The 113,310-nt window shown below is 65.5% G+C and carries 105 protein-coding genes, 7 tRNA genes and 1 riboswitch (2 of these 113 only partly in view); of the genes, 58 read left to right on the top strand and 54 right to left on the bottom strand.

The window, feature by feature from the left end; all coding sequences use genetic code 11:
- The 3 genes in view from ppdK to HT578_RS01375 are tightly spaced (at most 52 nt apart) and all read right to left on the bottom strand, a layout consistent with a single transcriptional unit that may run on beyond the window.
- Positions 1-343, bottom strand: the start of a protein-coding gene (ppdK, locus tag HT578_RS01385) for a pyruvate, phosphate dikinase (RefSeq protein WP_213501694.1). 2,321 nt of this gene lie to the left of the window's left edge; the window shows 343 of its 2,664 coding nt (coding positions 1-343); it begins with the start codon at positions 341-343; its stop codon lies off the left edge, out of view.
- A gap of 52 nt (positions 344-395) precedes the next feature.
- The gene (glyS, locus tag HT578_RS01380; protein ID WP_213501692.1) at positions 396-2,480 is read right to left on the bottom strand and encodes a glycine--tRNA ligase subunit beta; all 2,085 of its coding nucleotides are present in this window, start codon (positions 2,478-2,480) and stop codon (positions 396-398) included.
- A gap of 1 nt (position 2,481) precedes the next feature.
- Positions 2,482-3,387, bottom strand: coding sequence for a glycine--tRNA ligase subunit alpha (locus HT578_RS01375; RefSeq protein WP_039393797.1), 906 nt, complete (start codon positions 3,385-3,387; stop codon positions 2,482-2,484).
- Between the two features lie 285 nt (positions 3,388-3,672).
- On the opposite strand from HT578_RS01375, the gene HT578_RS01370 reads away from it, so the two are divergent.
- The 5 genes from HT578_RS01370 to HT578_RS01350 all read left to right on the top strand — a co-directional run bounded on the left by HT578_RS01370 (position 3,673) and on the right by HT578_RS01350 (position 7,442).
- Entirely contained in the window at positions 3,673-4,587 is a 915-nt protein-coding gene (locus HT578_RS01370; protein ID WP_213501690.1) for a TraB/GumN family protein, read from the top strand.
- Positions 4,588-4,598: 11 nt separating this feature from the next.
- Positions 4,599-5,465 (top strand): TraB/GumN family protein, encoded by an 867-nt coding sequence (locus tag HT578_RS01365; RefSeq protein ID WP_213501688.1) that lies wholly within the window; start codon positions 4,599-4,601, stop codon positions 5,463-5,465.
- A gap of 135 nt (positions 5,466-5,600) precedes the next feature.
- Positions 5,601-6,221: a 50S ribosomal protein L25/general stress protein Ctc gene (locus tag HT578_RS01360; RefSeq protein WP_213501686.1), complete on the top strand. Its 621-nt coding sequence runs from the start codon at positions 5,601-5,603 to the stop codon at positions 6,219-6,221.
- A gap of 120 nt (positions 6,222-6,341) precedes the next feature.
- Positions 6,342-6,917 carry an aminoacyl-tRNA hydrolase gene (pth, locus tag HT578_RS01355; protein ID WP_039393803.1) on the top strand — a complete coding sequence of 192 codons (576 nt, stop codon included), beginning with the start codon at positions 6,342-6,344 and terminating at the stop codon, positions 6,915-6,917.
- 132 nt (positions 6,918-7,049) lie between these two features.
- Positions 7,050-7,442 carry a PEP-CTERM sorting domain-containing protein gene (locus tag HT578_RS01350; RefSeq protein ID WP_039393808.1) on the top strand — a complete coding sequence of 131 codons (393 nt, stop codon included), beginning with the start codon at positions 7,050-7,052 and terminating at the stop codon, positions 7,440-7,442.
- Between the two features lie 122 nt (positions 7,443-7,564).
- Here HT578_RS01350 and HT578_RS01345 read toward each other — a convergent pair whose 3' ends face one another.
- Entirely contained in the window at positions 7,565-9,091 is a 1,527-nt protein-coding gene (locus tag HT578_RS01345; protein WP_213501684.1) for a tetratricopeptide repeat protein, read from the bottom strand.
- A 152-nt stretch (positions 9,092-9,243) separates the two neighbouring features.
- Here HT578_RS01345 and ychF point away from each other — a divergent pair, with 152 nt between their 5' ends.
- From ychF to HT578_RS01330, 3 genes are all read left to right on the top strand, one after another.
- Entirely contained in the window at positions 9,244-10,344 is a 1,101-nt protein-coding gene (gene ychF / locus HT578_RS01340) for a redox-regulated ATPase YchF (protein WP_039393810.1), read from the top strand.
- 127 nt (positions 10,345-10,471) lie between these two features.
- Positions 10,472-11,278 carry a DUF1206 domain-containing protein gene (locus HT578_RS01335; RefSeq protein WP_213501682.1) on the top strand — a complete coding sequence of 269 codons (807 nt, stop codon included), beginning with the start codon at positions 10,472-10,474 and terminating at the stop codon, positions 11,276-11,278.
- Between the two features lie 6 nt (positions 11,279-11,284).
- On the top strand, positions 11,285-12,037 hold the full coding sequence (locus tag HT578_RS01330; RefSeq protein WP_213501680.1) for a MauE/DoxX family redox-associated membrane protein: 753 nt from the start codon (positions 11,285-11,287) through the stop codon (positions 12,035-12,037).
- Positions 12,038-12,044: 7 nt separating this feature from the next.
- Here HT578_RS01330 and HT578_RS01325 read toward each other — a convergent pair whose 3' ends face one another.
- Both HT578_RS01325 and mutL read right to left on the bottom strand, forming a co-directional pair.
- Positions 12,045-12,551 (bottom strand): hypothetical protein, encoded by a 507-nt coding sequence (locus HT578_RS01325; RefSeq protein ID WP_239026430.1) that lies wholly within the window; start codon positions 12,549-12,551, stop codon positions 12,045-12,047.
- A complete protein-coding gene (gene mutL, locus HT578_RS01320; RefSeq protein ID WP_213501678.1) occupies positions 12,551-14,401 on the bottom strand; it encodes a DNA mismatch repair endonuclease MutL in 1,851 nt (616 codons plus the stop codon). The genes HT578_RS01325 and mutL overlap by 1 nt, the downstream gene beginning before the upstream one ends.
- Positions 14,402-14,664: 263 nt before the next feature.
- Here mutL and HT578_RS01315 point away from each other — a divergent pair, with 263 nt between their 5' ends.
- The 8 genes from HT578_RS01315 to HT578_RS01280 all read left to right on the top strand — a co-directional run bounded on the left by HT578_RS01315 (position 14,665) and on the right by HT578_RS01280 (position 20,902).
- The gene (locus tag HT578_RS01315) at positions 14,665-15,711 is read left to right on the top strand and encodes a rod shape-determining protein (protein ID WP_039393837.1); all 1,047 of its coding nucleotides are present in this window, start codon (positions 14,665-14,667) and stop codon (positions 15,709-15,711) included.
- Positions 15,712-15,910: 199 nt separating this feature from the next.
- The gene (gene mreC, locus HT578_RS01310; RefSeq protein WP_226635567.1) at positions 15,911-16,702 is read left to right on the top strand and encodes a rod shape-determining protein MreC; all 792 of its coding nucleotides are present in this window, start codon (positions 15,911-15,913) and stop codon (positions 16,700-16,702) included.
- On the top strand, positions 16,702-17,256 hold the full coding sequence (mreD, locus tag HT578_RS01305) for a rod shape-determining protein MreD (RefSeq protein WP_239026429.1): 555 nt from the start codon (positions 16,702-16,704) through the stop codon (positions 17,254-17,256). The genes mreC and mreD overlap by 1 nt, the downstream gene beginning before the upstream one ends.
- Positions 17,253-19,358, top strand: coding sequence for a penicillin-binding protein 2 (gene mrdA, locus HT578_RS01300; RefSeq protein ID WP_213501674.1), 2,106 nt, complete (start codon positions 17,253-17,255; stop codon positions 19,356-19,358). The genes mreD and mrdA overlap by 4 nt, the downstream gene beginning before the upstream one ends.
- On the top strand, positions 19,355-20,479 hold the full coding sequence (gene rodA, locus HT578_RS01295; protein ID WP_213501672.1) for a rod shape-determining protein RodA: 1,125 nt from the start codon (positions 19,355-19,357) through the stop codon (positions 20,477-20,479). The genes mrdA and rodA overlap by 4 nt, the downstream gene beginning before the upstream one ends.
- 115 nt (positions 20,480-20,594) lie before the next feature.
- Positions 20,595-20,670: transfer RNA gene (locus HT578_RS01290), tRNA-Lys, on the top strand.
- Between the two features lie 39 nt (positions 20,671-20,709).
- A tRNA-Lys gene (locus tag HT578_RS01285) sits at positions 20,710-20,785 on the top strand.
- Positions 20,786-20,826: 41 nt separating this feature from the next.
- Positions 20,827-20,902 (top strand) — tRNA-Lys (locus HT578_RS01280).
- A gap of 23 nt (positions 20,903-20,925) precedes the next feature.
- On the opposite strand, the gene HT578_RS01275 is transcribed toward HT578_RS01280, so the two are convergent.
- The 4 genes from HT578_RS01275 to HT578_RS01260 all read right to left on the bottom strand — a co-directional run bounded on the left by HT578_RS01275 (position 20,926) and on the right by HT578_RS01260 (position 27,911).
- Complete coding sequence (locus HT578_RS01275; RefSeq protein ID WP_213501670.1) at positions 20,926-21,258, bottom strand: PilZ domain-containing protein; 333 nt, start codon at positions 21,256-21,258, stop codon at positions 20,926-20,928.
- Between the two features lie 76 nt (positions 21,259-21,334).
- Entirely contained in the window at positions 21,335-21,520 is a 186-nt protein-coding gene (locus HT578_RS01270; protein WP_239026428.1) for a hypothetical protein, read from the bottom strand.
- A gap of 20 nt (positions 21,521-21,540) precedes the next feature.
- The gene (locus HT578_RS01265) at positions 21,541-25,791 is read right to left on the bottom strand and encodes a translocation/assembly module TamB domain-containing protein (RefSeq protein ID WP_213501666.1); all 4,251 of its coding nucleotides are present in this window, start codon (positions 25,789-25,791) and stop codon (positions 21,541-21,543) included.
- Positions 25,791-27,911 carry an autotransporter assembly complex protein TamA gene (locus tag HT578_RS01260; RefSeq protein WP_239026586.1) on the bottom strand — a complete coding sequence of 707 codons (2,121 nt, stop codon included), beginning with the start codon at positions 27,909-27,911 and terminating at the stop codon, positions 25,791-25,793. The genes HT578_RS01265 and HT578_RS01260 overlap by 1 nt, the downstream gene beginning before the upstream one ends.
- Positions 27,912-28,213: 302 nt before the next feature.
- On the opposite strand from HT578_RS01260, the gene HT578_RS01255 reads away from it, so the two are divergent.
- The 5 genes from HT578_RS01255 (at position 28,214) to HT578_RS01235 (ending at position 32,377) form a co-directional block, all read left to right on the top strand.
- On the top strand, positions 28,214-29,257 hold the full coding sequence (locus HT578_RS01255; RefSeq protein ID WP_239026427.1) for a YihY/virulence factor BrkB family protein: 1,044 nt from the start codon (positions 28,214-28,216) through the stop codon (positions 29,255-29,257).
- 75 nt (positions 29,258-29,332) lie between these two features.
- On the top strand, positions 29,333-30,634 hold the full coding sequence (gene ribB, locus HT578_RS01250) for a 3,4-dihydroxy-2-butanone-4-phosphate synthase (protein WP_213501662.1): 1,302 nt from the start codon (positions 29,333-29,335) through the stop codon (positions 30,632-30,634).
- A 13-nt stretch (positions 30,635-30,647) separates the two neighbouring features.
- Entirely contained in the window at positions 30,648-31,070 is a 423-nt protein-coding gene (gene ribH, locus HT578_RS01245; protein WP_039393850.1) for a 6,7-dimethyl-8-ribityllumazine synthase, read from the top strand.
- 310 nt (positions 31,071-31,380) lie between these two features.
- Positions 31,381-31,545, top strand: a complete 165-nt coding sequence (locus HT578_RS01240; protein WP_213501660.1) for a hypothetical protein — start codon at positions 31,381-31,383, stop codon at positions 31,543-31,545.
- Between the two features lie 226 nt (positions 31,546-31,771).
- Complete coding sequence (locus tag HT578_RS01235; RefSeq protein WP_039393852.1) at positions 31,772-32,377, top strand: helix-turn-helix domain-containing protein; 606 nt, start codon at positions 31,772-31,774, stop codon at positions 32,375-32,377.
- A gap of 94 nt (positions 32,378-32,471) precedes the next feature.
- Here the strand turns inward: HT578_RS01235 and eno are convergent, their stop codons facing one another.
- On the bottom strand, positions 32,472-33,758 hold the full coding sequence (gene eno / locus HT578_RS01230; RefSeq protein WP_213501658.1) for a phosphopyruvate hydratase: 1,287 nt from the start codon (positions 33,756-33,758) through the stop codon (positions 32,472-32,474).
- Between the two features lie 197 nt (positions 33,759-33,955).
- Here eno and HT578_RS01225 point away from each other — a divergent pair, with 197 nt between their 5' ends.
- The 5 genes from HT578_RS01225 (at position 33,956) to HT578_RS01205 (ending at position 36,095) form a co-directional block, all read left to right on the top strand.
- The gene (locus tag HT578_RS01225; RefSeq protein WP_039393855.1) at positions 33,956-34,477 is read left to right on the top strand and encodes a hypothetical protein; all 522 of its coding nucleotides are present in this window, start codon (positions 33,956-33,958) and stop codon (positions 34,475-34,477) included.
- Between the two features lie 25 nt (positions 34,478-34,502).
- Complete coding sequence (locus HT578_RS01220; RefSeq protein ID WP_213501656.1) at positions 34,503-34,898, top strand: phage holin family protein; 396 nt, start codon at positions 34,503-34,505, stop codon at positions 34,896-34,898.
- Positions 34,895-35,212 (top strand): hypothetical protein, encoded by a 318-nt coding sequence (locus HT578_RS01215; protein WP_213501654.1) that lies wholly within the window; start codon positions 34,895-34,897, stop codon positions 35,210-35,212. Before HT578_RS01220 ends, HT578_RS01215 begins: the two co-directional genes overlap by 4 nt.
- Complete coding sequence (locus HT578_RS01210; protein WP_039393861.1) at positions 35,205-35,744, top strand: hypothetical protein; 540 nt, start codon at positions 35,205-35,207, stop codon at positions 35,742-35,744. The genes HT578_RS01215 and HT578_RS01210 overlap by 8 nt, the downstream gene beginning before the upstream one ends.
- 126 nt (positions 35,745-35,870) lie before the next feature.
- Positions 35,871-36,095: a DUF4170 domain-containing protein gene (locus HT578_RS01205; RefSeq protein ID WP_039393863.1), complete on the top strand. Its 225-nt coding sequence runs from the start codon at positions 35,871-35,873 to the stop codon at positions 36,093-36,095.
- Between the two features lie 109 nt (positions 36,096-36,204).
- Here HT578_RS01205 and greA read toward each other — a convergent pair whose 3' ends face one another.
- The 4 genes from greA to carA form a co-directional block, all read right to left on the bottom strand.
- The gene (gene greA, locus HT578_RS01200; RefSeq protein WP_039393865.1) at positions 36,205-36,681 is read right to left on the bottom strand and encodes a transcription elongation factor GreA; all 477 of its coding nucleotides are present in this window, start codon (positions 36,679-36,681) and stop codon (positions 36,205-36,207) included.
- 138 nt (positions 36,682-36,819) lie between these two features.
- Complete coding sequence (gene carB, locus HT578_RS01195; protein WP_213501653.1) at positions 36,820-40,143, bottom strand: carbamoyl-phosphate synthase large subunit; 3,324 nt, start codon at positions 40,141-40,143, stop codon at positions 36,820-36,822.
- Positions 40,144-40,172: 29 nt separating this feature from the next.
- Entirely contained in the window at positions 40,173-40,472 is a 300-nt protein-coding gene (locus HT578_RS01190; RefSeq protein WP_039393869.1) for a hypothetical protein, read from the bottom strand.
- The gene (gene carA, locus HT578_RS01185) at positions 40,469-41,635 is read right to left on the bottom strand and encodes a glutamine-hydrolyzing carbamoyl-phosphate synthase small subunit (RefSeq protein WP_213501651.1); all 1,167 of its coding nucleotides are present in this window, start codon (positions 41,633-41,635) and stop codon (positions 40,469-40,471) included. The genes HT578_RS01190 and carA overlap by 4 nt, the downstream gene beginning before the upstream one ends.
- Before the next feature lie 160 nt (positions 41,636-41,795).
- Here carA and HT578_RS01180 point away from each other — a divergent pair, with 160 nt between their 5' ends.
- The 4 genes from HT578_RS01180 (at position 41,796) to HT578_RS01165 (ending at position 46,947) form a co-directional block, all read left to right on the top strand.
- Positions 41,796-42,248, top strand: a complete 453-nt coding sequence (locus tag HT578_RS01180; protein ID WP_213501649.1) for a GatB/YqeY domain-containing protein — start codon at positions 41,796-41,798, stop codon at positions 42,246-42,248.
- 39 nt (positions 42,249-42,287) lie between these two features.
- Positions 42,288-44,174 carry a DNA primase gene (gene dnaG, locus HT578_RS01175; protein ID WP_213501647.1) on the top strand — a complete coding sequence of 629 codons (1,887 nt, stop codon included), beginning with the start codon at positions 42,288-42,290 and terminating at the stop codon, positions 44,172-44,174.
- 54 nt (positions 44,175-44,228) lie between these two features.
- Positions 44,229-46,238 (top strand): RNA polymerase sigma factor RpoD, encoded by a 2,010-nt coding sequence (rpoD, locus tag HT578_RS01170; protein ID WP_213501645.1) that lies wholly within the window; start codon positions 44,229-44,231, stop codon positions 46,236-46,238.
- Positions 46,239-46,356: 118 nt separating this feature from the next.
- On the top strand, positions 46,357-46,947 hold the full coding sequence (locus tag HT578_RS01165) for a hypothetical protein (protein WP_213501643.1): 591 nt from the start codon (positions 46,357-46,359) through the stop codon (positions 46,945-46,947).
- On the opposite strand, the gene HT578_RS01160 is transcribed toward HT578_RS01165, so the two are convergent.
- Positions 46,948-47,403 (bottom strand): DUF3237 domain-containing protein, encoded by a 456-nt coding sequence (locus HT578_RS01160; RefSeq protein WP_039393879.1) that lies wholly within the window; start codon positions 47,401-47,403, stop codon positions 46,948-46,950.
- A complete protein-coding gene (locus tag HT578_RS01155; protein ID WP_239026425.1) occupies positions 47,400-48,707 on the bottom strand; it encodes a flavin-dependent oxidoreductase in 1,308 nt (435 codons plus the stop codon). The genes HT578_RS01160 and HT578_RS01155 overlap by 4 nt, the downstream gene beginning before the upstream one ends.
- Positions 48,708-48,960: 253 nt before the next feature.
- Here HT578_RS01155 and rpiB point away from each other — a divergent pair, with 253 nt between their 5' ends.
- The 8 genes from rpiB to HT578_RS01115 all read left to right on the top strand — a co-directional run bounded on the left by rpiB (position 48,961) and on the right by HT578_RS01115 (position 54,614).
- Positions 48,961-49,398 (top strand): ribose 5-phosphate isomerase B, encoded by a 438-nt coding sequence (gene rpiB / locus HT578_RS01150; RefSeq protein WP_039393882.1) that lies wholly within the window; start codon positions 48,961-48,963, stop codon positions 49,396-49,398.
- A 21-nt stretch (positions 49,399-49,419) separates the two neighbouring features.
- The gene (glyA, locus tag HT578_RS01145) at positions 49,420-50,718 is read left to right on the top strand and encodes a serine hydroxymethyltransferase (RefSeq protein WP_039393884.1); all 1,299 of its coding nucleotides are present in this window, start codon (positions 49,420-49,422) and stop codon (positions 50,716-50,718) included.
- Between the two features lie 4 nt (positions 50,719-50,722).
- Positions 50,723-50,950: a hypothetical protein gene (locus HT578_RS01140; RefSeq protein WP_039393887.1), complete on the top strand. Its 228-nt coding sequence runs from the start codon at positions 50,723-50,725 to the stop codon at positions 50,948-50,950.
- A gap of 37 nt (positions 50,951-50,987) precedes the next feature.
- Positions 50,988-51,476, top strand: coding sequence for a transcriptional regulator NrdR (gene nrdR, locus HT578_RS01135; protein ID WP_039393889.1), 489 nt, complete (start codon positions 50,988-50,990; stop codon positions 51,474-51,476).
- Positions 51,469-52,245, top strand: a complete 777-nt coding sequence (locus HT578_RS01130; RefSeq protein ID WP_084592248.1) for an RNA methyltransferase — start codon at positions 51,469-51,471, stop codon at positions 52,243-52,245. Before nrdR ends, HT578_RS01130 begins: the two co-directional genes overlap by 8 nt.
- Before the next feature lie 107 nt (positions 52,246-52,352).
- Positions 52,353-52,458: riboswitch (SAM-I-IV-variant riboswitch) on the top strand.
- Positions 52,459-52,497: 39 nt separating this feature from the next.
- Complete coding sequence (locus tag HT578_RS01125) at positions 52,498-53,424, top strand: homoserine O-succinyltransferase (RefSeq protein WP_213501639.1); 927 nt, start codon at positions 52,498-52,500, stop codon at positions 53,422-53,424.
- 243 nt (positions 53,425-53,667) lie between these two features.
- Positions 53,668-54,279 (top strand): 30S ribosomal protein S4, encoded by a 612-nt coding sequence (rpsD, locus tag HT578_RS01120; RefSeq protein ID WP_213501637.1) that lies wholly within the window; start codon positions 53,668-53,670, stop codon positions 54,277-54,279.
- A 146-nt stretch (positions 54,280-54,425) separates the two neighbouring features.
- Positions 54,426-54,614 carry a hypothetical protein gene (locus HT578_RS01115; RefSeq protein ID WP_039393893.1) on the top strand — a complete coding sequence of 63 codons (189 nt, stop codon included), beginning with the start codon at positions 54,426-54,428 and terminating at the stop codon, positions 54,612-54,614.
- A gap of 13 nt (positions 54,615-54,627) precedes the next feature.
- Here the strand turns inward: HT578_RS01115 and HT578_RS01110 are convergent, their stop codons facing one another.
- The 3 genes from HT578_RS01110 to HT578_RS01100 all read right to left on the bottom strand — a co-directional run bounded on the left by HT578_RS01110 (position 54,628) and on the right by HT578_RS01100 (position 58,602).
- Entirely contained in the window at positions 54,628-56,619 is a 1,992-nt protein-coding gene (locus HT578_RS01110; protein WP_239026424.1) for a S9 family peptidase, read from the bottom strand.
- A 144-nt stretch (positions 56,620-56,763) separates the two neighbouring features.
- A complete protein-coding gene (locus HT578_RS01105; protein ID WP_213501634.1) occupies positions 56,764-57,399 on the bottom strand; it encodes a ParA family protein in 636 nt (211 codons plus the stop codon).
- Positions 57,400-57,507: 108 nt separating this feature from the next.
- Entirely contained in the window at positions 57,508-58,602 is a 1,095-nt protein-coding gene (locus tag HT578_RS01100; RefSeq protein WP_213501632.1) for a L,D-transpeptidase family protein, read from the bottom strand.
- A 147-nt stretch (positions 58,603-58,749) separates the two neighbouring features.
- Here HT578_RS01100 and HT578_RS01095 point away from each other — a divergent pair, with 147 nt between their 5' ends.
- Together HT578_RS01095 and HT578_RS01090 are read left to right on the top strand one after the other, a co-directional pair.
- The gene (locus HT578_RS01095) at positions 58,750-59,349 is read left to right on the top strand and encodes a murein L,D-transpeptidase catalytic domain family protein (protein ID WP_213501631.1); all 600 of its coding nucleotides are present in this window, start codon (positions 58,750-58,752) and stop codon (positions 59,347-59,349) included.
- Between the two features lie 131 nt (positions 59,350-59,480).
- Positions 59,481-59,807 (top strand): DMT family transporter, encoded by a 327-nt coding sequence (locus HT578_RS01090; RefSeq protein WP_213501629.1) that lies wholly within the window; start codon positions 59,481-59,483, stop codon positions 59,805-59,807.
- A gap of 4 nt (positions 59,808-59,811) precedes the next feature.
- On the opposite strand, the gene tgt is transcribed toward HT578_RS01090, so the two are convergent.
- From tgt to HT578_RS01045, 9 genes are all read right to left on the bottom strand, one after another.
- Positions 59,812-60,945 (bottom strand): tRNA guanosine(34) transglycosylase Tgt, encoded by a 1,134-nt coding sequence (tgt, locus tag HT578_RS01085; protein WP_213501627.1) that lies wholly within the window; start codon positions 60,943-60,945, stop codon positions 59,812-59,814.
- 78 nt (positions 60,946-61,023) lie between these two features.
- Positions 61,024-62,079, bottom strand: a complete 1,056-nt coding sequence (locus HT578_RS01080; protein WP_213501625.1) for a DUF481 domain-containing protein — start codon at positions 62,077-62,079, stop codon at positions 61,024-61,026.
- Positions 62,080-62,096: 17 nt separating this feature from the next.
- Positions 62,097-62,870 carry an ABC transporter permease gene (locus tag HT578_RS01075; RefSeq protein WP_213501624.1) on the bottom strand — a complete coding sequence of 258 codons (774 nt, stop codon included), beginning with the start codon at positions 62,868-62,870 and terminating at the stop codon, positions 62,097-62,099.
- The gene (locus HT578_RS01070; protein WP_422394365.1) at positions 62,867-63,829 is read right to left on the bottom strand and encodes an ABC transporter ATP-binding protein; all 963 of its coding nucleotides are present in this window, start codon (positions 63,827-63,829) and stop codon (positions 62,867-62,869) included. The genes HT578_RS01075 and HT578_RS01070 overlap by 4 nt, the downstream gene beginning before the upstream one ends.
- Positions 63,830-63,887: 58 nt before the next feature.
- Entirely contained in the window at positions 63,888-64,928 is a 1,041-nt protein-coding gene (queA, locus tag HT578_RS01065; protein ID WP_213501622.1) for a tRNA preQ1(34) S-adenosylmethionine ribosyltransferase-isomerase QueA, read from the bottom strand.
- Positions 64,929-64,989: 61 nt separating this feature from the next.
- Positions 64,990-65,679, bottom strand: coding sequence for a peptidylprolyl isomerase (locus tag HT578_RS01060; RefSeq protein ID WP_213501620.1), 690 nt, complete (start codon positions 65,677-65,679; stop codon positions 64,990-64,992).
- Between the two features lie 95 nt (positions 65,680-65,774).
- Positions 65,775-66,302, bottom strand: coding sequence for a pantetheine-phosphate adenylyltransferase (coaD, locus tag HT578_RS01055; RefSeq protein WP_039395572.1), 528 nt, complete (start codon positions 66,300-66,302; stop codon positions 65,775-65,777).
- A gap of 70 nt (positions 66,303-66,372) precedes the next feature.
- On the bottom strand, positions 66,373-67,281 hold the full coding sequence (locus HT578_RS01050; RefSeq protein ID WP_039393908.1) for a polyprenyl synthetase family protein: 909 nt from the start codon (positions 67,279-67,281) through the stop codon (positions 66,373-66,375).
- Positions 67,282-67,284: 3 nt separating this feature from the next.
- Positions 67,285-67,539, bottom strand: coding sequence for an exodeoxyribonuclease VII small subunit (locus tag HT578_RS01045; protein WP_039395575.1), 255 nt, complete (start codon positions 67,537-67,539; stop codon positions 67,285-67,287).
- Positions 67,540-67,677: 138 nt separating this feature from the next.
- Here HT578_RS01045 and purL point away from each other — a divergent pair, with 138 nt between their 5' ends.
- Positions 67,678-69,837, top strand: coding sequence for a phosphoribosylformylglycinamidine synthase subunit PurL (purL, locus tag HT578_RS01040; RefSeq protein WP_213501618.1), 2,160 nt, complete (start codon positions 67,678-67,680; stop codon positions 69,835-69,837).
- An 85-nt stretch (positions 69,838-69,922) separates the two neighbouring features.
- Here the strand turns inward: purL and HT578_RS01035 are convergent, their stop codons facing one another.
- Both HT578_RS01035 and serB read right to left on the bottom strand, forming a co-directional pair.
- Complete coding sequence (locus HT578_RS01035; protein ID WP_213501616.1) at positions 69,923-70,627, bottom strand: HD-GYP domain-containing protein; 705 nt, start codon at positions 70,625-70,627, stop codon at positions 69,923-69,925.
- A gap of 212 nt (positions 70,628-70,839) precedes the next feature.
- Entirely contained in the window at positions 70,840-71,736 is an 897-nt protein-coding gene (serB, locus tag HT578_RS01030) for a phosphoserine phosphatase SerB (RefSeq protein ID WP_239026423.1), read from the bottom strand.
- Here serB and miaA point away from each other — a divergent pair.
- From miaA to HT578_RS00995, 7 genes are all read left to right on the top strand, one after another.
- Complete coding sequence (gene miaA / locus HT578_RS01025; RefSeq protein ID WP_213501612.1) at positions 71,729-72,715, top strand: tRNA (adenosine(37)-N6)-dimethylallyltransferase MiaA; 987 nt, start codon at positions 71,729-71,731, stop codon at positions 72,713-72,715. The genes serB and miaA overlap by 8 nt on opposite strands.
- A gap of 177 nt (positions 72,716-72,892) precedes the next feature.
- Positions 72,893-74,635, top strand: coding sequence for a biosynthetic-type acetolactate synthase large subunit (gene ilvB / locus HT578_RS01020; RefSeq protein WP_213501610.1), 1,743 nt, complete (start codon positions 72,893-72,895; stop codon positions 74,633-74,635).
- Positions 74,636-74,664: 29 nt separating this feature from the next.
- On the top strand, positions 74,665-75,183 hold the full coding sequence (gene ilvN / locus HT578_RS01015) for an acetolactate synthase small subunit (RefSeq protein WP_039393920.1): 519 nt from the start codon (positions 74,665-74,667) through the stop codon (positions 75,181-75,183).
- 82 nt (positions 75,184-75,265) lie between these two features.
- Positions 75,266-76,336 carry a ketol-acid reductoisomerase gene (ilvC, locus tag HT578_RS01010; protein ID WP_277884208.1) on the top strand — a complete coding sequence of 357 codons (1,071 nt, stop codon included), beginning with the start codon at positions 75,266-75,268 and terminating at the stop codon, positions 76,334-76,336.
- Positions 76,337-76,475: 139 nt separating this feature from the next.
- On the top strand, positions 76,476-76,853 hold the full coding sequence (locus HT578_RS01005; RefSeq protein WP_213501606.1) for an I78 family peptidase inhibitor: 378 nt from the start codon (positions 76,476-76,478) through the stop codon (positions 76,851-76,853).
- Positions 76,854-77,142: 289 nt separating this feature from the next.
- Positions 77,143-78,816: a 2-isopropylmalate synthase gene (gene leuA, locus HT578_RS01000; protein WP_213501603.1), complete on the top strand. Its 1,674-nt coding sequence runs from the start codon at positions 77,143-77,145 to the stop codon at positions 78,814-78,816.
- Between the two features lie 243 nt (positions 78,817-79,059).
- Positions 79,060-79,956 carry an NAD(P)H-dependent flavin oxidoreductase gene (locus HT578_RS00995; RefSeq protein ID WP_213503909.1) on the top strand — a complete coding sequence of 299 codons (897 nt, stop codon included), beginning with the start codon at positions 79,060-79,062 and terminating at the stop codon, positions 79,954-79,956.
- Here the strand turns inward: HT578_RS00995 and HT578_RS00990 are convergent.
- The 3 genes from HT578_RS00990 to HT578_RS00980 all read right to left on the bottom strand — a co-directional run bounded on the left by HT578_RS00990 (position 79,911) and on the right by HT578_RS00980 (position 81,887).
- Positions 79,911-80,498, bottom strand: a complete 588-nt coding sequence (locus tag HT578_RS00990) for an AHH domain-containing protein (protein ID WP_084592253.1) — start codon at positions 80,496-80,498, stop codon at positions 79,911-79,913. The two genes, HT578_RS00995 and HT578_RS00990, sit on opposite strands and share 46 nt — an antisense overlap.
- A complete protein-coding gene (locus HT578_RS00985; RefSeq protein ID WP_213501601.1) occupies positions 80,495-81,271 on the bottom strand; it encodes a hypothetical protein in 777 nt (258 codons plus the stop codon). Before HT578_RS00985 ends, HT578_RS00990 begins: the two co-directional genes overlap by 4 nt.
- A gap of 121 nt (positions 81,272-81,392) precedes the next feature.
- Complete coding sequence (locus tag HT578_RS00980; RefSeq protein ID WP_213501599.1) at positions 81,393-81,887, bottom strand: flavodoxin family protein; 495 nt, start codon at positions 81,885-81,887, stop codon at positions 81,393-81,395.
- 83 nt (positions 81,888-81,970) lie between these two features.
- Here HT578_RS00980 and recJ point away from each other — a divergent pair, with 83 nt between their 5' ends.
- From recJ to HT578_RS00960, 4 genes are all read left to right on the top strand, one after another.
- Positions 81,971-83,767 (top strand): single-stranded-DNA-specific exonuclease RecJ, encoded by a 1,797-nt coding sequence (gene recJ / locus HT578_RS00975; protein WP_213501597.1) that lies wholly within the window; start codon positions 81,971-81,973, stop codon positions 83,765-83,767.
- 106 nt (positions 83,768-83,873) lie between these two features.
- A tRNA-Glu gene (locus HT578_RS00970) sits at positions 83,874-83,949 on the top strand.
- A 39-nt stretch (positions 83,950-83,988) separates the two neighbouring features.
- Positions 83,989-84,064 (top strand) — tRNA-Glu (locus HT578_RS00965).
- A 32-nt stretch (positions 84,065-84,096) separates the two neighbouring features.
- Positions 84,097-84,172, top strand: a tRNA-Glu gene (locus HT578_RS00960).
- A 72-nt stretch (positions 84,173-84,244) separates the two neighbouring features.
- Here HT578_RS00960 and HT578_RS00955 read toward each other — a convergent pair.
- From HT578_RS00955 to HT578_RS00935, 5 genes are all read right to left on the bottom strand, one after another.
- Positions 84,245-84,982, bottom strand: a complete 738-nt coding sequence (locus HT578_RS00955) for an extensin-like domain-containing protein (RefSeq protein ID WP_213501595.1) — start codon at positions 84,980-84,982, stop codon at positions 84,245-84,247.
- Between the two features lie 62 nt (positions 84,983-85,044).
- On the bottom strand, positions 85,045-85,245 hold the full coding sequence (locus HT578_RS00950; protein WP_039393932.1) for a hypothetical protein: 201 nt from the start codon (positions 85,243-85,245) through the stop codon (positions 85,045-85,047).
- 86 nt (positions 85,246-85,331) lie between these two features.
- The gene (locus HT578_RS00945; protein WP_213501593.1) at positions 85,332-88,856 is read right to left on the bottom strand and encodes an error-prone DNA polymerase; all 3,525 of its coding nucleotides are present in this window, start codon (positions 88,854-88,856) and stop codon (positions 85,332-85,334) included.
- A gap of 74 nt (positions 88,857-88,930) precedes the next feature.
- On the bottom strand, positions 88,931-90,619 hold the full coding sequence (locus HT578_RS00940) for a M20/M25/M40 family metallo-hydrolase (protein WP_239026422.1): 1,689 nt from the start codon (positions 90,617-90,619) through the stop codon (positions 88,931-88,933).
- A gap of 81 nt (positions 90,620-90,700) precedes the next feature.
- Positions 90,701-91,762, bottom strand: a complete 1,062-nt coding sequence (locus HT578_RS00935) for an SDR family oxidoreductase (RefSeq protein WP_213501591.1) — start codon at positions 91,760-91,762, stop codon at positions 90,701-90,703.
- 115 nt (positions 91,763-91,877) lie between these two features.
- Here HT578_RS00935 and HT578_RS00930 point away from each other — a divergent pair, with 115 nt between their 5' ends.
- Both HT578_RS00930 and HT578_RS00925 read left to right on the top strand, forming a co-directional pair.
- Positions 91,878-92,255 (top strand): winged helix-turn-helix transcriptional regulator, encoded by a 378-nt coding sequence (locus HT578_RS00930; RefSeq protein ID WP_213501588.1) that lies wholly within the window; start codon positions 91,878-91,880, stop codon positions 92,253-92,255.
- 35 nt (positions 92,256-92,290) lie between these two features.
- Positions 92,291-93,139, top strand: a complete 849-nt coding sequence (locus HT578_RS00925) for a pirin family protein (RefSeq protein WP_213501586.1) — start codon at positions 92,291-92,293, stop codon at positions 93,137-93,139.
- 15 nt (positions 93,140-93,154) lie between these two features.
- On the opposite strand, the gene HT578_RS00920 is transcribed toward HT578_RS00925, so the two are convergent.
- From HT578_RS00920 to HT578_RS00905, 4 genes are all read right to left on the bottom strand, one after another.
- A complete protein-coding gene (locus HT578_RS00920; RefSeq protein ID WP_213501584.1) occupies positions 93,155-93,538 on the bottom strand; it encodes a reverse transcriptase-like protein in 384 nt (127 codons plus the stop codon).
- Positions 93,539-93,811: 273 nt separating this feature from the next.
- Positions 93,812-95,386, bottom strand: a complete 1,575-nt coding sequence (locus HT578_RS00915; protein WP_213501582.1) for a DUF6504 family protein — start codon at positions 95,384-95,386, stop codon at positions 93,812-93,814.
- Positions 95,387-95,392: 6 nt separating this feature from the next.
- Positions 95,393-96,151: a hypothetical protein gene (locus HT578_RS22100; protein WP_239026421.1), complete on the bottom strand. Its 759-nt coding sequence runs from the start codon at positions 96,149-96,151 to the stop codon at positions 95,393-95,395.
- A 206-nt stretch (positions 96,152-96,357) separates the two neighbouring features.
- Positions 96,358-97,908: an amino acid permease gene (locus HT578_RS00905; RefSeq protein ID WP_148626517.1), complete on the bottom strand. Its 1,551-nt coding sequence runs from the start codon at positions 97,906-97,908 to the stop codon at positions 96,358-96,360.
- A gap of 179 nt (positions 97,909-98,087) precedes the next feature.
- Between HT578_RS00905 and panB the strand changes: the two genes are divergently transcribed.
- A complete protein-coding gene (panB, locus tag HT578_RS00900) occupies positions 98,088-98,963 on the top strand; it encodes a 3-methyl-2-oxobutanoate hydroxymethyltransferase (RefSeq protein WP_213501580.1) in 876 nt (291 codons plus the stop codon).
- Between the two features lie 12 nt (positions 98,964-98,975).
- On the opposite strand, the gene HT578_RS00895 is transcribed toward panB, so the two are convergent.
- The 4 genes from HT578_RS00895 to HT578_RS00880 all read right to left on the bottom strand — a co-directional run bounded on the left by HT578_RS00895 (position 98,976) and on the right by HT578_RS00880 (position 105,682).
- Positions 98,976-100,676, bottom strand: a complete 1,701-nt coding sequence (locus HT578_RS00895) for a tetratricopeptide repeat protein (RefSeq protein ID WP_239026420.1) — start codon at positions 100,674-100,676, stop codon at positions 98,976-98,978.
- A 109-nt stretch (positions 100,677-100,785) separates the two neighbouring features.
- Positions 100,786-102,162: a PEP-CTERM-box response regulator transcription factor gene (prsR, locus tag HT578_RS00890; protein ID WP_213501576.1), complete on the bottom strand. Its 1,377-nt coding sequence runs from the start codon at positions 102,160-102,162 to the stop codon at positions 100,786-100,788.
- A complete protein-coding gene (gene prsK, locus HT578_RS00885; RefSeq protein WP_239026419.1) occupies positions 102,162-104,300 on the bottom strand; it encodes an XrtA/PEP-CTERM system histidine kinase PrsK in 2,139 nt (712 codons plus the stop codon). The genes prsR and prsK overlap by 1 nt, the downstream gene beginning before the upstream one ends.
- Entirely contained in the window at positions 104,297-105,682 is a 1,386-nt protein-coding gene (locus tag HT578_RS00880; RefSeq protein ID WP_213501574.1) for a TIGR03013 family XrtA/PEP-CTERM system glycosyltransferase, read from the bottom strand. The genes prsK and HT578_RS00880 overlap by 4 nt, the downstream gene beginning before the upstream one ends.
- Before the next feature lie 297 nt (positions 105,683-105,979).
- On the opposite strand from HT578_RS00880, the gene HT578_RS00875 reads away from it, so the two are divergent.
- Positions 105,980-106,516 (top strand): hypothetical protein, encoded by a 537-nt coding sequence (locus HT578_RS00875; protein WP_213501572.1) that lies wholly within the window; start codon positions 105,980-105,982, stop codon positions 106,514-106,516.
- A gap of 24 nt (positions 106,517-106,540) precedes the next feature.
- On the opposite strand, the gene HT578_RS00870 is transcribed toward HT578_RS00875, so the two are convergent.
- The 6 genes from HT578_RS00870 to efp all read right to left on the bottom strand — a co-directional run bounded on the left by HT578_RS00870 (position 106,541) and on the right by efp (position 110,608).
- Complete coding sequence (locus HT578_RS00870; RefSeq protein ID WP_213501571.1) at positions 106,541-107,869, bottom strand: amidohydrolase; 1,329 nt, start codon at positions 107,867-107,869, stop codon at positions 106,541-106,543.
- A gap of 98 nt (positions 107,870-107,967) precedes the next feature.
- Positions 107,968-108,051 (bottom strand) — tRNA-Leu (locus HT578_RS00865).
- A gap of 104 nt (positions 108,052-108,155) precedes the next feature.
- Positions 108,156-108,509, bottom strand: coding sequence for a hypothetical protein (locus tag HT578_RS00860; RefSeq protein WP_213501569.1), 354 nt, complete (start codon positions 108,507-108,509; stop codon positions 108,156-108,158).
- Positions 108,510-108,752: 243 nt separating this feature from the next.
- Positions 108,753-109,589, bottom strand: coding sequence for an inositol monophosphatase family protein (locus HT578_RS00855; RefSeq protein ID WP_039393966.1), 837 nt, complete (start codon positions 109,587-109,589; stop codon positions 108,753-108,755).
- Between the two features lie 81 nt (positions 109,590-109,670).
- Entirely contained in the window at positions 109,671-110,042 is a 372-nt protein-coding gene (locus HT578_RS00850) for a hypothetical protein (RefSeq protein ID WP_239026418.1), read from the bottom strand.
- 2 nt (positions 110,043-110,044) lie between these two features.
- The gene (gene efp / locus HT578_RS00845) at positions 110,045-110,608 is read right to left on the bottom strand and encodes an elongation factor P (RefSeq protein ID WP_039393973.1); all 564 of its coding nucleotides are present in this window, start codon (positions 110,606-110,608) and stop codon (positions 110,045-110,047) included.
- Positions 110,609-110,752: 144 nt separating this feature from the next.
- Here efp and HT578_RS00840 point away from each other — a divergent pair, with 144 nt between their 5' ends.
- Together HT578_RS00840 and HT578_RS00835 are read left to right on the top strand one after the other, a co-directional pair.
- A complete protein-coding gene (locus tag HT578_RS00840) occupies positions 110,753-111,175 on the top strand; it encodes a hypothetical protein (RefSeq protein WP_039393974.1) in 423 nt (140 codons plus the stop codon).
- A gap of 137 nt (positions 111,176-111,312) precedes the next feature.
- On the top strand, positions 111,313-112,413 hold the full coding sequence (locus HT578_RS00835; RefSeq protein WP_213501567.1) for an ABC transporter substrate-binding protein: 1,101 nt from the start codon (positions 111,313-111,315) through the stop codon (positions 112,411-112,413).
- Position 112,414: 1 nt separating this feature from the next.
- On the opposite strand, the gene HT578_RS00830 is transcribed toward HT578_RS00835, so the two are convergent.
- Positions 112,415-113,310, bottom strand: partial view of a diguanylate cyclase gene (locus HT578_RS00830; protein WP_213501565.1) — the 3' portion only. Its footprint extends 361 nt past the window's final position; 896 of the gene's 1,257 nt are visible here — the last part of the coding sequence; its start codon lies off the right edge, out of view — the gene reads right to left on this strand; the stop codon is at positions 112,415-112,417.

Genomic DNA, 113,310 nt, shown 5'->3' with positions numbered 1-113,310 from the left:
GGTTCAGGACCGTGTCCATCATGCCCGGCATCGAGACCCGCGCACCCGAACGGACCGAGACGAGCAGCGGATCGGCGGTATCGCCAAAGCTCTTGCCCACCGTCTTTTCGATGTGGGTCAGCGCCTCGGCCACGTCAGCGCGCAGCGCGTCCGAAAAGTCACCACCCTCGGCAAGATACTTTACGCACTCTTCTGTCGTGATCGTAAAGCCGGGAGGAACAGGAAGACCAATTCCCGCCATCTCGGCAAGATTGGAACCCTTACCCCCCGTAATCACCTTGTCTTTTGCACGGGGGTCATCGTGTTTGGCACCGCCGCCGAAGGTGTAGACCTGCCTCGTCATTGTATTGGCTTTCCTAATTACGTCCGGCCCTCCTCCAGGCCGGGCAAAAATACTAGCCTTCGATCCGGGAGAAGTCAGCCACTTTGTGCACTGCAGCGCGGAAACGGTCGAGGAGGCCCAACCGTTCCGTGCGCTTCGCCGGATCGCTGTCGTTCACGGTTACATCGTTGAAAAATGCGTCAATCGGAGCGCGCAGCGAGGCGAGTGCCGCCATCGCGCCCGCAAAGTCCTCGGCCTCGACGCAGGCCACCGCCTTCGGCGCTGCAGCGGCAAGCGCGTCCATCAGCGCCTGCTCGGCCGGTTCGGGCGTGTAGGACAGGCGCCCGCGCTGGGCGTAGACCTCGGTCATGTCAGGATCGTCGACGTTCTCCATCGGATCCTCGTCCCCCGTACGCGCCACTTCGTTGGCCACAAACCCTTCCTTCTTGAGGATGTTGTTGGCGCGCTTGTAGCCCGCCAGCAGGTTTGCGCCATCGTCCGTTTGGACAAAGGCCTGAAGCGCATGGACGCGCGCGAGCAGGCGCACCAGATCGTCCTCGCCGCCGAGCGCGAAGACCGCGTCGATCAGGTCGTGGCGAACGCCCGCTTCCTTCTGCTGGACCTTGAGGCGGTCGGCGAAGAAATCGAGAAGGTCGCCTTCAGCAACCCCAAAACGCAGGTTGTTGTCCGTGACGAGGCGGATCACACCCAAGGCTGCGCGACGCAGCGCGAAGGGGTCCTTCGAGCCGGTCGGCTTTTCGTTGATAGCGAAGAAGCTGCGCAGCGTATCCAGCTTGTCCGCCAGCGCCACGGCCACTGAGACCGGCGCGGTCGGGACGTCATCGCCTGCGCCGACCGGCTTGTAGTGGTCGCGGATGGCGTCGGCGATTTCGTCGCCCAGGCCTTCGGCGCGGGCGTAGTAGCCACCCATCAGCCCCTGCAGTTCGGGGAACTCGCCGACCATTTCGGTGACGAGGTCGGCCTTGCACAGCTCGGCTGCCTTGCGGGCGAGCACGGGATCGCAGTTGGGCACGATACCCTCGGCCGCCAGCCATTCGGCGAGCTTGGCCACACGCTCGACCTTGTCGGCGACGGTGCCCAGCTTCTCGTGGAAGGTGATGCGGCCCAGCTTTTCAGCCTGCTTGGAAAGCGGCGTCTTGCGGTCCTGCTCCCAGAAGAAGCGCGCGTCGGACAGGCGTGCGGCGAGCACCTTGCGGTTGCCCGCAACGATGCCCTCGCCGCCGTCCACTGCGGCGATGTTCGCGGTGCACACGAAGGCGTCGGCCAGCTTGCCGTCCTTCTCGCACACGAAGTACTTCTGGTTGACGCGCGCGGTGAGCTGGATGGTTTCGGGCGGGACTTCGAGGAAGTCCTCATCGAAGCGGCCGAGCAGCGGCACCGGCCATTCGGTGAGGCCGGCGTTCTCGATCACGAGACCCTCGTCCTCGACCAGCGTGAGGCCGGCGGCGCTCGCGGCCTCGGCGGCCTTGCTGCGGATGAGGTCCTGACGCTCGGCGTGGTCGACCAGCACATAGGCCGCGCGCAGCGTCTCGACGTAGGTGTCCGCACCCGAGAGCGTGATTTCGCCCGGCGCGTGGAAACGGTGGCCCTTGGTAACACGGCCCGAGGTAATGCCCTCAACCGCGCATTCGACCAGTTCATCGCCCAGGATCGCAACGATCCCCGAAAGCGGGCGCACCCAGCGAAGGCTCTCCGGGCTCAGCGAGGCAGCGCCCCAGCGCTGCGACTTGGGCCAGGGGAAGGCGCGGATGATCGCGGGGATCGCGTCCGCCAGCACGTCCTTGACCGCGCGGCCCGGCTTCTCGACGACCGCGAAGTAGGTGTCCTTGCCCTTGATGTCGCGCACTTCCAACTGGTCCTTGGACAAGCCGGTCTTGCGCAGGAAGCCTTCCAGCGCCTGTTCGGGCGCACTGGTGGCAGGTCCCTTGGTTTCTTCGCGCACGGCCTCGGTCTGAACCGGCAGGTCCTTCGCGATCAGCGCCAGACGGCGCGGCGTCGAGTAGACGGTGATACCGCCCACCGAAACGCCCGCGTCCTTCATTTCCTTGCGGAAGAGCTTTTCCAGGTCCGCGCGGGCCCCGGCCTGCATGCGGGCGGGAATTTCCTCGGAGCGCAGTTCAAGCAGAAAATCGGTCATCTTACGCACTCCACCCCGGGAAATCCTTTTCCCAGCGTTCCGCATTCACTTCGATGTGCGAGGCGCAGGCCCCCTTGGCGAGATCGCGCACGCGGCCAATGTAGCTGGCGCGCTCCTGCACCGAAATCACGCCGCGCGCCTGCAGCAAGTTGAATAGGTGGCTGGCCTCGATCGCCTGGTCGTAGGCGGCGAGCGGGATCTTCGCCTCGATGCAGCGCTGGCTTTCCGCCTCGGCGGCCTTGAAGCCTGCGAACAGCGCGTCGGTGTCGGCGATCTCGAAGTTGTACTTCGACTGCTGCTTCTCGTTCTGCAGGAAGACGTCGCCGTAGGTCACGCCTTCGTTGTTGAACTTGAGGTCATAGACCCAGTCGACACCCTGGATGTACATCGCAAGGCGTTCCAGACCATAGGTCAGCTCGCCCGTCACCGGCTTGCAGTCGAACCCGCCGACCTGCTGGAAGTAGGTGAACTGGGTGACTTCCATGCCATCGCACCAGACTTCCCAGCCCAGACCCCAGGCGCCCAGCGTCGGGCTTTCCCAGTCGTCCTCCACGAAGCGGATGTCGTGCGCGAGCGGGTCGATCCCGATCTCGGCAAGGCTTGCAAGGTAGAGTTCCTGGAGGTTCTCCGGGTTCGGCTTCAGGACCACCTGATACTGGTAGTAGTGCTGGAGGCGGTTCGGGTTCTCACCATAGCGGCCATCGGTCGGACGGCGCGAAGGCTGCACGTAGGCCGCCTTCCAGGGCTCAGGCCCCAGCGAGCGCAGCGTCGTTGCCGGGTGGAACGTACCCGCGCCCACGCGCATGTCGTAAGGCTGAAGGATCAGGCAGCCCTGCTTGCTCCAGTAATTGTGGAGCGTGAGGATCATGTCCTGAAAGCTGAGCGGCTCTTTCGCAGGCGTCGGCATGGGTAATCCGTCTTGTTCTTTTCGTGTCGAATGTGACGGCCCGCCTTTGGCGGATGGAGCCCGGCAAATCAACTGCGCTGCGCCCATTTCCCACCCAGGTGCGGGATTTGGGGAACAACCTGCCGCAGTATCCTCACCACATCCTCACAACATCCTTGCCGCGCCGACACGATCGGAAAGACCCGCCCCTAGGCGGCGACGGCTCCAGATGCGGCCCACTTTCCCACGATTATCCGATTTTCACCCTACCCGCGCACGCTGCGGCTCCCTATTCAATACGCCACCATGCGCACACGTTTCCTATCGCTCGCCGCCAGCCTTGCCCTTTGCTCCCTTGCCTTGCCCGGCCCGGCCCGCACCAAGGAGGCAGCCCCCCTCCCCGCCGAGGCAGCGGCCGAACCGGTGCGCCCGGCGCTCTGGAAGGTCGCGGACGAGGACACCACGATCTGGCTGTTCGGCACGATCCATGTCCTGCCCGAGGCGGTGGACTGGAACAGCGGTGCGGTCGCGCAAGCGCTTGCCGCGTCGGATACGCTCGTCACCGAGGTCCCGATGGACGCACAGGCACGGACGCAGGCCATAATGATGCGCCTCAGCCAGCGCGAGGACGGGAAGAACCTGCGCGACACGCTGACGAGCGAGCACCGCACCAGCTACGAAGCCGCCCTTCGCAAGCTCGGCCTTCCGCTCGATGCGTTTGATCGCACCGACAGCTGGTTTGCGGCCCTGATGCTCTCGCTGCTCCCGCTCCAGGCCGCAGGCTATGACCTTGCGCACGGCGTCGACACCCAGGTTTCCGAGCTCGCCAAGGCGCGCGGCATGGATCACCAGGCGCTCGAAACGCCCGAATACCAGCTTGGCCAGTTCGAGAACCTCTCGCCCGAGACCCAGGAAACCTACCTCGCCGAAGTGATCGAGGGACTGCCCACCATGGAAGCCGACATCACCGAGATGGTGGGCGCCTGGAGGGCCGGAAAGGCGCAGAAGCTTGCCCAGATCCTGAACGAACAGGAAAGCGATCCCGCCATCCGCGAAGCGCTCCTGACCACGCGCAACCGCAACTGGACCGCATGGCTGGAAGAGCGCCTCGAAACACCGGGCGAGGTCTTTGTTGCAGTCGGTGCGGGACACCTGGCCGGAAAGGACAGCGTACAGGACCTGCTCGCGCGCGAAGGCATCACCGCCGAGCGAATTCAGTAAGGCCGCTGCCAATGCGCATGCTTCGCGGACTTCTAGCCACCTTGCTGCTGGGACTGGCGCTTGGTGCCTGCGGGCCCGAGCCCCTGCCCGCAACCCCGGCCTTGTGGGCCGTACGCGATGAAGCTGGCCACGAGGGCTGGCTTTTCGGCACGATCCACAGCGCGCCTGCACCGCTTGATTGGCGCAGCGACACGATCGACGGGGCATTAACGAAGGCCGGTGCGATCATGGTCGAAGTCGGAAATCTGCAGGACGACGCCGCTGTTGCAGCCACCTTCGCGCGCCTTGCACAAGGCGAGAACGAGCCTCCCCTGAGCACGCGGGTCGCCCCCGATGTCCGGCCGGCACTGAAGGCCCTCATGGACAAGGCCGGCTATGTCGACGGACAGTTTCGCGAGGTCGAGACCTGGGCTGCTGCGCTGACACTGGCGCGCAATTCGGAAGACGGCAGCGACGCCGCCAATGGCGTCGACCGCGCGGTACTGCAAGCCGCAGGCGCCCGTCCGGTGCTTGAACTGGAGGGTGCCGAGGCGCAGCTCGGGATCTTCGATACCCTTCCCGAACGCGAACAACGCGACCTTCTGGGGGCCGTTGCCCAGGAAGCCACCTCCCCGGACGGCGCGGATCTGCTCAAAGGCTGGCGTAGAGGTGACATCACGGCGCTCGAAGCCGAGACGCGCCGGGGGCTGCTGGCCGATCCGGAACTGCGCGAAGCGCTCTTCACGGCCCGCAACGCGGCGTGGGCGGACAAGATCGCCAAGACCGTGCGCGAGGACCGACGCCCGTTCGTGGCCGTGGGCGCGGCGCACATGGTCGGCCCGGACGGCCTCGTTGCCCTCCTCGAGCGCGCGGGGCTCACCGTCAAGCGTCTGCAATAGCGCTTGCCTTTGCGCGCCTTTGCGCATAAGGGCCCTGCCTTCTGTCATGGTCATCCCTGGAGGCGTGACGGAAGGTTGCGGGCCGATGGTCGGCCTCGCACCGCTACTTTATCCAGTTTTCGAAAGGCAAGTACTATGAGCGATACGCTTACCCTGCCGGCCGAGACGCGCGAACGGGCAGGCAAGGGAGCCTCCCGCGCCCTGCGTCGTGAAGGTCGTGTCCCCGCCGTGGTCTATGGCAACAACGAAGAGCCCATCGCGATCCACGTCGAGCAGAAGGAGCTGGTCCGCCAGCTCGGCACTGGCCACTTCTTCAACTCGATCGTCGAGGTCGAAGTCGCTGGCAAGAAGCTGCGTACGCTCCCCAAGGACGTTGCCTTCGATCCCGTGACCGACATTCCGCTCCACGCGGACTTCCTGCGCCTCTCGAAGAACGCCACCGTGCACGTCAACGTGCCCGTCGCGTTCGCCAACGAAGAGCTGTCGCCGGGCCTGAAGCGTGGCGGTGTGCTCAACATCGTGCGTCACGAGCTTGAGCTGGTCTGCCCCGCGGACAAGATCCCCGACGAAATCTCGATCGACGTCACCGGCTTCGACGTCGGCGAATCGATCCACGCCAGCCACGTGACGCTGCCCGCCGGCGTCGAGCAGGCGATCACGGACCGCGACTTCACCATCGCGACGATCGCGGCGCCCTCGGCTCTCAAGAGCGAAGAAGGCGACACGACCAAGGCCGAAGGCGAAACCGCCGAGTAATCGCCTCGCGACAAGTTCAGGCCCTTTCCGCCCCGGCCACCGGTGCGCGGAAAGGGCCTTTTCTTTTGGGCGCTTGCACGCCAGTAAGCGCGCGCTCAGGACAGACCGAAAGGACAGGCAATGGCCACGCAACTGTGGGTGGGACTTGGCAACCCGGGACCGCAATATGCCATGCAGCGGCACAACGTGGGCTTCATGGCCCTCGATACGATTGCCGACGTGCACCGCTTCGGCCCTGTCCAGAAGAAATTCCAGGGCTGGCTCCAGGAAGGTCGGCTCGGGAGCGACAAGATCCTGCTCCTCAAGCCCGCCACCTTCATGAACGAGAGCGGCCGCTCGGTCGGCGAGGCCATGCGCTTCTACAAGCTGGAGCCCGACGCCCTTACCGTCTTTCATGACGAGCTCGATCTCGCCCCGTTCAAGGTCAAGGTGAAGCAGGGCGGCGGCCATGCCGGGCACAATGGCCTGCGCTCCATCGGCCAGCACCTGGGCCCCGACTACCGCCGGGTTCGCCTGGGCATCGGACATCCCGGGCACAAGGATCGGGTCACCGGGTATGTGCTGGGTAACTACGCCAAGGCCGAGATCGACCCGCTCGCCGACATGCTCGGGGCGATTGCCGCCGAGGCCGGTTGGCTCGCCGAAGGCAACGACCCACGCTTCATGAGCGAGATCGCCCTGCGCCAGCAGGGCTGACTTCTGTCGAGTTAGTTTACAGTTGTGTAATGCGGTTGGTTACATTAACCACTAACTATGGCTGAAAACTGCGATTGGCACAGCCATTGCTAAGATTGGCGCACATCTCAAGTTTACAGGGGATACGTCAGGATGCTTCGCAAGACTTTCAATACTCTCGCTATTTCCACGGCACTTTCGGTCGCCTTCGCCACCCCTGCGCACGCCACCTTCTTCTGGTGGCCGACGTCCTCGGGCGGCACCCACTCGCACTACTGCGATTGTGGTCACTCGGGCGGCTCCACCATGTGCGGCGGCAGCACCTCGACGACCTCCGGTGGCACCACCACCACCTCGGGCGGTACCACGACCACTTCGGGCGGCACCACGACGACGACCTCGGGTGGCACGACCACCACTTCGGGTGGCACGTCCGGTGGCTCGTCGGGCGGCACCGATGTTCCCGAACCCGGCATGCTGGGCATGATGGGCCTGGGCCTCATTGGCCTTGCCTATGCGCGCCGCCGCAAGCGTCGGGTCGCCTGAGCCAGCGCACCATGCACCTGCCGCGCGCCCACGCCCATCACGGGCGCGCAGGCCGGACATCGGGTAAGCGCGCCGCCATTCCCGTTGGTGGATGCACGCAGCCCCGAAAGGCCGTCGAAGGTTCAGCCTTCGGCGGCCTTTGCCTTTGCGAGCGAACGGGAAATGGCCGCGTTGCCGGGATCGGCTTTCGCGGCCATGCGCAGAAGTTGCCGCGCTTTTTCCAGCTGCATCCCACCCTCCAGGCGGACAAGCCCGGCCACGTAGATGCAATCGGGGTTGTCGGGAGCCTGCGCCATCGCGCGGTCGGCATAGCCCACCGCGCTCTCGACTTCGCCCATGTGCATGTGAGCCAGGGCAAGGCGTCGCAGCACCTCGGCATCTCCTGCACCTGACAGCATGGGCTGGTAGATCGCCACCGCCTTCGCCCACTCCTGCCGCGCCATGGCCCGTGCGCCGTCCTCGATACGCGCCTGTGCGGCCTTGAGCCGCGCCGGATCGAGCCGTGCGGCCAGTGCTGCCGCTTCGGGCGCTCCCACCGCGTCGGCCGCCTGGCGCGCGGCGTTGATGGCTTGCGGCCCAGCCAGCGGGCTCATCGCAAGGGGGCGCAAGGTCTCCCAGGCATCACCGGGATTGTCGGTCTCGATCTGCGCAATTCCGAGCATGAGCCGGGAATAGGGATTGCCCGGAAGCGCCAGCGAGGCCCTCTGGAATATCACCCGCGCCTGCTCGGCATGGCCAAGACGCAGCAGCGCTTCGCCGTAACTGAGACTGAGCGGTGAGCCCGGCTCAAGCTGGGCCTCACGCGCCTGCAAGGTCGTGCGGATCGCCTCCCACTCGCCCTTTTCGGAGAGCAGCTGTATCCGCATTGCCTCGATTTCGGGCGTCGCACCCAGGTCCTTGCGGGCGGTCTCGATGGCCTTCGTAGCCGCGTCGACATCGCCCTTGATGTCGTACTGGTTGGCCAACGCCACGCGCGGTGCCGGCCGGTCGGGATAGGCCTCCACCACCTTGCGGAAAGCCGCAATGGCGGCGTCGGTCTGGCCTCGCGCCGCCGCGAGATCTCCAGCCAGCACGAGCGTTTCGTAAGCCCCCGCATCGCGCGCGACCATCCGGCGGTAGATCGCCTCGGCCGCGTCGAACTGGCCGTCCTGCAATCGGAAACGCGCATAAGCCTCGGCAAGGCGGATACCGCCGCCCTGCTCCATCCCCGCCTCGAACGCGGCAATGGCGGCCTCGCGCCGGTCGAGCGCCAGATTGGCCTCGGCGCGCACGCGGGCGGCATCTTCGCCTTCTGCGGTACCCAGACGCTCAAGCGCCTCGGCAGGTCGTCCCCGCAGCAGCGCAATCTCGGCCTTCAGGACCGAGAGGCCGCTCCCCGTTCCGCCCGCCTGTTCCAGGCGACGAAGCGCGCCTTCCGCCCCATCGGGATCACCCAGGCCCAGGTAAGCGCGCGCCAGCACTTCGAGCATGGCCGCATTGCCCGGATCCTCCTGCAAGGCTGAGGCGACCTCGACACGCGCCTGGTCGAAATCCTCCCGTGCCAGACTATCCTGCGCCTTTCCAAGGAGGGTCTCAGGACTGTCGCCACACGCGGCGAGCAAAGAAAGGGCCACGAAGGGCAGCGCGAAGCGGGGGAGGGATCGGCTCATGGCATGCTACCTAGCGACAAGCCCTGAACTTTCCGTTATGCGCACGTGCCTGATCCCCTTTGTGCATTTCCTGAACCGAAATGCACCGCTAAAACTGGCCAAGAGGGCGCTGCGGCGCTATGGGCAGCCAAATTTTCTTACCGGAGTAGATAATGGGTTTCCGTTGCGGAATCGTGGGCCTGCCCAATGTCGGCAAGTCAACCTTGTTCAATGCGCTCACCGAGACGCAGGCTGCCCAGGCTGCCAACTATCCCTTCTGCACGATCGAGCCCAACGTCGGGCAGGTCGGCGTTCCCGATCCGCGCCTCGACAAGCTGGCCGAGATCGCGGGGTCGGCCAAGATCATCCCGACCCAGCTTTCGTTCGTGGACATCGCCGGGCTCGTGCGCGGCGCCTCGAAGGGCGAAGGCCTGGGCAACCAGTTCCTCGGCAACATTCGTGAAGTCGACGCGATCATCCACGTGCTGCGCTGCTTCGAGAACGACGACATCCAGCACGTCGACAACAAGGTCGACCCGATTGCGGATGCCGACACGGTCGAGACCGAGCTCCTGCTCTCCGACCTTGAAAGCCTCGAGAAGCGCGTCCCCGCGGCGCAGAAGCGCGGCGCGAGCGGCGACAAGGAAGCCAAGATCGCCGCCTCGGTCCTGGGCCAGGCGCTCGAACTCCTGCGCGAAGGCAAGCCCGCCCGCCTGACCGAGCCCAAGGACGAGGAAGAAGAACGCGTCTTCCGCCAGGCCCAGCTCCTGACCGCAAAGCCCGTCCTCTACGTCTGCAACGTCGAGGAAGAAGCGGCTGCGGAGGGTAACGAATTCTCCCAGCGCGTCTTCGAGAAGGCCGCTGCCGAGGGCGCGACCGCGGTCATCGTCTCGGCCGCCATCGAGGCCGAACTGGTCGGCATGGACAAGGAAGACCGCGGTGTGTTCCTTGAGGAAATGGGCCTGGCCGAAGCCGGCCTCGCGCGCATCATCCGCGCGGGCTACGAGCTTCTCGAGCTGCTGACCTTCTTCACGGTCGGTCCCAAGGAAGCGCGCGCCTGGACCGTCCACAAGGGCGCCAAGGCGCCTGAGGCTGCAGGCGAGATCCACTCCGACATGCAGCGCGGCTTCATCCGCGCCGAAACCATCGCCTTCGACGATTTCGTGGCTCTCGGCGGCGAAGCGGCCGCCAAGGAACAGGGCAAGCTGCGTCAGGAAGGCAAGGAATACGTGGTGCACGACGGCGACGTCATGCACTTCAAGTTCAACGTCTGATCCAGCCCCCACTTCAGCTTGCATCCCGCCCCCTCCGACTTGAGGGGGCGGGGCAGGTTCGGCACTAAACGCAGGCCCATGCGTTGCCCTTGCAACCCCTTAACGAGTTGCGAGGAACACGCTCCCCATGATCGACCGATCCGAAAAGATCGTCTGGCTCGCCCGTCTGGGCTTCGTGGCGCGCGGCGTCGTCTACGCCCTGCTGGGCTATCTGGCCCTGTCGAGCTCCTCGACGCAGACGGTCAGCTCCGGCCAGTCCGGTGTTCTGGGTTACATCCAGCACATCCCGGGCGGCGTCCCGATCCTCTTTGCCGCCTCAGCCGGACTTCTGGGCTACGCCCTGTTCCGCTTTTCCTCCGCCTTTCTCGACATCGAGAACCGCGGAACCGATGCCAAGGGCATCGCCACACGCACAGGGCACCTTTGCAGCGGCGTGCTCCACCTCGGCCTTGCCTGGTCGGCGCTCCAGTTCGCCATCGGCAGCAAGCAGAGTGCAGGCGACCGTACGCACGACATGGTCTCGACCGCGCTCGGTTTCGAGCTCGGGCCCGTTGCCCTTGCCATCGCCGGTGTCGCGCTGGTGACCGGCGCTCTCTTCCAGGCGCGCGAGGCCTTCACGCTCGGCTTCATGAGGTGGGTCTCCCCCCGCGCCCCGACCTGGAGCTGCTGGCTCGGGCGTGCCGGTTATGCCGCCCGCGCGGTGGTCTACCTTCTCATCGGATGGTCGCTGCTGCGCTCGGCCTGGTCGGAAAACAGCTCCGAGGCCCGCTCGGTAGGCGGGGCCATTCTCGACCTGCGCGAGATGGGCGCGATCCATACAGCGGTGGCCGCAGGTCTCCTGCTGTTCGGGCTCTTCAGCCTCATCATCGCGCGCTACCGCATCATTCCCGATCCGGGCCGCAAGTTCCACGCCGCCCGCCAGGCCCTGAGTTGATCTGCCATGCCCCACCCCAACCAGAACGCCGTCCTCTACCGCATGGTGATGGACAAGCACATCTGCCCCTTCGGCCTCAAGGCAAAGCATCTGCTGGAACGCAAGGGCTATGACGTCGAAGACCACTGGCTGCAGACCCGTGAGCAGACGGACGCCTTTCAGGAAAAGCACGATGTGAAAACCACTCCGCAGATCTTCATCGCGGGGCAGCGCATCGGCGGATACACCGACCTGCGCAAGTTCCTGAAGCTCGACGTGCCGGACGCGGACCGGAAAAGCTACACGCCCGTCCTGGCCGTATTCCTCACCGCCGCAGCTCTCGCGATCGCGAGCAGCTGGGCCGTCCTCGGCAGCGCGCTGACCGTGCTGACCGCCGAGTGGTTCGTCTCGATTGCGATGATGCTGCTCGCCATGCTCAAGCTGCAGGATGTCGAGCAGTTCTCGACGATGTTCCTCGGCTACGATCTTCTGGCCCGGCGCTATGTGCCCTACGCCTATGCCTATCCGTTCCTGGAATGGACGGCCGGCGCGCTGATGACCGCGCATGTCCTGCCCATCCTCTCGATCCCCGTGGCGCTCGGTATCGGAAGCGTGGGCGCGGCCTCGGTCTTCTATGCGGTCTACATCCAGAAGCGCGAGCTCAAGTGCGCCTGCGTGGGCGGGTCGGCGAACGTGCCCCTGGGCTTCGTCTCGCTCACCGAGAACCTGTTCATGGTCGGCATGGCGCTTTGGATGCTGATAAAGACCACCACCCTGTAACGCGACGCTAGTCGGTGTCCGGCGGCGTGCAATCCATCATGCCGTCGGCCATGAAGGCGACCCGCTCCTGCGCATCGTGGAGCATGATGCGCGCGGGCCAGTTGACGGCATCCCCTCCCGTCTCATCGTCGGGCAAGCGGATGATATCCAACCAGTTTTCAAGGCCCGTGTACGTCGAATGCGCGCCGCCCGGCAGCTCGGCACTGGTCGTGCGCGCGGCATAGCGGTCAAGGTCGGGCGGCACGATCATGAAGCCCTCGTCCGGACCTGCGACGAAGATCGGGTTCTCATCGCCCTTGGCCGTGAAGCGGCAGCCGCGATGCGACAGGCCATAGCGCTCCATGTCCACATCGGCGATGGGCTGCGGGATGATCGGCTCGAACGGAGCCTTGCTCATCCGCTTGACCATGGCGACGTCCTTCGCCGCATCGGCCTTCCTTTCGGCCACGGTATCCTCGGAGCCACAGCCGGCCAGCGCCGCAACCAGCGCCAGCCCCATCCATCTTGCGTGCATCACTTTCGCCCGAACAGTTTCTCGATATCTGCGTGAGCCAGCTTAACCCACGTAGGGCGTCCATGGTTGCATTGCCCCGAGCGCGGCGTGTGCTCCATTTCACGCAGCAGCGCGTTCATCTCGGCCACCGAAAGCGTGCGACCGGCCCGGACCGAGCCATGGCAGGCCATCGTCGCCAGCACGAGATCGAGCCGCTCGCCCAGGAGCAAGGCATCGCCGTTCTTGGCCAGATCGTCGGCCACATCGCGCACCAGCGCCTCCGCGCTCGACTTGCGCAGGACAGAGGGGATTGCACGCACCAGCATCGCGCCGGGCCCGAAGCGTTCAAGCACGAGGCCGAAGCGCGCGAGATCCTCCAGTTTCTCCTCCAGCGCATCGCACGCGACTTCCTCCAGTTCGACCACCTCGGGAAGGAGGAGCGCCTGGCTGTGGTTCATCGCCTCTTCCGCGCCCGCCGCTTTGAGGCGTTCGAGCACCAGGCGTTCGTGCGCGGCGTGCTGGTCCACGATGACGAGGCCATCTTCGGCCTCGGCCACGATGTAGGTGTTCGAAATCTGGCCGCGCGCCACACCCAGGGGATAGCGCAGCGCCTCTTCCTCCGCCGCGTCGGGCTCTTCGGAAAGAGCTTCGGCCCGGCCCGAAGGCTGCGCCATGACGTCGGCCTCGTAGGCACGCCAGGCGGCGGCGCCTTCGGCCACGCGCCCTGACCCGCCGCCACTCGGGAAGGAGGTGCGCTGGGGAGCGTATTCGCGTGCAAAGAGCGAGCCGATCGAGGGCGCGGGCTCTGCGCTGCGAGCTGGCGCTGCGGGCTCGACCTGCCAGTTGCCCATGGCGTTCGCCGAGGGTGGCTGCGCGCTTTTCTGTCCGGCCGCTTCCAGCGCGTGACGCAGCGCGCCGACCAGGAAACCGCGGATGAAGGCCGGGTCCCGGAAGCGAACTTCGGTCTTCGCCGGATGGACGTTGACGTCGACCTCTTCGGGCGGGATCGAGAGGAAAAGGGCGAGCACCGCATGCCGATCACGCGCCAGCATGTCGGCATAAGCCCCGCGCACGGCACCTGTCAGGAGGCGATCCTTGACCGGACGGCCGTTGACGAAAAGGTACTGGTGATCGGCGACACCGCGGTTGTAGGTCGGCAAGCCTGCAACGCCCGTCAGGTGGGCGTTGCCCCGCTCGGAATCGATGAGGACGCCATCCTCGGCGAGTTCGCGCGCCACAAGTCGAGCGACACGTGAAGCCAGTTCTTCATCGGGTTGGACCGCGATGACGCGGCGCCCGTCGTGTTCGAGGACGAAACCGATGTCCGGCCGGGCCATCGCAAGACGGCGCACCACGTCCTGGCACGCGGCGTATTCGGAGCGCGGCGTGCGCAGGAACTTGCGGCGCGCGGGCACCTTGCCGAACAGGTCCTCGACCCGGATGCGGGTTCCGGGCGGCAGGGCCGCCGGACCATCCTCGCTCACCACGCCATGGTCGGTCACCCGCTTCCAGCCCTCGTCCGCGCCGCGCGGGCGGCTCTCGATCGTGAGGCGCGCAACCGAGCCGATCGAAGGCAGCGCCTCGCCGCGGAAGCCCAATGTCGAGACCATCTCGATATGTTCGTCGGGAAGTTTCGAGGTTGCGTGACGCTCGAGCGCGAGGGCCATTTCGTCGGGGCGCATGCCGCAGCCATCGTCGGTGACCTCGATGAGGTCCAAGCCACCCGAGGCGATGCGCACGGTGATCTGCGTGGCGCCCGCGTCCACCGCGTTTTCCACCAGCTCCTTGAGCGCCGAGGCCGGGCGCTCGACAACCTCACCGGCAGCGATGCGGTTGACGAGATGTTCGGGCAAACGGCGAATCGTGGGCATGGAATTCCTGAATTTGCGGAGAATTTACGGCACCTGCAGGCGCATAATCAGAGCATGTGCCGGCAAGCACACCCCTAGCCCTTGAAACTAACGACGAAGCGCCGCGATTTCGAGACGGATACCGGAGGAAACCCACCGGAAATCGACACAAATTTTTGGCCTTTCGCGAATCGATGGTTTAAGGGAGCCTCTCTCTTGCAAAACAGACTTTCGCAGGCACGCTTCGCGCAACGCCTCGCGACTGGAAATCATACGGATAATAGATGGCTGGCCCCTTCTCGCGATTCTTCAAACTCGGCTCTCAGGACATGGCGATCGACCTGGGTACCGCGAACACGCTCGTTTACGTGCAGGACCGCGGCATCGTTCTGAACGAGCCCTCGGTCGTCGCGATCGAGACCATGAACGGCGTGAAGAAGGTGAAGGCGGTCGGCGACGACGCCAAGCTGATGATGGGCAAGACGCCCGACAACATCGAGGCCATCCGCCCGCTTCGTGACGGCGTCATCGCGGACATCGAGATCGCCGAAGAGATGATCAAGCACTTCATCCGCAAGGTGCACGGCAAGTCCAATCTCTTCCGCTACCCCAAGATCGTGATCTGCGTGCCCTCGGGCTCGACCTCGGTCGAGCGCCGCGCCATCCGCGACGCCGCCAGCAACGCCGGCGCGCGCGAAGTCTTCCTGATCCTGGAGCCGATGGCTGCGGCAATCGGCGCCGACATGCCTGTCACCGAACCGGTCGGTTCGATGGTCGTCGACATCGGCGGCGGCACCACCGAGGTCGCCGTGCTTTCGCTGCGCGGCCTTGCCTACACCACCTCGGTGCGGGTGGGCGGCGACAAGATGGACGAGGCGATCGTCTCCTACGTGCGCCGCCACCACAACCTCCTCATCGGAGATGCCACGGCAGAGCGCATCAAGAAGGACTACGGCATTGCCGTCATGCCCGAAGATGGCGCAGGTGAGACGATCCACATCAAGGGCCGCGACCTCGTGAACGGCGTGCCCAAGGAGATCTCGATCACGCAGGCCAATGTCGCCGAAGCGCTGGCCGAGCCCATCGGGGCGATCATCGAAGGCGTGCGCATCGCGCTGGAAAACACCGCGCCCGAACTCGCCGCCGACATTGTCGACCAGGGCATCGTCCTGACCGGCGGCGGCGCGCTCATTCGCGGCCTCGACGACTATCTGCGCGAGGAAACCGGCCTTCCCGTCAGCGTCGCCGAAGATCCGTTGTCCTGCGTCGCGCTCGGCACCGGCCGTGCGATGGAAGATTCCGTGTACCAGGGCGTGCTGATGTCCGCCTGATCCACCGCCGAGGCGAAGAGCGCACCGCGCGCTCCTCGCCCGTTGATTGATGCAATACCCGGAGCCCCTCCCCTCGGGGGAGAGGTCCGGCTCGACTTGGAGTGCAGGGCGCATGGCGCCGCCGGCAAGCAAGCGCTCCGGATATTCCCGCAGAGCGCAATTTTCTTCGTTTATCAGCCATACTGCGGGCGTGGTGGGCGTGGTCATCGGGCTTGTCCTGATCGTGATCTCGGCCGTCAATCCCAGCAGTTTCCAGAGCTTGCGCGCGATTGCCGCCGACGCGACCGACCCGGCCGCCGAAGCGACCGCAAAGGGGCGCAGCTTCGGCGACAACGTGCTGAACAGCGTTACCGGCTTCTTCAAGATGGGAAGCCGCCACGCGAAGCTCGAAAAGGAGCTCGCGATCGCGAAGTCGCGCCTGGTCGAGGCTGAAGCCATCGAGGCCGAGAACGCGCGCCTCAAGGACATGCTCAAGCTCACCCGCACGCGCAAGGACGTGGTTGCGGTCGCCACCCTGACCGCGTCGACGCCGTCGAGCACGCGCCGCTTTGCAACGCTGGGCGTGGGACGCAACAAGGGCCTGGAAAAGGGCATGCCGGTTCGCTCTGCGCGCGGGCTCATCGGCCGCGTCCTCGAAGTGGGCCAGACCAGCGCGCGGGTCCTCCTCATTACCGACACCGAGAGCCTGGTTCCGATCCGCCGCACCAAGGACGGCGTCGCCGGCTTCGCACAGGGCCAGGGTGATGGCACCTTGCGGGTTCGCCTCGTGAACCTGGGCATCAATCCGCTCAAGAAGGGCGATGTCATCGTCTCCTCGGGCGCTGGCGGCCTTTACCGCCCCGGCACGCCGATGGCGGTCCTCACCGAAATCCTGCGCGACGGCGCCATTGCCCGCGTGATCAGCAACCCGACCGATGCCGACTACGTGCTCGTCGAAAGGGCCTGGGCCCCGGAGGCACCGCCGGTCGAAGCCCCTGCGGAGAAGCCCTAGTGCTCGAAGGCCCCACGACGCGCCGCGACGATGGGCCGCGTCCGCGGATCAACCGGGCCCCCTCCCCGATCCTGGCCCAGGTCGTGCCCTGGCTGTCGGTGGTGCTGGCCACGATCGTTCCGACCTGGTTCGTGATCGCCTCGGCCCCGATGTTCCCCCCGTTCGGGTTCCTGACCTTCCTTGCCTGGCGCCAGTTGCGCCCGGGGCTCTTGCCGCTGTGGGCGGGCCTGCCGCTCGGCCTCGTTGACGATCTGTTTTCGGGTCAACCCTTCGGTTCCGCGGTGCTGCTATGGTCGCTCGCGGCCATCGCCATCGACAACCTGGAAGAGCGCTTCCCCTGGCGCAATTTCGCCACCGAATGGCTGGTAGCCACCAGTCTCATCATCCTCTACATTCTGGGCAGCTATCTCCTGTCCAACCTGGTTGCCGCCAATGCCCCCATTCATGTCGTGGTGCCTCAACTCGTGATCTCGATTTTCGCCTACCCCCTCATCGGACGCCTGGTTGCCGTTCTTGACCGCCTGCGCCTGACCGCGGTGCGGATCACCCGATGAAATTCCGCTTTCGCCGCGCCAAGCCCAAGCCCCACATTTCCAACGGCATCCTGCGCAACAGCTTCGACCGGCGCACCGTCGTGCTCGGCTCGGTCCAGGGCGGGGTCGCTTGCCTTCTCGCCGCGCGCCTCGGCTACCTCGCCGTGTTCGAGAACGAGAAGTACCAGCTCGAGGCCGAGAGCAACCGCGTCAACCTCTCGCTGATCGCGCCGCGCCGGGGCTGGATCCTCGACCGGCATGGCACCCCACTTGCTTCCAACCGCGCCGACTTTCGCGTCGACGTGATCCCCGAGCGCATGCACGACAAGGCCGAGACCGTCGCGATGCTCGGCGATCTTCTCGACCTCACCCCGGTCGCGCGGCAGGACCTGCAGGACAAGCTTGAGGACGCCCGCGGCTTTGCCCCGGTACAGGTTGCAAGCGGACTCGATCTCGACCGTTTCTCGGCCGTCAGCGTGCGCCTGCCCGAACTGCCCGGCGTCGTTACCCAGCGTGGTTACTCGCGCTATTACCCCGACGGCGTGAACGTAGGCCACCTTATCGGTTATGTCGGTGCTGCCTCTGCCGAGGAGTACGAGAAGGACCGTGATCCGCTGCTCCTGACGCCGGGCTACAAGGTCGGCAAGGACGGCCTGGAAAAGGTGTTCGAGAAGGAACTGCGCGGCAAGCCGGGCGCCCGGCGCACCGAAGTCACCGCGCGCGGACGCATCATCCGCGACCTCGAGACACGCGACGACATTCCCGGCGACACCGTCAAGCTCACCATCGATGCGGGCCTGCAGTCCTATGCCGCACGGCGCATCGGCACCGAGTCCGGCTCGGTTGTCGTGATGGACTGCCACAACGGCGACATCCTCGCGATGGCTTCGATGCCCAGCTTCGATCCCAACAGCTTCTCCGACGGCATCGGCCGCCTGGAATGGAAGATGCTGTCGGATGACGACCACGTGCCTTTGCGCAACAAGGTCCTGCGCGGGCTCTACCCGCCCGGCTCCACCGTCAAGCCAATGGTCAGCCTCGCCTTCCGCGAAGCCGGCCTTGACCCGAACGAGACCGTCTATTGCGGCGGCGGCCTGCGCGTGGGCAACCGCGTGTTCCACTGCTGGAACCGGCGTGGCCACGGCCAGGTCGACATGGCCAAGGGCATCTACCAGAGCTGCGACGTCTATTTCTACGCGATGGTCCAGCGCATGGGCATGGACGTCATTGCCGCGATGGCGCGCAAGCTGGGCCTCGGGCAGGAGTTCGACCTGCCCGTCGTCGGCCAGTCCTACGGCACGGTGCCTGACCCGGCCTGGAAGCTGCGCAAGTACGAGCGCGAGTGGCAGACCTTCGATTCGGTGAACGCCACCATCGGCCAGGGCTACTTCCTCGTGAACCCGCTGCAGCAGGCGGTCATGGCCTCGCGCATCGCAAGCGGCCTTAACCTGCAGCCGCGCCTGATCCACACCGGTAAGCCGCAGCACGCCGAATCGCTGGGTATCCCGCAGGACCACCTCGACTACGTCCACAAGGCGATGTCGGACGTGGTCAACGGCCCCGGCACGGCACACCGCGCCGCGCTGCCCATGAAGGACGTGCTGCTCGCGGGCAAGACGGGTACGGCCCAGGTCGTTAGCCTCAGCATCTCGAACGGCAAGACCGGCCCCTTCAAGTACCGCGACCACGGCCACTTCATCTGCTTCGCGCCCTGGGACAAGCCCCGCTACGCCTGCGCCGTTGCCATCGAGCACGGCGGCGGCTCGGGCGCGGCCTACCCCATCGCGCGCGACGTGATGACCTACCTGTGGGACAAGGAGGCCGCGATGGAGCGTCTCACCGAATATGAGAGCCAGTGGGGCGGCACCGCGCAGGAACGCGCCGATTCGCGCTACGGCTCCTATGTTCGGCAGTACGGCGTCTCGGCTCCCAAGGTCTCGACCGAACAGGAAGCCGAAGCCGTGCGCGACGCTGAAAACACGCAGAGCCAGCCCCAACCCATCATGAGCGAAGCCCAGAGCCCCCGCCCCGAGCCGGTTGCATCGCCAAGCGCGAACGCATCGCCGGATACGTCGGACGCAGCGCCCTCCGCCACCACCAGTGCCGGGCAGTCCACGCAATGAGCCTCATGAACCTGCCCGCGGTCTTTGCACGCCAGCCCTGGATCGTGCTCATACCGCTCTTCGCGCTCGTGGGCCTGGGCGGCGCCGTGCTCTATTCGGCGGCCGGGGGCAGTCTGCACCCCTATGCACAGAGCCATGTCCTGCGTTTTGGCCTGTTCCTGGTGATGGCCTTCGTCATCTCGATGTTCAGCCGCAATTTCTTCCGGATCATGGCCTATCCGACCTACGCCCTGATCCTGATGCTGCTCGTGCTGGTCGAACTGGTCGGCGCGGTCGGCATCGGTGTCGGCAGCGGCAGCCAGCGCTGGCTGGACCTCGGCTTCATGACGCTCCAGCCCTCCGAGCTGATGAAGCCGGGTATCGTCCTCGTCCTGGCCAAGTTCTACGAGACCCTTCCCGCGCCGCTTACCCGCAGCTGGCGCGGCCTCGTGCCTGCCTGCATCCTGATTGGCATTCCCGCCGTTTTCGTGCTGATCCAGCCTGATCTGGGAACAGCGCTCGCCATCTGCTTTGGCGGCGTCGTCATCATGTTTCTCGCAGGGCTCCCGATCAGCTGGTTCTTCGGCGCGACGGTTCCGCTGATCGCCATCGTCCCCGCGGCCTTCTTCTTCGTGCTCCACGACTACCAGAGGAAGCGCGTCCTGACGCTGTTCGACCCCGAGGCTGATCCGCAAGGCGATGGCTACCACATCATCCAGTCCAAGATTGCGATCGGATCGGGCGGCGTGTTCGGCAAGGGCTTTGGCAACGGTTCGCAGAGCCACCTGCAATATCTTCCCGAGGCCCATACCGACTTCGTCTTCGCCACCATGGCCGAGGAATGGGGCATGGTGGGCGGCCTCTTCGTGATCGCGGTCTTCGCGATCATCCTGGGCTGGGGGCTGCGCGTGGCGGCCAAGGCTCCGGACCGCTTCTCGAGCCTGCTGGCCGCCGGAATGAGCACGACGATCTTCTTCTACGTCGCCATCAATCTGATGATGGTGATGGGCATGGCGCCAGTCGTTGGCATCCCGCTTCCGTGGATGAGCCATGGCGGAACCTCGATGCTCACCAACATGATCTGCCTGGGCGTTCTGCTCGCCGTAAACCGCTGGAACCGTGGACCTTCGTCATTCACCTGAAAAAATTTCAAGTTTTCTCTTCCCTTCCTCGAATGAGCCTGTATAGGAGCCACTCCGCCGCCGAATCGGCGAAGCCAAACGGCTTCACACCGGCTCACGGCAGAAGGCTAAAAGTGGACGCATAGCTCAGTTGGTAGAGCAGCTGACTCTTAATCAGCGGGTCCTTGGTTCGAGCCCAAGTGCGTCCACCAAGCCTTCATCAACCACTCTTCGGGGTGGCCCTTTCGTGGGGACGCATAGCTCAGTTGGTAGAGCAGCTGACTCTTAATCAGCGGGTCCTTGGTTCGAGCCCAAGTGCGTCCACCACCACCTTACCAACCATCCTTACAGGGATGGCCCTCTCGTGGGGACGCATAGCTCAGTTGGTAGAGCAGCTGACTCTTAATCAGCGGGTCCTTGGTTCGAGCCCAAGTGCGTCCACCACCCCCCTCTCCTGACATCGACAATCACGCCGGATCCTGTGGCACAGCCATGGACAGTCCGTAGCGGGCATTGAGATCGGTTATCGTTGCCGGCGCAAGTGCGTGCACGAATTCGATGCCGACGGCCCCTTCGCGCACCCAGCGTACGCGCGCCTTGCGCGGCTTGAGATGGGCGAATCGCAACGTGACTTCCTCGCCTTGCGCAAAGCTCTCCCGGCTCCGCAGGATCGAGCAGCCGCCAGTTCCCAGATTGCCGATCTCGACATCAAAGACCTTCCAGGGGGACTTGCGGCAGCGCGCGCTCAGCAGCACCTCATGGCGACCGGACAGCCGATCACCGGGATTTCCGGCGTACATTCCTAAACCTTTCGTGATGCGCGACCTTCTTCTGCAATCGATAGCAAAGGCAGGTAAACACCAGGTTGCCTCAAGCCTACCTGACAGGCGCCGCCGCAGCGCCACCGCCGCGCGTAGGTGCGGCCGTAGGGGCCAGCTGCGCATCGATGGCCTTGCTGCTCGCTTCGATGCGCTTCGTGGCGTCCTCGTAGCGCTCATCGAACCCGGGCTCCTGCTGGCAGGCGGCGAGCAAGCCTGCCCCTGCCAGTGCCAGAGTTCGCAAGAAAAGAGCACTCCGCGGCATCAATAATCCTTCCGGATGCGCACGTTGACGCTGTTGACGCCCGAACCACCCGCCTGACTCAGGACCGAGAGCCAGTTGGTCACGCTGACCTCCAGCTGGGTCGCGGTGAACCCGCGGGCATCGGTGATGAGTTCGACGTAGATGTCATCGGTCAGGTACTGACCTGCAGCAAGCGCCGTTCCGCGCCCGCTGTCCTCATCCGCGCCCAGGATACGCAGCCGGTCGACACCGGTCGCCGAGCGCAACGATCCGAGCGGGTTCAGACCGCCGCCCGAGGCCCGCAGCGAGTTGAGCGAGGAGGCGAGCTGGACGGCCTGGATGGCCGAGAGGTTCGCCACTGAGCTGCCGAACAGGATGCGCGAGACGATTTCGTCGTCGGGCAGGCTGGGCGAGGAATTGAAGTCGAACTGGGGATCGTAGGCCTGGCCCGAGACAATCACGCTCACCTGGACGTCCTCGATCGATTCGGTCGCGGTGATGGCCACCGTGGGATCGATCGTGCGGCCTCCATTGAAGGTGATGAGACCCTCGCTGAGATCGAAGGAGCGACCCGCGAAGCCCAGGGTGCCGCGAACAAGCTCCACCTTGCCGGCCATGGTCGGCTCGCTGCTCGTGCCATTGATGGTGAAGTCGGCCGACCATTCCGACTCCAGGCCCATGCCGGACACGTAGAGCTTCTCAGGTGCGAGAAGATGGAGATCGAGACGGATGTTGCCGAAGGCACCCGCCATGCTTTCCGCTTCCTCGTCGCCAGACACGCGCACCGGACCGCGACGCGGCTTGAAACGCACGCCGGTCAGCTTGGGCACTTCGGAGACGCTGTCCATCACGATCTGGTAGCGGGTCTCGGGAAGGCGTATTTCACCCGAGAGGAGCGGCGTTTCGCTCGGCTTCTTCTGGAAACGCAGCGAACCGCTGGCACTTGCCGACAGCGAACTGCTCTTGGCGAGGCGTGCATCGTCGAGTTCGACCTTGATATCCATCGGATAGCCGCCGGCTGCCGACAGGCTGACAAAGCCGTTGGCCTTGATCGTACCATCGCCAGCCTTGCCATTCAGCGAGCGCAAGGCAAAGCGGTCCCCGGTAAAGGCGCCTTCCAGATCCATCTCCGAAAGGCGGGTCCCGTAAGCCTGGTTCTCATAGGTGAGCCCCCGGCCCTTCACCACGCCCTTCAGGCATGGGTCCATGAGCTTGCAGGAGAAGTCCGCAGCCAAACCAACCGAGCCCGTCAGCGACTGGCCTGGCTGGCCCGCAAAGGAAAACAGCGTCGCTGCAGGCCCGTTGTAACGGATGCCACCGCTCAGGGGCGCCTCGAGAAGCCGCGCCATCCACGGGCCTTCGCTCGCGGGAAGCGGCCGCAGGTTGGCAGCCATACGGCCGATCACGCTGCCCCGGCGGCGCACGACCGAGCGCACTTCCGCTCCGTCAGCCAGCAGCTTGCCGACAAGGTTCATGTTCACCGGCTCGCTGACAGTGCTCGAGCTGGTCCGCGTGAAGTTCGCAAGCGTCAGACGGGCATCGGCCTGTGGGAAGGAGGCCGCGTTCTCCTGCGCAAAATCGACGCTGCCATTGACGGTCCCCCCAAGGCCGAGGCCCGGCATGAACGCATTGGCCATGGCGACGTCGAGCCCTTCGAGCCGCGCCTTGAGAGACATGCCCGCGCCATAGTCGCCCGAGAGCCGCAAGGTGCCTCCGCCAATCGAGACAGCGCTGGGCAGAAGCTCGTAGCCATCCTCCTTGATGGCGATGCGGGCCGGGTTGATCGTCTTGACGGTCTGCCCCCGCATACGACCACGCAGGGCCACCCGCCACAACTCGGGCTGCATCTCGGCGTTGAAGCCAAGCCGGAAGGGAATGCCGCTCACACCCTCGACCAGCCCCTTCGCCCTGCCCGCTCCGTCACGGTAATCGATCAGCACGCGGCCTGCGGCCAGGTTGTATTCGCCCATGCTGACGCCCGACACCTGCGCGTCGGCGACGAGCAGCGGCTGATCGTAGAGCACCGCACGCCCATCAACGATAGCCGATCCGATGGCGAGGTTTGCAGGCCCCTGGAATACCGTATCCTTGGCGCGCAGGTTGAACTTCGCGGCCTGGTATTCGCCGTCCGCCGAAAGATCGACCTTGCCGCCGACCCCATTGCCCGAAGCGCTCAGCTGGCCCGCGAAAGGCCCACTGGCGGTCTGGACAAGGCGCCCGGCGAAATCGATCCCCGAAAGCGTGGCCGAATTGATCTGCACCGCCATGGCCTTGGCCATTTCCAGCGTGACGTCGGCCTTGAGCGGGCCGTAATCGGTATCGCTCGTCATATCGAGACGGTAGCCGCCCTTCGCCCCGGTCACGCGCGCATCGACATTGGCAAGACCAATGCCCAGCCCCGGCCGTTCAGCCGTGAGGTGCGCGTCGGGATCGGTCATGGTGCCCTTTACCCGTACCGCAATCGCTCCGTACTGCTCGGACGTGCCATCGGCGTTGAACGCAATACGGCCATCGGGCGACCACAGGCCCGATCCGCCCCGGACATTGAGGTAAGGCGCAGTCAGGTTGACGTTCGAAAAGCGCGCCACACCGTCCGCGCCGTAACGCACGCGTGAGGACACCGCGAAATCGCCGCCAAGGTAGGTCGCGACATTCTCGTTGAGGAGCTTGGTCGAACGCGCCTTGACCGTACCGTCGAGGCCATAGTTCGCGCCCTCGCCTTTCAGCTCCATGTCGGCGTTGATCGTCAAGATGCCGACGCTGGAAAGCTCGTAGTTGTCGATCCGTCCGTCGAGCGCGCCGGTATAGAAGCCCTCGCTCATGTCCGCGACCAGGAGCAGCCCGGCATCGATGCGGTCAGAGCGCAGGCGCATGTTGTCCGAAAGGATACGCGTGCCCTTGACCGCGACATCGCCATCAAGACGCACCTGCTCCAGGGTTCCTCCCGCAACCGCGTCGAGCCCCGTGATGCGAGCGACGCGCGCCGAGACGGGAATGAGGATCCGCTCGGCGTCGACCGTTGCCGCGCCGCGTGCGGTGAAGCCCTGCAGGCCCATGTCGTTCATGACCAGGCGCGCGGCCGTGATCTCGTAATCCACCGATGGCGTCGCAAAGGCGCCATCCAGAGCGAGGTGGGCATCGACCCCCGAACCGTGCAGGTTCTCGGTCAGCACCGAAGGGCTGAGCAAGGTGAAGTCGAGTGTAAAGTCCTCGAAGGTGTTGTCGGACAGATCGATGCGGCCCGCAGGCACGAGACGGAAAGCGTCACTGCTGACCTCTCCCTTGACCGCCATGCTGCGCTCGGCAAGTGCCGCGGTCACATCAAGACGGGTGATCGGCCCCAGGAGGGCCGCCGTCGGCCCTTCGAAAAGACGTGCGACTTGCGTATCGCCACGAACCTGGAAAGTTCCATCCCGCGCGCGCAAGGCAAGATCCGCCAGCGGGGCGCCGCCATAGGAGCCCTTGAGCGTCCCATCCCAGCTCGCCCAGTCCCCCTTGCCCGTCAGCGCCAGGTCCATGGGCTGCGTGAAGCCGGCTAGCGCAGCGATGACACCCTCGGTGGGCGCCTTCAGATCCAGATCGATACCAAGGCGGTTCTTCGCAGGCTGAGCGTCGAGTTTCACGAGGAAACTGTCGCCCCCCTCCTTGCCCTCGATGGGAATCGTCGCGCCTTTGGCATCGACGATGGCCCGGCCATCGGAAATATGCGTCTCGCCCGAGAGCGACATGATCCGGCGTTCGCCCGAAACCGGCGCCTCGGCGATGAAACGGTCAACCCGCAGCTCGCCGATGTCGATGTCGAGATCGGGAAGCAGTGGGCCTTCGCTCGGCGGGGTTTCCTTGAACACCGGCACGCGGCGCAGAACCATCTGGCCCGCCGTCGCGCTGCGCACATCGACGTGGTTCTGGAGATAGGCAAAGGGCCGCCAGTCGACGTGGATCTCAGGCGAAAAGAGGAATTCCCCCTTGGTATCGCGTACGGACAGGTCATGCAGCGTCATCTCGCCGTAAAGGGAGCCCTCGATCCGGCCCACGCGAAGCCGCATGCCATTCTCGAAGGTCAGCCCGGCGATCTGCTCGGCCACGAAGCGATGTCCGGGCCCGGTATCGATGCCGAAGATCACGGCCGCGACAAGCACCACGATCCCCAGCACCGCAGCCACGACCGTCTTTACGAGGCGTATGCGCGCGCGATGCCATAGGCTCGGCTTGGTCGGGGCGGCTTCCACCGTATCCGTTTCGCCGGTGTCGGGAAGTTCGTCCTGGGCCATCAGAAGGCCTGCCCGATGGAGACATAGACGTTGATGGAAGATTCTCCTGGGCGCCGGTTGATGGGCGTTGCCACATCAAGGCGCATCGGTCCGAAATTGGTGTAGAAGCGACCGCCGATACCCACGCCGTAGCGGATATCGTTGAACTGGGGCATGGTCTCGCGATAGGCTTGGCCCGCGTCGACGAAGGCAACCACGCCGTAGTTTCCGAAACGATAGCGCGCCTCGATGGAGCCCTCGTTGAGGCTGCGCCCACCGATCGGACGGTCATCGGGGGCCTGTTCACCAAGCCCCTGATAGCTGAAGCCGCGCACCGATCCGCCGCCACCGGCATAGAGACGCCGCGAAGGCGCGAGATCGAACAGACCCACGCCCTGGATCGTGCCGAACCGCACGCGCCCGGCGATCACCAGGCTGTCCGTCACCGGGTAGTAGGCCGAACCATCGATCCGCGCGCGCAGGTAGGGATTGAACCCCTTGTTGAGCGTCGCCTCGGGCTGGATCAGCGTAGTCAGGCGGAAACCCTTGGTCGGATCGAGGAGGCTGTCGGACGTGTCCCATCCGACCTGCCCGTTGACGCCCGCGATGTAGTAGGTGCGGCGGCTGCGATCTCCGGTGGTCTCGTTGTAGTCAGTTTCGGCCGTACCGATCAGCTCGATGCCGGCACCATAGGTGAAGCGCTTCTGCCACAAGGGGGTCGAATCGCGGCTGATGCGCGCGGCCAGGCGTCCGGTATAAGCGTCGTAGGCGTCATAATCGTTGTAGAAAGCCTCGGCGGTCAGTTCGAGCGTGCGGTCGCGTTGGCCCGCATTGGAGCGGCGGAAGGTGCTGCCAAGCCCCATCTGCTGCGTGCCGAGGATTCCGTTGAAGCTGACAGCGCCTTCGGGCGGAAACATGTTGCGATGGGTCCAGGCCGCCTGCGCGGTGATACCCTCACCCGCCGCATAGCCGAGCGAACCGGCGATCGTGCGCGCAGGCCCCTTGTCCTGCTTGACGTGGAGGCGCACCGCCTCGGTGCCGTCCTCCAGCACCTCCCCGGTCTGTTCGGGCTCGACCGCGACAGTTGAGAACAGGCTCGTGCCAATGAGCGCCTTGCGCAGGTCATCGACCATGCGGCTGTCATAGAGATCGCCCTCTTCGAAACGCGCCAGCACACCCACGTGCCTGGCATCGAAGGCCGTGTCGCCATCGGTCGTGATACCCCCGAAGCGTCCGCGCGGACCGATCGTGACGGGCAAGGTGTACACGCCATCGCCCGTATCGCGGTCGAGCAGGATATCGCGCTGGCCGACCTTGGCGAAGGGATAGCCGTTCTGCGGCAGGGCCACCGCCACGCGCGCTTCGGCCCCCTGCACGCGCTGCGCCACGATCGGCTCTCCGACCTTGAGCGGCATGTTGTCCGCGATCAGACCTTCCGGCTCGGTCGGATCGGCCTCGATCACGATGTCCGAGAACGTGAAGCGCTGCCCGGGAACCACCGAAATGCGCGCGGTGAGATCGCCCTCGTCGCTGTCGCGCGCAGGGGCAAGTCGCGTGCGGATACGCGGCGTATACCAGCCATCGGCCTCGAGCAGGGTCTGGAGAAGCTGCGCATCCTCTTCGAGGCGCGCGGAGACCATGGCCGTATTGTTCGCCTTGCCATCGCCTTTCTTGAGGGCGGAGAGCGAGTTGAACACGCTCTTGATGGCCGTCGGGCTTTCCTCGTCCGCGCTCTCAAGTCCCTCGAGTTCGACGCGGTAGCGGACCTCGCTCTGCTGCTCCTCGCCGCCCTCCTCGGCAAATTCGACCGGGGTCACCTCGAACTGGTCGAGCGGCGGCAAAGGCTCGGAAAGCTCGGCGTCGCGAATGGGCGCATTCTCGATCTCGCGGACAGTCTGCACATCGTCGGGGATCGACTGCACCGTCTGTACGGGCGCCTCGGGCGCGCGCGCGCGCGCGCGCGCACTCTCACCTTCTCCGGCCATGCGGCGTTCGAAATCAGCGATCGAGTCCAGCGGTTTGTCGAGTTCGGGATCCTCGCTCGCGCCCAGTTCGGGAACGCGGGAATTGAATTCCTCGTCATCGATGACGGGTTCGACCTCGGGCAGATCAGACGCGTCCGGCAGAGCGGGCACATCCATCGCACCGGCCTTCAGCGAGGAGGGCTCATCGGCACGTTCCTGGATGGCCGGATCGCCCGGCACCTGGCTTTCCTGCGCCAGAACGGGCGTAGCGTAGGCCAGACCGACCGAAAGTGAAAGAAGTGCGCAGCCGCAGCGGATAACACGAGCCCCCCTGGTTCGGGTACGGAGACAAGGTGTATCGCTTAGTCCATTCATAAACAACGCTGTTTCTGTCCCCATGCGCGCCAAGGCCGTGTCCACACCGCCGATAACCCTTATCGCATTGCAACCACAATGGTTCCCGTACAGTTTGTTAGCGCATGACCGAGGACTATCTCCCCCCCAACGCCCCGCCCGGTGCGGATTCCAACTGGCCCCTGCAGATGCCGCCCCGCGCCTGGCTGCGGATTTTGCGCAGGGTCTGGATCATGGCGGGCTTCCATGAACTGGGCCTCCTGGCAGGAGGACTGGCCTTCTACTGCTTCCTCGCGCTGACCCCACTGATCGCCGCGACAGTGATGATCTACGGATTGGTCGGCGATGCCGATACCGTGCGCAAGCAGATGCAAAGCATCGTTGATGTGGTTCCGCCTGAAGTCGCGCAGGTCCTTCAGGCCCAGCTCATCCAGATCGTCTCGACCAGCTCCGGCGTTACCGGCCTTGCCCTTGTCATTGCCCTGTTCTTCGCCATCTTCGGCGGCATGCGCGCGGCCAACGGCATGATCAGCGCGCTCAACATCGTCAACGAGGAGCACGAGACCCGCGGCACCATCGCCGTTTCCTTCCGGGCTGCGAGCCTGACCCTGGCCGCCGTCTTCATCGCGCTGACCGGCGTCCTGGCGGGCGGCGTCTTCACCTGGCTGCAACGCCAGGCTTCGTTCTACCTGGGCACCTCGACCGCGACCCTGTTCACCTGGCTGACATGGCTTGCCGCGCTGATCCTTGGCACCTGCGGCTTTGCCCTCATCATGCGCTTCGGGCCCGACCGGCGCCCCGCCAAGTGGCGCTGGCTGGCGCCCGGCGCGATGCTGGCCACCTTCCTGTGGCTGGCGATCTCCTTCGGCTTCTCGTTCTATGTCGCCTATATCAGCGACTACAACGCGACGTACGGATCACTCTCGGCCATCGTTGTCTTCCTGATGTGGCTCTACCTCTCGGCCTACGGGGTCCTCTTGGGCGCGCTACTCAATGCCGAGATCGAGCGGCAGGTGTTCCGCGACACGACCGCGGGCCGCACGCGCCCTCCCGGCGAGCGCGGCGCAGTCTTGGCCGACATTCTCGATGACACGATCCCCACGCTCGAGGATCTCGAGCAGCACAAGGTTCGTCGCGCGCGTCTGGCGCGCCAACGCCTCGACAGCTGAACATCGGATACTCAGCTATTGCATTGCGATGTGATAAAGGTCTAACGGCCACACATCGCAATGTGAGAAAGACCAATGCCCTCCAAAGTCATCGACCAGGTCCGCAAGCTCATCACCGAAGGCGGCATGAGCCGCGCCGGGCTTGCCCGCGCCGCCGGCCTCCACGCCAACACCCTGCGCGACTGCACCGAGGAAAGCTGGAACCCCACCACCGAAACCCTCGCCAAACTCGAGCACGTCCTTTTCTCGAACGATGAGACCCCCGTCCTTGTCCCCATCGAGGACATCATCGACGAGGCGCGCAACGGCCGAATGTTCATCCTCGTCGACGACGAGGACCGCGAGAACGAGGGCGACCTCGTCATTCCGGCGCAGATGGCCACGCCCGCCGCGATCAACTTCATGGCCACCCACGGCCGCGGCCTCATCTGCCTCTCGCTCACCAACCAGCGCGTCGACGAACTTGGCCTCGACCTGATGAGCCAGCACAACGGCACCCGGCACGAAACCGCCTTCACCACCTCGATCGAGGCGCGCGAGGGCGTGACCACGGGCATCTCCGCCGGTGACCGCGCCCGCACCGTTTCGGTTGCCATCGACGGCACCAAGTCCAAGGCGGACATCGTTACCCCCGGCCACGTCTTCCCACTGCGCGCCCGTGATGGCGGGGTCCTCGTGCGTACCGGCCACACCGAAGCCGCGGTCGACATCTCGCGCCTTGCCGGCCTCAATCCCTCGGGCGTGATCTGCGAGATCATGAAGGACGACGGGACGATGGCCCGCATGGACGACCTCGTCAGCTTCGCGCGACTCCACGATCTCAAGATCGGCACCATTCGCGATCTCATCGCCTACCGCCGCAAGCACGACCGCATGGTCGAGAAGACCAACGAGCTGACCTTCACGAGCCGCCATGGCGGCCAGTGGACGGCCTGCTGCTACCACAACCGCGCGACCGGCGATGAGACCATCGCGCTGGTGAAGGGGCGCATCGACCCCACACAGCCGACGCTGGTGCGCATGCACACCCTCTCCACCTTCGTGGACATCTTTGGCGAGGAATCGCAGGATCGCTCCGACCTCCTGCAGCGCTCGATGAAGATCATCGCCGAGGAAGGCTCCGGCGTCATCGTCGTCATCAACAGCCCGATGTCGCAATCTTTCTCCGAAGTGATGGACCTCAAGCGCCAGTTCCGCGATGGAAAGAATCCGGACCTGGAGGAACTGCGCGATTACGGCGTGGGCGCGCAGATCCTGGCCGAACTGGGAATCCACGACATGATCCTCCTGACCAACACCCGTCATTCGCTCGTCGCGCTCGAAGGCTACGGCCTCGATATCGTCGGCGAACGCCCCATCACGTCCAGCGAAAGCTAAGGAAGCTACCACCATGGCTCGTTTTCTCATCGTCGAAGCCCGCTTCTACGACCACCTCAACGACATGCTCGTCGCAGGCGCCCGCAAGGCGCTGGAAGCCGAAGGCCATTCGGTCGACGTCATCACCGTTCCCGGCGCACTCGAAATCCCGGGAGCCCTCGCCCTCGCGGACGGCGCCGGTGAATACGATGGCTATGTCGCCATTGGCGTCGTCATCCGCGGCGAGACCTACCACTTCGAGATCGTCGCGGGCGAAAGCGCGCGCGGCATCATGGCGCTGACGATGGACGGCATCGCCATCGGCAACGGCATCCTGACCGTGGAGAACGAAGAGCAGGCCCTCGTCCGCGCCGATCCGGCGCAGAAGGACAAGGGCGGCGAAGCGGCCAAGGCAGCACTTGCCCTGCTCAAGCTGCAGGACAAGTTCGGCCGCTAAGGAAGAGGTCACACCACACCCTTGCAAAAAGGGCGCCGCGGCACAGGCCCGGCGCCCTTTTTCATGCGCGCGCACCGGTCGCTGGAGCGCGGTAGCTTTCGCCCTCGCACCAGTCCCGAAACGCAACAGCGCGCAAACCCTGATTGCTCCGCCCTCGAATGGCCCTAGAAAGGGGGCATATGGCATTTTAGAGCCATAACGGATGTTCATGTGACATCTGGCTCGGAACGCTCGATACAAGGGGCGTTTACACGAGGCCAAACCCGGGGTCGCAGCCGGTACACCAACAGCCGACAGGAGAAACGGCACCATGAAGGACCGGGCTCAATTGCAGGAATTGCTCGATGATCTCTACGACTGCCTCGCCCAGCTCGACATGGCGGGGGAAAGCGTGGCCGCTGCCCATCTCGATGCAGCCGTGACACTGCTTAACCGATCGATCGAACTGCTGCCAACTGCAACCGAAATGGAATAACCTCGTAAAGACGCGGGCCCGTAAGCGCGCTTAAGGTTGTTGGACCATGTCAGACGATCGGGGCAAGAATTCGTCAGGACGGGACGCCAAGGCCGCACGCGGGGATGATGCGGCCAAGTAAGGAATTGTACGCACGATTGCTCCGACGTCGATGTGGATCTCGGCTCCCGGTTGGCCATCCGGCCCATCGGACCACCCACTCCTTGTGCGACGGTGATCCGGACTGATGGAAAATACAGACCAGAGGATGCGAAACCGAAACAAGGCGATCCGCCTGATCGGCATCGCGAACGAGCTCCTGGCCATGGCGCGCCAGCTCGAGCTTGACGACGACGCGCCCAACGGCGCCTCACCGTTCGATGTCCTGCCCGATCTTGCCGCGGCAGATGGGCATACCCGACGCCTGCGGGCCGCGACTTCCGCCAACGACACGGGCCGCAAGGACCATCCCATCTGGGTGGAACTCGCCCGGCAGACGTACGAGGACCGGCGGCGGCGCTCCAAGATCTTCCAGTCGGACGACCTGTTTGGCGAGCCGGCCTGGGATATCCTGCTGGACCTGTTCATTGCCGCCAAGGAACGGCGCAGCGTTTCGGTAACGAGCGCGTGCATCGGCTCTGCCGTGCCCTCCACCACCGCACTGCGCTGGATCACGATCCTGGAAAAGCAGGGACTTCTCCTGCGAGAAGCCGACCCCGGCGATGCCCGCCGCGTCTACGTGAAGTTGAGCGCGCGCGGCTACGGAGCCATGCTCGAGTACTTCACTGCCGCTTCGCGCTCTGTGGTCCTGCTCGAAGAAGGCGGCACGACCGCGGCCCTCAAAATGCAATAAAAAAGCCCCTATACCAATGCGGTACCGGGGTTTCTTCAACTCATGTCGAGGAGCCTCGCGCCGCTATGCGGCGCAAGGCTGCCACATCGCCCTATCAGCCAAGCGAGACCTTGAAGGCTTCGGCACCGGCGTAGTGCGCCGCGCCGCCCAGCTCTTCCTCGATGCGGATGAGCTGGTTGTACTTGGCAAGCCGGTCCGAACGCGCGAGCGAGCCGGTCTTGATTTGGCCGCAGTTGGTCGCAACGGCGAGATCGGCGATGGTCGCGTCCTCGGTTTCGCCCGAACGGTGCGACATGACCGCGGTGTAGCCCGCCCGGTTCGCGATCGAGACGGCTTCGAGGGTCTCGGTCAGCGTGCCGATCTGGTTGACCTTCACGAGAAGCGAGTTGGCGAGACCCTGCGCGATGCCCATGGTCAGGCGCTTGGGGTTGGTCACGAAGAGGTCGTCACCCACCAGCTGCACCTTGCCGCCGATCTTGTCGGTAAGCGCCTTCCAGCCCTCGAAGTCGTCCTCGGCCATGCCGTCCTCGACCGAGATGATCGGGTAGGCCGCGCACAGATCGGCAAGGTAGTCGGCAAAAGCCGCCGGAGCGAGCGAGAGGCCCTCGCCGCTGATCTCGTACTTGCCGTCGCGGAAGAACTCGGTCGAGGCGCAGTCAAGGGCAAGCTGGATGTCGGTGCCGGGCTTGAAGCCGGCCTTCTCGATGGAGGCCATCACGAAGTCGAGCGCATCGCGCGTGCTGGCAAGGTTGGGCGCGAAGCCGCCTTCGTCACCGACCGCGGTTGCCAGGCCCTTCTCCGACAGACCCTTCTTGAGCGTGTGGAAGATCTCGGCACCCCAGCGCACGGCTTCCGTGATCGAACCGGCGCCCACCGGCATGATCATGAATTCCTGGAAATCGATCGGGTTGTCGGCGTGCTCGCCGCCGTTGATGATGTTCATCATCGGCACCGGCAGGACGTGCGCCGAGACACCGCCAATGTACGAATAGAGCGGCAGACCACGGGCATTCGCGGCCGCCTTGGCAAGCGCCAGGCTGGTTCCCAGGATCGCGTTGGCGCCCAGGCGGCTCTTGTTCTCGGTCCCGTCGAGATCGATCATCGCCAGGTCCAGGTCGCGCTGGTCTTCGGCATCGAGGCCGATCAGGCACTCGGCAATATCGTCGTTGACCGCGTCCACGGCCTTGAGCACGCCCTTGCCCAGGTACCGGTCCTTGTCCCCGTCACGAAGTTCGACCGCTTCATGCGCCCCCGTCGACGCGCCCGAAGGCACCGCGGCACGGCCAAAACTGCCGTCTTCCAGCAGCACGTCGACCTCCACGGTGGGGTTGCCACGGCTATCCAGAATTTCACGGCCATGAATATCGATGATCGCGGTCATTTTCGAAACCTCCTCTGTCGCCACATTCCAGTGACTCTGGTTGGCGCTCTAAGCAGCGGAACAACCTGTGACAAGTTGCGTTGCAGCATTATTGAGTAGCTTGTGTTACCCTGTGTGCACACCATATCATTCAGACGCCGCACGCGATGCCGGGGCAAAGGCAGGCTGCGGCGATTGGGCAAAGGAAGGAAACCTCGATGGTCGAATCCACCATAGACGACACGACGACCCCTGGCGCCGATGCCGCCAAGAGCCACTTCACCAAGGCGGTCGACGAAGCCAAGGCTGGCGCCCACGCCCTTGCGGACGAGTATCGCGCCAAGTTCTCGCAGAAGAAGGACAGCCTGAACGAGGAAGCGAAGCACTGCTCGGATGAGGCACGCGGAAAGGCCGACGCCTTTGCCGCAGACGCCAAGGCCAAGGCCAGCGAATACGCCGTGGAAGGCAAGGCGCAGACGAGCAAGGCCATCGTGCGCCTCTCCAAGGTCATCGACGACAACGTCGCCTACATCGACGACAAGGCGGGCGTGAAGTACGGCGACTATGCCCGCTCCGCGTCCAAGTCGATGCAGGACGCGGCCGCCCGCCTCGACGAAAAATCGTTCGAGGAACTGGGTGAGGACACGCGTGCCTTCGTGCGCTCCAATCCGACACTTTCGGTCGGTATGGCCGTGGCCGCAGGCTATGTCCTGGGCCGCCTGTTTTCGAAAAGCAGCTGATCCCCCTGACGACCGAGCCTGATTGATGCTTCATCAACCCCCGCCGGGGACCGAGCCGAGCCCGGGAACCGACGACGTCACCCTTGCCGAGGATCTGCGCCTCCTTGCCGATGAGGCCAAGGTCCTCGCCAAGGCCGAACTCGGCTTCCAGAAGGCGCGTGCGGCCTATGCCGGACAGCAGGTCAAGAAGATCGTGGCCCTGCTCGTCATCGGGCTCGTGCTGCTTTTCTTTGCGGCCATGGCGGCCGTGGTCGGTCTCGTCATCGCGCTTGGCCAGGTGATCGGCGTCTGGGGCGCAATGGCCGTTGTCACACTTGGACTTGCCGTCCTTGCGGGGCTGTGCGCAATGAACGCCAAGCGCAAGCTCGGCGCCATGAAGCGCGTCATCGCCAACACGACCAGCGAAGAGGCTCGGCCATGAAGAGTTCGGCCCAAGAGGTCATGGCACAGCGCGAGGTGCGCAACGCGGCCAAGGACGCCTTCGACGCGCGCTACGGCGCGATCCGCGCCGACATGGAGGAGCGCGGCATCGCCGGACGCATCCTTGACGAGACCGTCGAGGCTGCGCGCGGCGCCTTCGATGAGGCCGTGGCCGTTGTCGAGGACAACCCGGCAATCGTGGGCGGAACCCTCGCCGCGCTGGCGCTTTGGATATTCAGAAATCCCCTAATCTCCTGGGTCGAGACGCTGCTGCGGCTTGATCACGACCATGAAGAGGACACCGACAATGGCTGACAGCGAACCCACCACCCCCGCCACTTCGGCAACCAGCGCGAATACGGGCAACATCGTGGCCCTGCACTCCTCGAGCAAGGACGAGCGTCCTTCCGAGAAGGTGATCGGCTTCGTGAAGCGCCACCCGGTCATCACCGTGGCCGGCGGCCTTGCGGTGGGCGCGGCCGTGGCCGCACTCCTGCCGCGCCGAATGACGCGCGGCGCCGCAACGCGTGCCATCAGCATTGCCCAGACAGCGGGCACCACCACCCTCCTGTTCGGCAAGCGCGCTGGCGACGAGATCCGTCTCCTGGGGCACCGCGCAAGCGACGAAACGCACGCGGCCCTCGAAGGACTCGAGGAACGCGCCGAGCACGCGGGGGACTACGCGGCGGGCAAGCTTGAAAAATTGGCCACTGCTGCACTGGGATTTGCATCCTCCATCGCCCGCAAGAGCGGCAAGCGGATCGAACAGGCCGGCGAGGCAACCAGCGAAGGCACGCACAAACTCGCGGATTTCGCCGAAGATCTGCGCAAGAAGGTGGGTCACTGAGGCATTTTGATAATGATTTGCAGGAGCTGAAATAGCCCGATTTCCGGGAAGATCCGGCCTTGCCCCCAGCCCAGTCGGAAATTATAGGGCCAAGGCGTCTCCCAACAGGAAAAAGTGGCACATCACATGCAGCAGAAACTTCACCTCGTGATGGGCGGCCGGGTCAAGGATCCGACCGGTCTTGAATTCGTCGACCTCAACGACATGGACATCGTGGGCGTGTTCCCGAACATGGCAACCGCGAAGGACGCCTGGAAGTCGGCCGCACAGCGCACCGTCGACGATGCCGAGATGAAGTACGTGATCGTGCACCTGCACCGTCTGCTCGACCCCGAGAACAACGAAGTCTGATACCGACTTCGGCACACACGAAAAGAGCCGGGAAGGACGCCCCTTCCCGGCTCTTTTCGTGTGCGGGCGGCATTCCGGGCGAACAGGTCAGCCCGGAATGCCCGCCAGATCAAATGAAGTCGATCTTCTCGACAAGGTAGAACTTGTCGCCCGAAGGGACGGTCACCTCGATCTCTTCGTTCACCTTCTTGCCGATCAGCGCCTTGCCGAGGGGCGAGTTGTAGCTGATGCGCCCCGCCTTCGCGTCGGCCTCGTAGGGGCCCACGATCTGGTACTTCACCGGCTTGTCGTCATCGTCGAGCAGCGTCACGGTTGCGCCGAAGATGATCTTGTCACCCGACAGCGTTGCGGGATCGACGATGTGCGCACGGCTGATCTTGTCCTCAAGATCGCCGATCGTGGCTTCGATCTGTCCCTGGCGTTCCTTCGCCGCGTGATATTCCGCATTTTCCGAAAGGTCGCCGTGCGCGCGCGCTTCCTCGATCGCGTCGACGACACGAGGACGCTCTTCGCGCAGCGCCTTGATCTCTGCCATGAGCCGTTCGTAGCCCTCGGCGAGCATCGGCAGCTTTTCAACACTTGCCATCTAAATCTTCCTCCTGTTGCCGTCCCATGCTCGCCTCGCTGCCTCGTGACAGGCGACTAGTCACCTGCCCGGTCCCCGGCGATGCGCGCCAAGAGGGACCGGTCCGATCTGCAGCGATGTGGGAAGGCAAGATCGATTTCAGCTATAATAATCTTGCAACGAACGGACTTCAAGCTGGCTCCCGCGAATCGTCGCGATTGCCTCGCTTGCCGCAATGCTCGCGGCGGCCGTGGTGAAGATCGAGACCTTCGCGGTCAAGGCCGAGGCCCGGATCGACTGCGAGTCCTTGAGGCTCTGCCACCCCTCGGTCGTGTTGAAGATCAGCGAGACCTCGCCATCCTCGATCTTGTCGACGATGTGCGGACGGCCTTCGGCGACCTTGTTCACGAGTTCGACCGCGATCCCGGCCTTCGCCAGGAACTGCTGCGTGCCCGACGTTGCGATGATGCGGAAGCCTTCGTCGGCCAGCTTCTGGACCGCGGGAAGGATGTAATCCTTGTCGCTGTCCTTGACCGAGACGAACACCGTGCCTTCGACCGGCAGGCGCATGCCTGCACCGAGCTGGGCCTTGGCAAAGGCGCGCGGATAGTCACGGTCGATACCCATGACCTCGCCGGTCGACTTCATCTCCGGGCTCAGCACCGGGTCGGTGCCCGGGAAGCGTGCGAAGGGGAAGACCGCTTCCTTGACCGCGAAGTAGTCAAGCTCACGCTTGATCGGCGGGAAGGTCGACAGCTTTTCGCCGGCCATGACGCGCGCGGCGATCTTGGCGATGGGCTGGCCGATCGCCTTGGCGACGAAGGGCACGGTGCGCGAGGCGCGCGGGTTGACTTCGATGAGGTAGACCTCGCCGTCCTTGACTGCGAACTGCACGTTCATCAGGCCGCGCACACCCAAGCCGAGCGCAAGCGCGTGCGACTGGCGCTCCATTTCCTCGATGATCTCGGCGGGCAGGCTGTAGGCGGGAATGGTGCAGGCGCTGTCGCCCGAGTGCACGCCCGCTTCCTCGATGTGCTGCATGACACCGGCAACCACGACCTGATCGCCGTCGCACAGCACGTCAACGTCGCATTCGACCGCATCGCGCAGATACTGGTCGATGAGGACCGGACTGTCGCCCGAGACCTGCACTGCGGTCGCGATGTAGTCATCGAGCTGCTGCTCGCTGTCGACGATCTCCATGGCGCGGCCACCCAGCACATAGCTGGGACGCGTCAGCACCGGATAACCGATGCGGTTTGCGACCGCGACGGCCTCGTCACGGCTGCGCGCCATGCCGTTGGCGGGCTGCTTGAGCTTGAGCTTGTCGACGAGCGCAGCGAAGCGCTCACGGTCTTCGGCAAGGTCGATGGCATCGGGCGAGGTGCCCAGGATCGGGATACCCGCCTTCTCCAGCGCGGCCGCCAGCTTGAGCGGGGTCTGGCCACCGAACTGGACGATGACGCCGACGAGGTCGCCCTTCGACTGCTCGACGCGCAGGATTTCCAGCACGTCCTCGGCCGTCAGCGGCTCGAAGTAGAGACGGTCGGAGGTGTCGTAGTCGGTCGAGACGGTTTCCGGGTTGCAGTTGACCATGATGGTCTCGAACCCGGCCTCTTCCAGCGCGAAGCAGGCGTGGACGCAGCAATAGTCGAACTCGATGCCCTGACCGATGCGGTTGGGACCACCGCCCAGGATGACGACCTTCTTGCGCTCGGACGGCATGGCCTCGTCCTCGGGCTCGCCGAAGAGCGGCGCTTCGTAGGTCGAGTACATGTAGGGCGTGATGGCCTCGAACTCGGCCGCACAGCTGTCGATGCGCTTGAAGACGGGGCGCACGCCCAGCTTGTTGCGAAGTGCGCGCACTTCCTCTTCGCTGGTGGCACCGGCCATCGCGCGGATCGTATCGTGAAGGAGGCCCGAGCTCTTGGCCTGGGTCTCGCCCAGACCGCCCGCGACATGGACCGAACGCACGGCCAGCGTGGCCAGGCGCTTGTCGGAGAAGCCCATGGCCTTCACCCGGCGCAGGCCCGCGGCATCGATCGGGAGGCCATGCTCCATGATCTTTGCTTCCTCGGCGATGATCTCCTCGATGTGGCGCAGGAACCACAGATCATAGAAGGTGATCGCGTGGATTTCCTCGATCGTGAAGCCTTCGCGCAGGGCCTGGGCCACGTTGAGGAGACGGGTCGGCGTGCGCTGCGCGAGCGCCGCGGTGATGGTGTCGCGGCTGGCGCCTTCGAGTTCGACCACGCGGTTGAAGCCATCAAGGCCGGTTTCGAGGCCGCGCAGGGCCTTCTGCATCGATTCCTTGATGTTCCGGCCAATCGCCATGACTTCACCGACCGACTTCATCGCGGTCGAGAGCTCGGGCTTGGAGCCCTTGAACTTCTCGAAAGTGAAGCGCGGGATCTTGGTGACGACATAGTCGATGGTCGGCTCGAACGAGGCGGGCGTGGCGCCCGTGATCTCGTTGGTGACCTCATCGAGCGTGTAGCCCACGGCCAGCTTCGCCGCGACGCGCGCGATGGGGAAGCCGGTGGCCTTCGAGGCCAGCGCCGAGGAGCGCGAGACGCGCGGGTTCATCTCGATGACGATGAGACGGCCGTCCTTGGGGTTCACCGCGAACTGGACGTTCGAACCGCCGGTCTCGACGCCGATCTCGCGCAGCACCTCGAGCGAGGCGGTGCGCATGATCTGGTATTCCTTGTCGGTCAGCGTGAGCGCCGGAGCCACCGTGATGGAGTCGCCGGTGTGGACGCCCATGGGGTCGACGTTCTCGATCGAGCAGATGATGATGCAGTTGTCCTTGCGGTCGCGGACAACCTCCATCTCGTACTCTTTCCAGCCCAGCAGCGATTCCTCGATGAGGACCTCGGTGGTGGGGGACGCATCGAGACCCGACTTCACGATCGCCTCGAACTCGGCCTTGTTGTAGGCGATGCCGCCGCCGGTACCGCCCAGCGTGAAGGAGGGACGGATGATCGAGGGCAGACCCGTGCGCTCAAGGACGGCGAGAGCCTCGTCCAGCGTGTGGGCCACGCCCGAACGCGCGCTTTCGAGGCCGATCTTGTCCATCGCCTCACGGAAACGCTGGCGGTCCTCGGCCTTGTCGATGGCGTCGGCGTCCGCGCCGATCATCTTGACGCCCCACTTCTCCAGCGTGCCGTCATTGAACAGCGCGAGCGCGCAGTTGAGCGCGGTCTGGCCACCCATCGTGGGAAGCACCGCATCGGGGCGCTCCTTCTCGATGATCTTGGCGACGACTTCGGGGGTGATCGGCTCGACATAGGTCGCATCGGCCATGTCCGGATCGGTCATGATCGTGGCCGGGTTCGAGTTGACGAGGATGACCCGGTAGCCCTCTTCCTTGAGAGCCTTGATCGCCTGGGTGCCCGAATAGTCGAATTCGCAGGCCTGGCCGATGATAATGGGTCCCGCGCCGATGACGAGGATCGAGGAGATGTCTGTGCGTTTGGGCATGGTTCAATCCTGCCTTGAGATTATGCGGGTCAAAGGGGAGACGAAGCGGTCGGGGCCGGGGTTCCCGGCGCGTCCGCTTCGATGATGCGGGCCTGAGGGAGCGAGCGGCGCACCTCGCGAAGGGTGCAGGCCTGCTCGGCTGCGCTCAGATCGGGAGAGAGGGTAACCACCGGAGCGCCCTTCCCGCCCGAGAACATCGTCTCGGGCACACCACAGATTTCCGCGATGGCCTTCCCGTCCGTCGTCACCACCTGGGCCTTGGGCGGAGGTTCGCCGCAGGCCGCCAGCGCGAGGGCGGGAAGGAGAAGGGAAAGGCGCCAGGAGATCATCCCAGCATCCCGACGAACTTCTCGAACAGGTAGAAGCTGTCCTGCGGGCCCGGCGAGGCTTCGGGGTGGTACTGCACGCCGAAGGCCTTCTTGCCCTTGATCGCGATGCCGCAGTTGGAGCCGTCGAAGAGCGAGACGTGGGTTTCCTCGATGGTGTCGGGCAGCGTCGCATTGTCGACCGCGAAGCCGTGGTTCATCGAGGTGATCTCGACCACGCCGTCCTCGTGGCGCTTCACCGGGTGGTTGGCACCGCGGTGCCCCTGGAACATCTTGGCGGTCTTGGCGCCTGCCGCGATGGCCAGCATCTGGTGGCCAAGGCAGATGCCGAAGATCGGCACGTCGCGGTCCAGCAGGCCCTTGATGACGGGGACGGCGTAGGCGCCGGTCGCGGCCGGATCGCCCGGGCCGTTGGAGAGGAACACGCCGTCAGGCTTGAGTTCGAGCACCTTTTCAAGGCTCGTCTCGGCGGGAACCACGGTGACGCGCGCGCCAGCCTTCACCAGGTTGCGGAAGATGTTGTCCTTGGCGCCATAGTCGAGCGCGACAACGTGAGGGCGATCATCGCCCTCAGCGGCCGCGTAGCCTGCGCCCAGCGTCCAGGTCGAGCCTTCCCAGCTCTCGTCCGCGGTGCGGGTGACGACCTTGGCCAGGTCCATGCCCTCAAGGCCCGGCCAGGCCTTGGCCTGCGCAATCAGGGCGGGAACATCGAAGTTGCCTTCGGGATCGTGCGCGATGACCGCGTTGGGGGCGCCCGTCTTGCGGATACGGCGGGTCAGGGCGCGGGTGTCGATGCCGGACAGGCCGATCTTGCCCTTGGCCGCGAGCCAGTCGCCGAACTCACCGCCCGAGCGGAAGTTCGAGGCGAGCGTCACGTCCTCGCGCACGACACAGCCGACCGCGCCGTCGACCTTGGATTCCAGATCCTCGTCGTTCACGCCGACATTGCCGATGTGGGGGAAGGTAAAGGTGACGATCTGGCCCGAGTAGGACGGGTCCGTCATCACTTCCTGATAGCCGGTCATGGCCGTGTTGAAGCAGACTTCGCCTTCTGCCGCACCCACAGCGCCAAAGCCGCGGCCCCACAGAACCTCGCCTGTGCTGAGTACAAGAGCGCCCGTGGCTCCTTCCGGTTTAGGCGCAGGCGAAGATGCGGCGTCGGCCATAATGGGTCGCTCCGTTGAGGGTGTTTCTGACATGTGTGCTAAGGCGCTCCCGCTAGAGAGGGTTGTACATCACGTCAAGGCGGCTAGATGCAATTTTCGCGCTGCCTTGCTACTTATGCAATCCCAGCACGTCCCACATCCATACACCGACAGGAAAACAATGCTTCGTGATTCGATCAAGGCCGCCCAGATCGCAGCCATGAAGGCCGGCGACAAACCGCGCCTTGCAACCGTCCGGCTGATTCTCGCCAAGCTCAAGGACCGCGACATCGAGCTGCGCACCAGCGAAGCGCCCGCCGATGACGACGCCATGGTGATCGAGGTCCTGCAGAAGATGGTCAAGCAGCGCCGCGAATCGATCAAGCTGTTCGAGGAAGGTGGCCGCCCCGAACGCGCTGCCGAGGAACAGGCCGAAGTCGAGGTCATCGAGACCTTCCTCCCCGCCCAGATGAGCGAAGAGGAAACCAAGGCCAAGATCGAGGCGATCAAGGCCGAAGTCGGCGCGAGCGGCATGAAGGACATGGGCAAGGTCATGGGCCTTCTCAAGGAACGCCATGCGAGCGAGCTCGACATGGGCAAGGCCAGTGGATGGGTGAAGGCCGCGCTCTCCTGATCCCCCTCCCCTTCCCGCTCTAAGGCAGGCTTTTCTCTCGTGCTTACGCCCCAATGGCTCGACCAGCTCCGTTCCCGCACCACGCTCTCGGCGCTGGTGGGCCGTTCGGTGCGCCTCCAGAAGGCGGGGCGTGAGCACAAGGCCTGCTGCCCCTTCCACGACGAGAAGTCGCCCAGCTTCTACGTCAACGACGAGAAGGGGTTCTACCACTGCTTTGGCTGCGGCGCGCATGGCGATGCGATCCGCTGGATGACCGATCACCAGGGCCTCGCCTTCATGGACGCGGTCAAGGAGCTTGCGGGCGAGGCCGGGATGGACATCCCCGAGCCCGACCCGCGCGCCGCCAAGGCCGCGCAGAAGCGCGACACGCTCCACGACGTGACAACGGCCGCGCAGGAGTGGTTCCGCCACAACCTGACCACGCCCGAGGGCGCCGAGGCACGCGCCTATCTCCAGACGCGCGGGTTCGATCCGCGCATCGTCGCGCGTTTCGGCTTCGGCTTTGCGCCCGACGAGAGGCAGGCCCTCAAGCAGGCCCTCGTGCGCTTCCCCGAACCGATGCTGATCGAGGCGGGCCTGCGCATCGAGGTCGAGGACCGCGATCCCTACGACCGTTTCCGTGGCCGCCTGATGCTTCCCATCGAGGACGCGCGCGGCCGGGTCATCGCCTTTGGTGGACGTATTCTCTCAAAAGAGAAGACCAAGGCCCCGAAATACCTCAATTCTCCCGACACACCACTGTTCGACAAGGGGCGCACGCTCTACAACCTGCACCGCGCCGCGCCCGCCGCGCGCCAGTCGGGCCGGATCGTCGTGGTCGAGGGGTACATGGACGTGATCGCGCTCGCCGCCGCGGGCATCGACGAGGCTGTTGCCCCGCTCGGCACCGCGCTTACCGAGCACCAGATCGAGATGCTCTGGCGCCATGTCGAGGCGCCGATCCTGTGCTTCGATGGCGATGCGGCCGGCCAGCGCGCGGCGCTGCGCGCGATTACCCGCGCCCTCCCCCTGCTGCGCCCGGCGCACACCTTGCGCATCGTGCGCCTGCCCGAAGGGCTCGACCCCGACGATCTCATCAAGGCGCGTGGACCTGCGGCGATGGAAGAGGTCCTTGGCGAGGCGCGAAGCCTGCTCGACGTCTTGTGGGAGGTGGAGAAGGACGCGCAGCCCCTCACCACGCCCGAGGACAAGGCCGGGCTCAAGGCGCGCCTCGTCCAGCATGTCGAGACCATCCAGCACCCTGACATCGCCAGCCTCTACAAGCGCGAACTGCTCGACCGATACGGTGAGTTCGCCTTCCCGCGCCGCGAGAACCGCTGGCAGGGCGGACAGAGCAGCGGCGAATCGCGCCGGCCCTTCACGCCGCGAGGCCCCGGCCAGGGACGCTGGAACGGGCGTCCGGCAACGCCCCCCTCGCTCCCCGAATCAATCGAGAAGCTGAAGAAGGCGCTTTCGGGCGGATCGCGCGACGGGCTCGCGGCCGCGGTCATCGCCGGACTGATGCGGTGGCCCGAACTCGTACCCCGGCACGCCGAAGCCCTGGCGCGCACGCCGGGCCTCGATTCGCGCTTCGATGCCTTGCTGGAATGTTGCGATGCCATGGCACCGCTTGAAAAAGACGCGCTATCCACCATATTGTCGGAAAATGGACTGGAAGTTCCCAGAACCGCTGAATATTCGGGGTTTCGCTTCGGCTTTCTGGCCCCGGGCGCGAATGCAGAACATGCGGCAGCGGAACTCGCTCAGGCCATCGATCTCTTGGTGGAACGTCCAGTCCTGGAGGCGGCACTGGCACAGGCGACAGCCCGGTTCGAAAGCGAGGTTTCGGACGAAACTTTTGCCGAGCAGCAACGTCTCCTCAAGAGAAAGCTGGAATTTGATAAACGCCTCAGGCAAATGGCGACAAGACATGCGTCTTCGTCCTGATTGTATAATTATACGCTCACAGGGTGTCGGGCAGCACGGGATAACGGCGGAAGAATGAGCAAGAACGAGACCAACGGCGGCGAAAACGACGGTACCGACGCGCCGCTGATCGACCTCAACGAGGCTTCGGTCAAAAAGCTGATCGCGCGCGCCAAGCGCAAGGGCTACATCACGATCGACGAACTCAACGAGGCCCTGCCCCAGGACCAGATGAATTCGGACCAGATCGAGGATATCTACGCCGCGATCAACGAAATGGGCGTCAACATCGTCGAGAACGACGAAGACGCCCAGAACGAGGACGAGGAAGAGGTCGAGGAAGTCGATTCCTCCGACGACACCTCGCCCAAGCCGGCTGTCGAGACCAAGAAGAAGGAAACGGTCGAGCGCACCGACGACCCGGTGCGCATGTACCTGCGCGAAATGGGCGCGGTCGAGCTGCTCAGCCGCGAGGGCGAAATCGCCATCGCCAAGCGCATCGAAGCCGGCCGCGACATGATGATCCTGGGCCTGTGCGAGAGCCCGATCACCTTCCACGCCATCATCCAGTGGTCCGAAGCCCTCAACAACGAGGAAATGCAGCTGCGCGAGATCCTCGATCTCGACGCCATGCTCTCCAAGGAGCCTGCGCCCGAAAGCCTCAACGAAGACGGTGAGAGCGACGACGACGGCGAGATCTCCGAAGCTACCGCCGGGCCGTCCTACAAGGACGACGACGAAGAGGAATCTTCGGAAGAAGGCGAAGAAGGCGAGGACGGCGAAGGCGGCCGCAAGGAAGAGGAAGAGGAAGAGGACAACACCCTCAGCCTCGCCCAGATGGAAGCGGCTCTCAAGCCCGAGGCGCTCGAGAAGTTCGCCACCATCACCGAGCTGTTCCAGGCCTTCGAGAAGCTTCAGTCCGAACGCCTCGAAGCGCTCGCGCTGGGCATCGATTTCCCGGCTGCCAAGGAAGACCGTTACAACGAACTGCGCGAGGAACTCACCGCGCACGTCGAATCGGTCCAGTTCCATGCGACCAAGATCGAATACCTCGTCGACAACCTCTACACCTTCAACCGTCGCCTCACGACGCTGGGCGGCCAGATGCTGCGCCTTGCCGAGCGTCACAAGGTGAAGCGCGTCGACTTCCTCAACAGCTACGTCGGCCGCGAGCTCGACGACACCTGGCTGCCGGAAGTGGGCAAGAAGGACAAGAAGTGGGCGGCTTTCGCGACCGAGGAAGCCGACGCCGTCGAGCGTATCCGCCAGGAAGTCTCGGACATCGCAGCGGCGACCGGCATGGCGCTTCCCGAGTTCCGCCGCATCGTCAACATGGTCCAGAAGGGTGAGCGCGAGGCGCGCATCGCCAAGAAGGAAATGGTCGAGGCGAACCTGCGCCTAGTGATCTCGATCGCCAAGAAGTACACGAACCGTGGCCTCCAGTTCCTGGACCTTATCCAAGAAGGCAACATCGGCTTGATGAAGGCCGTCGACAAGTTCGAGTACCGCCGCGGCTACAAGTTCTCGACGTATGCGACGTGGTGGATCCGTCAGGCCATCACCCGCTCAATCGCGGACCAGGCACGTACGATCCGTATCCCGGTCCACATGATCGAGACCATCAACAAGCTCGTGCGCACAAGCCGCCAGTTCCTCCACGAGCAGGGCCGCGAGCCTACGCCTGAGGAAATGGCCGAGCGTCTCTCGATGCCGCTCGAGAAGGTGCGCAAGGTGATGAAGATCGCCAAGGAGCCGATCTCCCTCGAAACGCCGATCGGCGATGAGGAAGATTCGCACCTGGGTGACTTCATCGAGGACAAGAACGCGATCATCCCGGTCGATGCCGCGATCCAGGCCAACCTCAAGGAAACGGTCACCCGCGTCCTTGCCAGCCTCACCCCGCGCGAGGAGCGCGTGCTGCGCATGCGCTTTGGCATTGGCATGAACACCGACCACACGCTGGAAGAAGTCGGCCAGCAGTTCTCGGTGACCCGCGAACGTATCCGTCAGATCGAGGCGAAGGCCCTGCGCAAGCTCAAGCACCCGAGCCGCAGCCGCAAGATGCGCTCGTTCCTCGATCAGTAAGGGAACACGTTTCTCGTCGATCACGAAGCGCCCGCGGACCTGCTCCGCGGGCGCTTTCGTTTGCGATTGGAAAGCCTCCCCTTTTGTGCTTGGTATTGCTCAAGGGGGACAACGATCTATGCACGGCGCCGTACGACTTGCGATCGGCCTTGGCCTGCTCACCTGCGGCTTGACGCCAAGCGCCCACGGGCAGAGCACCACACAGCAAGCCACCACAGCGACGCCTGGCGATAGCCAGGAACTGGCCCGGCGGGTGACAGCGGCCGCCTATCCTCTGGAGGTCCGCAACCGGGAGATGGACCGTATCGTGGACACGGCTCTCGATGCCATTCGCGCAAGCTACGCCTTTGCAGACGAAGCTCCGCCATTTGCCCGCGACATGATCGAGGAGCATCTGGCCCGATTTTCCGCAGAGATGCGCAGGTTCGCCTACGACAAGATCGCGCTTCGCATGACCCAGGGGCTCGAACGGGCCTTTGCCCGGAAATTTACTCGCCTCTCGCTGATCGTCCTGGACGCGCAGTCCGCCACGCCCGACGGCCGCGAAGACCTGCAGGACATCGCGCGGGAGATCTACACGACCGATCCCGACTTTCTCGAAACCGAAAATGCCATCGTGCGGACGTTCATCGCGGCCGAGCGCCATAAGTCACGGCAGTTGCGCCAGAACATTCGTGACATTCAGGCCGGCCGCATTTTCAGCCCCTGATCAACCGACGCGGTGGACCGAGAGGTAGACCGTGGATCCCGTCTTGCCGCCTGCGGCCACGAACAGCGAACGATTGACCCAGGCGTAATCCGGATGGCCGGTGTCGAGCCGGATCGCGGTGCGCATGTAGTATTCCGAAAACTCGAGTGTTTCGCCCGCCGCGATGCGTTCGACCGCCTCGGGCGGCATATGGCGCAATCCCTGGCTGATGACCTCGATCACCGCGCCGTCATCGGTCTCGATGGCGTAGCGTGCATCGAGATAGGCGACATCGTCGGTGCGCACGGTTTGCCAGTCGGCCCCGATGGCGAGCAGCTTGCCGTTGATCGCCGTGCCCGACACGCGCCCTCCAACGATGGGAATGATGCGGCGAGTGCCCTGGGCGTTTTCGCCCATCTCGTGCGGGGGCGAAAGCTCGACCTCGAATTCGCAGATATGCTCCAGCGTGGGGGTCACGGCAGTTTCTCCTCGATCTTGTGGGCACCCTCGACGCGCGCGCCGGGTACGATAGTGGCGGGCGATGCGTTCAGTTCCTGCATCGCGAAGCCCGCCGCGCGCTGGTAGGCGCGCATGAATTCCTCGCGCTCGGTCTTGGGGATCACGTCCTCGATATCCTCGAAAATGCCGCCGCAGCGCTCCTCGACCATGCCTAGCAGACCGAAGGGGCCCGCCCCGCGGTTGCGCAGCGCCAACTGGCCGACCGGCGCGCAGTAGCGGGCATCGAACGCGGCCAATGCCTCGGTGCCCACACCCATCTCGAGGAACAGCGCGCCGATCCGGCGCGCATCCATGATCGCCTGCGAAGCCCCGTTCGAGCCTGTCGGGTACATCGGATGCGCGGCATCGCCCATCAACGCGACCGGCCCGTCAACCCAGGTCGGGATCGGATCGCGATCGATCATCGGGTTCTCGTAAGCCACGTCCGCCCCCGCGATCAGCGCAGGCAGGTCGATCCAGTCGTAGACGAAATCGGTGAAGTGATGGGCAAAGCTTTCGACGTCGACCGGGCGAAACCAGCCCAGGCTCTGCCAGTCATGGTCCTCATCGAAGGTCTGCTCGGCGATCCAGTTCACGTCGCACAGGCCCTCGGCGTCGGGCTGTGAGATCGGGTAGATGACGACGCGGTGGCGCGCCGTGCCCAGTCCCACGAACGACGACCCGGTGCGAATGGCCTTGGCGCGCGTGGTGCCGCGCCACATGACCGTGCCGCCCCAGTGGATCGGCGCCTGGTCCGGGTGCATCTGGGCACGCACGCTCGAATGAATGCCGTCCGCGCCGAACAGGAGCGTACCGTGCTCCTCGACCTCTTTGCCATCGGCAAGGCGGCACAGCGCGGTGACCGAGCCATCCCCCTCCTTGCGGTATCCCGTGACCCGCTGGCCCAGGCGCACCTTGTCGGCCCCCAGCCTGTCAATCGCGGTTTCATGCAGCAGCATGTGGAAGCGCCCGCGATGGACCGCGTACTGATCCCAGTGATAGCCTGCCAGGCGTCCGCGCGGTTCGCTGTAGATTTCGCGTCCGTTGAGCCCCACCAGCGCCCACTCCTTCGCCGGAATGCCGATGGTGTCCATCATCGCCTGGTCAATGCCCAGATCCGCCAGTTCGCGCACCGCATTGGGCTGCAGGTTGATCCCCACGCCCAGCGGCCGGGGCTCGCGCACGCTCTCCAGCACCAGGCAATCGACGCCGATCTGGTCGAGGGTCAGGGCGAGGCAAAGGCCTCCGATACCGCCTCCGGCGATGAGAACGCGTGGTTGCACCCTGACTTTCCTTCTTTCGCTGCGCGTTATCCGCCAGTCACGGCAAGTTTCTTGCGCGACCGGGTGGAGCGCGCGTACACTGCGCCACACCGCGACGCAACCGGATGAGAGGCGCAGACTTGGCCACTCTCTCCGGCACGCAGCCATTCTTGCCCTACAATCAAAGATAAGCGCTCAGGGACTCGCAAAACGACACCGCGATGACTAAGGGGGGCGCTATCAACTCCTCTCTCTGTCAAAAGATCCATTCGCCATGCGTATTGCCATTGCTTCCGATCATGCCGCCGTGGACCTCAAGGCCACGCTGCGCGACTATCTCATCGAACTGGGCCACGAAGTGGCCGACCTCGGCCCCGAAACGGCCGACCGTGTCGACTACCCCGACTACGGCTACCTGCTCGGCTCGGTCGTCGCCGACGGCACCGCCGACTATGGCGTGGCGCTGTGCGGTTCGGGTATCGGCATTTCGATGGCGGTCAACCGCAACCCGGCCTGCCGCTGCGCGCTCGTCTCCGAGCCGCTTTCGGCCGCCCTTGCGCGTGAGCACAACAACGCGAACTGCATCGCGATGGGCGCACGCCTGACCGGGATCGACATGGCCAAGGCCTGCCTCGACGCTTTCCTTTCGACCGAGTTCGGTGGCGGACGCCACGCCGGACGCGTCGAGAAGCTCTCCAACCCTCCCGCCTGAACCCAAGGGGCCCTTCGAACCATGACCGTTGATACCGCAATCCGTTCCCCCGGCTTCTTCACCGACAGCGTGGCCGACAGCGATCCCGCGATCGCCGCCGCCATCGGCAAGGAACTGAAGCGCGAACGCAAGCAGATCGAACTGATCGCGTCGGAAAACATCGTCTCCAAGGCCGTTCTCGAGGCACAGGGCTCGGTGCTCACCAACAAGTACGCCGAAGGCTACCCGGGCAAGCGCTACTACCAGGGCTGTGAACCCTCGGACGTGGTCGAGAGCCTCGCCATCGAGCGCGCCAAGGAGCTGTTCGGCTGCGAATTCGCCAACGTCCAGCCCCACTCGGGCGCGCAGGCCAACGGCGCGGTTCTCCTCGCCACGGTCAAGCCCGGCGACACGATCCTGGGCATGAGCCTGGATGCCGGCGGCCACCTCACCCATGGCGCCCGCGCGGCGCTTTCGGGCAAGTGGTTCAACGCGGTCCAGTACGGCGTGACCAAGGACACCCACCTCATCGACTACGACGAGGTCCAGAAGCTGGCGAGCGAGCACCAGCCCAAGCTCATCATCGCGGGCGGCTCGGCCTACCCGCGCGTGATCGATTTCAAGCGCATGCGCGAGATCGCCGACAGCGTGGGCGCCATCTTCCAGGTCGACATGGCGCACTTCGCCGGCCTGGTTGCCGCAGGCCTGCACCCCTCGCCCTTCCCCTACGCGCACATCGCCACCACCACCACGCACAAGACCCTGCGCGGTCCGCGCGGCGGCATGATCCTCACCAACGACGAGAAGCTCGCCAAGAAGATCAACTCGGCGGTCTTCCCGGGTCTCCAGGGTGGTCCGCTGATGCACGTCATCGCGGCCAAGGCCGTGGCCTTCGGGGAAGCCCTGCGCCCCGAGTTCAAGGACTACGCGGCCAAGGTGATCGAGAACGCCAAGGTCCTCGCCGACACGCTCAAGGAGCGCGGCGCGGCGATCGTCTCGGGTGGCACCGACACCCACGTGGCTCTCGTCGACCTCACGCCGCTTGGCGTGACGGGCAAGGACGCGGACGAGGCGCTCGAGCGTGCGGGCATCACCTGCAACAAGAACGGCATTCCCTTCGACCCGCTGCCGCCGATGAAGACCAGCGGCATCCGCGTCGGCACGCCGGCGGGCACGACCCGCGGTTTCGGCCCGGAAGAATTCCGTGAAATCGGCAACATGGTCGCCGATGTCCTGGACGGTCTCGCCAAGTGCGGCGAGGAAGGCGACGCGCAGGTGGAACAGAACGTGCGCGCGCGCGTAGAAGCCTTGTGTGACCGCTTCCCGATCTACGAGGACTAAGACCATGACCGACCCCCAGCGCCCCAACGACACTGGCGACTTCGTGACCGATGCTCGCCTTGAACTTTCCGGAATGCTGCGCGATGGCCTCGACCATCCCTCGACCCGGCCGGTTCTCGTCTGGGGGGCGCTGGGTGCGGTGGCAGGCGCAGCCCTGCCCTTCGTCTCGGTGGGCCTCGGGCTTGCCGCTGGCGCCGGATACAAGTTCTACAAGCGCGTGCGGCCCGACTGAGGCCGCGCCCGCTCCCTTTTTGAAACGATAGGCCCGAATGCGCTGCCCTTTCTGCGCCCATGACGATTCCCAGGTAAAGGACAGCCGTCCGGCCGAGGACAACGCCGCGATCCGCCGCCGCCGCCAGTGCTCCAGCTGCGGCGCGCGCTTCACCACGTTCGAACGGGTGCAGCTGCGCGAGATCACGGTGCTCAAGTCCGGCGAGGAAGGCGAGGAGAGGCGCGAGCCCTTCGACCGCCTCAAGATCGAGAAATCGGTCTCGCTCGCCTGCCGCAAGCGCAGGATCGACCGCGAGCGGATCGACCAGCTCGTGTCGGGCGTCCAGCGCCAGATCGAGACCACCGGCGATGCCGAAATCCACTCGCGCGAGATCGGCGAGATGGTGATGGACGGCCTGCGCCAGCTCGACTCGGTCGCCTACATCCGCTTCGCCTCGGTCTACCGCGCCTTCAACGAAGCCCGCGACTTCGAGGAATTTGCAGGCACCGTGCGCGACGTGGCGACAGGCGACACCCAGAATGACTGATACCCCCACCCCTTCCGCGCCGACGTTCGGCACCGTTCCCGAAGACCGCAAGCCCATCGTGGTGCTCGTGCGGCCGCAGCTGGGCGAGAACATCGGCAAGGCCGCGCGCGCCATGCTGAACTTCGGGCTCACCGAAATGCGCCTCGTTTCGCCGCGCGACGGCTGGCCCAACCCTTCGGCAGGTCCTGCCGCAGCGGGCGCCAACGTGATCCTCGAAGAGGCTGAGGTCTACGAGACGCTCGCGGATGCGGTGGCGGACTGCACCAATGTCTATGCCACCACCGTGCGCAAGCGCGGCGTGACCAAGCGCGTGGTGACGCCCGAAGAAGCGGCCAGCGAAATCTACGCCGAACCGGGCCGCTCGGCCTTCGTCTTCGGCCCCGAACGCTCCGGGCTGGAAACCGAGGACGTGGCGCTCGCCCGCTCGATCCTGACCGTGCCCATCAACCCGGAATTTGCCTCGCTCAACCTCGCGCAGGCCGTGATCCTGTGCGCCTATGAGTGGTCAAAGGGCGCAGGCCTGTCCCAGCCTACGCAGGAAGAGGTGCTTCCTCCGGCCCCGCAGGACGAACTGGAAGGGCTTATCGGCCATTTCGAGAAGCTTCTCGAACCCAAGAACTACTTCTGGCCCGAGACCCGCGCCGAGGCGAACCGCCTGACCTTGCGCAACCTCCTCACCAAGCCCGCGTGGAACCACCTGGAAGTGCGCACCATGCGCGGTGTCCTCTCCACGCTGGAAAAGGCCCGCCGCCCGCGCGGCGAAGGCTGACAGCTCTTTCGGGCGTTGCGCCTTATCCCGCAACGCCCGCTCACCCATTTTCAACCCGCTTCGCGCAAAATCCCGTTTTGCTTTTGCGCAGCTGGGTGTATGGGCACATCCAGCATCAAGAGTTGGGGCGACGCCCAACGCCAACCTGCCGTTCCGGGCAAGGTGGTACTCCGCAAGGAGGATGTGGCCGTCCCGGCAAGCAAACGGACACGCCACATTTCGCGTCGCTCCTGCCCAGGAGTACGACGTCAAATGCCGATCAAGATCCCCGACGACCTGCCCGCACGCCAGACCCTCGAAGCCGAGGGCGTGACGGTCATGGGCGAGGCCGACGCGGTGCGTCAGGACATTCGCCCGCTACAGATCGGGCTGCTCAACCTCATGCCCGACAAGGTGCGCACCGAGACCCAGCTCGCGCGCCTCCTGGGCGCCACGCCGCTGCAGATCGAACTGACGCTGGTGCGCATGACCGACCATGTCTCGCGCAACACCGCGCAGGACCACATGGAAGCGTTCTACCGTCCCTGGGAGGACGTGCGCGAGGAACGCTTCGACGGCTTCATCATCACCGGCGCTCCGGTCGAGCGCATGCCCTATGAAGAGGTGAACTACTGGGAGGAACTGCGCCAGATCCTCGCCTGGACCCAGACCAACGTCCACCGCACGCTGACCATCTGCTGGGCAGCTCAAGCCGCGCTCTACCATTTCCATGGCATCCCCAAGCGCGTGCTCGACGCCAAGGCCTACGGCCTCTACCCGCACGAAGTCCACGCCCCCGCCTCGCCCTTCCTGCGCGGCTTTGCCGATGTCTTCAACGTGCCCGTCTCGCGTTGGACCGAGGTCTGCCCCGACGCGCTGGGCGCGGCCGAGCGCCTCGAGGTGCTGGCCTCCAACCCGGTCACGGGTCCGTGCCTTGTCGATGACCCCGCCCACCGCATGCTCCACATGTTCAACCATCTGGAATACGACACCGAGACGCTCGCCAACGAGTTTTTCCGTGACGGCGGCGCGCAGTTGCCACACCGCTACTTCCCGGAGGACAACCCAAGCCGCCGCCCGCTCAATTCATGGCGGGCTCACGGCCACCTGCTGATCGGCAACTGGATCAACGCGATCTACCAGACCACCCCCTTCGATCTGGCCACGATGGGCATGGCCGGTTCGCTCGAGGCGCTGTAAGGCGCGCAGGACAAGGCTTCACGTGCCTCGACGGGCGTTTGCGCTTGACTTTGCGCCCCCATCCCGTATGGGCCAGCGCTTCACGGGACGCCTTCCCTTTCGAGAGTTGGCGCCTCCTTCGGCCCCGCACCCCGGTGAAGCGGCGGCCGCATCCAGCATATCATGGCCGGATGGTGCGCTCCGGGAAACTAAGGATCGCCTTGCCACGGTGGCACAGGCGGCAGCAGAACGGAAAGAAACGTTATGTCGAAGCGTAAGAGCGCTAAGTACAAACTCGATCGCCGCATGGGCGAGAACATCTGGGGCCGTCCCAAGAGCTCGGTCAACCGCCGCAGCTACGGCCCGGGCCAGCACGGTCAGCGCCGCAAGGGCAAGCTGTCGGACTACGGTCTGCAGCTGCGCGCCAAGCAGAAGCTCAAGGGCTACTACGGCGACGTGACCGAGAAGCAGTTCAAGCGCACCTACCAGGAAGCGTCCTCGATGAAGGGCGACACCGGCATGAACCTGATCGGTCTCCTGGAGCAGCGCCTGGACATGGTCGTCTACCGCGCCAAGTTCGCGCCGACCATCTTCGCGGCTCGCCAGATCGTCTCGCACGGCCACATCCGCGTCAACGGTGTGAAGTGCAACATCGCTTCGTGTCGCATCCGCGTGGGTGACGTGATCTCGCTCGGTGAGAAGGCCAAGGAAATGGCTCTCGTCATCGAAGCTCAGGCTCTGCCCGAGCGCGAGATTCCCGACTATGTCGCTGCCGAAGGCGACAAGGTGACCTTCGTCCGCGTGCCCACGCTCGACGAAGTTCCCTACCCGGTGAAGATGGAACCGAACCTCGTCGTCGAGTTCTACTCGCGCTAAGAGTTCGGCTCCTTCGGGAACGAAATTCTTTCGGAAAGGGCGGTCCCTCGGGGCCGCCCTTTTTTCGTGGCAACTCACAGAAAAGATGGGTCATTTCACCGCGAAGAAGCGGAACCTTCACACGCCTCGTGTATTGCGCAGGGGCAATGACCCGCTTTCGCTACATCACCCCGCACCGCACCGGCAAATGGTACCCCGACCTCGAGACCGCGCAGCGCCATGCCTGCGATATCGGCGCGGGGTTCCGGGACGAACGCACCGGCCGCTTTGTCGCCTATATCGACACCTATCTGGAGGAAGACGAAGCCGAACTCGCGCTCGGCTCCGTTTCCTGAGGGAAACCTCCGCTCAGTCGAGCTTCAACTGCGTGTGCAGGAAGGCATCGCTGTCGGCCAGGAGCTGCGTGCGCGCCTCGCTGCTGTAGAGAAAGTGATCGAGCCCGTCGAACTCGACATAGCGCACCGACTTGCCGGCCTGCTCCAGCTTCTTCGCCATGACCTGGCTTTCGCGCACGCCCACGTTCTGGTCGAGCGTGCCATGAAACAGCAGCACCGGTGCCTTGATCTTCTCCGCGTTCTGCGCGGGCGAGCCTTCGCGCAGATGCGGGCCACTCCCAATCTCCTCGCGCACCAGCGCGGCGTTGGTGAAGCCCTCGGCCTCGGAGCGCAGGATTTCAAAGTCGGTGACAGGTGCAACGGCCACCACCGCCTTGAACAGGTCCGGATCGAGCACACCACTCTGAAGCGCCGCGTACCCACCGTAGGACCAGCCAAAGATCGCCAGCTTGTCCGGCGCAGCAATGCCCTGCGCCACCAGCCAGCGCCCGGCGTCATTGACATCGCCGATCGCCGTCTTCCACGACTTGAACCCATTTTCCTTATACCATTCCGAACCGTAACCGGCGGATCCGCGGTAGTTGGGCTGGAGAACCGCGAAACCGCGCGCGGCAAAGAACTGGACCATCCAGTCGAAACCCCATTCGTCGCGTGCGCTCGGCCCGCCGTGCGGCATGACGATGGCCGGCAGATCGCGGCCCGTGCTGCCCGGCGGCAGGGTCAGGTAGCCCGGGATCTGGACGCCGTCCCCGGCCGGGAACATCACCGGCTTCATCGGCGCCAGCTCCAGGTCGACGAGCTTCGGGCGCACCGGCAGGACTTCCTCAAGACGCCGCTCGGCCTTGTTGAAGAGATAGAGCATGCCCGGCTCGGTATCGCCGGTCACGCGCAACAGGAGGTTCTTCTCCTCCCGGTCAGCATCGACGACCCGAACAGCGACCTCTCCGGGCAGCGCGCCAGCCAATGCCTTGGAGAGCGCCCCCATCTCGGGATCGAAATAGACCTGCTCGCGCCGCTCGCGCGCATAGGAGAGACCTACCACGCGGTTGTCGCGCCCGATGCGGATAAGGCCATCGATATCGACGTCGTCCGCCGCAAAGAGCTTTTCGCGCGTCAGCGAGCCATCGAGCGCGACCGCGTAGAGGCCGCGATGCCCGTTCTCCCACGCCCATCCGAAAGCACGGTTGCTCTTGCCATCAACGGCCAGCGGCTCGAAGCTCAGGACGCCTGCCTCCTGCGGACCACCCCAACTCGAGAGCCATTGCCATTCCCAGTCGCCCGGCGTGCGGTAGAAGAAATCCTCACTCGGCTTGAGGAGCCCGGTCGCCCCGGTCTGCTGGCGGCTCTTGACGCGAATTGTTCCATGACCGTCGGTGATGTACCCGGTCGCGAACTCATCGGGCTTCTCGACCCGGTGGCGGCGTCCCTTGATCGTGTCGACCATCTCGACACCCAGCCCCTCTTCCTCGTTCGCGAGGCGCGTGCCGATGGTATTTTCGGGAACGAAGACCTTGGTCATCAGGACGCGCCCGGGCTCTCCCTCCACGTCCCAGTCGATCACGCTTCCCCCGTTCTGGAAGAACGTGCGCGCGCGCAAGGACTGCGTGTTCGACAGAAGCGTCGCATTCTTGCCGTCATCGTCCAGCCCGAAGATGCGGGTGAAACTGACGAGCTGCCCGGCATAGTCCACGATATAGTGCACCTGGCAGACCAGGCGCGCGTTGGTGGACCATTTGCAGAAGCGCAGTTCCCCCTCCTCGCTCGGGACACTGGTGATGGCAGTCGGGAAACCGCCCTCGGCAAGGTTTGCGACTTCGAGCACGCGGCCACCCTTGCGCGGCGAGATGAAGGCGATCTTCGTTCCGTCCGGTGACAGGCTGATCTGGGTAATATCCTCCAGAGCCCCGAACCGCGCGGCCAGCTGTTCGGCACTCTCCCCGGACTGCGCCTGTGCCTGCAGCGGCACGGCCGCCGCCATCGCTGAGCCCAGAAACAGCCCGGACACGAGCGCACGCAAACCTCTCAAGACCACCCCGAAACCCCTCATTTTCCTATAATGCAAATGGAATATGCGAGTGTCCAACGAGGCGGTCAAGTTGCCGAAATTTAATGCAAAGTAATTTAGGCAAAGAGTTGCCTGGAAAGCGCACTATTCGCCCGGCGGCATGCCCACCTGTTCGCAGACCCAGCCCCACAAGGCGTCGACTTCCAGCGCCGCCTTGCCATCGGGTTCAATCTCACGTGCAACTTCGCCGCTTCCCGCGCTGCGGTGAAAGGCCGCGCGTTCGCCAAAGTGATGGGGACTGACCGAAAGCCCCAGGTTACGCGCCGCCTCGGCCGCTTCCTCAAGCATCCGGGTCGCGCGCGCGGGAACGGCGTTGAAGACGACGTGGGCCGGCTTGGAGGCATAGGCCATGAGCCCCGCCGTGGCCTCCAGCGCATGCAGATCGAACGCCCGCGCCCTGGTGGGGACAAGCACGATGTCGGCCACGCGCACGGCCTCGCGCGAAGCGGTATCGCCATGGGGCGGCGTGTCGATCACGATGACATTGGAGCCAGCACGCTTGGCCCGCTCAACCGTGCTGAACAGGCGCACCGGGGGGCAGGTGATGACTTCCGGCAGGAACTCGCCGCGCCAGTCTCCCCAGGCCGCGGCGGTCGCCTGGGGGTCGGTATCGATCACCTGGACCTGGTTGCCCGCATAGACCGCGCTGGCGGCAATGTGGAGGGCGAGCGTGGTCTTGCCCGACCCTCCCTTCTGGCTGACAATGGCTATCGTGGTCATCCGGGCTGTCTCTCCTCACCCCGCTGGAGAACGTGTCCGCCCTGCGAATCGCAAGCGGGGACCCTGCGAATGTCCGGGCCCTGCCGCGCCTTGTCCAGCAAAAGACCTTCAGCCGCTCAGGGCGCACTCGGTCTCCTGCATTGCGCCCTCGGAAGAAGCCACGGCCGCCGCCATACGCGCATCGCGTCCGTAGATGTCGGGATAGAGCTCCACCCCGCCCCCGTCCTGCGCGCGGCCAGCCGTGAAATAGGTAATGTAGACCGGCAGCGCCTTGCCCAGCGCCAGGCGGGTCTCGCGCCGCGATGCAAGGACTGCGTCGATCTGGGCCTGCGTGGCTGCCCCTTCCAACAAGGTTGCCGCAAAGCCGAGCGCGTCCCCGGTGCGGATACAGCCGTGGCTGAAGGCGCGCACCTCGCGCTCGAACAGCGCCTTGCCCGGTGTGTCGTGCATGTAGACGCTATAGGGATTGGGCATGTCGAGCTTCATCTGGCCCAGCGCGTTGTTCGGCCCCGGCTTCTGGCGCCAACGTCCGCCCGTGCGCACGTAGCCCCTGCTGGCCGGGAACCGACCGTTGTTCTCACGCACGATGCTCTGCGGGATGTTCCACCAGGGATTGAGGATGACCCCGCGCACTTCGGCTCGGAAGGTGGGCGACGGGGTCGAGACCTTGCCCACGATGACAGGCCAGAGACCGACCTGCGCCCCTTTACGCCACAGATGTGCCGTGAAGGCCGCCGTATTGACGAGAATGTAGTCGGGTTCCATGCGGTGGGGCAGCCAGCGCCAGCGCTCCATGTTCCGCGCGAGCGTGGCGCGCCGTTGGGGATCGGTTTCCTGCACGAAAGCCTTTTGCAAAGCCCCGTAGTCCGGATGGTCCGGCCACAGCGCATCCAGGAACGAGGTCAGCCCTCCCCCGGCCCGCGCCCGGGCCAGCCATGCGGCGATGTCGATCTCGGCGTCGGGATCGGCGATGTGCCAGCCGCTGCGCATGCGGGCAGATGCCTCGCCCAGCAGAGCGGTCCGGGCCAGGTCGAGGGCAAGCTCCTGCGCCGCGCTGGCAAGGGCTTCGGCATCACCGCCCTCTCGTGCATCCTCCAACACCGAGGTGTCGAGCGGGCGCAGACCATGGTCAGGCAGAGCCCCCGCCGCTGCCTTGAGAGCGGCCAGTTCCCTCTGCGACCAGGGCCTCGTTTGCGCGTCCACCCTCGTCCCCACGAGCGCAAATGCAAGAGCGGTCACACAAAGCAATGAATTGACGTGTCTTTTCATATACAAAAGATTCGTTGTCTCAGTTTATGACTTAATATATACATATAAGAGACAAACAATAAACGGGTCGGACACACAAGCATGAACGTCAACAGGCGCCACTTCCTTGGCGCGCTCGCCACGGGTGCGGCCAGCCTGGCCTCGCCCATCTCTTTTGCAGCCACTCCCAGCCGCCAGATGCCACGCGGACTTGCAGAGGCCAAGGCCGCGCTCGACGCGCATGGTGCGCGGGTGCGCCACCGCGACATCGTGGGTCTTGTGGATTTCAGCGCCCCCTCCGGCGACCCGCGCTTCAGCCTTGTCGATATCGGCAACGGCCGCGTGATCGCGGATTTCCACGTCGCGCATGGGCGGGGCTCGGACCCGGGCAATACCGGAATGCTCCAGCGCTTCTCGAACCGACCGGGATCGAATGCCTCGTGCCAGGGCAGCTTCCTGACCGGGGAAACCTATTATGGCACGCATGGCCGCTCGCGCCGGATCCACGGGCTCGATCCCGAAAATTCGATGGCCTATCCGCGTGCCATCGTGATCCATGGCGCCTCCTACGTCTCGGCGGACATGGCGCGCCACACCGGGCGCGTGGGGCGCAGCCTCGGGTGCTTCACGGTGTCCCAGCGCGACATCGGCCCCGTGCTGAGCCAGCTGCCCCCGGGCCGCCTGCTCTTCGCCCACCGCTAGAACCACCATCGGGCAGGCATTGACGCCGCTCAAAGCCGGTATTAGCCAAACCCTGCAAGGACGACCTTCACCCCGCACAAGCGGGGGACGATTAAACCGGGACGGCCCGGCAGCACACAGGAGGCTGCCGCATGGCATGGATTTTCGTCGTACTCGCCGGTCTGCTCGAGACCGTCTGGATCTATTTTCTCAAGAACACCGAAGACGGGATCAGCGCTCTGGGCGCCCTCGCCATGGCCGCCTCGCTGCTTGGCAGCTTCTGGCTGCTGGCTCTTGCCATGCGCACGATCCCGCTTGCCGCGGCCTATGCCGCCTGGACCGGGATCGGGACGCTTGGCGCGTTCTTGCTGGGCCTTCTGGTCTTCGGGGAGCGGCTGAGCCCGGCGGCGATCGCCGGGCTCATGCTCATCGTCTCGGGCACCGTGCTGCTGCGCGTGGCAACAGGCAGCGGAGCCTGAGGCGCTATTTGCGGTTGGCGAAGTAGTCGCGCCGAAAATCGGCCGCGAAGGCATCGAAGCGCTGCTCCGCAATCGCATCGCGCATGCCCTGCATGAGCTGCTGGTAGAACCAGATGTTGTGCTCGGTCAGGAGCATCGCGCCGAGCATCTCGCCCGAGCGGATGAGGTGGTGCAGGTAGGCGCGGGTATAGGTCTGGCAGACCGGACAACCGCAGCGTTCGTCGACAGGTCCGGTGTCCTCGGCATGCCGCGCGTTGCGCATGTTGAGGGGGCCATTCCAGGTGAACGCCTGCCCGTTACGTCCCGAGCGGGTGGGCAGCACGCAGTCGAACATGTCGACCCCGCGCTCGACCGCGCCGACCAGATCGTCCGGCTTGCCCACGCCCATGAGGTAGCGCGGGCGATCCTCGGGCAACTGCTGGGGCGCGAACTCGAGCGTTGCGAACATCGCTTCCTGCCCCTCGCCAACGGCCAGACCGCCAATGGCGTAGCCATCAAACCCGATGTCGACGAGGGCATCGGCGCTGGCCTTGCGCAAGCCTTCGTCGAGCGCGCCCTGCTGGATGCCGAAGAGTGCCGAGCGCTCGGCATGTTCCTCGCCGCTGTCGAAGCCCTCGCGGCTGCGCCGGGCCCAACGCATCGACATCTCCATCGAACGCGCGATGACATCGCGCGGCTGGTCGATCTTGGGGCATTCGTCGAAGGCCATGACGATGTCCGAGCCCAGCAGGCGCTGGATTTCCATCGAGCGCTCCGGGCTGAGCATGTGGCGCGAACCGTCGAGGTGGCTGGCGAAGGTCACGCCCTCCTCGGTAATCTTGCGCAGGTCCGAGAGGCTCATCACCTGGTAGCCGCCACTGTCGGTCAGGATCGGGCGATCCCAGTTCATGAACTTGTGCAAGCCCCCCAGGCGCGCCATGCGCTCGGCCCCCGGGCGCAGCATGAGGTGATAGGTGTTGCCCAGGATGATGTCGGCCCCGGCGGCGCGCACGTCCTGTGGCTTCATCGCCTTGACCGTGGCAGCGGTGCCCACGGGCATGAAGGCGGGCGTGCGGATCTCGCCCCGGCGCATCTGGATGACGCCGGTACGGGCCCGACCGTCGCGGGCGTGGATCGAAAACTGGAAACGCGGTTTCATGCCCCGCCCGTTAGAGCATTTTCCCGAGAGATGGAATTATCTGATGCTTCGCAAAAACACGGCGAAGGCTCGGCCCGTTCAGAAGCCGTAGACCACCGAGAAGCTCGAGATTGTGTCGGTCTTGAGGGTTCCGGCGGCCGGTGCGGTTTCATGCTCGAAGTTATAGGACAGCTTGAGCTTGAGGTTCTTGGTCATCGCGGTTTCCAGCGCGGTGAGCGAGGTGAAGGTGTTGTTCTCCGTGCTCACATAGCCACTGGCGACTTGCGAGAGCTTGACCGTGTCGTTGAGCTTCCAGGCAAAATCGACCGACATAAGCGCAGAATACTGCGTCTCGCTGGGCTCATCGACATAGTCGATCATGCGCATGGCCGGGCCCGCCTCGACCGAAAGCGTCATGCGATCGGTTCGGATAAGGCGCCGACCAAGACCGCCCGAGAGCGAGTAGCGGTTCTCGAAACCCGAAATCGGATCGCGTTCGTACTGCGCACGACCGTAGATGAAATATCCCTCATGCAGTGTAAAACGCGGTTGGTAGGCCAGAAGATACTTGTTGGTCGTGACCGTGCTGTCGGTCTCCTGGTAGTTGGCCGTCGCTGTGATGGTATGTTGCCACTTGATCCCCTGACGGTCCGCCTTGAAGCCGCCGGTTACGCCAAAGTTGCTGGTGTTGCCCGTGTTGCGAAAGCCACCCAGATCGATCTGACCTTTCCAGAGCTGAAGGATCCCGGCCTGCCGGATCCGGCGCTGCTTTGCTTCGAACTTGGCGCGCTCCTCGGCCGCGCGGCGGTCGCGATAGCTCTTGTGCATGCCCCGGATCTCGTCCTTGAACCAGGGCTGCACCTTGATCGCGAACTTCACGACCGCGTCGACCTCGGCGTCCTCTTCGCCCTTCATCGATTCCTCGAGCATGGCGCGCACGTTGCGCGGCAGGGTCGGGCGATCGGCATCGACGAAGGGGATCGGCTCCACGAAGGTCGGAAGCGACACGAAGACAGGCCTGGGGGGAATGGGATCGGGCATCGCGATGACGTCCCAGTCCACGGCACGGCCCTCCGGCGGCTCGTCTTGCGCGAAGGCCGGAACGGAGAGCACGACAAGGGGAAGGACGAGGCTTGACCGGAAGCGAAAAGGCATGGGCGATGGTTACGTAATCACGAACGCAAACGCCAGCCCGTTGCAAAGATTCGTGCAATAATTGCAATGCAAAGAGCCAGGAAGCCGAGCGCCATGACAAGCGAGACCACGACCGGGAAATCCGCCTGGCCATAGAAGCACCAGCGCAGCCCGTTGACCAGATAGACCATCGGATTGACCAGGGCCACCGAACGCCAGGGCTCGGGCAGGAGGTCGATCGAATAGAACGTGCCCCCCAGGAACGTCAGTGGCATCACGAACAGCGAAGGCACCATGCCCACCTGTTCGAAGCTCCTGGCCCAGATCCCGAGGATGAACCCGAAGAGCGAGAACGAGGCCGAGACGAGCAGGACAAAACCGAGCACCAGCACCGGATGGACGATCGTGTAGTCGACGAAGAAGCGCGCGGTCCCCAGGATGATCGCGGCAAGAACCAGCGATTTCGTGGCCGCCGCGCCGACGAAACCGACAAGGGTCTCGGCAAAGCCCACGGGGGCCGAGAGCAGTTCGTAGATCGCGCCGGTGAAACGCGGCATGTAGATACCAAACGCGCCATTCGCCGTGCTCTCGCTCAGGAGTGTGAGCATGAGCAGGCCGGGGACGATGAAAGCGCCGTAGTCGACACCCTCAAGGCCGGACTCCATGCGGCCACCGATGGCTGCTCCGAAGACGACGAAGTAGAGCATCGTCGAGAGCAACTGCGCGATGATGGACTGGAGCGCGGTGCGCAGGGCGCGCGCGAGTTCATGCTTGTAGATGGTCCACGCGCTGCGGGCGTTGAACAGGCTCATGCACCCTCTCCCGTGTCGGACTGGTTTTCGAGGAGGTTCACGAAGATCTCCTCCAGATTGGATTCGCGGATGTCGATGGCGGTATAGTCGACCCCGTGGGCAATCAGCGCCTTGGTGAGCGCGGCTACCTCGGATTTGCCCTGCCCGGTGCCATCCCCGCCACGGTAGACAAGCGCACGGCCATCTTCGGTAAGGCTCAGCGAATGGCCGGAAAGCCCTTCGGGGATGGCGCTGATGGGTGCCGCCAGCGTGAAGACCGCTTCGGTGCGGCCGAGCCGGGCCATCATCGCACGGGTCTCCTCGACCATGCGGATGCGGCCCTTCTGGATGATCCCCACGCGGTCGGCCATTTCCTCGGCCTCCTCGATATAGTGGGTGGTGAGGATGATCGTGGTGCCCTGCTCGCGCAGCGCGGAGATATGCGTCCACATGTCGCGCCGCAGTTCCACGTCCACGCCCGCCGTGGGCTCATCGAGGAACAGCAGTTCGGGATCGTGGGCAAGCGCCTTGGCGATAAGGACCCGGCGCTTCATGCCGCCGGAAAGCGCGCTCAGCGATTCCGCGCGCTTGTCCCACAAGCTGAGCGCGCGCAGAATTTCCTCGACCCGCGCCGCATCGGGCGCAAGGCCGAACAGGCCGCGCGAATAGTTCACGGTGTGGAGCACCGTCTCGAACATGTCGGTGGCCAGTTCCTGCGGGACGAGCCCGATACGGCGGCGCAGGGTGCGCCAGTGGCGCCCCATGTCCTCGCCAAAGGCGCGGATCGTGCCCGAGCTAGGCTGCACAAGGCCACAGACCGCGCCGATCAGCGTGGTCTTGCCTGCCCCGTTGGGGCCAAGGAGTGCGAAGATCTCGCCCTTGCGAATGGTCAGGTCGACACCGTTCAGCGCGGTGAAGCCCCCGTCATAGGTCTTGGTCAGACCCTCGATTTCGAGAATGTCCTGCATGGCCGGGAACATGGGAGGAAGTCGCTATGCTTCCAAGCCCCCATGCGGGAATTGCCGGACAAAAAAGAAATCAGGCTTTCGGCCCCGGGATCAGCAGGCTGGAATCACCATAGCTGTAGAAGCGGTAGCCGTGCTCGATGGCGTGGGCATAGACCGCCTGCATCTTCTCCAGCCCCATCAGGGCCGAGACCAGCATGAAGAGCGTCGACTTGGGCAGGTGGAAGTTGGTCATCAGCCCGTCGACGGCCTTGAAGCGGTAGCCCGGCGTGATGAATATCGCGGTGTCGCCTTCGAACGGACGGACCACGCCGTCCTCGCCCGTTGCGCTCTCCAGAAGCCGCAGGCTGGTCGTGCCGACTGCGATGATCCGCCCGCCCGCCGCGCGTGCGGCGTTGAGGCGATCAGCCGTCTCGGCATCGATCCGGCCCCATTCGGAATGCATCTGGTGTTCGGCGGTGTCGTCCGCCTTGACCGGAAGAAAGGTGCCTGCCCCGACATGGAGCGTCAGCGTCTCGCGCCCGATGCCCGCGGCATCGAGCTTCGCGACCAGTTCAGGCGTGAAGTGCAGCGCGGCCGTGGGCGCGGCCACCGCGCCCTTCTCGCGCGCGAACATGGTCTGGTAATCGCTCTTGTCCGCCTCGTCGGTGTCGCGCTTGCCCGCGATGTAGGGTGGCAGCGGCATTCGCCCGGCGCGTTCGAGCAGGATTTCGACCGGCTCTTCGCCCTGGAAGGCAAGCGTCCAGCTGCCATCGTCCCAGCGCTCTTCGGCAATGGCCTCTACCTCGGCGGGAAATTCGATGCGGTCGCCCGCCTTCAGCCGCTTGCCGTTGCGCACGAAGGCCTGCCAGCGGCGCAGGTCGAGCCGCTTATGGAGCGTCGCGCCGATGCGCGCCTCGCCGCGGCGGCCTTCCAGCTGGGCGGGAATGACGCGCGTATCATTGAAGACCAGGATATCGCCCGGGGCGAGCACCTCGGGAAGCTCGCGCACGATGCGGTCGGCCAGCGGCGCATCGCCATCGGCTACGAGAAAGCGCGCTGCATCGCGCGGCTTGGCCGGGCGCAGCGCGATGTTTTCCGTCGGGAGATCGAAATCGAAAAGGTCTACTCGCATGACCGGCAGCCGCTAGACGCGAAACGCGCCTGCGGCAAGATGCAAGCGGCCCGGCGTCCTCTTACTGCGAGGACGAGTTGTTGAGATCGTCGAGCGTGACGGGCGTATCGTCGGTCATCGCCGGTGCGGGTGCCGCAGGCTTGGGCTTGTGCTCGGAAAAGAGCGAGGCCTGGACGATCTTCGTGGGATCCTCGGGCGGTTCGCCGCGGTGGATCGCATCGACATAGTTCATGCCGCCAATAACGCGGCCGAACACGGTGTACTTGTGGTCGAGCGCGAAGCGCGGATAGAACACGATGAAGAACTGGCTGTTCGCGCTGTTGGGATCGTTGGTGCGCGCCATCGCAACCGAGCCGCGCACGTGCGGCATCGCATTGAATTCCGCTTCCAGGTCGGGAAGGTCCGAGCCCCCCTGACCGGTGCCCGTCGGATCGCCGGTCTGCGCCATGAAGCCATCGATCACGCGGTGGAAGATCAGACCGTCGTAGAAGCCTTCGCTGGCCAGCTTGCTCACGCGCTCGACGTGGTGGGGTGCCCATTCCGGCACGAGACGGATGAGCACGCGGCCACCGTTGCTGAGGTCGAGGACCAGCACGTTCTGCGGATCGTGGCTCGGGTCCATGTCGATCTTGGTAGGCAGCTGCGCCGGTGCCTCGGTGGCAGCGACGTCCTTGTCCTTGGCGAACGCGGCCGGGCTGGCAAGTACGGTGGCACCCAGCATCAGCGCGGCAACGGTATGGCGAAATTTCATGGATTACTCACAAGCTCGAAAACCGATCCTTGGCTGGGGCGATAGAGCCCTCTCGCTGTCGGTACAATGAATGATTTAGCGGGAAGCCCCCACGCTCAGTAGTCGCCGAGGCGTCCCCGCGCGTCGATCCGGGCGATCACGTCCTCGCGCACGGCCGGGCTGACGAACTTGGTGATGTCGCCTCCGAACAGCGCGATTTCCTTGACCAGCTTGGAGGCGATCGGTTGCAGGCTGACGTCGGCCATCAGGAACACGGTCTCGATATCGGGATCGAGCTGCTGGTTCATGCCGGCCATCTGGTACTCGTACTCGAAGTCCGCGACGGCGCGCAGGCCCCTGAGGATGATCGTTGCGTTCTGCCGCTTCGCAAACTTCATCAGGAGCGCATTGAAGGCCACCACCGTTACGTTCTCGACGCCCAGCGCCTTCACCTCGCGCTCGACCATCGCCATGCGCTCTTCGGGGGTAAACATCGGATTCTTGGACGGATTGGTCGTCACGCCGATGATCAGGCGGTCCACCAGCTTCGCGCCGCGCCGAATGATGTCGGCATGGCCCAGCGTGATCGGATCGAACGTGCCGGGATAGACGCCCACGCGCTCCGCAGTCCGGGTCTCAGTCATTTCGGCTTCCTCCATGCGGCTCGCGGGCCGCGGCTTCCTGCCCTGATGCGCGCTGCCTTGCGCGAAAAAATCAGTGATCGCGCTCGACGATATAGCGCGCAACGCTGCGCAGAAGATCGGCTTCCTCGCCATGCCCCGACAAGTGCCCGACAGCCTGCTCCACCAGCATGCGCGCCTGATCGCGCGCGCGCTCGGCGCCCATCAGCGAGACAAAGGTGGCCTTGCCGGCATCGGCATCCTTACCCACGGCCTTGCCCGCCACTTCGGCGTCGCCCTCATGATCGATCAGGTCGTCGGCGATCTGGAAGGCCAGCCCGATATCGCGGGCATAGCTGCGCAGGTGCGTGCGCCCCTCCGGCGGAACATGGCCCAGGATCGCGCCCATCTCCACTGCCGCGCCCAGCAGGGCCCCGGTCTTGAGCTGCTGGAGGCGCGTGATCGTGTGCAGGTCGAATTCGGACGTTTCGGCCACCAGATCCATCATCTGGCCGCCCGCCATGCCTTCGGCGCCGCTGGAGGTCGCCAGCACGCGCACCAGTTCGATGCGCGTGAAGGGATCCGCGCTCGTCGCCGGATCGGACAGCACCTCGAACGCAAAGTCGTGCAGGGAATCGCCCGCCAGGACCGCCGCCGATTCGTCGAAAGCGAGGTGAAGAGTCGGCTTGCCGTGGCGCAGGGCATCATCGTCCATGCACGGCAGGTCATCGTGGATCAGTGAATAGACGTGGATCGATTCGAGCGCGATGGCCGCGCGGATCGCCGCCTCGCGCTGGACACCGTACATGCCCGCAACCGCGGTCAGAAGCAGCGGACGCAGCCGCTTGCCCCCACCAATCGCGGCATAGCGCATCGCCTCGTACAGACGCGCACGCGCATCGTCGGGTACCGGCAGCAGCGCATCGAACGCGCCGTCCACTTCGCCCGCAATCGCGACCAGTGCCTCTTTCAGCCGCGAATCGCCCGAAGCCCCCTCACCCACGTCTCAGCGCTCCGGCGTGTCGAAAGGCTGGGTGGAGACGGGCGTACCGTCGGGTCCGGTCACGATCTTCTCGATCCGGGCCTGGGCGGCATCGAGCCGCTTCTGGCAGTGCTGGCGCAGCTTCTCGCCCTTTTCATAGAGCGAGATCGAATCCTCCAGCGGCACTTCACCGCTTTCCAGCTGGCGCACAATGGTTTCCAGTTCGCGCAGCGCGTCTTCGAAGCTGAGCGTGTCGAGTTCGGGTGTCTGGGCATCCATGCGCCAAGCAATGGCGCTGCCCGGCACGAGGGTCAAGGTCACACAGCGCTCTTCCGACAGGCAATTCGTGCATCAAAGGCCGGTTCGGCGATATTGGAGACTAGCAAGCGCGCACCGACATGGCTAAGGGCCGTGCGCATGAGCGAAATCACCCCTGACGTCGTCGAGGCGCATGGCCTCAGCCCCGAGGAATACGAGCGCGTCGTGAACGCGATGGGCCGCGTGCCCAATCTCCTTGAACTCGGCATCTTCTCGGTCATGTGGTCCGAGCACTGCTCGTACAAGTCGAGCCGCTTCCACTTGAAGCAGCTCCCGACCGAGGCCCCCTGGGTCATCTGCGGCCCGGGCGAGAACGCGGGCGTGATCGACATCGGCGATGGCCAGGCCGCCATCTTCAAGATGGAAAGCCACAACCACCCCTCGTACATCGAACCCTACCAGGGCGCGGCGACGGGCGTCGGCGGCATCCTGCGCGACGTCTTCACGATGGGCGCGCGCCCCGTCGCGAACATGAACGCGCTGCGCTTCGGCCGCCCCGAACACCCCAAGATGAAGCACCTCGTGCAGGGCGTGGTCTCGGGCATCGGCGGCTACGGCAACTGCGTGGGCGTGCCCACCGTTGGCGGCGAAACCAACTTCCACAAGGCCTACGACGGCAACATCCTCGTCAACGCGATGACCGTGGGCGTCGCGGACACCGACAAGATCTTCTACTGCGCGGCGACCGGCCTTGGTAACCCCATCGTCTACGTCGGCTCGAAGACCGGCCGCGACGGCATCCACGGCGCGACCATGGCGTCCGCCGACTTCGACGAGAAGTCCGAGGAAAAGCGCCCGACCGTGCAGGTGGGTGACCCCTTCACCGAGAAGCTGCTGATCGAGGCCTGCCTCGAGCTCATGGCGACCGACGCCATCGTCGCGATCCAGGACATGGGCGCAGCGGGCCTCACCTCGTCCTCGGTCGAGATGGCCAGCAAGGGCGGCGCAGGCATCCGCCTCGACATGAACCAGGTGCCCTGCCGCGAAGAGGCGATGACGCCCTACGAGATGATGCTGAGCGAGAGCCAGGAGCGCATGCTCATGGTGCTCAAGCCCGGCAAGGAAGCCATGGCCGAAGCCATCTTCCGGAAGTGGGAACTCGACTTCGCGGTAATCGGCGAAGTCACCGACACCGGCCACATGGTCCTCGAATTCGACGGCGAGGTCGTCTGCGACATTCCGCTGGGGCCCCTGGCCGACGACGCGCCGGAATACCAGCGCCCCTATGTCTCGGCTGAGGACTACAAGACCTGGGCCGCGGTCCCCGCAATGGGCGACGTGCCCGCAGCCACTGACCTTGGCGCAGACCTCACCACGCTCATCGGCTCGGCCGACCTCGCCTCGCGCGCGTGGATCTGGCAGCAGTACGACAGCCAGGTCGGTGCCGACACGATGCAGAAGTCGGGCGGCGATGCTGCGGTTGTACGCGTACACGGCACGAAGAAGGCGCTCGCCATCAGCACCGACTGTTCGCCGCGCTACTGCTACGCCGACCCCTACGAGGGCGGCAAGCAGGCCGTTGCCGAGACCTACCGCAACATCTCGGCCGTCGGCGGTCTGCCGCTGGCGATCACCAACTGCCTCAACTTCGCGAACCCCCAGCGCCCTGAAATCATGGCGCAGATCGTGGGCTGCCTGAACGGCATGGGCGACGCCTGCCGCGCGCTCGACTACCCGATCGTGTCGGGCAACGTGTCGCTCTACAACGAATCGAAGGCCACCGGCGGCGGCTCGGCGATCCTGCCCACCCCCGCGATCGGCGGCGTCGGCATCCTGGCCGACCACGACGCGATGGCCACCATCGCCTTCAAGAACGAGGGCGATGCGATCTGGCTGATCGGCGGCAAGGGCACGCACCTTGGCCAGTCGCTCTGGCTCAAGACCATCGCGGGCAAGGAAGCGGGCGATGCCCCCACGGTCGACCTCAAGGCCGAGGCCGCGAACGGCGGCACGGTGCGCAGCCTGATCGGCGCGGGGACGGTCAACGCCGTCCACGACATCTCCGATGGCGGTCTTCTCGTCGCGCTCGCCGAAATGGCGCTGGCAAGCGGCCTTGGCTGCACGCTCGACACGGAACTGAGCACGGCCGAAGCCTTTGGCGAGGACCAGTCGCGCTATGTCGTGACAGCTCCTGCAGGCGCCGAGATCCCGGGTGCCGAGAAGATCGGCAGCGTTGGCGGCTCCTCGGTTGCCGGTGTCGAAGTCACCGAACTGCGCCGCGTCAACGAGGCCTTCTTCAAGGATTGGATGGAAGCCTGATCGGCTTTCCTTGAGGAAACACAATTCCCGGCCGCCCCCGCACCGCAAGGTTCGGGGGCGGTTTCGTTTGGGCATTGTCAAAATGTCAGAGCGTGGCCGGTTCCAGGCTTTGGGCGAAGGCGGCCAGCAGGTCGGGATCGAAATTGCCGCGTGCGCGGCGCATTTCGTCCAGCGCCAGCGCGCTCGACCAGGCCTGCTTGTAACTTCGCCTTGAAATCAGCGCGTCGTAGACATCGCAGATCGTTGCGACCCGAACCGGCTCGGCGATGTCCTTCGCGATCAGCCCGCTCGGATAGCCGCTGCCATCAAGCCGTTCATGATGATGACGGCAGACCGCGATCACCAACGGGCTCACCAGCCCCCAGCGCTCCAGCAGCACGCCGCCGTTCTCGGCGTGGCCACGCATGACCATTGTCTCTTCGGTATCAAGTCGCCCTGGCTTGTCGAGGATCTCCACCGGGATAGTCAGCTTGCCGATATCGTGCAGGAGGCCCGCAAGCCCCATCTCCAGGACGTATTCACGCCGGCAGCCCGCATGATGGGCAAAATTCATCATGAGGCACGCGACGGCGAGCGCGTGCGAGCGAACGCCCTCGCGCCCGAAATGATCGTGCACCGAGCCCAGGATGCCTTCGCGGCTTTCGCGCAGCCAGCGCTCCATCAGTGCGACGAGATGGCGGGCCTCGTTCAAACCACATGGCTGGGCGTTCAGAATTTCCTGCGCAATCGCGCCGACGCGTTGGCGCAGCTCAACGCGAATTTCCAGTTCGGTTTCCGGCCGCCAGGGCATGACCTCAAGCCAGTCCTGGCGGCATCTGGGTCCGCTTTCCGCAATCCAACCACCGCCAAACGCCATAAGTTCTGCTAGTTCCCCACCTTGACCATCAAGGCACGGCCCAACCACCATACCTGCGTTTACAAAGTCTTAATGGGCAAGCCTTGCCGCAAGGCCGTTGCAGATCCTGAGAACCAGTTGCAGCCGCGATAGCCGCCGACGCGAAGTCAGCCGTGCACCCAATCCTGCTCGTCGATGCCCAGCAGGCGCAGAACATCGGTGAGGTCGCCCCGGTCGATCCAGCCATTGGCGGCAAGGCGCGCCTTGGGCTTGGCGTGGTAAGCGATGCCGTAGGTCGCGGCCTCGAGCATCGGAATGTCGTTGGCACCATCGCCCGTTGCAAGGCTGGGTACGAAGTCTGCGCCTTCACCGGCCACCGCCGCGATTTCGGCCAGCAAAGTAGCCTTCTTGACCGAACTGTCGACCACCGGCCCGGCCAGTTCGCCGGTCAGCTTGCCATCGGCGACCGCAAGGCGGTTGCCCACGACGTGCTCGAAACCCAGCATCGCGGCGATGGGATCGGCGAAGTGGTGGAAGCCGCCGGTGACGAGCACGGTGCGGCAGCCGAACTTCTTGAGCGTTTCGACCAACGTCTTGGCACCGGGCATCGGGCGGATACGCTCGGCAAGGCAATCGTCGACCGCGGTCTCGCGAAGGCCCGCAAGAAGACCCACGCGCTCGCGCAGCGCCGATTCGAAATCAAGCTCGCCCTGCATCGCGCGCTCGGTGATGTCGGCAATCCGCTCCTTGAGCCCGGCAAAATCGGCCAGTTCGTCGATGCACTCCTGCCCGATCATCGTCGAATCCATGTCCGAGATGAAGACTTTGGGCAGGATCGGCTCATGGTCGGTGACAAGGCCATCGCTCGCGCCGAAGTGCGCATCCAGCGCACCGCGCAGGACATCCGCGCCGTCGTCGGGCGAGGCGATCTGGAGCGTCTTGTCACAGAAGTCGAGCATCGCCGCCGAGGCCAGGCGCACCCCGCACTTCTCCATCTCGGCGCGTACGGTGTCGATTTTTGCCGAGAGATTTTCTGCGTCTGCTATCAGCCGGGCAATGAGCACTGCCAAATTCCTTGATGCGAAATATGATTCCAAGGCCGGGGACCGGCCGCCGCTGGCGCTCATTGCAGGGCCGACGGCCAGCGGCAAGAGCGATTGTGCGGTAGCCCTGGCCCAGGAACTGGAGAAGCGCGGCCGGAGCGGCGTGGTTCTCAACGCCGATGCCTCGCAAGTCTACGCCGACATACCGATCCTGAGCGCCTGCCCGACCGAGGAAGAGCGTGGCGGGATCGCGCACCGCCTGTTCGGCACCTGGGACGCAGCCACGGCCTGCTCCGCCGCCGATTGGGCCAAGGCCGCCCGTACGGAAATTGCCGGGGCCCATGAGCGCGGCGCCGTCCCGATCCTTGTCGGCGGTACCGGCCTCTATATCCGCACCCTGCTGGATGGGATCGCCCCGATCCCGGCCATCGACCCCGCTGTGCGCGCGGAAGTGCGCGCCCTCCCCGTCGCCGAGGCGCACGCTGCACTGTCCCGCGAAGACCCGGCGCGCGCCGCACAGCTCGCCCCGGCAGACACCACCCGCGTGGCGCGCGCACTGGAGGTCGTGCGCTCCACCGGCCACCCCCTCGCCCATTGGCAGGAGCGCAAGGAAGGCGGGATTGCGGATCAGGTCACGCTCTTCCCGGCCATCCTCATGCCCGAACGCCAGTGGCTCTACGAACGCTGCGACCTGCGCTTCACGCGCATGGTCGAGGCCGGTGCCCTCGCCGAAGTCGAGGCTCTCCTGGCGCGCCAGCTTGATCCCGACCTCCCCGCGATGCGCGCGATCGGCGTGCCCGAGCTGGCGGCCCATCTGCGCGACGACATCACATGCGAGGAGGCCATCGCGCGCGGCGCGCAGGCAACGCGGCGCTACGCCAAGCGCCAGTTCACCTGGCTGCGCCACCAGCCCCCGGAAGACTGGCCCCGGATTGAATCTGAAAATTACACCCTAAAGTCCATTTGCGATATTTTATTTCGACGTTTTGGGTTGACGTGATATTTCACAATGCCTAAAGGCTGCCTCGTCAAGCCCTCGGAAGTTGGGCTCGGAGGAGAGGATGACCCGGCGCGGCGATTGCCGTGCCGGGTCCGCTTCTTTGGAGGGAAATCCTCCTGACTTATCCATCTCGCGGCGCCCGGTTTTTCGGGGCCCCGAGGCAAAAAGGAACGTGTTGTGAGTGACGAGCGCAGCGGCGCGAACATCCTGGTCGAAAGCCTAGTCCGGCAGGGCGTCGAATTCGTATTCGGCTATCCCGGCGGGGCGGTTCTCCCGATCTACGATGCCCTATTCGGCGATGAACGCCTGCGTCATATCCTTGTGCGGCACGAAGCCGGCGCGGCCCACGCAGCCGAAGGCTATGCCCGTTCGACCGGCAAGCCCGGCGTCGTTCTGGTCACGTCCGGCCCGGGCGCGACGAACGCCATCACCGGCATTGCCGATGCGTACATGGATTCGATCCCGCTCGTTGTCATCTCGGGCCAGGTTGCGACCAACCTGATCGGTTCGGACGGCTTCCAGGAAGCCGACACGGTCGGCATCTCGCGCCACTGCACCAAGCACAACTACCTCGTGAAGGATCCGGCCGACCTCGCCGCGATCATCGACGAGGCGTTCCAGATCGCGACGACCGGGCGCCCCGGCCCCGTCCTCATCGACATTCCCAAGAACGTCCAGGTTGCCACCGCCACCTGGAGCGACGCGCCCGTCCAGCGCCGCGACCGTTACGCGCCCCGCCTGCGCGCGGACACCAATGAGATCGACGAAGCGATCGCCATGATCGCCTCGGCCCGCGCGCCCGTGCTCTACACCGGCGGCGGCGTCATCAACTCGGGCCCGCACGCCACCGCGCTGCTGCGCGAGCTGCAGGCCAAGACCGGCGCGCCCGTCACCTCGACCCTGATGGGTCTGGGCGCGTTCCCGGCGGACCACGCGGACTGGCTCGGCATGCTGGGCATGCACGGCACCTACGAGGCCAACCTGGCGATGAACCAGGCCGACCTCATCGTCTGTGTCGGTGCGCGCTTCGATGACCGCGTGACCGGGCGTCTCGACGCCTTCGCGCCCAACTCGAAGAAGATCCACATCGACATCGACCGTGCCTCGATCAACAAGATCGTGCCTGTCGACCTGCCGCTCGTCGGCGACTGCGGCGAAATCCTGGGCCAGCTTCTCGAAGCCTGGGGAACCCGCGCGCCGCAGGACCTGTCGGGCTGGAAGGCCCGGATCGACACCTGGCGCGAACGAAACAGCCTGGCCTATCCCGGCAATACCGCCGCGATCATGCCCCAGCACGCGGTCGAGCGCCTGTTCGAGCTGACCAAGGCGAAGGACCCGATCATCGCCACCGAAGTCGGCCAGCACCAGATGTGGGCGGCGCAGTACTTCCACTTCTTCGGCCCCAACAAGTGGCTGACCTCGGGTGGCCTGGGCACGATGGGCTACGGCCTGCCCGCCGCCATCGGCGCGCAGCTCGGCAACCCCGACAGCCTCGTCATCGACATCGCGGGCGACGCCTCGATCCAGATGAACATCCAGGAGATGGGCACCGCCAGCCAGTACCGCCTGCCGGTCAAGGTGTTCATCCTCAACAACGAATGGATGGGCATGGTCCGCCAGTGGCAGGAGCTCACTTACGAGAGCCGCTACTCGAACTCGTACTCGAGCAGCCTGCCCGACTTCGTGACGCTCGCCGAAGCCTATGGCTGGAAGGGTATCCGCATCGAGAACGAGAGCCAGCTCGACGCGGGCATCGAGGAAATGATCGCCTACCAGGGTCCGGTCATCGTCGATTGCCGCGTGGCCAAGGAATCGAACTGCTTCCCGATGATCCCCTCGGGTGCGGCCCATACCGAGATGATCCTCTACGGCGATGCCGTGGCCGGTACCCTCGACGATGCCGCCAAGGCGCTCGTCTGAGCGCGCTTGCGAACCCAGGAATACGGACAATGATGCACATCAAGCAAGAGGTCGAGGAACGGCACGTCCTGACCGTCATGGTCGACAACGAAGCCGGTATCCTTGCCAAGATCGCCGGGCTGTTCACCGCGCGCGGCTACAACATCGACAGCCTCACCGTGGCCGACATCACCGAGAACCACTCGGTGAGCCGGATCACCATCGTCACCCACGGCCCGCCGAGCCAGATCGACCAGATCCATGCGCAGCTCGAACGCCTCGTGCCCGTGCACAAGGTGGTCGACCTTACCGAAGCGGGCCCGCACGTGCAGCGCGAACTCGCGCTGATCAAGGTGGCGGGCGTGGGCGAGAAGCGCGTCGAGGCGCTGCGCGTCGCGGACGTGTTCCGCGCCAAGGCGGTCGACACGACCACCTCCAGCTTCATCTTCGAGCTCACCGGCAGCCCGGAGAAGATCGACAGCTTCGTCGCGATCATGCGCGAACTGGGCCTTGTCGAAGTGGGCCGCACCGGCATCGTCGCGATGATGCGCGGCGCCGAGGAAGCCTGACCAATTAATCCCAACTTCGCGTCGCACCGCACTTGATTGCGGGCAGGCGGTCGATAAACCGCGACGCAGGATCGAAAGCGAGCTGGCCGTCCCATCCGCACAGGACGCGCCCGAGCACCAGAAGGAAAGCCAGATGAAAGTCTATTACGACGCCGATTGCGACATCAACCTGATCACCTCCAAGAAGGTCGCGATCCTGGGCTACGGCAGCCAGGGCCACGCCCACGCGCAGAACCTGCGTGACAGCGGCGTCAAGGACGTGGCGATCGCGCTGCGCCCGGGTTCGGCTTCGGCCGCGAAGGCCGAAGGCGCCGGCTTCAAGGTCATGGCGAACGCCGACGCGGCTGCCTGGGCCGACGTGCTCATGATCCTCGCGCCCGACGAGCACCAGGCCGCCATCTACGCTGCCGACCTGCACGACAACCTGAAGCCCGGCGCTGCGCTCGCCTTCGCCCACGGCCTCAACGTCCACTTCGGCCTGATCGAGCCGCGCAAGGACATCGACGTCATCATGATCGCACCCAAGGGCCCGGGTCACACCGTGCGCGGTGAATACCAGCGTGGCGGCGGCGTGCCCTGCCTCGTCGCGGTCGACCAGGACGTCTCGGGCAACGCCCACGACATCGCGCTGGCCTACGCATCGGGCGTCGGTGGCGGCCGTTCGGGCATCATCGAGACCAACTTCCGCGAAGAGTGCGAAACCGACCTCTTCGGTGAGCAGGCTGTCCTGTGCGGCGGCACCACCGCTCTCGTCCAGGCCGGTTTCGAAACCCTGGTCGAAGCCGGTTATGCGCCGGAAATGGCCTACTTCGAGTGCCTCCACGAACTCAAGCTGATCGTCGACCTGATGTATGAGGGCGGCATCGCCAACATGCGCTACTCGATCTCGAACACCGCCGAATACGGCGACATCAAGACCGGTCCGCGTCTCATCACCGAAGAGACCAAGAAGGAAATGAAGCGCGTTCTGGAAGACATCCAGTCGGGCCGTTTCGTGAAGGACTTCGTCCTCGACAACCGCGCCGGCCAGCCCGAGCTCAAGGCTTCGCGCAAGACCGCGCAGCGCCACCCGATCGAGGAAACCGGCGCCAAGCTGCGCGCCATGATGCCCTGGATCGGCGCCAACGCCCTGGTCGACAAGACCAAGAACTGATCGCGCTGCGTCCCTCTGGACGCCGCATCGCGACACTTGCAGACCCGATCCTGTTCGCGCAGGGTCGGGTTTGTGCTTTCCCGGGTTCTGCACGCATGCAGCCAGCGCCCGTTCAGCAGCCCCTTGCGAAGGATCGCGAATGACACGCAACCACCGCCGCCTCGCCGCCCTCATGGCCGCTCTTGCCCTTCCCCTGATGGCCCTGCCCGCCTGCTCGGCCTCTTCGCAAGGAGGCCCCGACATGGCCGCGACCCCCACCGATCCGACACCGGCGGCATCCCGCGACACCACGCCCATCGGCCCCGAGCCGGAAGCGCTGTGCGGTGTCGAGCTGTTCGAACGCCACGTCGGCGAAGAGGCCACCGAAGCGCTCCTCGCCTCGATCCGCGAAGCGCGCGGCAAGAAGCCCATGCGGGTTCTTCCGCCGGGCTCGGTCATGACCATGGATTTTCGTCAGGACCGCCTCAATATCCTGACCGATGAGGACAATATCATCACCACCATGCGCTGCGGCTGATCTTCGCGCACCCGCACGTCTGCCGCCATACGGACAGATGCGCGGCGCGCGACGCGGCGTGCGGATTTGGCGCAATCAGACCCTTTACATTGCGCGCAGCAGTGCCCATAGGCTTGGGCATGACTCGTCGTCTTGGCCTTCTCCTGCGACTTACGCGCCCTTGGGCGTGAGCTTGCGTGCTGCCCTGACAGCGCGCACGGCGCTCAAGGGGACCTGAGAAAGACGCGCGCAGGCCCCAAGGTCCGCGCCGCGCAAGGCCAGCAAGACACATTCCGAACGAGACACACCCATGACAATGCTGAAAGACCCCTCGGTCAAGTACCGCCCCTTCCCGCAGATCGACCTGCCCAACCGCCAGTGGCCGTCGCAGACGATCACCAAGGCGCCGCGCTGGCTCTCCACGGACCTGCGCGACGGCAACCAGGCCCTCATCGATCCGATGGGCGCGGAGAAGAAGACCCGCTTCTTCGACCTGCTCGTCAAGGTCGGCCTGAAGGAGATCGAGGTCGGCTTCCCCAGCGCGGGTGCGACCGAGTTCAATTTCATCCGCGGTCTCGTCGATTCGGGCCGCATCCCCGAGGACGTGCTGGTCCAGGTCTTGACCCAGTCGCGCCAGGACCTGATCGAAAAGTCGTTCGAAAGCCTCGCGGGCGTCCATGAAGCGATCGTCCACGTCTACAACGCGGTCTCGCCGCTGTGGCGCAATGTGGTCTTCAACATGGACCGCAAGGACGTGCGCGGCATTGCCGTCAACGGCGCGAAGATCATCCGCGACCAGATCGCCAAGTACCCTGAGACCAAGTGGAACGTGGAGTACAGCCCCGAGACCTTCTCGACGGCCGAACTCGATTTCTCGATCGAGTGCTGCGAGGCGGTGATGGAGGTTCTCCAGCCCACCCCTGAGAACCCGATCATCCTCAATCTGCCGGCCACGGTCGAGGCGGCAACGCCCAACATCTACGCTGACCAGATCGAGTACTTCTGCAACAACCTGCCCAACCGGGAAAGCGCGGTCATCTCGCTGCACACCCACAACGACCGGGGCACCGGCGTGGCCGCGGCGGAACTGGGCCTGATGGCGGGCGCGGACCGTGTCGAGGGCTGCCTGTTCGGCAACGGCGAGCGCACCGGCAACTGCTGCCTGGTGACGGTTGCGATGAACATGTACACGCAAGGCGTCAGCCCCGAGCTGGACTTCTCGAACATCGACGAGGTGATCCAGACGGTCGAGTACTGCAACCAGCTCAAGGTCCCCGAACGTCACCCCTACGGCGGCGAGCTGGTCTTCACCGCGTTCTCGGGCTCGCACCAGGACGCGATCAAGAAGGGCTTCGCAGCCAAGGAATCGCGCAACGACGAAATCTGGGCCGTGCCCTACCTGCCGATCGATCCCGCCGACCTGGGCCGCGACTACGAGGCCGTCATCCGCGTCAACTCGCAGTCGGGCAAGGGCGGCTTTGCCTGGGTCATCGAGCAGGACCAGGGCCTCAAGCTGCCCAAGCGGATGCAGGCGCACTTCTCCAAGCACGTGCAGAACCTGGCCGACGAACTGGGTCGCGAGCTGCAGGCGGGCGACATCTGGGACGTGTTCCGCACGGCCTACCGCCTCGATGCGCCGCAGCGTTTCCAGCTCATCGACTGGGACGAGGCGCGCGGCAGCGACGGCACCCGCGTCTTTGCGGGCAAGATCGGCGTCGACGGTCAGGAACAGTCGGTCTCGGGCCGTGGCAAGGGCCTGATCTCCTCGATCGTGGCGACGCTCGATGAGGGCTTCGGCGTAAAGCTCGACGTGCGCGACTACGCCGAGCATTCGATGGGCAAGGATTCCAACGCCCGCGCCGCCGCTTACGTGGAATGCGTAACGCCCGAGGGCCAGGTCATCTGGGGTGTGGGCATCGACGAGGACGTGGCGACCGCCAGCGTGCGCGCGGTGCTGAGCGCGGCCAACGCCGTCGGCGCCTGATCGCTCCGCCATCCCTATCGCAGAAAGGCCGGGAGAGCAGGCGCTCTTCCGGCCTTTCTCGTAGGCCGCGCCCGCGATTTTTCCTTCCCTATACGTAAAGCAATCTCGACAGTCCGCTCCCGCCCGCCTATCCTCGTGGGCAAAGCATATGTTCTGGAAGAGAGATTGCCCGTGACTGGACCCGACAGCGGCGCTGCAGCGCGCCTTCGCGCCAAGCTGCGCCTGCCCGTGATTGCCGCCCCGATGTTTCTCGTCTCCGGCCCCGAGCTGGTGATCGCACAGGTCCGTTCCGGCATCGTCGGCAGTTTTCCCTCGCTCAACGCCCGGCCCGTCAGCCAACTCGACGAGTGGCTTCATCAGATTACCGAGGAAACTGCGGGGTGCGAGGCTCCCTTCGCGGTCAACATGATCGTCCACAAGTCGAACGCGCGGCTGGAGGAGGACCTCGCCGTCCTCGAGAAGTGGAAGGTGCCGCTCGTCATTACCTCGCTCGGCGCCAATGCCGAACTGAACCAGGCCGTCCATGGCTGGGGCGGGTTGGTCCTGCACGACGTGATCGACGACCGATTTGCCCGAAAGGCCGTGGACAAGGGCGCGGACGGCCTCATTGCGGTCGCGGCAGGCGCTGGCGGACATGCGGGGCGCCTCTCCCCCTTTGCTCTGGTCCAGGAGATCCGCAGCTGGTTCGACGGCCCGCTTGCCCTGTCCGGCTCGATTGCCAATGGTCCGGCCATCCTGGCCGCCCAGGCCCTGGGCGCCGACTTCGCCTATATCGGCACACCCTGGATCGCGACCGAGGAAGCCCGGGCCGTTCAGGGCTACAAGGACGCCATCGTGGCGGGCTCCGCCTCCGACATCGTCTATTCGAACCTCTTCACAGGCGTTCACGGCAACTACCTGCGCCCCTCGATCGTGGCGGCCGGGCTCGACCCCGACAACCTGCCCGAAGGGGACCGAAACCAGATGAACTTCGGCTCAGGGGGGAATACCGCGGCCAAGGCCTGGAAGGACATCTGGGGCGCCGGGCAAGGGATCGGTGCCGTCGAGGCCGTGGAAAGCGTCGCTGCGCGCACCGAGCGCCTCGAACGCGAATATCAGGAGGCCCTGGCCCGCCTGCGGGCTCGCACCGGCATGGCCTGAACCGCAGGCTCGGCGGTTTCCGGAAGCACGGCAGGGACAGGCGTTGCCGCCCAGAGGGATTCGGCCACTTCATCAAGCTCGGAGAAGTCGCGCGTGGCCGGGTCATAGCGGTTCAGCAGTGGACGCGTATCGAGCAGGAAGCGTCGCAAGGCACGCTGCAAGAGCGCGAGGCGCATCTGCGCCTGACGGGCCGCCTGTGCGGGATCGCGGCTGCGCTGACGGGCCCAGTCCGCCTCGATCTGCCCCACCCGCAACGTGACGAGCTCGCTGTAACGCCGATGCGGCCCTCGGTGGAGCGGCAGCCCAAGCCGCAGCGCCGCCACTTCGCGGCAGGGCAGCAGCAGGCCGTTCTCGCGAAAGTCCTCGAAGCGGGCATGATCATCACCGATTTCGCGAAACATGCGCTCAAAGCTGGTGCGGGCCAGCAACTGGCGCGGCAGGAGATGATGACGCTGGAGGGCGGGATCGTATCCCGGCGCGTTCTGGCGGTTGACCGATCGGAACGCGAGGAATTGACGCCTGCCACCCTCCCGCAGGGTCATTCAGAGCGCCACGCCCAGATCTTGCGCCCCTGCCCGGCCGGTTCGAGGACGAGCTGCTCGCCGCCAATGGAGACGTCCACCTCGCCTGGAGGCACGCCGTTTGCGACAAGGTAATCGACCAGCCGCACCGCCAGCTTGATATCCGCCACGGGATCGCCCTTGGGCCCGGCTTCAAGCTGCATTTCCGCGCCGGTAAAGAAGGCCAGTCCCTCGCTCGCCACGCTGCCATCGGGCGCACGCGCCAGCGAGGTCAGCCCCAACGCCGGAAAAGCTCCGCCCGCCAGCCAGTTGAGAACGAGGCGGGCAAAATAGGCCGGCTCCATCGCGCTGCGGGCCGGAGGCCAGAGGACTTCCCGAAGCGGCAGATGCAGCGCCAGGTTTGCCGCCAGCCCGGCCATGGTGCGAATGACCGGTGCCAGCCCCGCTCCGGCCGCGATGTGGCCCGCGGGCCCCAGGATCACGGCTTCGCCCGGCGTGGTCGGCGCGTCCTTGCCCGCCGGAGCAAAACCATATCTCTGGGAAGTGGCTGGCAGCGGTCCGGCCTCGGCGGGAGCAAGCCCGCGCAAGTCGAACGTCAGGCCGCTTGCGAGGATTTCCACCCAGCCTTCCTCGGCCGGGGGCTCATGGCTCAGGCGCGCGACAAGCCCGTCGTTGCCCCCCTCTTCGACAATGCGGCGTATGGTGGCAAGATCCGGACGCGTTCCGGGCGCAAAGACGAGCGCGAAGGCCTCGTCCGCGACGGGCCAGGCCCTGGTTGAAACGCTCGCTTCCACCGCTCTTGCCGTCCTCCCGGGCCCCCGAACCGGATTGGCGCAAGGCCGACCCTCGCTGTCCAATAGGCCACAACTGGCCCCCGTTCGTCGAGTCTCTTGCGCACCTTCGTCTCAGGACGGGTCAGAAGACACCCATGGCAAGCCCGGTGGCAAGCGCCTCGCCCATCTCCCGGCATGCCGCGAGCGAGGCCTGCGGCACCGTCTTGGGCGCCAGGATTTCCTCGGGCGTCTGCGCCCCCAGGTTGACGATCATCCCCTCGGCCACACGCTTCAGCCGCCAACCCGTGGCGATGCGCTCGATCTGGGCCTGCGCCCCATGTCCGTCCGAACCCGCCGCGATCACCGTCGCATAGCCCCGCCCCTCGATCCGGCCGAGCACCGGGTAATAGGCCTGGTCGAACATCTCCTTCATCTCGCCCGTCATGCTGGCCAGGTTCTCCGGGCAGACGAAGACGTAGGCCCCGGCCTCCACGATATCCTCCGTCGTCACGTCCCGGGCCCGGATACGGCGCACAGCGGCGCCATCTCCGGCGCGCAGCGCCCCCTCTTCCAGCGCCTGCGACAGCGCGCGGGCCGCCCCTGTCCGGCTGTGCCAGATGATCGCCAGATGGCTCATTTCGGGGTCTACTCCTCATGCCCGGGTGTTGGCGGCGTGAACGCTCTTTACCGTTGCCACGCGGTACGTGTAACCGCAGCGCCATGGCTTCGCGACCTTCAACCGTTTTCGGCATCGAGCGCTCCCTCACCGGCAAGTCCTGGCTCTGGCGTGGGGGAAACATGGACATCTCGCAAGGGTTCGGAAGCCCCGGTGGGCTGGAGGACGACATCGTCACCCAGCTCCTCCTCTCGCGCGGAGTCGATCGCAGCGACCTCGACCGCCATCGCAATCCTTCGCTGCGCGCATTCCTGCCCGACCCCTCCGAGTTCCAGGACATGGACGTGGCCGCTTCGCGCCTGGCCGATGCGGTCCAGAAGCGCGAGGCGATCACCGTCTACGGTGACTACGACGTCGATGGCGCAACCAGCGCGGCGCTGCTGATCCTGCTGCTGCGCCGCCTGGGTATCGAGGCGCGCTACTACATCCCCGACCGCCTGCTCGAAGGCTACGGCCCTTCGGGTGAGGCGCTGGTGCGCCTGGGCAAGGAGGGCTCCGATCTCGTCGTCACTGTCGACTGCGGCGCGATGGCCCACGAGGCGCTGGCGATGGCGAAGGACGCCGGGCTCGACGTCGTCGTGGTCGACCACCACAAGTGCTCGCCCGAGCTTCCCAGAACGGTCGCGCTGGTCAATCCCAACCGCCTCGACGAAAGCGACCTTGCCGCCTCACACGGCAATCTTGCGGCCGTGGGCGTTGCCTTCCTCCTGGCCATTGCCACCGTGCGCACATTGCGTGCGCGCGGCTACTTCCAGGAGAGGCGCGAGCCCGATCTCTTCGCCCTGCTCGATCTCGTCGCGCTGGGCACGGTGGCGGATGTCGCCTCGCTTCACGGCCTCAACCGCGCGCTTGTCGCCCAAGGGCTCAAGGTCATGGCGAGGCGCGAGCATATCGGCATGTCCGCGCTGATCGATGCGAGCCGCCTCAGCCGCGCGCCCACCTGCTCGGACCTCGGCTTTGCACTGGGGCCGCGCATCAACGCCGGCGGGCGCGTGGGCGAATCGACGCTGGGCGTGCGCCTTCTCACCACCACCGACCCGCACGAGGCCGAGCAGATCGCCGCCCAGCTCTCGCACCTCAACGACGAGCGCCGCGCGATCGAGCAGGCCGTGCAGGAAGCGGCCGAGGAACAGCTGGCCCGCCAGGACAACCGCTCGGTTCTCGTCCTCGCCGGCGCAGGCTGGCACCCCGGCGTCATCGGCATCGTCGCCGGGCGCATCAAGGAGAAGACCGGAAAGCCTGCCCTTGTCATCGCGCTTGAGGCTGACGAAGCGGGCAACGGCAAGGGATCGGGCCGCTCGATCGCGGGCGTGGACCTGGGCGCGGCGATCATCGCCGCGCGCGAGGCCGGTCTGCTGGTGGCGGGCGGCGGCCACGCGATGGCCTGCGGCCTGACCATTGCGCCGGACAAGCTGGAGGCCCTGTCCGACTGGCTCGACGACCGGTTGGCCGGAGACGTCGCCCGCGCCAGCGCCAGCCAGTCGATTCGCCTCGACCTGGCGCTCTCACCGGGCGGGCTTACGCCCGATCTTGTCGAAACGCTCGACGGCGCAGGCCCTTACGGCATGGGTTGGCCGGGCCCGCGCGTGGCCGTGGGGCCCGTGCGCGTGTTCAAGGCGGACGTTGTCGGCAAGGACCATGTGCGCCTGATCGTGGGCGGTCAGGATGGTGGGCGCTTCAAGGCCATGGCCTTCCGCGCGGCCGAGACGGACATGGGCCAGGCCCTCCTCCACGGCAGCGAGGGACGCCGTCTGTGGCTCGCCGGACGGACCAAGATCGACGATTGGGGCCCCCGTCCCCAGGCCGAACTCCACATCGAAGACGCCGCCTTTGCCGACTGACTTTGCAGAATTTTTGCAGGAATTTCATTTTTCGCCAACGATAGGGGTTGACCGTTCATGGCCCCCCCGCTAGAGGCGCGGTCCTGCCACCGGCGCAGCACGGTTTGGCCCCTTCGTCTAGCGGTCTAGGACGCGGCCCTTTCACGGCTGAAACACGGGTTCGAGTCCCGTAGGGGTCACCATTTCGGTGCTGTGCCTGGCAGGTTTTAAAATGGCTTAACGGCCCCTTCGTCTAGCGGTCTAGGACGCGGCCCTCTCACGGCTGAAACACGGGTTCGAGTCCCGTAGGGGTCACCAAGCTTTTTTGAAACGCCTTACATGGCCTTCGTGGCCCCTTCGTCTAGCGGTCTAGGACGCGGCCCTTTCACGGCTGAAACACGGGTTCGAGTCCCGTAGGGGTCACCACTTCTTCTCCCGGCCACAGCGCCGGTTCGGGTGCGATAAAGCCCCCCTCCCCCTCACATTCTGAACCTCGTCCTAGCGGCATGCCGTAGCGCCCATCGTGCGCCGCGCCTGGTCCAGATGCAGGTGGTTGGCGTGCGCGGCGTTGTAGTCGGGCGAAAGCACGGTCGCAAAGGCCCCGCAGGCCGCATCGCGCACCGCGTGGAGAAACGCCGCCTTGCCCCCCGTCTCTTCGTCCCAGTCATCGAGCACGGTGACGCGCGTGCCATCCTCCAGGACGAAGCCCGCAATGTCGATGGCGTTGCCGGTGGCGTGCTCGCTCCAGTTTCCTTCCTCGCCACCGCCGATCCGGCGGCAGTTGTAGGTTCCCATGTGCTCGATCCGGGCGACACCCTGCCCCAGATGCGCGCGCGCCGCCGGTTCGATGCCATGGCGCAGCCAGCGCGCAAAGGCGGCATCCACCGCGCAGGTCGTCTGCGCCGTAGAGGGACGTAGCCCAAACCCCAAGGCGGAGACCGAGGCCAGTTGCTGGCGATCCTCACGCCGACAGGCACCGTCGCCGGTAGCGGGCAGAATTTCAGGGACGATGGCGCTGCGCTCCAGAAAGGCGGCACATGTCCTGGGATCGTCACGCAGGGCCGCGAGCTTGAGCCCGGTCGCCCAGCCCTCGGGCTGGTCGAGGGTCAGCGGCGCGCGCGGATCGTGCTCGGGGTGATCGGCAAGCCAGGTCAGCCCGGCCGCCACAAGGCACACCAGCGCCAGGAGAACGAGGGCAATCCGGTCGAGAGGCAGGCGGCCAAGAAACGAGGACATGGCCCTTACAAGCCTTGTCGCGCCGCTTTGCTCCCGCCCGGCGTGTCCTGCAGATGGCGCTCTCAGTCGCTCAGCATGGCCACGACGAACCAGGACAGGCCGGTTGCGGCCAGGAACAGGGGCCAGGACCAGAAAAAGGTATGGCCGTCGATCGACGCGCGCTCGAGCAGGAGCACGCCGCCGCGCATGCCCTGCGAGCCCAGGATACCCGCCACGACCCAGGTCAGCAGCCCGGCCGGAAAGAACGCCTTGATCAGCGCCACGTCGCAATCTCCTCCTTCAATTCCCCGGCTAGACATGCGCCCAAGTGGTTAACGTCGTGCGAATACATAACGCACGATAGCGAAATTCAATGAAAGTCGCGTGACTTGGGGATCACGCGGACATCGCGCGGGTGGCTGCGATGGTAGCCGCAATCGCGGTTGCCCGGCCCCGGCGCGCGCCAGGGCTCGACCGGCGCGAAGGCCTCCCCCGATCCGTCGCCTCGGGCACCGGCCCTGTCCATCTGCTCGGCGCGGCTCGGCAGCGGGTTGGTCACATGATCGGCGCGCGCCGGAGAGGCGGGCAGAAGGTCCTCGGACAAGCGGTGCAGGTCCTGCGTCGCGTCGGTAAGGTGCGCGGCGATGACGTGGATCACCTCGTCGTCGTATTCCACCCGCCCGCGCACTTCCATGACGCGCGCGCCCATGATGACGCGGCGCTGCTTCTCCATGAGATCGGGCCAGACCACGATATTGGCCACGCCCGTCTCGTCCTCCAGCGTGATGAAGCACACGCCCTTGGCGCTCCCCGGACGCTGGCGGATGAGGACCACGCCCGCGACCTTGACCATCGCGCGGAACTTGCGCGCGCGCAGGTCCGCGCAGCGCACGAAGCCGCGTTCGGCCAAGGATGCCCTCAGGAAGGCCATGGGATGCGCTTTCAGGCTCAGGCGCTGGGTCTGGTAGTCGGCGACCACTTCCTCGCTGAGAGGCATGCCTGGAAGGCGTGTGGGCGATATCTCGGCCCCCTCGTCCCGGGCCGCCGCCGCCGCGAAGAGCGGAAGGTCGGGCGCGGCAATCAGGCTGCGCGCCTCCCACAGGGCCTGGCGGCGCGGCAGGGACAGCGAGGAGAAGGCATCGGCCGAGGCCAGCTTCTCGACCAGGGGTGGCCCCAGATGCGCCCGCTCGCGCAGGGCCGCAACGTCGGCGAAGGCCCCGCCAGCGGTCCGCGCGGCCACCAGCTTGGCCGCGGCGTGTTCGGGAAAACCGTCGATCTGCCGCAGGCCCAGCCGCAGCGCCACACACCCACCGTCCCTGGGAGAACCCTCCAGCGTGCAGTCCCAGTGCGAGTGGTTCACATCCACGGCACGCACCTCCACCCCGTGCTCGCGTGCGTCGCGCACGATCTGCGCGGGCGCGTAGAAGCCCATGGGCTGCGAATTGAGGAGCGCGGCAGCAAAGGCCGCCGGGAAATGGCATTTCAGCCAGCTCGACACGTAGACAAGGTGCGCAAAGCTTGCCGCGTGGCTTTCGGGAAAACCATACTCGCCAAAGCCCTTGATCTGGTTGAAGCAGCGCTCGGCGAAATCGGGATCGTAGCCGCGCGCGACCATGCGCCCGACCATCATGTCCTCCAGTTCGTGGACCATCCCGCGCGAGCGGAAGGTCGCCATGGCCTTGCGCAGCCGGTTGGCCTCGGCGCTGGAGAACTTCGCGGCATCGAGCGCGATCTTCATCGCCTGCTCCTGGAAGATCGGAACCCCCAGCGTGCGCGCGAGAATACTGGTCAACTCGTCTGGGGGACCATGCGCGGGCGCAGGCGCGGGGATCGCCACCGCCTCCTCGCCGCGCCGCCGCTTGAGGTAGGGGTGGACCATGTCGCCCTGGATGGGGCCGGGGCGCACGATGGCGACCTGGATGACAAGGTCGTAGAACTCGCGCGGGCGCAGGCGCGGGAGCATGTTCATCTGCGCGCGGCTCTCCACCTGGAACACCCCCAGCGAGTCTCCCTTGCGCAGCATCGCATAAGTCTCCGGGTCCTCGCGCGGGACCGTGGCCAGCGTCAGGTCGCGGCCATGGTGCGCCCCCAGCAGGTCCAGGCACTTGCGGATGCAGGTGAGCATGCCAAGCGCCAGGACATCGACCTTGAGAATGCCCAGCGCGTCGATGTCATCCTTGTCCCACTCGATGAAGGAGCGGTCCGCCATGGCCCCGTTGCCAATCGGGACGGTCTCGCTCAACGCCCCCTGGGTGAGAATGAAACCGCCCACGTGCTGCGACAAATGACGCGGCATACCAATCATTTGCTCGGTCAACTTGAGAACACGCCGCAAGTGTGGATCGGAGAGGTCCATGCCCGTCTCGTTGACGTGTTTCTCGCCGATTTCCTTGCCGTAGCCGCCCCATACCGTGCGGGCGAGCGCGCTCGTCACATCCTCGGTCAGGCCCATCGCCTTGCCCACCTCGCGGATCGCCATGCGCGGACGGTAGTGGATGACGGTGGCGCACAACCCCGCGCGGTGGCGGCCGTAGCGCCGGTAGATATACTGGATCACCTCCTCGCGCCGCTCGTGCTCGAAGTCGACGTCGATGTCGGGCGGCTCCTTGCGCTCCTCGGAAATGAAGCGGTCGAAGAGCAGCGCGTGCTTGGCCGGATCGACCGCGGTGATCTCGAGACAATAGCAGACGGCCGAATTGGCCGCCGAGCCGCGCCCCTGGCACAGGATCGGCGGCTCCTGCCCGCGTGCGAAGTCGACGATGTCCTTGATCGTCAGGAAATAGCGCGCCAGCCCCATCTTGCCGATCAGCGCCAGTTCGCGGTGCAGCGTGGCGTCCACCGCCTCGGGCGTACCTTCGGGGTAGCGCCGCGCCGCGCCCTCCCAGGTCAGGAGTTCAAGCTGCGCCTGCGGATCGCGCCCACCGGGGCAGATCTCCTCGGGGTACTCGTACTGCAGTTCCTCCAGGCTGAAGGTGCAGGCATCGGCGAGATCACGCGCGGCATGGATCGCGTGGGGCCAGCGCGCAAAGAGCCGCTCCATCTCGGCCGGGGACTTCAGGTGCCGCTCGCCATTGGGCTCCAGCGCCAGACCGGCGCGCGCCACGGTGGTCCTGTGGCGGATCGCGGTCATCACGTCGTGGAGCGGACGGCGCTCGGGCGCGTGATACAGCACGTCATTGGTGGCGAGCAGCGAAAGCCCAGCTCCGCGTGCCAGCGCATCCAGCTGGGCAATGCGCGCCACGTCATCGCCGACATGGAGATAGCACGCGGCAATGTGGCCAAGCCCGGGGAGGTGGGCGGCAAGGTCGGGCAGCAGCTTGTCCAGCGTCCCTGTGCGTTCAAGCAACGCCGGGGCCTGCGCGCCCTCCCCTCCAAGGGCAACCACGTTGCTTTCGACGGCAATCGTGAAACGCTCTTCCAAGTCACGCGGCGGCACCAGCACGAGGTGGACACCCTCCCCCCGTGCAGCCAGCATCGCCAGCGAAATCTCGCACACGCCCTTGTCCTGCCATTCGCCCTCCAGCGTCCCCATGCGCCCGGCTGAAATCAGCGCGCAAAGCCGCCCATAGGCCGCGCGGTCCTGCGGATAGGCAAGGAAGGTCAGCCCCTCGACGGTCTCGATCCGGCACCCGATGACCGGGCGCAGCTTGAGCGCGCGGGCCTCGGCGTGGATACGCACGACGCCCGCCATCGAGTTCACGTCGGCAATGCCGATGGCATCGTAGCCCAGCTCATACGCGGTCTCGACCAGGCTCACCGCGTCCGAGGCCCCGCGCAGGAACGAGAAGCAGCTCACCAGACCCAGCTCCACGAAGGAACTGCGCGCAGGCGGCTCCACGCTGTCGGGATCGACAGTCACACGGCGGCGATCAGGGGTCAGCGGAGCTTCGGGCATGGCAAACGAACGCAATCACGGAAGGAACAAATGTTCCTTATATGTTCTCATTCGGCCCTGCGCCAGCCCGGAGCCTAGGAATACGTGGCGATCGTCGCGGCCATCTCGTCGAAGCGCACCCAGGCGGCCACCGCCAGCGCCGCTGTCAGCAGGCAGGTCACGCAAATGGCCAGGCTTCCGCGCGAAAGTGGGTTTGGACGCAAGGGAAGCAAGGTCATCACCGCCACGCCCAGCGGCAGCGCCACAGCGCCCGGCATATCCGGCCCCACCCCCTGCATCAGCAGGAAGCCCAGCGTCAGGCTGTATCCCAGGCTCACGGCGGCCACCACGCCGTCCACCACCAACGCAAGGCCAGCAGGAACGAAACGCCGCAGCCCGGCGGCAAGGCCCGTCAGCATGAGCGGGATCGTCAGCGGATAGGCCGCCACCGGCGCGAGCGCCTGTGCCGCGCATCCCAGCAGCAGGATCGGCACCATCGCCCCGACGTCGCCGCTTACGCCCCGGGGCTTGCGGCCGAACGTCGCCACAGCCAGCGCCACGGCGGCCAAGGCGACCATGGCCTGAAGGCGGGGGATCGCGGCCAGCCTGTCATAGTAGTTCGCCCCCTCGCCCGAGACCGAGAGCATGTTGAGGCCCGTAAAGACCAGCGCGGATCCGACCAGCAGCACCAGCATCCGCACCAGACCGCCCAGTGCCGCACGCCCCTCAGCACGCCCCGCAAGCGCCAGCCCGCCGCCCGCCACGGCAAGGGCCAGCATGAGCCAGCCCCACACCGGCGCATAGTCGAGCACGAAGAGGCCAAAGACGTCGAAGAAGACCCGGCCGGGCGCAGGCTGGGGCAAAGGCTCTGCACCCAGCAGCGCCCGCGTCAGGCCCAGTGTCTGCTCGCCCATCTGCTGGAGCGCGCCCCGGTCCAGATTGGCTGGTGTCGCCTGGGGCGAATGGTAGAGTTCGGGCCGCCCGATGAAGGCGAAGTTCCAGGCCGCGTAATCGCGCTCAAGCGCAACGGTAAGATCGGTGTCGTTGGGCAGGAAGGCATAGATGAACGTGGACAGCGAATCCCCGCCCGGATGCGGTGCCGCCTTCGCCCAGAGACGCGCCACTTCGCCGTTGTCCCGCGAGGTCTGGAACATGCGGGCCACACCCCCGCCGCCCCGCGCCTCAAGGTTGATGATCGCACCGATCCGCTCGGCCTCGGGCGCAGCTTCAAAGAACATCCTGGCTCCGCGAAGCCCGGCCTCTTCACCATCGGTCAGGAGAACGTAAAGACTGCGCGCTGGAGCAGGCCCTGCCTTCAGGGCCCGCACGGTTTCAAGGATCGTGGCTACCCCGGCTCCATCATCGGCTGCGCCGGGCGAGCCTTCCACGCTGTCGTAATGCGCCATCAAGGCCACCCCGGGCAGCGAGGGATCGCGCCCGGGAAGCTGCGCGATGACGTTGACGAGCGGGATGTCCGCTCTCTCCAGTCCCGCCCTCGCGTTGAGGTGCTGGCGGCCCGGATCGTCGAACGCGCCTGCCTGTTCACGCACCACCAGCCCCTGTTCGCGCAGCTGCGCGCTCAGCCAGGCACGCACCTGCGCAATTTCGGCGGATCCGCTGGGGTGCGGTCTCCGGGCAATCCGCTTAACATGGACCATGGCCCTTTCGGCCGAGAACGCCTCGGCCGGAGTATCCTGCCCGCGCGGGAACGGAGGCGTAGTCCCCACGATCGCCAGGACCAGAGCGCACAGGACTGCGCAGCATAACACCAGAACCTGCTTCAACGGCGCACTCCCCTCAAGTGCGCCGTTTGTCCTGCCTCGGGCGCAAGGCTGTCAAGAGCCCCCGCCCTTGCGCCGGACGTGTCAGGGAATGAGGCGATCCTCGCGCAACTTTGCAAAGAGATCGAAGAACGCCTCGTCGGTGGCCTCATACCCGGTGAAGCCCAGCTTTCGGCTCTTGCCCATGTCGGTGACGACCTCGATGGGACGCCCCAGGTCAGCATCGGTGTGCCAGGGGGAGGCCAAGCGTGCGAGGTCGCTTTCGACAAGGCCATGGCGCGCCGCGATATCGGTCCAGATGTCCGCGTCGTGCGCCATCTGCTCTTCCAGCGGGCGCACGGTGCCATCGAAGGGCGCAGCCTCGATGCCGAACCACTGCGCGATCCGCTCCCACATCCAGCTCCAGCGAAAGACATCGCCGTTGACGATGTTGAAGGCCTCGTTCGCCGCAGCAGGCGTGGTCGCGGCCCAGACCAGCTGGCGGGCCAGCTGGCGCGCATCGGTCATGTCGGTGAGGCCGTTCCACTGCATGGCCGATCCCGGGAAGGTGAAGGGACGCCCCGCTTCGCGGCAGATCGTGGCATAGACAGCCAGCGTGGTACCCATGTTCATGGCGTTGCCCACGGCCTTGCCGATCACCGTGTGCGGGCGGTGGACCGACCAGGTGAAGCCATCCCGCTCGGCCGCGGCGAACAGTTCGTCCTCCTGTGCATAGTAGAAGTTCTCGACATCGAGCCGTCCCTGGTCCTCACGGAAAGGGGTCTTGGGCAGGTGGCCCTTGCCGTAGGCCTCGAACGGCCCGAGATAATGCTTGAGCCCGGTCACCAGCGCCACGTGCCGTGCGCCGTGGGCGGGAGGCAGCGCGGCCAGCAGGTTGCGCACCATCGCGCCGTTCACACGGATGTTTTCGGCCTCGCTGTCCCGGCGCAGCCAGGTGGTGAGGAAGACGGCGTCGGGATGGATGTCCGTCAGCGCGGCCTTCGCCCCTTGTGCGTCGAGCAGATCGGCCGCGACCGGCGCCACGCCGTCCTGTTCCTGCGGGCGGCGGGCGAGGCCATGGACCTCCCAGCCTTCGGCGACGAGCTGGCGCGCCACGGCGCTGCCGGTAATGCCAGTTGCGCCCACCACGAGTGCAGTGCGGGTCATGCAATTCTCCGTTTCTCAGCTTTGCAGGTTTACCTTGGCCCCCGATCTAGGCAGGAACGTGCCGAGCTTCCAGAAGGCACCATTTCGGGACATAGGCACCAGGAGGTAACCACCCGTGCAACCGGGCACACCCGAGGACCAGTGGCGCGAGGATTGCGCGCCGCGCCGGGTCCTTGAACTCTTCGCGACCAAGTGGACCAGCATGGTCCTGCACACGCTCCACGCCCGCCACGAAGGGGCAGCGCGCACCGGCGTGCTCTTGCGCAGCCTTCCTGGAATCTCCAAGAAGATGTTGACGCAAACCCTTAGGGATATGGAATATTCTGGTTTGATATCACGCCACGTCCAGGGCACGATCCCACCCGCGGTCGAGTATCGCCTGACCCCGCTCGGCCTGCGCTTCGTGGAGCCGGTCGAGTTGCTCTATGGCTGGGGGCGCGACAACGCCGACGCCCTCGACGAATTAAAACAAAGGCCGACTTCGCGCCGTTAAGCGCGCGTCCGTTGCCACCTACGAAAGACGTTCCCATGCGCCAGGTTCTCCGCCAGCACCCTGCCCTTCGCGACGATATCGGTGATCTCACCACGCGCCGTCCGCTGCCGAGCCGCGATCTGCCCCAGCTCGATCCGTTCCTGTTTCTCAACCACCATGGCCCGCAGGTCTACGCCCCCGGCAACCATGGCCTCCCCTTCGGCCCGCACCCCCACCGCGGCTTCGAGACGGTCAGCTTCATCCTGAAGGGCGAGATGGCGCACCTCGACAGCGGTGGGCACGAAAGCGTGATCGGCGAAGGCGGGATCCAGTGGATGACGGCAGGCTCAGGGCTCGTCCACGCCGAGATCAGCCCGGAGAGTTTCAAACAGAGCGGCGGCCCGCTCGAGATCCTGCAGCTGTGGGTCAACCTGCCCGCCCGCCTCAAGATGACGCAGCCCTCCTACACCGGCCTGCAGCGCGCGGACATTCCGGCCATCGCGGTACCAGGCGGAACGGCGAACCTGATCTCCGGCGATTTTGAAGGGCAGAAGGGTCCCTATGCCTCGCTCACTGGCGTCGCGATGATGACGGTGGAACTGGAGCCTGGGGCCAGCCTGACGCTTCCCGCGCCCTCGGCGCGCACGGTGTTCCTCTATGTCGTCGCGGGCGAGCCCGTGGTCGGGGGCACTGCGTGCCGGGAAGCGCATCTCATCGAGCTCGATCAGGACGGTGATGCCGTCGAGGTCTCGACGCACGGCCCCGTAACCCTGCTTTACGGACACGCCGATCCCATCGGCGAACCCGTCGTGGCGCATGGCCCCTTCGTCATGAACACCCGCGAGGAAATCCACGCCGCGATCCAGGACTATCAGGCGGGCAAGTTCGGCGCGATTGCCGGGTAATTTACCGGCATACCTTCAACGCAGACGCCGCCTGTCGAGCGCGATCCCGGCGAGGTTCTGCCCTCGCCGGATCCAGCGCACACGCAGCGAAGGGCCTCCCGCGACGAGTTCGCGCAAGCGCGTGGCGTGGGGCTCTCGCCCCGAACCACCGTCCAGCACGGCCTGCGCCTCGTTCACCACGGCCAGCGCATCGCCGAGCAGGACCACGTCCTCAAGGCCGATCCGGCAGGCCAGATCGAGCGCCTCCAGCAGCGCCAGCCACTCGGCATCGAAGCTACCGCCCTCACCCATGTCGTCGAACAGATGCGCCTCGCCGCGCACCACGACCGCCGCCTCCATCCGACCGGGGTTGGGACGGCAACCACCGTCGAAATAGATCTTGGTCCTGCCACCTGCCATGCCGCCCTTTACCGCGTAGACCGCGCGTGCGCGAGCCCCCTCTTCCAGGGTCGCCGAATGCGGATCGGGCCAAGTGCAACCTAAAGAAAGAAGCATTTTTCAAGGGGCCATCGCCCCTTGACCCCAAAATCGGCGACCTCGCCTTTCTCAGCCAGCGCGGCGCGTGAAAGGTGAGCTAGACGGGATGGGGAGCCCGAGGGCGATGACCCTCGAAAAATTCCTTATTAACTTGAAATATAAAATTCAAACACCTGAAAAATATATATTTTAAATCTATCCAAAGACCCCTTGGAGAAACCACGCCGGGACACCCCCGCGCCCGTCGCCGACAACGCCGCTGCGGTAGATCCAGTAGCGGCGACCTGTGGCATCCTCGATCCGGTAATAGTCGCGCAGGCGCACGGCACCGCGTTCGCGCCACCATTCCGGGGCGATGCGCTCGGGTCCTTCGGAGCGCAGCACATCGTGCGTTGCGCCCCGCCAGCGGAAGCGTCGGGGCAGGCCGTCCGGGGTCTCGTAGATCACCGATATCGGCTCAGGCTTATCCAGCATTTTCAACGGCCTGATTTTGAAATCGGATACACCTTGCGAAGTCTTGAGGGGAGCCAGAGGCTCCTGCCAGCGCTGCGCGCGCTCGGGCATGTGGCTGGCGAAGGGAACCGGGCGACGCACCGCCTCGGCCCCGAGGCGCACGGTCAGGCGGTCTACGCAAGCCGCAAGACTGGTTCCGCGCGCCTCGCCTTCCTCGCCCGCCTGTTCGAGATCGCCCTGGGCCAGGTCGAGCGGCTCGCACCAGGGCGCGCGCAGGCGCACCATCTCGATCCCGAAGCCGGCATCGACATCCTCGATCCGCCGCGCGAAGAGCCCCGCCAGATGCGCGGCCGTGCGCGAGGGCGCCGCCATCTCGACCTTGCGCACGACAAGTTCGCCATCCACTTTCCAGAGGCCCAGTTCGAGCCGCCGTGCCCCTTCCCCCCGGCCTTCCAGCACGCGCTCCATATCCCCCGAGAGATCCCGCACCACTTGCTCCAGAAGGGCCAGATGGCGGATCGGTTCGAGCAGGCGGCGCTGGACAAGCGGGGCGTGGGTGACAAGCACGGGCAAGAGCGGCTCGGGCACGCGACCCAGCAGTTGGTCCATGCGCATGAGCGGGTTGGCGCTGGCCGAACGGCGGTTGCGAAAGCGCCGCACCAGCGCGTCGCGCGCCACGCCGTCCAGATCCCCCAGCCGCTTGAGCCCGAGCCGCCGCAGCACGGTCAGCACGTCCCCGTCGAGCCGAAGCGCCGCCACGGGAAGGCTGGCGAGGCGCTGGACCGGATCGTCCCCTTCGCGCAGGATCGCCCCGTCCGGGCCATGGTGCGCAAGCGCCCAGGCGGCTCCGGCCGTGGGCGCGATGGCCATGCGGGTCGCCAGCCGGCGGCGTGCAAAGGCGGTGCGCGCGTCGACCAGCAGCGCCTCCTCGCCCCCGAACAGGTGCGCTACCCCGGTTACGTCGACCAGCAGGCCATCGGGGGGATCGAGCGCCGACCAGGGGCCCCAGCGCAGCGCCCAGCCCGCAAGCTTTTCCAGAAATGCCAGGTCCCCCGCCGGGTCGGACGGGGCCACGGCAAGGTCAGGACAGAGCGTCCGTGCATCGGCCAGCATCATGCCCGCCTGTGCGCCCGCGGTGAGCCCCGCCGCGTTGGCCGCAGCAATGCGCGGCCCATGCGCGGTCTCGGCGATCAGCGCGAGCGGGCGGGCATCGGCCCCCTCCCCTTCGGCGAGACCTTCGCCCAGCCGCCAGCGGTCGAGCGCCAGAACACGTAGCCAGATGCCGAGGATACGGCGGGAGGAAGCTCCTTCCAGCATGGCGGCTCAGGCCCCGCCGCCTCCCTTGGCACGCGCCAGGGTGTTCTGCAGTTCGGGAGCCGCGCCGCCGGTTTCGGCCACCAGCCGTCCATCCCCGCGCAAAAGCCACTGGCCCGGAGGATGGCGCCGCGCGCGAAAGAGTTGCGCCTGCCAGCTCGGCGCGCCGGGTGCATGCGCGTTCCAGCGCGGCGCAAGCGATGGCGCGGAGGCAACCTCCCAGCGCATCCGCGCCGAAGACAAGTCGCGCCGGGCATCGAACCGCACCAGCCAGAACGGCACACCGTGGCGCTCCGCGGCAAGACCAAGACGGCGCGAGGCGGTCATGTCGAGCGCGCGCGGATTGCCCGAAATCTCCCCGATGACGAAGGCAAGGTCGCGGCAGCGCAGCCCTTCCTCAAGCGCGAAGAGCGCATCTTCCGGGCTCTTCACGGCGACGTGGATCAGGCGGTCGCGCAAGCTCTCGGGAAGCCCGGCCCGGTAAGGGCGTCCGCTGCGGGCCAGGGCCTTGCGATCCTGCACCCAGAGCCACATGCGCGTATCGGGCGTGTCGGCCAGCGGATCGGGCGCGCGGGCCTGCTGGCGATCAAGCGCAAGGGCAAGGGCCAGCGCGGCGCCCGCGCCCTCATCGCCCGAAGCGAAGATCTCACCATGCGCGGTGGCTTCCCCTGCCTGTCCCGGCGTCCATCGCGCGCCCTGCTGCTCGCCCAGACGGGTGGCGCCAAGCTCGGTGGCGGTCGGCAGGGACAGGGGCGGATGCGAAGTCATGGCAGAACACCGTTACGGGAACAATGTTCTTATTATGTTCTCATTTAGGCGCGTTTGCAATCGCCTTGCTGTGCGCAAGGATGTGGAGATGCGTGTGGATAACCTGTGCGCACACTTGGGATATCGCCACCGCGATTTCCCTCCCCGCACGAAAAAGGGGGCGCCGAAACGCCCCCTTTTCCTGTTTCGAAACCTAGTGCGCAGGCTCAGTCGATCGGCGGGACCGGCTGCGGCGGCGCATCGGCGTCGCTCTCGTGGACCTCGACAAGGCCGCGTCCGACATGGCTCTTGCGGTAGCCGTAGGCGAAGTAGACGATGAGCCCGATGCCGCCCCATACCGGCAGAACCATCTTCGATTCAAACGGCAGGTTGAGGAACAGGCCGAAGCAGCCTGCGGCCGCCAGCGGAGCAACCACCCATACCAGCGGCGTGCGGAACGGACGCGGACGGTCGGGCTGGGTGCGGCGCAGGATCAGCACGGCCAGGGCCACCATGAAGAAGGCGAACAGCGTTCCCGAGTTCGAGATGTCGGCCAACTGGCCCACCGGCAGGAAGGCCGCGAAGAAGGAGACAGCAACGCCGGTGATCATGGTCACGATGTGCGGGGTCTTCCACTTGGGGTGGATCGAGGCCAGCTTCTCGGGGAGAAGGCCATCGCGCGCCATCACGAAGAAGATGCGGGTCTGACCAAAGAGCATGATCAGGATGACCGAGGGGAGCGCCAGGAAGGCGGCCACGCCGATGAGGTCACCCACGCGCTCCCAGCCCACCGCGCGCAGCACGTGGGCCAGCGCCTCGCGCGAGCAGACGAGCGGCTCGGTGCCGGCGGCAACAAGGCTCTTGCACTGGTCGGCCAGCATCGAGGTGCCGGGCGCCAGGATCTCGCCGTTGGGGCCCGAAACCGGCTGCGCGCCGATGGCGCCGATCGCGCCTGCGGCAACCAGCAGGTAGAACACGGTGCAGATCGCAAGACTGCCGATCAGGCCAATGGGCACGTTCTTCTGAGGGTTCTTGGTCTCCTCGGCCGCGGTCGAGACCGCGTCGAAGCCGACATAGGCGAAGAAGATCGAGGCCGCCGCGCCCACCGCGCCAAGGCCCGCGCCCTGGCCGTTGCCGAACCAGCCGTTGGGCATGAAGGGCTCGAAGTTCTCGCCCTTGATGACAGGCAGCGTGAGGACGATGAAGACCGTGAGCGCGGTCACCTTGATCGCCACGAGCACGGCGTTGACGCGCGCGCTTTCCGTGGTGCCGACCATCAGCAGCGCGGTCACCAGCAGCGCAATCAGGAGCGCGGGCAGGTTCACGATACCGCCCGCATAGGGCCCGACCGAGATCGCATGGGGCAAGGTAATGCCCCAGCTGTTGAGAAGGCCCACGAAGTAGCCCGACCAGCCGACCGAAACGGCGCTGGCGGCCACCGCATATTCGAGGATGAGCGCCCAGCCCACCATCCAGGCCAGCAGTTCGCCCATGACCGCGTAGGTATAGGTGTACGCCGAGCCCGAGACCGGCACCATCGAGGCGATCTCCGAGTAGCACAGGGCCGCCACGCCGCACACGACAGCGGCGATGACGAAGGCCCACATCATGCCCGGCCCCGCCTTCTGCGCGGCCTCGGAAGTGAGAACGAAGATACCGGTGCCGATGATCGCGCCGACGCCCAGAAGCGTCAGCTGGATGGCCCCGAGCGAGCGATGTAATGATTTCTTTTCCGCCGTCGCCAAAATGGCGTCGAGCGGCTTGACGCGTCCAAACATGCGTGGATCCCTGAATTCGCTGATGGGCGCAAGCTAGTCCAAGGCGCGCGCAAGGCAATAGCTGCAAGCGCCATAAGGACGGCCTTTGAACAGGAATCCGCGCAAAACATGCCATTTGCGCCAAGTTTCACCTCCCGCTAGGAGGCGCAGCACATAACGGGCACACCAAAGGAGAGGCCATGTCCACGACGTTCCAGCTCGACACGGCGACCAGCCGTGCCCATCCCACGCCCGCGCCGATGAAGCGGCTGACGATCCCGGCCATCCGCGCCCGCAAGGACGATGGCGTCACGACAGAGCCCATCGTCATGCTTACCGCCTACACCGCGCGCCAGGCGCAGCTGCTCGATGCGCACTGCGACCTCCTGCTCGTGGGCGACAGCCTGGGCCAGGTGATCTACGGCCTGTCCTCCAGTGTGCCCGTCACGCTGGAGATGATGATCAACCACGGCGCCGCCGTCGTGCGGGGCAGCTACCACGCCGCGGTTGTCGTCGACATGCCGTTTGGCACCTACGAGCAATCGCCCGAGCAGGCCTTTGCCAACGCGGCCCGCCTGCTGAAGGAAACCGGCTGCGCGGCGATCAAGCTGGAGGGCGGCGAGGCCATGGCCGAAACCGTCGCCTTCCTGACGCAGCGCGGCATTCCGGTGATGGGCCACGTCGGCCTCACCCCCCAGGCGGTCAACGTGCTAGGCGGCTACAAAGCGCGCGGACGCTCGGAAGCCGAGGCGCAGAAGATCGTGGACGATGCCAGGGCGCTCGACGCGGCCGGAGCCTTCGCGGTCGTGATCGAGGGCGTGGTCGAGCCCATCGCGATTGCCGCCACCAAGGCCATCGCCTGCCCGACTATCGGCATCGGCGGCTCGGCGCAATGCGATGGGCAGGTGCTCGTGACAGAGGACATGTGCGGCCTGTTCGAGCGTGTGCCCCGCTTCGTGAAGCGCTATGCCAATCTCGCCGAGGAAATCGAGACCGCGGCGGCGACGTACGCAAGCGAAGTGCGCGCGCGCAGCTTTCCCGGACCCGAGCAGACCTACCAGCCCCGCAAGAGCTGAGCGGGTCTCCTCTCACCCGGCGTTCGGCACGTCGTCCAGCAGCGCTTCGCCCTCGGCGATGAGCGGGGTCTCTCCGACCATGCTGCGCGCCTTGGCGAGAAGCGCGCGGGCGGTGCCGGGCGCCTCCTCCGAAACGGCCAGCGCAAAGCCGAGCGCCTGCGCGGCGTCCGGGCTGAAGCGCTGGAGGCGGTAGGCCGCCTGCGCAGCCTCGCGCGCCTCTTGCCTATGGCCAAGCCCCGTCTCGACGAGGGCCAGGTCGCAGAGCAGGCGCACATCGCGCGCGCCGCCGTTCTCGCGCAGCCAGGTCAGGATCGCGCGTGCGCGCAGATAGTCCCCGCTCGCCATCGCCAGCCCGGCCGCGGCGCGCAGGGCGCTCCGGCTCTGCGGGCTCTGGTCGAGATAGCCCTGCACCAGACCTTGCGCGCCCTTCGGATCGCCAGCGAGGAGAAAGGCCTCCACGCGGCGGCGGAACAGGCCGGGGGGCATGCGCACTCTTGTCGCAAGGGCATAACGTTCCTGCGCGGCGGCAGGATGGCCCAGTGCCAGTTGGACATCGCCAGCGAGCGCCTGGCTGTCGAAGAATCCGGGCCTGTCCTGGCGCATCGCCTCGGCGGCCCGTTCGGCCGCACGCCCTTGCCCTTCCGCAAGCAGCCGACCGATAGGCCCACCCCGTCCGACAACGCGCAGCTGCGCCTGCGCCGGGCGCGCGGCGCGGTCGAGCAGTTCGCCGGCCTTCTGGCGATTTCCCAGGACCTCGTAAGCCCGCGCGACCTGCGTAAGCAGGTAGGGCGAAGCCTCGTCGCGGGCAATGTCCGGCCCGAAACGCATCGTTGCAAAACGGAGCTGCCCAGCCTCATAGATCGCGCGGGCGAGCAGGTCCTTGGTGCGGCGGCTGTCGGGCCGCTGGCGCAGCACCGCCTCGAAAGCCTCGATCGCGGTCTGCGGATTGCCGAGCGCCAGTTCCGCCACGCCGCGAAGCTGCTGGACACCGGGCACCATATCAAGCTGGCCCTCGGTGTGCGTGAGCAGGCTGCGCGCCAGTTCGAAGTTTCCGGCGCGCGCGGCGATCACCGCCTGAAGGTAGTAAGCCTGCGGGTTGCCGGGCATCAGTTCGAGCACCCGCCGCGTAACCGTCACCGTCTGCGCCGCGCGCCCCAGGTCGCCCAGCGTGGCCGCGTAATCGAGCAGGAGCGACACGTCCGAAGGCGCTGCCATGATGCCCTTCTCGAACCACGGCAAGGCACCCGCAAGGCCATAGCGATCGCGCACGAGCTGCCCCTTGAACTGCAAGGCCCGGGCGTTGTGCGGCCCCAGTTCCAGCGCATGGTCGGCCGCGGCAATGGCCTCCATGTGGGCCCCGCGCACGTAATCCAGCCGCCCCATCTCGACCCACAGCTCCGGGTCGTCCGGGGTGAGCGCGCGCGCCTTGGCGAACGCCGCCTGCCCCGCCTCGAAATGGCCCGAAAGCTGCTCGAGGCGGGCCAGCGCGCGCCAGCCACGTGCGGCGCTGCCAGGCGCAAAGCCACCCTCTTCCAGCCAGGACCGTGCCTTGGCAAGCTGCCCTTGCGCGAGGTAGGCCTCGCCCATCCAGGCCGCGACCTCGCCGCGCGGGGCGCCATTCCCGAGCGCGGCGCGCAGTTTCATTTCGGCCGCAATGCCATCTCCGCGCGCAAGCGCCGCGCGCGCCTCTCCGATGAGGGCGGACGGGGCCACCGGCTCCTGCCCGCGGCCCTCACCGCTACCGGGTAGCGGGCACAGCACCAAAAGCGCCGAAACCAGCGCGGCACGCCCCCACGTCCCTCTTCCCACCGTCATCGGGCCATCAGGGCTGCAGGTCGTACTGCTTGAGAAGATCATAGAGCGTGGGACGGCTGATCCCGAGCATCTTGGCCGTACTCGAGATATTGCCTTCACTGCGCGCCAGGGCATGGCGGATCACCTTGCGGTCGGCCTGTTCACGCGCGGTCTTGAGGTTGAGCGCATTGATGACCTGCTCGTCGGGATCGGCCAGATCCAGGTCGCTGGCCGAGACGAGCTTCTCGTCGGCCATGATCACCGCGCGCTTTACCCGGTTCTCCAGCTCGCGCACGTTGCCCTGCCAGGGCCAGGCATCGATCGCGGCCAGAGCATCGCTGGCAAAGCCGCGCACCTTGGGGTTCATCTCGGCCGCATAGCGCGCGAGGAAGGTCTTGGCGAGCAGCGTCGCATCGCCGGGGCGCTCCGCCAGGCTGGGAATGCGCACGACGATTTCGGCGAGGCGATAGTACAGATCCTCGCGGAAGCGGCCATCGGCGATCATCGCATCGAGATCCTGGTGGGTGGCGCACACGATGCGCGTGTCGACCGGGATCGATTCGCGCGAGCCCACCCGCTCGATCACGCGCTCCTGCAGGAAGCGCAGCAGCTTGACCTGCAGCTGGAGCGGGATGTCACCAACCTCATCGAGGAACAGGGTCCCGCCCCCGGCTTGCTCGATCTTGCCGGGCGTGGTCTTGACCGCGCCGGTGAAGGCGCCCTTTTCGTGCCCGAACAGCTCGCTTTCCAGAAGGTTCTCGGGGATCGCGGCGCAGTTGATGGCCACGAACTCGCCGCGCGCCCGGTCGCTCGCATCGTGCAGGCCGCGTGCGAGCAATTCCTTGCCGGTCCCGCTCGCCCCCAGCAGCATGACCGAGACATTGGTGTTGGCGACGCGTTCGATGGTGCGCGCAACCTTGAGCATCTCGGGCGCAGCGGTGATCATCCGCCCCAGCACCTTCTCCTCCTTCTCGACCTTGGAGGACAGGCGCCGGTTCTCTTCCTCCAGCCGGTGGAGCTGGAGCGCACGGCGCACGATGAGGCCCAGTGCATCGATGTCGACGGGCTTCTGGTAGAAGTCGTAGGCCCCGCGCGCGATGGCGGTGAGCGCGCTTTCGCGCGCACCATGGCCGCTGGCGACGATGACCTTGGTGTCGGGCTTGAGCGCCATGATCTCGTCGAGAACCGCGAAACCCTCGCTCGTTCCATCGGGATCGGGTGGCAGCCCCAGGTCGAGCGTCACCACGTCGGGTGCCTCGGAGCGCAGGAGGGCAAGCGCCGAGGGACGGTCCCCCGCCACGATGACCTCGAAGTCCTCATAGGCCCACTTGAGCTGCGCCTGCAGCCCGGCATCGTCCTCGACGATGAGGAGCTTGGGCAGCGACTTTGCGGCAGTATCACTCATCACGCGACTTTCTGATCATTCTTCGTGAGGTTCTGGTAGAGATTGGTCGCCTCGCTGAGCGGGATACGCACGACGAAGCGCGAACCCAGCCCCTCGCGCGATTCCACGTCGAGCCGCCCGCGCATCGCGCGCACCAGTTCGCGCGCCTCGTACGCGCCGATCCCGAAGCCTCCGCTCTTGGTTGACACGAAAGGCTTGAACAGACCGTTGCGCACGAACTCGGCAGACATGCCACAGCCGGAATCGAGCACCTCGAAACGGGCATGGAGGCCATCGGCGACGACCGAGAGGAAGACCGGGCTGTGCGGATCGCTTGCATCGATCCCGTTCTGGACGAGATGAACCAGAACCTGCTCGAGCGAATGGCGGTTGGCGGTGATCGCCAGGTCGGGCGAATCCACCGCCACGAACTGCGCGCTGCTTGCAAAGCTCGTTCCGACCGAGGCCAGTACGTCGCGGGTGCGAATGTTCTCCAGCTTCTCGACCGCGCCGGTGCCATAGCGCCCGAGCCGGGCGATCAGCGCGTTCAGCTTTTCCGAGGAATTGCGCAAGGTCACCAGCATGTCGGCGCGAAAGGCCGGTTTGTCGGCGTGCAGTTCGGCGTTGCGGGCGAGCAGGCTGAACTGGCTCGCCAGGTTCTTGATGTCGTGCATGACAAAGGCAATGCGGCGGTGGAAGTCGTCGAACCGGTTGGCCTCGGCCAGGGCAGTCTGGCTGGCATTTTCCGCAAGGTAGCTCGCCACCTGCTGGCTGATGACGCGCAGGAGATCAAGGTCCTCCCAGTCGAAGGTGCGCGCGAACTGCGGCCGGGCAAGCACCACAAGGCCGACCAGGCGCTCGAAGTGGACGAGCGGGATGACCGCCCAACTGCGCGCATCGGCAAGGAGCCACTCCGGGATCTCGAATGCCGTGTCCGCTCCCGGGGCTGCGCTGCGGCCGCGCACTTCGTCGAGATCGACAATATAGCCGGTGCGTTCAAGGTAAGACTGGCCCTGCAGCGACATTGCGACCCCCGGCACCTCGATCTCGGGCCAGTTCCAGCGTGCTGCGAGCGTCATTTCGCCCTGCTCACCGGGTGCGAGGAGAAGTCCTGCGGGGCTCTCGAAGAGGTCCGCCACCGACTTGACCACGCGTTCGCCCAGCGGCGCGGCGTTCTCACCCCCGCTGCCGATGGTGCGGGTAAAGCGTAGCCATTCCTCGCGGTAATCGTAGCGGTGCTGGAAGAAGTGCTTGGCCAGCGTTACCTTGAGCCAGCTGCGCAGCTTGCGCGAGGGCAGGACGACCAAGGCAATCGCGCTGGCGAGGGTCAGGAAGGCGAGTTCGAGCAGGCGCGCGAAGTTGCCCCCCGCATAGGACAGCCACTGCGCAACCGCGACCATACCCACCAGATAGGCCCCGATCACCAGCAGCGAGAAGGTCTGGAACGTGACCGCACGCGAAGGGCGGATCTTCAGTTCGTCCCGGTTGGCCGCGACCGAAAGTCCGATGAACATCGCCAGGATCACCGTCGCCACCGCACGCAGGGCCGCCACTTCGCGCGGCCAGGACCCGGCGAGGTATGAAATCGTGTAAAGGTTGAGGTCAAAGGCCCACAGCACGGCGAGACCAATCGTCGGCCAGCGAAGCGCCGGGCGCGCATCGTGCGAACAACCCGCGTAGAGATTGTGGACCAGAACCAGCCCCCCGACTGTCACCAGGAGCCGGAACAGGACATTGAATTCGAAGGCAAGACTTCGCAGTTCAAGCGGCAGCGGCAAGGTCCCCAGCCCATAGTCGATGCCCAGATGCAGCAACTCGACAAAGCACAGCGCCATGACGACAGGGCGGATCGGCGCCAGCGTGGTGTCGCGTCCATCGCCGCCGAACAGGCGAAAGACGACAAGGAGCCAGCCCATGTTGCGCGCGGTCTCGCACACCGATGCCAGGATCGGCGGCACCGTCCCGACCGCAACGGCCGCGACCGAAAGGCTCCACAACGAGGTCAGGACCAAAGCGACGAGCGCGGCCCCGCCTGCCCCGGCAAGCCGGTGACGGCGCGGCCACAGCGAGAGGCCAACGGCCGCCGTTGCAATGGCGCCGGTCAGGTCGAGCGCAATCGCGATCGTGGTCCAGATATCGGGACTGTCCCAGGCCATCATCGGGCTCCCTCGCTCCAGATCACGACCCGCAAGGTCTGCAACAGGATCAGGAGGTCGAGGAAGGGCGTGTAATTCTTCGCGTAATAGAGATCGTATTCCAGCTTGTTGCGCGCATCCTCGACCGACGCGCCATAAGGATAGTTGATCTGCGCCCATCCGGTAATTCCGGGTTTGACCATATGGCGCTCGGCAAAGAAGGGAATGTGCGCTTCCAGGTCGGCCACGAACTCGGGTCGCTCGGGCCGGGGCCCGACGAAACTCATCTCACCTTTAAGAACCGTCCAGGCCTGCGGCAGTTCATCGATCCGCACCTTGCGCAGGAAACGGCCAAGCCGGGTAATACGGGGATCGTCCTTGGTCGCCCATTGCGCCCCCGCCGCTTCCGCATCGCTGCGCATCGAGCGCAGCTTGATGACATCGAAAGGAACACCGAACAGGCCGACACGGGACTGGCGGTAGAAGGCCGGTCCCTTGCTGTCGAGCTTCACCAGGAGCGCAAAGACCAGGACCACCGGGCCGGTCAGGAGCAGGACGCACGAACTTGCAACAATGTCGAAAAGACGTTTGACGGCGCCGGAAACGGCCCGCCCCGACGAAAAGCCATCCGAAAAGATCAGCCAGCTGGGATTGACCGTGTCGAGGTCGATCCGGCCGGTCTCGCGCTCGATCAGGCTGGAGAAATCGTTGACGTGGACGCCGGCGGTCTTGATCCGCAGCAGGTCCTTGAGCGGCATCGCGTTGCGCCGCTCCTGCAGCGCCAGCACGACCTCGCTAACCCCGAGGCTCTCGACGAAGCGGGTAAGGTTCTCGATCTCGGCGCGCGGGGTCGCCCCCTCCACGCAGGGCGCGCCCTCGTTCATGTCGACGAAACCGGCGACCGCGAAGCCGCTTTCCGGACGCCTGGAGAGCACCTCGATACGCCGCGCCCGCGCGCCCGAGCCCAGTACCAGGACGCGGCGCCGAAACACGGCGGAGCCGAAGGCGGCGTGGAAGAAGAGCCGGTTGCCCATCAAGAGCACGATTGCCAGGCCCATCGAGTAGACAAGGGTGGAGCGCCAGAACTGCTCGGTGGCGACAACAAAGTCGACGAAGGCCAGCGCGATCACGCCCAGCGAGACCGCGACGAGCAGGCGCGCAGCGGCAAATCGCATGGAACGAAGCGCCTCCGACGCGTAGACGCCGACCGAAACCATCGCGAGGATCATCACGGCTCCGAACGCTCCGTGGGCGGCCATACGCGCCAGGAGCGAGCCCATGTCCATACCGATCTGCATCGCCCGCAAGCGCCAGGACAGCTCGTTCGCCACTACGAGCAAGGCGAAGTCGACGATACACAGCAGGATCACCGCGTAGGGGATGTAGTGTTTGAAAAGCCGGACCATCGCCTCGGGTCGCTATCCTTGCGCACGTTAACTCATGTGACCTCAGCTTAACCCCAAGGCGTAAACTGTCGGTAAAACTAACACACCTCTACCGGCCAGCCCGCTGGACACAAGGACGCAAATCCCGGATCATGGTGCCTTCAGAGCTATTCCTCGCCCGAAATGTCGGCCCGTTTTACAGAGACGAACGACGCGAGGAAAGGCGCTCGGCGCGCCTACGGGACCGGCTGTAAACCATGTGCTAACCACGAGAGGAAACCATGGTGTTACCCGCCCCACGGTAGAGGCCGCGCTGCCATGACAGGAATTCGCACCAGCCGCGCGTCAGCCGGTAAACTCTCGCTCAAGCAGACCTCGGTACACTTCGCCGCCATCACGCTCGTCGCCACGGGCTTGCTGGCCGTGTTCGCCGACGGCGAGCGCAGCAAGGCGGCGCTCGCTGCCGCGGCCGCGCACGAAGCTGACGCGGAGGATGCGATCGGCGAGGCCGCAAAAGGCGCAGCCAAGAACCTCATCAAGATACGCCCCCGCCGCGATACGCCCGGGCAGTTCGGCCCGGATCCGGTGCGGCGCCCCGCCCCTTCGGGCGCGATGGCCTATGCCCAGAGCGACGAACTGCGCCATGAGCCCGGCTACGAACCCGGCCCGGACCTCCTGGCCACATCCCCCCTCGCGCGGTCGGCACCTCCGGCCAATCTGCCAGCGGGCATGACGCTTGAGGAATGGCTGGCCCTGCATGAAGAGGAGCGCGGCGACCTGCCCGCCATTCGCCTTGGCCCCGATGACCTGCGGGTGATGGGTGCCCTGCCCTCATCCGGCCAGCCCGCCGGCTGACCGAACACCCGCCTCACGCCGCGGCTACTTCGTACCCAGGATATCAAGCGCGGTGAGCGTCAACGTCTCCGCACCCGAGCCGATGACCTTGTCCGCTTCGGGCGCCCAGAACGCGCTGTGGAGCGAGGGCAAGGGCGGCCCACCTTCCTGCGCGGCCTTGTAGGCAGCCTCGGGCACGCCGCCGACCCAAAAGATGATCGACTTGATGTTCTCCTCGTCGGCACGGCGGTATTCGCCAAAGTCCTCCCCGCCCATCACGGACGGAAGTTCGCCGACCTTGTCGGTCCCCATCTTCGCCTGGAGCCGGCCCAACGTTTCTTCCGTAAATTCCGGCGAGTTCCAGGTCGCCCGGGTATAGAGCTCCTTCCAGCTCACCTCGGGCAGGTCCTCTTCGGGAACGCCGGCGGCCAGCGCTTCGCCGCGCGCGATCCGCTGAATACCCTCCAGCAGCTTGGCGCGCGTTTCGTCCGAGTAGCTGCGCACCGTCAATTCCAGCTTGGCGCTGGAGGAGATAACGTTGTGCTTGGTGCCTGCGTGGAACGAGCCGACGGTCACCACGACCGGGTCCTTGGGGTCGATCTCGCGGGACGCAAGCGTCTGCAGCTTCATGACGATCGAGCTCGCCAGCACAATCGGGTCGATCGTGGTGTGGGGATAGGCCCCGTGCCCGCCGCGCCCCTTGACGAGGATGTCCACGCTGTCGACATTCGCCAGCGCCCAGCCCACGGCCGCGCCGACCTTGCCCGCTTCCATTCCCGCCGAATCGTGAAAGGCCAGCGCATAGTCCGGCTTGGGAAAGCGCGAATAGAGGCCGTCCGCCAGCATCGCGCGCGCACCGGTCCCCATTTCCTCGGCAGGCTGGCCGACCATCACGAGCGTGCCCGACCATGCCTCGCGCCGGGCCGCGAGCAGCCGCGCGGTCTCGATCCAGGCGGTCATGTGGGTGTCATGGCCGCAGGCGTGCATGATGCCACTTTCCACCCCGGCGGTGGAGACCCCCTTCATCTTCGAAGCGAAGGGAAGCCCCATCTGCTCGGTCACGGGAAGGCCATCCATGTCGGCGCGGATAAGGACCGTGGGGCCCTCGCCGTTGCGCATGACTGCGACGATACCGGTACCACCCACACCCTCGGTCACCTCGAATCCGGCCTCGCGCGCGGCCTTGGCCATGATCCCGGCGCTGCGCGTCTCCTGCATCGAGAGCTCCGGGTGCGCGTGCAGATCACGGTAGATATCCATGAGCGCCGGCATATCGGCCGCGATAGCCTGCGCGACCGCGTTGTCCCCCTGTGCCGCCACAGGTGAGGAGGTTACGCCCAGCGCCGTTCCGGCGGCGAGGGCCAAGCGAAGCATGTCAAGATGTCCCATAGACGCAAGGCTATGGAATGCCCTGTAAAAGGCAAGGGCTCATAACGCTATGGGAAAAGGCCGTCCCCCGGCAGATGCCGGTGTGGTGCCCCTGGCCCGACTCGAACGGGCACGCCTTTCGACAAACGATTTTGAGTCGTTCGCGTCTACCATTCCGCCACAGGGGCACGGGATGAAGGCCAGACGCTTAGCCGCAGCCATCGGCGCATTCAAGAGGCCAATGCGCGAATACCCACCGGGACGGGCATTTGCGCCGGTCCAGGTCTTTTTCTCAGAATTCCCAATCGAGTGCGACGTGGAGCAACTGGCTCTTCATTGCGCCCTTGCGCGATCCGAACGAGCCGATCTCGAAGCGCGGGCCATCTTCCCCTGTGGCATACTGCCAGCGCAGCTTGATCTTTTCGGCGTCCGCTTCGGGAGCCGGTCCAAGCTCGACGCGCTCGGTACGTTCCCGAGTATTCAAGGGCTTGGCGGAAAGGGAAAATCCACGAAGGTCGAGACGTGTGTCCGGCGGTGGGACGCGTGCCGAAGAGGCGGCAAGCGCCAGCGGAACCACGCCCTTCGCGACAGGCTCTCCCGCATGAACAGCGGCGGCCGGGACACATGCCCCGAGGCCAAAACCCAAGCAAAGGACGTTCCTGATCGCCATTCCATCTCCCCGGACCAGCTCTACGTAAGTACCACGTAGAAACGGCGTGGGGAACACGACAGTTCCCGGCAAGTCCGGGCAAAGCACGAAAGGGTGCCCCGGAAAGGGGTACTAAGCCCCCATTTCCAGCGCCTTGAGCCATCCGAAAAAAATCGCTGCGCCCGATACGAAAAAGGGCGGCCAAAGCCGCCCTTCCCCGATCCGGATCATCCGCGAAGCTCAGCTCTTGAGCGAGTTCGCAAGGATCTTGTGAATGCGCGAATGGAGCACGTCGTTGCCCGCCAGGATCTGGCTGTCGCAATAGGGAAGCGAGCGGCCCTTCCAGTCGGAAACGAAGCCACCAGCCTCGCGCACGAGCAGACAGCCCGCCGCCGTATCCCACGGCTTCAGGTCGGCTTCCCAGAAGCCCTCGTAACGCCCCGCAGCAACCCAGGCGAGGTCAAGTGCAGCCGAACCGAAGCGACGGATGCCCGCCACCTGCGGTGCAAGCGCCTGGTAGATGCGCGACCATTCCGCGACATTGCCATGCCCCTGGAAGGGAATGCCCGTCGCGATCACGCTCTCATCAAGGTGACGGCGCGACGACACGCGCAGGCGCGCATCATGGAGCCAGGCACCCCGGCTCTTCTCGGCCCAGAAGCTCTCGTCGGTGATCGGCTGGTAGATCAGCCCCGCGGTCACTTCGCCCCAGCCGCCGTTGATCGACTTGTTGCCGTCCAGGCGCGGTTCCTGCACCGCGATCGAAATCGCGAAATGCGGAATGCCGTGAAGGAAGTTCGTGGTGCCGTCGAGCGGATCGACGATGAAACGCGGCTTGTCGGGATCGCCCTCGATCGAGCCGCCTTCCTCGAACAGGAAGCCCCAGTCCGGACGGGCTGCGCGCAGCTCGTCCCAGATGGTACGCTCAGCGGCGCGGTCAGCCTTGGAGACGAAGTCGGACGGCCCCTTGCGCGAGACCTGGAGATGTTCGACTTCACCGAAGTCACGGCGAAGTCGGCCACCAGCCTTGCGGGCAGCCTTTTCCATGACGCGGATGAGACCGGAAATTGCGGCCATAACCTTTACTCTGCTCCTACTGCCGGCCGGGCCGGCACATCAATTTTCAAACGCGCCGACCTCACCCGAACGATCGGGTGGTCAGCGCTCGTTGCCCGCGCTCGCGCCTTCGGGCTGGTAACCGCAGACCAGGGCAATGGCTTGCAGCAACTCGCCAGGCTTGTCACGGTGAACCTTGTCGGCATTCTTGGCGATAAGGCCATCCACCGAAGTCCCGATCTTGCCCAGCGCGTTGTTGTAGAGACAGCCCACCAGCGCGTTCTTGACCGGCTCCTCGACCTGCTCGGAGCGCAGGGCAGAGACCATCACGTTGAGATAGAGGACCGCGTTCTGGACGTCTTCGGCCTTGGGCTGGGCCGGAGCGGCGTCCTGCGCTGCCACGCCGACCGGCAGGGCCGAAAGGGACAGGGCAGCGCCGAGCGCCAGCTTGTGGAGGTTGGAACGCAGCTTCATGATCAGTCCGCCTTTCGCACGTAGGCCTTTTCGTAAACGTCAACGACGATGCGCGTACCGCTTTCGATGTGCGGCGGCACCATCACGCGAACGCCGTTGTCGAGAACAGCCGGCTTGTAGCTCGACGAGGCGGTCTGCCCCTTCACCACGGCGTCGGCCTCGACGATGACGGCCTCGACCTGTTCAGGCAGCTGCACCGAGATCGGGCGCTCTTCCCACAGTTCAAGGGCAACCTGCATGCCGTCCTGAAGGAAGGCTGCGGCATCGCCAAGAAGATCGGCGGGAAGCTGGATCTGGTCGTAGGTCTCGGTGTCCATGAACACCAGCATGTCACCCTCGGCGTAAAGGTACTGGAAGTCCTTGGTGTCGAGGCGCACCTTCTCGATGGTGTCGGCGCTGCGGAAGCGCACGTTGGTCTTGCGGCCATCGATCAGGTTCTTCATCTCGACCTGCATGTACGCACCACCCTTGCCGGGCTGGGTGTGCTGCGTCTTGGCCACCTTCCAGATGCCCTTTTCGTATTCGAGAATGTTGCCGGGACGAATGTCGACGCCGCTGATCTTCATGGAAACCTGCCTTCGATGGGAAAGAGCTGAGCGAAACAGATCCGGACCTCTACAGGAGAGACACACCGTTTCGCAAATCCCGCGCCCCTTAGCCGAGGCAGACGGGCATGGCAATTGCCTCGCTGCGGTGCTAGCGCGGCTGTCATGAACCGAGCCGCCCTCTCCCGCCGCCTTGCGCCGGCGATCCTGTGCCTTGCTGCGTCCCTCGCCCTTGCCGCGCCACTCAGTTCGGCGGGCGCCGACAGCCCGGAGCCGCCGCCGGTTCCGGGTGGCAAGATCGGCACGCTCAAGATGGGGCGCTACGCCTGCGAACTGCCCGGCGATGCGGGCGGCCTGATCGGCGAGCCGGTGCCCGAATACGACTTCACCATCGTCAATGCGTCCAGCTATCTCGCCAAGGGCGTGCGCGGAAGCTACCTGCATACAGGTACCGACGTGGTGATGACGGGCGGCGTCTTCCGCAACCGCCGCTTCACGCGCATCAGTGCGGGTTTCCTCGAAGAAACGGGCCCCGGCCCCGAACCTGAAGCAGGTGCGATGCGCTGCATCCTTGTGCCCCGGCGCTGAGGGCCAGCTTCCTGATCCTGCAACCCTGACGGCAAAAGCGCACAAGGGCGTGCAGCCTTTTGCGCATCGGACCATTTCCTCCCCCAAGGCGACGCGGCCCCGGTTCCTCCGGCCCCGCCAGACAAAGGGGATCGGGAATGACCGACAGGATCAGGATCGGAGTGCTCAACGACGCAGCGGACCTGCGCGCGGACGAGGATGACGATTCGCCTGCCAGCCACGACATCGCATTCTGGCTCGATCGCGAGATCGCGGCCTTGCGCAGGCGCGGTTGCGCCCTCCCCGACGTGGAAATCGTGCATGCCTACGCGCTGGGCCTGCCCGGCGGCACCGGAGCCGCGGTCGAGGACGCCTGCCATCGCCTGATCGACGACGGCGTAGCCCTGATCGTGGGCCCCTTCGTCAGCGACAACGCCGCCATCGCCGCGCGCGTCTACGAAGAGCGGCGCGTCCCCGCCCTGATCTGCTCCCACGACGAGCACGCGCGCACGCGCCATGCCTTCCAGCTCCAGTCAGGCGGCGCCGTCGATGAGGCCGCGCGGCTTGTCCAGCACCTGGCCGCCAGCGGGCGCACTCGCCCCGTGGTCCTGCACGAGACATCCCGCCTCGGGGAACGTCTGGCCAAGGCATTCCAGGAAGAGGCCGCAATCGCGGGTCTGGCTCCGAGCGCCAGCGTAGCTGTGGCACCGCAGGCCGGAGCGCACGAAGTTGCGGATACACTTGCCCCGGCCCTCGACGATGACGGCGCGCGCCCGGATGCGCTGATCTATCTGGGGCGCACAGTACCGTCACGCGAACTGTGCGATGCGATTACCCAGTCGGGCTATGACGGCTCCTGCCTGCTCAACCTCCTTGCGGCCCGCAGCGCCGCGACGCCGCACGCTCCTGCACGCCCAGAAAATCTCGAGGGGTGGCTGCACCTGTCGCTCGTCTCCGAGCGCAATCCGCGCTTCCGGGCGCTTCAGGACGAATTTCCCGATGCCCGCGCACACCACGACACGATGGCCCGCGACCACGATCTGGCACGCCTGGTCGCCCATGCGCTTGCGCGCGCGCCATCGCCTACCCCTTCAGGTCTGCGGCTTGCTCTGGAGCAGGTCCGCCTTCTTCCCGCGACGCAGGGCGAGGAAGGGACTATGCTGGGCCTGGGCCCGCTTGCGCGTGCGGCCCTGCAGGGGCCCTACCTGACGATCCGGCAATGGAAGGCGGGGGACAGCGTGGCAATACCCGAAACCTGAACTAGACGGGCCCCTCGGCCGAGGCGCCCAGAACCGGGGGCGCGGCAAGGACAGGCTCCAGGCCCTTGGCAGCATTGCGGAGCGGCAGGATTGCCCCCCGGAAGGGACGCACGCAGTTCCGGCCTGCGTTCTTCGCGCGATAGAGCATCTGATCTGCCCGCCCCATGGCGGTCACAACCCCGCGGGGCGAGGTCCGGTCCACTTCCGCCACGCCGACACTCAACGTGACGCTGAGCGCCTTTCCACCCGCTGTGAACGGCTCTCCAGCCACGGCCTCGCGTACCCGGTCTGCCACATCGATGGCGCCCGCGAGGGACGTCTCGGGCAGCAGAATGGCGAATTCCTCGCCTCCGATGCGCCCGACCAGATCCTCGCGGCGCCCCTGCATGTCGAGGATCTGGGCAATCCCGCAGAGCACCTCGTCCCCCGCCAGATGCCCATGGACATCGTTGACCTGCTTGAAGTGATCGACGTCCAGGAGGAGCAGCGACATCGCCCGGTCATGGCGACGCGCGCGCTGGATTTCGGTCTCGGCCCGCGCGGTGAACGCACGGCGATTGAGCATTCCGGTGAGATAGTCGTGGTCGGCCAGATCCAGGAGCTGACCCACGTACACGGAAATGCGCCGCACCATCGGGCGAAAGATGAAGAGCGCCTCGAACGTCAGGGTCAGGAGTACGATCGCAAGGATACCCCACTGGATCCGCTCCATCTGCTGCGCGCGCAGTTCGCTGACCGACTGGTGGATCGCGACCACTTCCTCAAGGCCGCCGAGCAAGGGCCCGCGCGAGAGGACCGACAGGGTACGCAGGTTCCCGATCTCGTCGGCAGCCGCGGCCCCATGTCCTCCCCGCGGGAGGGCGATTTCCGCTTCCGCCGCATCCAGAAAACGCCGAG

Origin of the sequence: Novosphingobium decolorationis (assembly GCF_018417475.1) — a bacterium.
GTDB lineage: Bacteria > Pseudomonadota > Alphaproteobacteria > Sphingomonadales > Sphingomonadaceae > Novosphingobium > Novosphingobium decolorationis.
Note: the sequence above shows the minus strand (reverse complement) of the source record. Positions and strands in the feature narration are given on the sequence as shown.

Excerpts from the sequence above, each read along its gene's own strand:
- glyS (WP_213501692.1), bottom strand. The coding sequence starts at position 2,480 with ATGACCGATTTTCTGCTTGAACTGCGCTCCGAGGAAATTCCCGCCCGC.
- HT578_RS01375 (WP_039393797.1), bottom strand. The coding sequence starts at position 3,387 with ATGCCGACGCCTGCGAAAGAGCCGCTCAGCTTTCAGGACATGATCCTC.
- HT578_RS01370 (WP_213501690.1), top strand. The coding sequence starts at position 3,673 with ATGCGCACACGTTTCCTATCGCTCGCCGCCAGCCTTGCCCTTTGCTCC.
- HT578_RS01365 (WP_213501688.1), top strand. The coding sequence starts at position 4,599 with ATGCGCATGCTTCGCGGACTTCTAGCCACCTTGCTGCTGGGACTGGCG.
- HT578_RS01360 (WP_213501686.1), top strand. The coding sequence starts at position 5,601 with ATGAGCGATACGCTTACCCTGCCGGCCGAGACGCGCGAACGGGCAGGC.
- pth (WP_039393803.1), top strand. The coding sequence starts at position 6,342 with ATGGCCACGCAACTGTGGGTGGGACTTGGCAACCCGGGACCGCAATAT.
- HT578_RS01350 (WP_039393808.1), top strand. The coding sequence starts at position 7,050 with ATGCTTCGCAAGACTTTCAATACTCTCGCTATTTCCACGGCACTTTCG.
- HT578_RS01345 (WP_213501684.1), bottom strand. The coding sequence starts at position 9,091 with ATGAGCCGATCCCTCCCCCGCTTCGCGCTGCCCTTCGTGGCCCTTTCT.
- ychF (WP_039393810.1), top strand. The coding sequence starts at position 9,244 with ATGGGTTTCCGTTGCGGAATCGTGGGCCTGCCCAATGTCGGCAAGTCA.
- HT578_RS01335 (WP_213501682.1), top strand. The coding sequence starts at position 10,472 with ATGATCGACCGATCCGAAAAGATCGTCTGGCTCGCCCGTCTGGGCTTC.
- HT578_RS01330 (WP_213501680.1), top strand. The coding sequence starts at position 11,285 with ATGCCCCACCCCAACCAGAACGCCGTCCTCTACCGCATGGTGATGGAC.
- HT578_RS01325 (WP_239026430.1), bottom strand. The coding sequence starts at position 12,551 with ATGCACGCAAGATGGATGGGGCTGGCGCTGGTTGCGGCGCTGGCCGGC.
- mutL (WP_213501678.1), bottom strand. The coding sequence starts at position 14,401 with ATGCCCACGATTCGCCGTTTGCCCGAACATCTCGTCAACCGCATCGCT.
- HT578_RS01315 (WP_039393837.1), top strand. The coding sequence starts at position 14,665 with ATGGCTGGCCCCTTCTCGCGATTCTTCAAACTCGGCTCTCAGGACATG.
- mrdA (WP_213501674.1), top strand. The coding sequence starts at position 17,253 with ATGAAATTCCGCTTTCGCCGCGCCAAGCCCAAGCCCCACATTTCCAAC.
- rodA (WP_213501672.1), top strand. The coding sequence starts at position 19,355 with ATGAGCCTCATGAACCTGCCCGCGGTCTTTGCACGCCAGCCCTGGATC.
- HT578_RS01275 (WP_213501670.1), bottom strand. The coding sequence starts at position 21,258 with ATGTACGCCGGAAATCCCGGTGATCGGCTGTCCGGTCGCCATGAGGTG.
- HT578_RS01265 (WP_213501666.1), bottom strand. The coding sequence starts at position 25,791 with ATGGCCCAGGACGAACTTCCCGACACCGGCGAAACGGATACGGTGGAA.
- HT578_RS01260 (WP_239026586.1), bottom strand. The coding sequence starts at position 27,911 with ATGGATGTGCCCGCTCTGCCGGACGCGTCTGATCTGCCCGAGGTCGAA.
- HT578_RS01255 (WP_239026427.1), top strand. The coding sequence starts at position 28,214 with ATGACCGAGGACTATCTCCCCCCCAACGCCCCGCCCGGTGCGGATTCC.
- ribB (WP_213501662.1), top strand. The coding sequence starts at position 29,333 with ATGCCCTCCAAAGTCATCGACCAGGTCCGCAAGCTCATCACCGAAGGC.
- ribH (WP_039393850.1), top strand. The coding sequence starts at position 30,648 with ATGGCTCGTTTTCTCATCGTCGAAGCCCGCTTCTACGACCACCTCAAC.
- HT578_RS01240 (WP_213501660.1), top strand. The coding sequence starts at position 31,381 with ATGAAGGACCGGGCTCAATTGCAGGAATTGCTCGATGATCTCTACGAC.
- HT578_RS01235 (WP_039393852.1), top strand. The coding sequence starts at position 31,772 with ATGGAAAATACAGACCAGAGGATGCGAAACCGAAACAAGGCGATCCGC.
- eno (WP_213501658.1), bottom strand. The coding sequence starts at position 33,758 with ATGACCGCGATCATCGATATTCATGGCCGTGAAATTCTGGATAGCCGT.
- HT578_RS01225 (WP_039393855.1), top strand. The coding sequence starts at position 33,956 with ATGGTCGAATCCACCATAGACGACACGACGACCCCTGGCGCCGATGCC.
- HT578_RS01220 (WP_213501656.1), top strand. The coding sequence starts at position 34,503 with ATGCTTCATCAACCCCCGCCGGGGACCGAGCCGAGCCCGGGAACCGAC.
- HT578_RS01215 (WP_213501654.1), top strand. The coding sequence starts at position 34,895 with ATGAAGAGTTCGGCCCAAGAGGTCATGGCACAGCGCGAGGTGCGCAAC.
- HT578_RS01210 (WP_039393861.1), top strand. The coding sequence starts at position 35,205 with ATGGCTGACAGCGAACCCACCACCCCCGCCACTTCGGCAACCAGCGCG.
- HT578_RS01205 (WP_039393863.1), top strand. The coding sequence starts at position 35,871 with ATGCAGCAGAAACTTCACCTCGTGATGGGCGGCCGGGTCAAGGATCCG.
- greA (WP_039393865.1), bottom strand. The coding sequence starts at position 36,681 with ATGGCAAGTGTTGAAAAGCTGCCGATGCTCGCCGAGGGCTACGAACGG.
- carB (WP_213501653.1), bottom strand. The coding sequence starts at position 40,143 with ATGCCCAAACGCACAGACATCTCCTCGATCCTCGTCATCGGCGCGGGA.
- HT578_RS01190 (WP_039393869.1), bottom strand. The coding sequence starts at position 40,472 with ATGATCTCCTGGCGCCTTTCCCTTCTCCTTCCCGCCCTCGCGCTGGCG.
- carA (WP_213501651.1), bottom strand. The coding sequence starts at position 41,635 with ATGGCCGACGCCGCATCTTCGCCTGCGCCTAAACCGGAAGGAGCCACG.
- HT578_RS01180 (WP_213501649.1), top strand. The coding sequence starts at position 41,796 with ATGCTTCGTGATTCGATCAAGGCCGCCCAGATCGCAGCCATGAAGGCC.
- rpoD (WP_213501645.1), top strand. The coding sequence starts at position 44,229 with ATGAGCAAGAACGAGACCAACGGCGGCGAAAACGACGGTACCGACGCG.
- HT578_RS01165 (WP_213501643.1), top strand. The coding sequence starts at position 46,357 with ATGCACGGCGCCGTACGACTTGCGATCGGCCTTGGCCTGCTCACCTGC.
- rpiB (WP_039393882.1), top strand. The coding sequence starts at position 48,961 with ATGCGTATTGCCATTGCTTCCGATCATGCCGCCGTGGACCTCAAGGCC.
- glyA (WP_039393884.1), top strand. The coding sequence starts at position 49,420 with ATGACCGTTGATACCGCAATCCGTTCCCCCGGCTTCTTCACCGACAGC.
- HT578_RS01140 (WP_039393887.1), top strand. The coding sequence starts at position 50,723 with ATGACCGACCCCCAGCGCCCCAACGACACTGGCGACTTCGTGACCGAT.
- nrdR (WP_039393889.1), top strand. The coding sequence starts at position 50,988 with ATGCGCTGCCCTTTCTGCGCCCATGACGATTCCCAGGTAAAGGACAGC.
- HT578_RS01130 (WP_084592248.1), top strand. The coding sequence starts at position 51,469 with ATGACTGATACCCCCACCCCTTCCGCGCCGACGTTCGGCACCGTTCCC.
- HT578_RS01125 (WP_213501639.1), top strand. The coding sequence starts at position 52,498 with ATGCCGATCAAGATCCCCGACGACCTGCCCGCACGCCAGACCCTCGAA.
- rpsD (WP_213501637.1), top strand. The coding sequence starts at position 53,668 with ATGTCGAAGCGTAAGAGCGCTAAGTACAAACTCGATCGCCGCATGGGC.
- HT578_RS01115 (WP_039393893.1), top strand. The coding sequence starts at position 54,426 with ATGACCCGCTTTCGCTACATCACCCCGCACCGCACCGGCAAATGGTAC.
- HT578_RS01105 (WP_213501634.1), bottom strand. The coding sequence starts at position 57,399 with ATGACCACGATAGCCATTGTCAGCCAGAAGGGAGGGTCGGGCAAGACC.
- HT578_RS01095 (WP_213501631.1), top strand. The coding sequence starts at position 58,750 with ATGAACGTCAACAGGCGCCACTTCCTTGGCGCGCTCGCCACGGGTGCG.
- HT578_RS01090 (WP_213501629.1), top strand. The coding sequence starts at position 59,481 with ATGGCATGGATTTTCGTCGTACTCGCCGGTCTGCTCGAGACCGTCTGG.
- tgt (WP_213501627.1), bottom strand. The coding sequence starts at position 60,945 with ATGAAACCGCGTTTCCAGTTTTCGATCCACGCCCGCGACGGTCGGGCC.
- HT578_RS01080 (WP_213501625.1), bottom strand. The coding sequence starts at position 62,079 with ATGCCTTTTCGCTTCCGGTCAAGCCTCGTCCTTCCCCTTGTCGTGCTC.
- HT578_RS01075 (WP_213501624.1), bottom strand. The coding sequence starts at position 62,870 with ATGAGCCTGTTCAACGCCCGCAGCGCGTGGACCATCTACAAGCATGAA.
- HT578_RS01070 (WP_422394365.1), bottom strand. The coding sequence starts at position 63,829 with ATGTTCCCGGCCATGCAGGACATTCTCGAAATCGAGGGTCTGACCAAG.
- queA (WP_213501622.1), bottom strand. The coding sequence starts at position 64,928 with ATGCGAGTAGACCTTTTCGATTTCGATCTCCCGACGGAAAACATCGCG.
- HT578_RS01060 (WP_213501620.1), bottom strand. The coding sequence starts at position 65,679 with ATGAAATTTCGCCATACCGTTGCCGCGCTGATGCTGGGTGCCACCGTA.
- coaD (WP_039395572.1), bottom strand. The coding sequence starts at position 66,302 with ATGACTGAGACCCGGACTGCGGAGCGCGTGGGCGTCTATCCCGGCACG.
- HT578_RS01045 (WP_039395575.1), bottom strand. The coding sequence starts at position 67,539 with ATGGATGCCCAGACACCCGAACTCGACACGCTCAGCTTCGAAGACGCG.
- purL (WP_213501618.1), top strand. The coding sequence starts at position 67,678 with ATGAGCGAAATCACCCCTGACGTCGTCGAGGCGCATGGCCTCAGCCCC.
- HT578_RS01035 (WP_213501616.1), bottom strand. The coding sequence starts at position 70,627 with ATGCCCTGGCGGCCGGAAACCGAACTGGAAATTCGCGTTGAGCTGCGC.
- miaA (WP_213501612.1), top strand. The coding sequence starts at position 71,729 with ATGAGCACTGCCAAATTCCTTGATGCGAAATATGATTCCAAGGCCGGG.
- ilvN (WP_039393920.1), top strand. The coding sequence starts at position 74,665 with ATGATGCACATCAAGCAAGAGGTCGAGGAACGGCACGTCCTGACCGTC.
- HT578_RS01005 (WP_213501606.1), top strand. The coding sequence starts at position 76,476 with ATGACACGCAACCACCGCCGCCTCGCCGCCCTCATGGCCGCTCTTGCC.
- leuA (WP_213501603.1), top strand. The coding sequence starts at position 77,143 with ATGACAATGCTGAAAGACCCCTCGGTCAAGTACCGCCCCTTCCCGCAG.
- HT578_RS00995 (WP_213503909.1), top strand. The coding sequence starts at position 79,060 with ATGTTTCTCGTCTCCGGCCCCGAGCTGGTGATCGCACAGGTCCGTTCC.
- HT578_RS00990 (WP_084592253.1), bottom strand. The coding sequence starts at position 80,498 with ATGACCCTGCGGGAGGGTGGCAGGCGTCAATTCCTCGCGTTCCGATCG.
- HT578_RS00980 (WP_213501599.1), bottom strand. The coding sequence starts at position 81,887 with ATGAGCCATCTGGCGATCATCTGGCACAGCCGGACAGGGGCGGCCCGC.
- recJ (WP_213501597.1), top strand. The coding sequence starts at position 81,971 with ATGGCTTCGCGACCTTCAACCGTTTTCGGCATCGAGCGCTCCCTCACC.
- HT578_RS00955 (WP_213501595.1), bottom strand. The coding sequence starts at position 84,982 with ATGTCCTCGTTTCTTGGCCGCCTGCCTCTCGACCGGATTGCCCTCGTT.
- HT578_RS00945 (WP_213501593.1), bottom strand. The coding sequence starts at position 88,856 with ATGCCCGAAGCTCCGCTGACCCCTGATCGCCGCCGTGTGACTGTCGAT.
- HT578_RS00935 (WP_213501591.1), bottom strand. The coding sequence starts at position 91,762 with ATGACCCGCACTGCACTCGTGGTGGGCGCAACTGGCATTACCGGCAGC.
- HT578_RS00925 (WP_213501586.1), top strand. The coding sequence starts at position 92,291 with ATGCGCCAGGTTCTCCGCCAGCACCCTGCCCTTCGCGACGATATCGGT.
- HT578_RS00920 (WP_213501584.1), bottom strand. The coding sequence starts at position 93,538 with ATGGCAGGTGGCAGGACCAAGATCTATTTCGACGGTGGTTGCCGTCCC.
- HT578_RS00915 (WP_213501582.1), bottom strand. The coding sequence starts at position 95,386 with ATGCTGGAAGGAGCTTCCTCCCGCCGTATCCTCGGCATCTGGCTACGT.
- HT578_RS22100 (WP_239026421.1), bottom strand. The coding sequence starts at position 96,151 with ATGACTTCGCATCCGCCCCTGTCCCTGCCGACCGCCACCGAGCTTGGC.
- HT578_RS00905 (WP_148626517.1), bottom strand. The coding sequence starts at position 97,908 with ATGTTTGGACGCGTCAAGCCGCTCGACGCCATTTTGGCGACGGCGGAA.
- panB (WP_213501580.1), top strand. The coding sequence starts at position 98,088 with ATGTCCACGACGTTCCAGCTCGACACGGCGACCAGCCGTGCCCATCCC.
- prsR (WP_213501576.1), bottom strand. The coding sequence starts at position 102,162 with ATGAGTGATACTGCCGCAAAGTCGCTGCCCAAGCTCCTCATCGTCGAG.
- prsK (WP_239026419.1), bottom strand. The coding sequence starts at position 104,300 with ATGATGGCCTGGGACAGTCCCGATATCTGGACCACGATCGCGATTGCG.
- HT578_RS00880 (WP_213501574.1), bottom strand. The coding sequence starts at position 105,682 with ATGGTCCGGCTTTTCAAACACTACATCCCCTACGCGGTGATCCTGCTG.
- HT578_RS00875 (WP_213501572.1), top strand. The coding sequence starts at position 105,980 with ATGACAGGAATTCGCACCAGCCGCGCGTCAGCCGGTAAACTCTCGCTC.
- HT578_RS00870 (WP_213501571.1), bottom strand. The coding sequence starts at position 107,869 with ATGCTTCGCTTGGCCCTCGCCGCCGGAACGGCGCTGGGCGTAACCTCC.
- HT578_RS00855 (WP_039393966.1), bottom strand. The coding sequence starts at position 109,589 with ATGGCCGCAATTTCCGGTCTCATCCGCGTCATGGAAAAGGCTGCCCGC.
- HT578_RS00850 (WP_239026418.1), bottom strand. The coding sequence starts at position 110,042 with ATGAAGCTGCGTTCCAACCTCCACAAGCTGGCGCTCGGCGCTGCCCTG.
- efp (WP_039393973.1), bottom strand. The coding sequence starts at position 110,608 with ATGAAGATCAGCGGCGTCGACATTCGTCCCGGCAACATTCTCGAATAC.
- HT578_RS00840 (WP_039393974.1), top strand. The coding sequence starts at position 110,753 with ATGAACCGAGCCGCCCTCTCCCGCCGCCTTGCGCCGGCGATCCTGTGC.
- HT578_RS00835 (WP_213501567.1), top strand. The coding sequence starts at position 111,313 with ATGACCGACAGGATCAGGATCGGAGTGCTCAACGACGCAGCGGACCTG.